At 72.0% G+C, this 115343-nt stretch carries 86 protein-coding genes and 4 pseudogenes (1 of these 90 only partly in view); 31 read left to right on the top strand and 59 right to left on the bottom strand.

Translation table 11 applies throughout. From position 1 onward, the window contains the following. The 3 genes in view from ACZ60B_RS06460 to ACZ60B_RS06470 are tightly spaced (at most 2 nt apart) and all read right to left on the bottom strand, a layout consistent with a single transcriptional unit that may run on beyond the window. Positions 1-725: the 5' portion of a succinate dehydrogenase/fumarate reductase iron-sulfur subunit gene (locus ACZ60B_RS06460; protein ID WP_351610372.1), read on the bottom strand. The gene continues 25 nt to the left of window position 1, outside the view; 725 of the gene's 750 nt are visible here — the first part of the coding sequence; its start codon is at positions 723-725; its stop codon lies beyond the left edge, outside the window. Continuing rightward, on the bottom strand, positions 722-2668 hold the full coding sequence (locus ACZ60B_RS06465; RefSeq protein WP_469384712.1) for a fumarate reductase/succinate dehydrogenase flavoprotein subunit: 1947 nt from the start codon (positions 2666-2668) through the stop codon (positions 722-724). The genes ACZ60B_RS06460 and ACZ60B_RS06465 overlap by 4 nt, the downstream gene beginning before the upstream one ends. 2 nt (positions 2669-2670) lie before the next feature. Further along, positions 2671-3342 carry a succinate dehydrogenase gene (locus tag ACZ60B_RS06470; protein ID WP_469385061.1) on the bottom strand — a complete coding sequence of 224 codons (672 nt, stop codon included), beginning with the start codon at positions 3340-3342 and terminating at the stop codon, positions 2671-2673. A 131-nt stretch (positions 3343-3473) separates the two neighbouring features. Between ACZ60B_RS06470 and ACZ60B_RS06475 the strand changes: the two genes are divergently transcribed. After that, on the top strand, positions 3474-4358 hold the full coding sequence (locus ACZ60B_RS06475) for a LysR family transcriptional regulator (RefSeq protein WP_469384714.1): 885 nt from the start codon (positions 3474-3476) through the stop codon (positions 4356-4358). Positions 4359-4388: 30 nt separating this feature from the next. Here the strand turns inward: ACZ60B_RS06475 and ACZ60B_RS06480 are convergent, their stop codons facing one another. From ACZ60B_RS06480 to ACZ60B_RS06495, 4 genes are all read right to left on the bottom strand, one after another. After that, complete coding sequence (locus ACZ60B_RS06480) at positions 4389-4775, bottom strand: nuclear transport factor 2 family protein (protein ID WP_469384716.1); 387 nt, start codon at positions 4773-4775, stop codon at positions 4389-4391. A gap of 51 nt (positions 4776-4826) precedes the next feature. Continuing rightward, complete coding sequence (locus ACZ60B_RS06485; protein WP_469384718.1) at positions 4827-6962, bottom strand: putative bifunctional diguanylate cyclase/phosphodiesterase; 2136 nt, start codon at positions 6960-6962, stop codon at positions 4827-4829. Beyond that, complete coding sequence (locus tag ACZ60B_RS06490; RefSeq protein WP_469384719.1) at positions 6959-7771, bottom strand: SAM-dependent methyltransferase; 813 nt, start codon at positions 7769-7771, stop codon at positions 6959-6961. Before ACZ60B_RS06490 ends, ACZ60B_RS06485 begins: the two co-directional genes overlap by 4 nt. Before the next feature lie 349 nt (positions 7772-8120). Next, positions 8121-9053, bottom strand: a complete 933-nt coding sequence (locus ACZ60B_RS06495; RefSeq protein ID WP_469385062.1) for an SCO0930 family lipoprotein — start codon at positions 9051-9053, stop codon at positions 8121-8123. A gap of 494 nt (positions 9054-9547) precedes the next feature. Here ACZ60B_RS06495 and ACZ60B_RS06500 point away from each other — a divergent pair, with 494 nt between their 5' ends. The 4 genes from ACZ60B_RS06500 to ACZ60B_RS06515 all read left to right on the top strand — a co-directional run bounded on the left by ACZ60B_RS06500 (position 9548) and on the right by ACZ60B_RS06515 (position 11526). Next, a complete protein-coding gene (locus tag ACZ60B_RS06500; RefSeq protein WP_469384721.1) occupies positions 9548-9688 on the top strand; it encodes a hypothetical protein in 141 nt (46 codons plus the stop codon). Positions 9689-9824: 136 nt separating this feature from the next. After that, a complete protein-coding gene (locus tag ACZ60B_RS06505) occupies positions 9825-9953 on the top strand; it encodes a hypothetical protein (RefSeq protein WP_375976498.1) in 129 nt (42 codons plus the stop codon). Positions 9954-9970: 17 nt separating this feature from the next. Next, on the top strand, positions 9971-10735 hold the full coding sequence (locus tag ACZ60B_RS06510) for a bestrophin-like domain (protein WP_469384724.1): 765 nt from the start codon (positions 9971-9973) through the stop codon (positions 10733-10735). Between the two features lie 236 nt (positions 10736-10971). After that, complete coding sequence (locus ACZ60B_RS06515; RefSeq protein WP_469384725.1) at positions 10972-11526, top strand: hypothetical protein; 555 nt, start codon at positions 10972-10974, stop codon at positions 11524-11526. 17 nt (positions 11527-11543) lie between these two features. Here ACZ60B_RS06515 and ACZ60B_RS06520 read toward each other — a convergent pair whose 3' ends face one another. Beyond that, complete coding sequence (locus ACZ60B_RS06520; RefSeq protein ID WP_469385064.1) at positions 11544-12026, bottom strand: hypothetical protein; 483 nt, start codon at positions 12024-12026, stop codon at positions 11544-11546. Between the two features lie 871 nt (positions 12027-12897). Between ACZ60B_RS06520 and ACZ60B_RS06525 the strand changes: the two genes are divergently transcribed. Continuing rightward, positions 12898-13572: a class F sortase gene (locus ACZ60B_RS06525; RefSeq protein WP_469384727.1), complete on the top strand. Its 675-nt coding sequence runs from the start codon at positions 12898-12900 to the stop codon at positions 13570-13572. Between the two features lie 30 nt (positions 13573-13602). On the opposite strand, the gene ACZ60B_RS06530 is transcribed toward ACZ60B_RS06525, so the two are convergent. Continuing rightward, complete coding sequence (locus tag ACZ60B_RS06530; RefSeq protein WP_469384729.1) at positions 13603-14457, bottom strand: polysaccharide deacetylase family protein; 855 nt, start codon at positions 14455-14457, stop codon at positions 13603-13605. 90 nt (positions 14458-14547) lie between these two features. Continuing rightward, on the bottom strand, positions 14548-17826 hold the full coding sequence (lysX, locus tag ACZ60B_RS06535) for a bifunctional lysylphosphatidylglycerol synthetase/lysine--tRNA ligase LysX (protein WP_469384731.1): 3279 nt from the start codon (positions 17824-17826) through the stop codon (positions 14548-14550). A gap of 471 nt (positions 17827-18297) precedes the next feature. On the opposite strand from lysX, the gene ACZ60B_RS06540 reads away from it, so the two are divergent. Continuing rightward, positions 18298-18759 carry a universal stress protein gene (locus ACZ60B_RS06540; RefSeq protein ID WP_469384733.1) on the top strand — a complete coding sequence of 154 codons (462 nt, stop codon included), beginning with the start codon at positions 18298-18300 and terminating at the stop codon, positions 18757-18759. A gap of 161 nt (positions 18760-18920) precedes the next feature. Here ACZ60B_RS06540 and ACZ60B_RS06545 read toward each other — a convergent pair whose 3' ends face one another. After that, on the bottom strand, positions 18921-20093 hold the full coding sequence (locus ACZ60B_RS06545; protein WP_469384734.1) for a CapA family protein: 1173 nt from the start codon (positions 20091-20093) through the stop codon (positions 18921-18923). A 211-nt stretch (positions 20094-20304) separates the two neighbouring features. Between ACZ60B_RS06545 and ACZ60B_RS06550 the strand changes: the two genes are divergently transcribed. The 3 genes from ACZ60B_RS06550 (at position 20305) to ACZ60B_RS06560 (ending at position 22297) form a co-directional block, all read left to right on the top strand. Beyond that, positions 20305-20850 (top strand): sigma-70 family RNA polymerase sigma factor, encoded by a 546-nt coding sequence (locus ACZ60B_RS06550; RefSeq protein ID WP_469385066.1) that lies wholly within the window; start codon positions 20305-20307, stop codon positions 20848-20850. A gap of 136 nt (positions 20851-20986) precedes the next feature. Next, positions 20987-21502, top strand: coding sequence for a hypothetical protein (locus ACZ60B_RS06555; protein WP_469384736.1), 516 nt, complete (start codon positions 20987-20989; stop codon positions 21500-21502). A 141-nt stretch (positions 21503-21643) separates the two neighbouring features. Next, positions 21644-22297: a zf-HC2 domain-containing protein gene (locus ACZ60B_RS06560; protein WP_469384739.1), complete on the top strand. Its 654-nt coding sequence runs from the start codon at positions 21644-21646 to the stop codon at positions 22295-22297. Between the two features lie 140 nt (positions 22298-22437). On the opposite strand, the gene ACZ60B_RS06565 is transcribed toward ACZ60B_RS06560, so the two are convergent. Both ACZ60B_RS06565 and ACZ60B_RS06570 read right to left on the bottom strand, forming a co-directional pair. Next, positions 22438-24525 (bottom strand): SpoIIE family protein phosphatase, encoded by a 2088-nt coding sequence (locus ACZ60B_RS06565; RefSeq protein WP_469384740.1) that lies wholly within the window; start codon positions 24523-24525, stop codon positions 22438-22440. An 83-nt stretch (positions 24526-24608) separates the two neighbouring features. Continuing rightward, on the bottom strand, positions 24609-25082 hold the full coding sequence (locus ACZ60B_RS06570; RefSeq protein WP_469384742.1) for a hypothetical protein: 474 nt from the start codon (positions 25080-25082) through the stop codon (positions 24609-24611). 142 nt (positions 25083-25224) lie between these two features. Here ACZ60B_RS06570 and ACZ60B_RS06575 point away from each other — a divergent pair, with 142 nt between their 5' ends. Further along, a complete protein-coding gene (locus ACZ60B_RS06575; RefSeq protein ID WP_469384744.1) occupies positions 25225-26649 on the top strand; it encodes a lipase maturation factor family protein in 1425 nt (474 codons plus the stop codon). Positions 26650-26730: 81 nt separating this feature from the next. Here the strand turns inward: ACZ60B_RS06575 and ACZ60B_RS06580 are convergent, their stop codons facing one another. Genes ACZ60B_RS06580 through ACZ60B_RS06595 form a run of 4 tightly spaced genes read right to left on the bottom strand, consistent with a single transcriptional unit; the run spans position 26731 to position 30734 of the window. Beyond that, a complete protein-coding gene (locus ACZ60B_RS06580; RefSeq protein WP_469384745.1) occupies positions 26731-27597 on the bottom strand; it encodes an amidohydrolase family protein in 867 nt (288 codons plus the stop codon). Positions 27598-27631: 34 nt separating this feature from the next. Then, positions 27632-28618 (bottom strand): aldo/keto reductase, encoded by a 987-nt coding sequence (locus ACZ60B_RS06585; protein ID WP_469385068.1) that lies wholly within the window; start codon positions 28616-28618, stop codon positions 27632-27634. Between the two features lie 20 nt (positions 28619-28638). Further along, entirely contained in the window at positions 28639-29397 is a 759-nt protein-coding gene (locus tag ACZ60B_RS06590; protein WP_469384747.1) for an SDR family NAD(P)-dependent oxidoreductase, read from the bottom strand. Then, on the bottom strand, positions 29394-30734 hold the full coding sequence (locus ACZ60B_RS06595; RefSeq protein WP_469384749.1) for an enolase C-terminal domain-like protein: 1341 nt from the start codon (positions 30732-30734) through the stop codon (positions 29394-29396). The genes ACZ60B_RS06590 and ACZ60B_RS06595 overlap by 4 nt, the downstream gene beginning before the upstream one ends. A gap of 273 nt (positions 30735-31007) precedes the next feature. On the opposite strand from ACZ60B_RS06595, the gene ACZ60B_RS06600 reads away from it, so the two are divergent. Then, on the top strand, positions 31008-31748 hold the full coding sequence (locus ACZ60B_RS06600; protein ID WP_469384751.1) for a FadR/GntR family transcriptional regulator: 741 nt from the start codon (positions 31008-31010) through the stop codon (positions 31746-31748). A gap of 159 nt (positions 31749-31907) precedes the next feature. After that, on the top strand, positions 31908-33251 hold the full coding sequence (locus tag ACZ60B_RS06605) for an amidase (RefSeq protein ID WP_469384753.1): 1344 nt from the start codon (positions 31908-31910) through the stop codon (positions 33249-33251). A 90-nt stretch (positions 33252-33341) separates the two neighbouring features. Here ACZ60B_RS06605 and ACZ60B_RS06610 read toward each other — a convergent pair whose 3' ends face one another. Beyond that, on the bottom strand, positions 33342-33515 hold the full coding sequence (locus ACZ60B_RS06610; protein ID WP_450662976.1) for a hypothetical protein: 174 nt from the start codon (positions 33513-33515) through the stop codon (positions 33342-33344). A gap of 461 nt (positions 33516-33976) precedes the next feature. Between ACZ60B_RS06610 and ACZ60B_RS06615 the strand changes: the two genes are divergently transcribed. Together ACZ60B_RS06615 and ACZ60B_RS06620 are read left to right on the top strand one after the other, a co-directional pair. Next, positions 33977-34426: a hypothetical protein gene (locus ACZ60B_RS06615; protein WP_469384756.1), complete on the top strand. Its 450-nt coding sequence runs from the start codon at positions 33977-33979 to the stop codon at positions 34424-34426. 71 nt (positions 34427-34497) lie between these two features. Next, complete coding sequence (locus ACZ60B_RS06620) at positions 34498-35307, top strand: SDR family oxidoreductase (protein ID WP_469384758.1); 810 nt, start codon at positions 34498-34500, stop codon at positions 35305-35307. Here ACZ60B_RS06620 and ACZ60B_RS06625 read toward each other — a convergent pair. The 5 genes from ACZ60B_RS06625 to ACZ60B_RS06645 all read right to left on the bottom strand — a co-directional run bounded on the left by ACZ60B_RS06625 (position 35286) and on the right by ACZ60B_RS06645 (position 42083). Beyond that, on the bottom strand, positions 35286-36779 hold the full coding sequence (locus ACZ60B_RS06625; protein WP_450662973.1) for an SDR family NAD(P)-dependent oxidoreductase: 1494 nt from the start codon (positions 36777-36779) through the stop codon (positions 35286-35288). The genes ACZ60B_RS06620 and ACZ60B_RS06625 overlap by 22 nt on opposite strands. Before the next feature lie 104 nt (positions 36780-36883). Next, positions 36884-38224, bottom strand: a complete 1341-nt coding sequence (locus ACZ60B_RS06630) for a wax ester/triacylglycerol synthase family O-acyltransferase (protein WP_469384760.1) — start codon at positions 38222-38224, stop codon at positions 36884-36886. Between the two features lie 249 nt (positions 38225-38473). Then, positions 38474-39694: a glucose-1-phosphate adenylyltransferase gene (glgC, locus tag ACZ60B_RS06635; RefSeq protein ID WP_469384761.1), complete on the bottom strand. Its 1221-nt coding sequence runs from the start codon at positions 39692-39694 to the stop codon at positions 38474-38476. A 261-nt stretch (positions 39695-39955) separates the two neighbouring features. Continuing rightward, complete coding sequence (glgA, locus tag ACZ60B_RS06640) at positions 39956-41116, bottom strand: glycogen synthase (protein WP_469384763.1); 1161 nt, start codon at positions 41114-41116, stop codon at positions 39956-39958. Between the two features lie 40 nt (positions 41117-41156). Next, positions 41157-42083, bottom strand: a complete 927-nt coding sequence (locus ACZ60B_RS06645; RefSeq protein WP_469384765.1) for a (2Fe-2S)-binding protein — start codon at positions 42081-42083, stop codon at positions 41157-41159. Positions 42084-42292: 209 nt separating this feature from the next. On the opposite strand from ACZ60B_RS06645, the gene ACZ60B_RS06650 reads away from it, so the two are divergent. Beyond that, positions 42293-43606 (top strand): DMT family transporter, encoded by a 1314-nt coding sequence (locus ACZ60B_RS06650; protein ID WP_469384767.1) that lies wholly within the window; start codon positions 42293-42295, stop codon positions 43604-43606. A gap of 8 nt (positions 43607-43614) precedes the next feature. On the opposite strand, the gene ACZ60B_RS06655 is transcribed toward ACZ60B_RS06650, so the two are convergent. Then, positions 43615-44883 (bottom strand): transglycosylase family protein, encoded by a 1269-nt coding sequence (locus tag ACZ60B_RS06655; RefSeq protein ID WP_469384768.1) that lies wholly within the window; start codon positions 44881-44883, stop codon positions 43615-43617. Between the two features lie 299 nt (positions 44884-45182). Here ACZ60B_RS06655 and gndA point away from each other — a divergent pair, with 299 nt between their 5' ends. Then, positions 45183-46622, top strand: coding sequence for an NADP-dependent phosphogluconate dehydrogenase (gene gndA, locus ACZ60B_RS06660; protein WP_152893982.1), 1440 nt, complete (start codon positions 45183-45185; stop codon positions 46620-46622). 222 nt (positions 46623-46844) lie between these two features. On the opposite strand, the gene ACZ60B_RS06665 is transcribed toward gndA, so the two are convergent. The 5 genes and pseudogenes from ACZ60B_RS06665 to ACZ60B_RS06685 form a co-directional block, all read right to left on the bottom strand. Then, on the bottom strand, positions 46845-47495 hold the full coding sequence (locus ACZ60B_RS06665; protein ID WP_469384769.1) for a LysE family translocator: 651 nt from the start codon (positions 47493-47495) through the stop codon (positions 46845-46847). 540 nt (positions 47496-48035) lie between these two features. Beyond that, positions 48036-48674, bottom strand: a complete 639-nt coding sequence (locus ACZ60B_RS06670; protein ID WP_469384771.1) for an aspartate/glutamate racemase family protein — start codon at positions 48672-48674, stop codon at positions 48036-48038. 7 nt (positions 48675-48681) lie between these two features. Continuing rightward, on the bottom strand, positions 48682-49029 hold the full coding sequence (locus tag ACZ60B_RS06675) for a GNAT family N-acetyltransferase (protein WP_469384773.1): 348 nt from the start codon (positions 49027-49029) through the stop codon (positions 48682-48684). A gap of 45 nt (positions 49030-49074) precedes the next feature. Continuing rightward, a complete protein-coding gene (gene panD / locus ACZ60B_RS06680) occupies positions 49075-49494 on the bottom strand; it encodes an aspartate 1-decarboxylase (protein WP_469384775.1) in 420 nt (139 codons plus the stop codon). 606 nt (positions 49495-50100) lie between these two features. After that, positions 50101-51073: pseudogene (locus tag ACZ60B_RS06685) on the bottom strand (IS5 family transposase). Between the two features lie 553 nt (positions 51074-51626). On the opposite strand from ACZ60B_RS06685, the gene ACZ60B_RS06690 reads away from it, so the two are divergent. Together ACZ60B_RS06690 and ACZ60B_RS06695 are read left to right on the top strand one after the other, a co-directional pair. Continuing rightward, positions 51627-52670: a PP2C family protein-serine/threonine phosphatase gene (locus ACZ60B_RS06690; RefSeq protein ID WP_469384776.1), complete on the top strand. Its 1044-nt coding sequence runs from the start codon at positions 51627-51629 to the stop codon at positions 52668-52670. A 477-nt stretch (positions 52671-53147) separates the two neighbouring features. After that, entirely contained in the window at positions 53148-55883 is a 2736-nt protein-coding gene (locus tag ACZ60B_RS06695; protein WP_469384778.1) for a SpoIIE family protein phosphatase, read from the top strand. 738 nt (positions 55884-56621) lie between these two features. Here the strand turns inward: ACZ60B_RS06695 and ACZ60B_RS06700 are convergent. Continuing rightward, the gene (locus ACZ60B_RS06700; protein WP_469384779.1) at positions 56622-58280 is read right to left on the bottom strand and encodes a hypothetical protein; all 1659 of its coding nucleotides are present in this window, start codon (positions 58278-58280) and stop codon (positions 56622-56624) included. Between the two features lie 136 nt (positions 58281-58416). Further along, positions 58417-62421 carry a LamG-like jellyroll fold domain-containing protein gene (locus ACZ60B_RS06705; protein ID WP_469384781.1) on the bottom strand — a complete coding sequence of 1335 codons (4005 nt, stop codon included), beginning with the start codon at positions 62419-62421 and terminating at the stop codon, positions 58417-58419. A gap of 250 nt (positions 62422-62671) precedes the next feature. Here ACZ60B_RS06705 and ACZ60B_RS06710 point away from each other — a divergent pair, with 250 nt between their 5' ends. Together ACZ60B_RS06710 and ACZ60B_RS06715 are read left to right on the top strand one after the other, a co-directional pair. Continuing rightward, positions 62672-70942, top strand: a complete 8271-nt coding sequence (locus ACZ60B_RS06710; RefSeq protein WP_469384782.1) for a ricin-type beta-trefoil lectin domain protein — start codon at positions 62672-62674, stop codon at positions 70940-70942. Positions 70943-71006: 64 nt separating this feature from the next. Next, entirely contained in the window at positions 71007-71519 is a 513-nt protein-coding gene (locus tag ACZ60B_RS06715; RefSeq protein WP_469384784.1) for a hypothetical protein, read from the top strand. A gap of 134 nt (positions 71520-71653) precedes the next feature. Here ACZ60B_RS06715 and ACZ60B_RS06720 read toward each other — a convergent pair whose 3' ends face one another. The 9 genes from ACZ60B_RS06720 to ACZ60B_RS06760 form a co-directional block, all read right to left on the bottom strand. Continuing rightward, complete coding sequence (locus ACZ60B_RS06720; RefSeq protein ID WP_469384785.1) at positions 71654-71989, bottom strand: hypothetical protein; 336 nt, start codon at positions 71987-71989, stop codon at positions 71654-71656. Continuing rightward, complete coding sequence (locus ACZ60B_RS06725; RefSeq protein ID WP_469384788.1) at positions 71974-72570, bottom strand: FAD/NAD(P)-binding protein; 597 nt, start codon at positions 72568-72570, stop codon at positions 71974-71976. Before ACZ60B_RS06725 ends, ACZ60B_RS06720 begins: the two co-directional genes overlap by 16 nt. 442 nt (positions 72571-73012) lie before the next feature. After that, positions 73013-74233, bottom strand: coding sequence for a Holliday junction branch migration DNA helicase RuvB (gene ruvB, locus ACZ60B_RS06730; RefSeq protein WP_469384790.1), 1221 nt, complete (start codon positions 74231-74233; stop codon positions 73013-73015). Positions 74234-74277: 44 nt separating this feature from the next. After that, on the bottom strand, positions 74278-75447 hold the full coding sequence (recA, locus tag ACZ60B_RS06735; protein ID WP_469384792.1) for a recombinase RecA: 1170 nt from the start codon (positions 75445-75447) through the stop codon (positions 74278-74280). A gap of 61 nt (positions 75448-75508) precedes the next feature. Next, entirely contained in the window at positions 75509-76012 is a 504-nt protein-coding gene (locus tag ACZ60B_RS06740; RefSeq protein WP_469384794.1) for a single-stranded DNA-binding protein, read from the bottom strand. A 211-nt stretch (positions 76013-76223) separates the two neighbouring features. Beyond that, positions 76224-77006, bottom strand: a complete 783-nt coding sequence (locus ACZ60B_RS06745) for a zinc finger domain-containing protein (RefSeq protein ID WP_469384796.1) — start codon at positions 77004-77006, stop codon at positions 76224-76226. Further along, on the bottom strand, positions 77003-77518 hold the full coding sequence (locus ACZ60B_RS06750; RefSeq protein ID WP_469384798.1) for a hypothetical protein: 516 nt from the start codon (positions 77516-77518) through the stop codon (positions 77003-77005). The genes ACZ60B_RS06745 and ACZ60B_RS06750 overlap by 4 nt, the downstream gene beginning before the upstream one ends. Next, on the bottom strand, positions 77515-78471 hold the full coding sequence (locus ACZ60B_RS06755; RefSeq protein WP_469384800.1) for an ATP-binding protein: 957 nt from the start codon (positions 78469-78471) through the stop codon (positions 77515-77517). The genes ACZ60B_RS06750 and ACZ60B_RS06755 overlap by 4 nt, the downstream gene beginning before the upstream one ends. A gap of 259 nt (positions 78472-78730) precedes the next feature. Then, positions 78731-79648: a RecB family exonuclease gene (locus ACZ60B_RS06760; RefSeq protein WP_469384803.1), complete on the bottom strand. Its 918-nt coding sequence runs from the start codon at positions 79646-79648 to the stop codon at positions 78731-78733. Between the two features lie 835 nt (positions 79649-80483). Here ACZ60B_RS06760 and katG point away from each other — a divergent pair. The 4 genes from katG (at position 80484) to ACZ60B_RS06780 (ending at position 85692) form a co-directional block, all read left to right on the top strand. Continuing rightward, a complete protein-coding gene (gene katG, locus ACZ60B_RS06765; protein WP_469384805.1) occupies positions 80484-82676 on the top strand; it encodes a catalase/peroxidase HPI in 2193 nt (730 codons plus the stop codon). A 209-nt stretch (positions 82677-82885) separates the two neighbouring features. Beyond that, positions 82886-83095 (top strand): ferredoxin, encoded by a 210-nt coding sequence (locus ACZ60B_RS06770; RefSeq protein ID WP_359069246.1) that lies wholly within the window; start codon positions 82886-82888, stop codon positions 83093-83095. After that, positions 83085-84452 (top strand): NAD(P)/FAD-dependent oxidoreductase, encoded by a 1368-nt coding sequence (locus tag ACZ60B_RS06775; RefSeq protein WP_469384807.1) that lies wholly within the window; start codon positions 83085-83087, stop codon positions 84450-84452. Before ACZ60B_RS06770 ends, ACZ60B_RS06775 begins: the two co-directional genes overlap by 11 nt. A gap of 34 nt (positions 84453-84486) precedes the next feature. Beyond that, the gene (locus ACZ60B_RS06780; protein ID WP_469384809.1) at positions 84487-85692 is read left to right on the top strand and encodes a cytochrome P450; all 1206 of its coding nucleotides are present in this window, start codon (positions 84487-84489) and stop codon (positions 85690-85692) included. A gap of 171 nt (positions 85693-85863) precedes the next feature. Here the strand turns inward: ACZ60B_RS06780 and ACZ60B_RS06785 are convergent, their stop codons facing one another. Together ACZ60B_RS06785 and ACZ60B_RS06790 are read right to left on the bottom strand one after the other, a co-directional pair. After that, positions 85864-87447 (bottom strand): MFS transporter, encoded by a 1584-nt coding sequence (locus ACZ60B_RS06785; RefSeq protein WP_469384812.1) that lies wholly within the window; start codon positions 87445-87447, stop codon positions 85864-85866. Positions 87448-87459: 12 nt separating this feature from the next. Beyond that, positions 87460-88158, bottom strand: coding sequence for an SDR family oxidoreductase (locus ACZ60B_RS06790; RefSeq protein ID WP_469384814.1), 699 nt, complete (start codon positions 88156-88158; stop codon positions 87460-87462). A gap of 108 nt (positions 88159-88266) precedes the next feature. Here ACZ60B_RS06790 and ACZ60B_RS06795 point away from each other — a divergent pair, with 108 nt between their 5' ends. Further along, positions 88267-88758 carry a winged helix-turn-helix transcriptional regulator gene (locus ACZ60B_RS06795; protein WP_469384816.1) on the top strand — a complete coding sequence of 164 codons (492 nt, stop codon included), beginning with the start codon at positions 88267-88269 and terminating at the stop codon, positions 88756-88758. 153 nt (positions 88759-88911) lie between these two features. On the opposite strand, the pseudogene ACZ60B_RS06800 reads toward ACZ60B_RS06795, so the two are convergent. Then, positions 88912-89196, bottom strand: a pseudogene (locus tag ACZ60B_RS06800) (DEAD/DEAH box helicase); the annotation flags it as partial. 138 nt (positions 89197-89334) lie between these two features. On the opposite strand from ACZ60B_RS06800, the pseudogene ACZ60B_RS06805 reads away from it, so the two are divergent. Continuing rightward, a pseudogene (locus ACZ60B_RS06805) lies at positions 89335-89629 on the top strand (hypothetical protein). Positions 89630-89973: 344 nt separating this feature from the next. Here ACZ60B_RS06805 and ACZ60B_RS06810 read toward each other — a convergent pair. The 3 genes and pseudogenes from ACZ60B_RS06810 to ACZ60B_RS06820 all read right to left on the bottom strand — a co-directional run. After that, complete coding sequence (locus tag ACZ60B_RS06810) at positions 89974-90849, bottom strand: hypothetical protein (protein ID WP_469384818.1); 876 nt, start codon at positions 90847-90849, stop codon at positions 89974-89976. A 305-nt stretch (positions 90850-91154) separates the two neighbouring features. Beyond that, positions 91155-91358, bottom strand: coding sequence for a DUF397 domain-containing protein (locus ACZ60B_RS06815; protein WP_469384820.1), 204 nt, complete (start codon positions 91356-91358; stop codon positions 91155-91157). After that, positions 91355-91921: pseudogene (locus ACZ60B_RS06820) on the bottom strand (DUF5753 domain-containing protein); the annotation flags it as partial. The gene ACZ60B_RS06815 and the pseudogene ACZ60B_RS06820, both read right to left, overlap by 4 nt. 26 nt (positions 91922-91947) lie before the next feature. Here ACZ60B_RS06820 and ACZ60B_RS06825 point away from each other — a divergent pair. Further along, the gene (locus ACZ60B_RS06825; RefSeq protein ID WP_469384822.1) at positions 91948-92403 is read left to right on the top strand and encodes an ATP-binding protein; all 456 of its coding nucleotides are present in this window, start codon (positions 91948-91950) and stop codon (positions 92401-92403) included. 89 nt (positions 92404-92492) lie between these two features. Here the strand turns inward: ACZ60B_RS06825 and ACZ60B_RS06830 are convergent, their stop codons facing one another. The 10 genes from ACZ60B_RS06830 to ACZ60B_RS06875 form a co-directional block, all read right to left on the bottom strand. Then, complete coding sequence (locus ACZ60B_RS06830; protein WP_469384824.1) at positions 92493-94379, bottom strand: DNA/RNA helicase domain-containing protein; 1887 nt, start codon at positions 94377-94379, stop codon at positions 92493-92495. Positions 94380-94648: 269 nt separating this feature from the next. Next, on the bottom strand, positions 94649-95623 hold the full coding sequence (locus ACZ60B_RS06835; protein WP_469384826.1) for an antibiotic biosynthesis monooxygenase: 975 nt from the start codon (positions 95621-95623) through the stop codon (positions 94649-94651). A gap of 6 nt (positions 95624-95629) precedes the next feature. Continuing rightward, positions 95630-98347: a molybdopterin-dependent oxidoreductase gene (locus ACZ60B_RS06840; RefSeq protein ID WP_469384828.1), complete on the bottom strand. Its 2718-nt coding sequence runs from the start codon at positions 98345-98347 to the stop codon at positions 95630-95632. After that, a complete protein-coding gene (locus ACZ60B_RS06845; protein ID WP_469384830.1) occupies positions 98344-99171 on the bottom strand; it encodes an FAD binding domain-containing protein in 828 nt (275 codons plus the stop codon). The genes ACZ60B_RS06840 and ACZ60B_RS06845 overlap by 4 nt, the downstream gene beginning before the upstream one ends. 300 nt (positions 99172-99471) lie before the next feature. After that, complete coding sequence (locus ACZ60B_RS06850) at positions 99472-100164, bottom strand: HhH-GDP family DNA glycosylase (RefSeq protein WP_469384832.1); 693 nt, start codon at positions 100162-100164, stop codon at positions 99472-99474. Between the two features lie 354 nt (positions 100165-100518). After that, positions 100519-102945 (bottom strand): PP2C family protein-serine/threonine phosphatase, encoded by a 2427-nt coding sequence (locus tag ACZ60B_RS06855; protein ID WP_469384834.1) that lies wholly within the window; start codon positions 102943-102945, stop codon positions 100519-100521. A gap of 163 nt (positions 102946-103108) precedes the next feature. Further along, positions 103109-103846, bottom strand: a complete 738-nt coding sequence (locus tag ACZ60B_RS06860; RefSeq protein WP_469384836.1) for a GAF domain-containing protein — start codon at positions 103844-103846, stop codon at positions 103109-103111. Positions 103847-103885: 39 nt separating this feature from the next. Beyond that, positions 103886-104650 (bottom strand): GAF and ANTAR domain-containing protein, encoded by a 765-nt coding sequence (locus tag ACZ60B_RS06865; RefSeq protein WP_469384837.1) that lies wholly within the window; start codon positions 104648-104650, stop codon positions 103886-103888. A 136-nt stretch (positions 104651-104786) separates the two neighbouring features. Beyond that, positions 104787-105350 carry a hemerythrin domain-containing protein gene (locus tag ACZ60B_RS06870; protein WP_469384839.1) on the bottom strand — a complete coding sequence of 188 codons (564 nt, stop codon included), beginning with the start codon at positions 105348-105350 and terminating at the stop codon, positions 104787-104789. Positions 105351-105516: 166 nt separating this feature from the next. Then, positions 105517-107562 carry an ABC transporter ATP-binding protein gene (locus tag ACZ60B_RS06875; RefSeq protein ID WP_469385073.1) on the bottom strand — a complete coding sequence of 682 codons (2046 nt, stop codon included), beginning with the start codon at positions 107560-107562 and terminating at the stop codon, positions 105517-105519. A gap of 171 nt (positions 107563-107733) precedes the next feature. Here ACZ60B_RS06875 and ACZ60B_RS06880 point away from each other — a divergent pair, with 171 nt between their 5' ends. Both ACZ60B_RS06880 and ACZ60B_RS06885 read left to right on the top strand, forming a co-directional pair. Further along, a complete protein-coding gene (locus tag ACZ60B_RS06880; RefSeq protein ID WP_469384841.1) occupies positions 107734-108666 on the top strand; it encodes a lysylphosphatidylglycerol synthase transmembrane domain-containing protein in 933 nt (310 codons plus the stop codon). Positions 108667-108870: 204 nt separating this feature from the next. Then, complete coding sequence (locus tag ACZ60B_RS06885; protein ID WP_469384842.1) at positions 108871-109635, top strand: crotonase/enoyl-CoA hydratase family protein; 765 nt, start codon at positions 108871-108873, stop codon at positions 109633-109635. Positions 109636-109684: 49 nt separating this feature from the next. Here ACZ60B_RS06885 and ACZ60B_RS06890 read toward each other — a convergent pair whose 3' ends face one another. The 3 genes from ACZ60B_RS06890 to ACZ60B_RS06900 all read right to left on the bottom strand — a co-directional run bounded on the left by ACZ60B_RS06890 (position 109685) and on the right by ACZ60B_RS06900 (position 114014). Further along, positions 109685-110953, bottom strand: coding sequence for an NAD(P)/FAD-dependent oxidoreductase (locus ACZ60B_RS06890; protein ID WP_469384844.1), 1269 nt, complete (start codon positions 110951-110953; stop codon positions 109685-109687). 72 nt (positions 110954-111025) lie between these two features. After that, complete coding sequence (locus tag ACZ60B_RS06895; protein WP_469384845.1) at positions 111026-112429, bottom strand: FAD-dependent oxidoreductase; 1404 nt, start codon at positions 112427-112429, stop codon at positions 111026-111028. A gap of 145 nt (positions 112430-112574) precedes the next feature. Continuing rightward, positions 112575-114014, bottom strand: a complete 1440-nt coding sequence (locus tag ACZ60B_RS06900; protein ID WP_469384846.1) for an FGGY family carbohydrate kinase — start codon at positions 114012-114014, stop codon at positions 112575-112577. 301 nt (positions 114015-114315) lie between these two features. On the opposite strand from ACZ60B_RS06900, the gene ACZ60B_RS06905 reads away from it, so the two are divergent. After that, positions 114316-115299 carry a hypothetical protein gene (locus ACZ60B_RS06905; protein WP_469384847.1) on the top strand — a complete coding sequence of 328 codons (984 nt, stop codon included), beginning with the start codon at positions 114316-114318 and terminating at the stop codon, positions 115297-115299. The last annotated feature ends 44 nt before the right edge of the window (positions 115300-115343 follow it).

Raw genomic sequence — 115343 nt, forward strand, 5'->3', positions numbered from 1 at the left:
GCCCGCAGCCACTCCCGGTTCATGCCGGTGATGGACATCAGCGGGATGCCCTTGGGGCAGGCGGTGGCGCACTCCCCGGTGAGGGTGCAGCCGCCGAAGCCCTCGGCGTCCATCTGCGCGACCATGTCCAGGACGCGGGTCTCCCGTTCGGGCGCGCCCTGCGGCAGGACGTTGAGGTGGTTGACCTTGGCCGAGGTGAACAGCATGGCCGCGCCGTTGGGGCACGCGGCCACGCACGCGCCGCAGCCGATGCACTCGGCGTGCTCGAAGGCGAGGTCGGCGTCCGGCTTCGGCACGGGGGTGGCGTGGGCCTCGGGCGCGGCGCCGGTCGGTGCGGTGATGTAGCCGCCGGCCTGGATGATCCGGTCGAAGGCCGAGCGGTCCACGACCAGGTCCTTGACGACCGGGAAGGCCGAGGCCCGCCAGGGCTCGACGTCGATGGTGTCGCCGTCCCGGAAGGACCGCATGTGCAGCTGGCAGGTGGTGGTGCGCTCGGGTCCGTGCGCGTCGCCGTTGATCACCAGGCTGCACGCGCCGCAGATGCCCTCGCGGCAGTCGTGGTCGAAGGCGACGGGGTCCTCGCCCTTGAGGATGAGTTCCTCGTTGAGGGTGTCGAGCATCTCCAGGAAGGACATGTCGGAGGAGATCCCGTCCACTTCGTAGGTGGACATGGCGCCTTCGGCGTCGGCGTTGCGCTGTCGCCAGACGCGCAGGGTGAGCTTCATGCGTAGCTCCGCTGGGTGGGGTGGACGTACTCGAAGACCAGGTCTTCCTTGTGCAGGGTCGGGGGCTCGCCGGTCGCGGTGAACTCCCAGGCGGCCGCGTAGCCGAACTCCTCGTCCCTGCGGGCCGCTTCGCCGTCGGAGGTCTGGGACTCCTCGCGGAAGTGGCCGCCGCAGGACTCGGCGCGGTGCAGGGCGTCGAGGCACATGAGTTCGGCGAGTTCCAGGTAGTCGACGACCCGGTTGGCCTTCTCCAGGGACTGGTTGAACTCCTCGCCGGTGCCGGGGACCTTGATGCGCCGCCAGAACTCCTCGCGGATCTGCGGGATGCGCTCCAGGGCCTTGCGCAGACCGGTGTCCGTACGGGCCATGCCGCAGAACTCCCACATCAGTTCGCCGAGTTCGCGGTGGAAGGAGTCCGGGGTGCGGTCGCCGTCGACGGACAGGAGCAGGTTCAGCCGGTCCTCGGTCTCCGCCAGCACCTCCTGGACGACGGGGTGTTCCGCGGTCACCGTCTCCTGGTGCGGGGCGCGGGCCAGGTAGTCGTTGATGGTGGACGGCAGGACGAAGTAGCCGTCCGCCAGTCCCTGCATCAGCGCGGAGGCGCCGAGGCGGTTGGCGCCGTGGTCGGAGAAGTTGGCCTCGCCGATCGCGAACAGGCCGGGGACGGTGGTCTGGAGGTCGTAGTCGACCCACAGGCCGCCCATCGTGTAGTGCACGGCGGGGTAGATCCGCATGGGCACGGTGTACGGGTCCTCGGCGGTGATCCGGGCGTACATGTCGAAGAGGTTGCCGTACTTCTCCTCGACCTTCGCCCGGCCCATCCGCTCGATGGCGTCGGCGAAGTCGAGGTAGACGCCCTGGCCGCCGGGGCCCACGCCCCGGCCCTCGTCGCAGACGTTCTTGGCGGCGCGGGAGGCGATGTCGCGCGGGACCAGGTTGCCGAAGGAGGGGTAGATGCGCTCCAGGTAGTAGTCGCGCTCGTCCTCGGGGATGCGGTTCGGCGGCCGGTCGTCGCCCTTGGCCTTCGGCACCCAGATGCGGCCGTCGTTGCGCAGCGACTCGCTCATCAGGGTCAGCTTGGACTGGTGGTCGCCGGTGCGCGGGATGCAGGTGGGGTGGATCTGGGTGAAGCAGGGGTTGGCGAACAGGGCGCCGCGCCGGTGCGCCCGCCAGACGGCGGTGGCGTTGGAGTTCATGGCGTTGGTCGACAGGTAGAAGACGTTGCCGTAGCCGCCGCTGGCGAGTACGACGGCGTCGGCGAAGTACGTGTCGATCCTGCCGGTGACGAGGTCCCGGGCCACGATCCCGCGCGCCCGTCCGTCGACGACGACCAGGTCGAGCATCTCGGTGCGCGGGTGCATCTCCACGTTCCCGGCCGCGATCTGCCGGGACAGCGCCTGGTAGGCGCCGAGCAGGAGTTGCTGGCCCGTCTGGCCGCGGGCGTAGAAGGTACGGGAGACCTGGACGCCGCCGAAGGAGCGGGTGTCGAGCAGGCCGCCGTACTCGCGGGCGAAGGGCACGCCCTGGGCCACGCACTGGTCGATGATCTCGACGGAGATCTGGGCGAGGCGGTGGACGTTGGACTCGCGGGCCCGGAAGTCGCCGCCCTTGACGGTGTCGTAGAACAGCCGGTGGACGGAGTCGCCGTCGTTGCGGTAGTTTTTCGCGGCGTTGATGCCGCCCTGCGCGGCGATGGAGTGGGCCCGGCGCGGGGAGTCCTGGTAGCAGAACTGGACGACGTGGTAGCCCTGTTCGGCGAGGGTGGCGCCGGCGGAGCCGCCCGCGAGTCCGGTGCCGACGACGATGACCGTGTGCTTGCGGCGGTTGGCCGGGTTGACCAGCTTGGCCTCGAAGCGGCGCTTGTCCCAGCGTTCGGCGACGGGCCCCGCGGGGGCCTTGGTGTCGGCGACGGGTTCGCCGGTGGTGTAGTCGGTGTAGGTCATGGTCAGCTCACCACTCCGGTCATGACGCCCACGGGCACGGCGACGAAGCCGGCCGTGAGCAGCAGTGCGAGGACGTTCGCGACGGTCTTGAGGGCGCGGTCGCGGGTGCGGCTGCCGGCGCCGAGGGTCTGGGCGGCGCTCCAGAAGCCGTGCCGGACGTGCAGGCCGAGCGCGAGCATCGCGACGATGTAGACGACGTCGCCGTACCAGGTGGAGAAGGTGTCGACGACGTTCTGGTAGGGGTGGCCCTCCTGGAAACCGCCGGGGTGCACGGTGCCGGTGGTCAGGTCGAGGATGTGCCACACGATGAACAGGCCGAGGATGACGCCGCCCCAGCGCATGGTGCGCGTCGCGTAGCTCGCCCGGGGCTTCTTGTGCACGTACTTGCCGGGGCGCGCCCTGATGTCGCGGCGGCTGAGCTGGTAGGCGGAGGTGGCGTGGGCGACCACCGCGAGGACCAGCACGACCCGGACGAGCCAGAGGGTCCACTCGTAGTGCATGAAGGGCTCGCCGACGGTGCGCAGCCAGTGGGCGTAGTGGTTGAACTCGCCTGCCCCGAAGAAGATCTTCAGGTTGCCGATCACATGGGCGACCAGGTACAGCAGCATGATCAGGCCGCTGACGGCCATCACTGCCTTCTTACCGATGGAGGAGTCCCACACGGTGCGTGCCAGTGACGCCCGTCGGTCCGTCCGCGTTGCCAGAGCCATGGGTCCTGACGTTAGGGCCGAAGGTCCCGATCGGTCCAAGACATGGTCCACCTCGAATCCATAGCGTGTGACTATCGATGGGTTATCGTGGAGGTATGCAGTTCCAGCAGCTTCAGTACTTCGTGGCGGTCGCCGAGACCCGGCACTTCACCCGGGCCGCGGAATCCGTCCATGTGGCGCAGCCGTCGCTGTCGCAGCAGATCAAGGCGCTGGAGCGGGAGCTGGGGGCGGATCTGTTCCTGCGCGCCCGGGGCAACATCACGCTCACCGACGCGGGCGAGGCGCTGCTGCCGCTGGCCCGGCGCATCCTGGCCGACGCGGACACCGCGCGGCACGAGGTGCTGGAGCTGTTGCAGCTGCGCAGCGGCCGGGTGCGGCTGGGCGCGACCCCGAGCCTGTGCACCGGTCTGCTGCCGGACGTGCTGCGCGCCTTCCACGACCGCTATCCCGGCGTCCACCTGATCATCGAGGAGAGCGGCTCGCACGACCTAGTGCGGGAGCTGGCCCGCGGCGCCCTGGACCTGGCGCTGGTCGTGCTGCCGCTGCCGACCCCGTCGCCCGCGCTGACCACGGTGGAGCTGCTGCGCGAGGACCTGGTGGTGGTGTCGTCGCCGGAGGCGGACCCGCCCGGCGGCGGGCGGCAGACGGTGCGCGTGGCCGATCTGGAGGGCGAGCGGCTGGTGATGTTCCGGCACGGCTACGACCTCAGGGAGCTGACCGTGGCCGCGTGCCGCGTCGAGGGGTTCGAGCCGGACTTCGCGGTGGAGGGCGGCGAGATGGACGCGGTGCTGGGCTTCGTACGGGCCGGGCTGGGCGTCGCCGTCGTACCGCGCATGGTGGCCGCTCGCGCCGGGCACGGGCTGCGGGTGACCCCGCTGGCCCAGCCGGGCCTGCAGCGCACGATCGCCCTGGCCCACCGCAGCGACGTGGCTCCGCCGCGGGCGGCCCGCGAGCTCCAGCGGATGCTGCTGGAGCGGTGATCGGGAGCGCGTCCTGGCCGGGAGCGCGTCCTAGTCGATCTCCGGCGGCACCGGGGTGCCCTGGTGGTAGTACATGCGCCAGCCCGTCTCCGCGTCGCGCCTGCGCCACAGGGAGGCGCGCCGGGCCCGTACCCCGTCGAACTCGGTCTCGAAGGTGAGGTGCACCAGGCCGGGCGCCAGGACCACTCCGGTGAACCCCGACGCCCGGTAGCGCGGACCGCCGGCCGAGCTGCCCGGCTTGTCGGGCAGCCCGGCCACCGTCTCCTCGTACGTGTAGCGCCGCCCGGAGGCGCCGACCTCGACGAACTCCGGGTCGAGCAGCCGGACGGCCTCGGCACGGGAGGAGCGGACGGCCGGGTCCAGCAGGCGCAGTTCGCCCGCGATCGCCTCGTTCACAGCGTCTGAGTCATCGATCACGCGCCGATGCTCACACGTGGACCCGGTGCCCGCGCAACCGGATTACGGCGCTCACCCCGTCGCGTCCACCAGCGCCAGCTCGTGCAGCCGCTCCGGCGGGCCGGGGCGGGCGTAGTACCAGCCCTGGGCCGTGTCGCAGCCCAGGATCCGCAACTGCTCGGCCTGGGCGCCGGTTTCGACGCCCTCCACGGTCACCGCGAGGTCCAGGCTGTGGGCGAGCGAGACGATCCCCTCGACGATCTTCAGATCGACGGGGTCGGCGGGGAACTGCTGCATGCTCTGGGTGAAGGAGCGGTCCAGCTTGAGGATGCTCACCGGCAGCCGTCGCAGGTTGGCGAGGTTGGAGTAGCCGGTGCCGAAGTCGTCCAGCGCGATGTCGACGCCCATCTCGGCCAGTCGGCGCAGCGGTTTGAGCAGGTCGTCGTCCGCGCCGATCAGCGCCGACTCGGTCACCTCCAGGCAGAGCGCCTCGGGGGCGACACCGGTGCGCTCCAGGATCTCGACGGTGTCCTGCACCAGGCCGGGGTGGGTGAGCTGGCAGGGCGAGAGGTTGACGTTGATGCGCAACGGGCCGCTGTCGGCGTGGCGTTCGTGCCACCGGCCGGCCTGCCGGACCGACTGCTCCAGCACCCAGCGGCCCAACGGGACGATCAGGCCGGTGTGTTCGGCGAGCGGGATGAACCGGTCGGGGCCGAGCACGCCGTGCTGCGGATGCAGCCAGCGCACCAGCGCCTCGGCGCCGTGCACGCTGCCGTCCCCGAGGTGGACCAGCGGCTGGTACTCGATGAAGAACTCGCCCCGCTCCAGGGCGGCCGGCAGTGCCGTGGTGAGCCCGTGCCGGGTGATGGCGCGGGCGTCGGCCTCCGGGTCGGCGAGCTCGAAGCGGTTGCCGCCCGCGGACTTGGCCCGGTACATCGTGATGTCGGCGCTGCGCAGCACCTCCGCCGCGCTGCGCTCCTGGGCCGCGCCCTCGACCACGCCGATGCTGCCGCGCACGGTCAGCTCCCGGCCGTCGACGCTGATCGGGGCGACCAGGGCGTTCATGATGCGGGCGGCGAGCTCGTCGACCTCCCGCTGGGTGTCGGGCCCGGTGGTCAGCGCCACGAACTCGTCGCCGCCCAGCCGCGCGACCATCTCGCCGGGCGCGGTCGCGCAGGACTGGAGGCGGTCGGCGACCTCGACGAGCAGCCGGTCGCCGGCCGCGTGGCCGAGGCTGTCGTTGATGGTCTTGAAGCCGTCGAGGTCGAGGTAGCACAGGCCGAAGCGCTGTCCCGGACCGGCGCCGAGCACCTTCTCCAGGCGCTCGAAGAACAGGGTGCGGTTGGGCAGCCCGGTGAGCGCGTCGTGCGTGGCCTCGTAACGCAGCCGGAGGTTGAGCAGGCGGCGCTCGGTGGTGTCCTCCATCAGCGCCAGCTGGTACTGCGGTGCGCCGTCGGCGTCGCGCAGCAGGGAGACCGTGAGGTTGGTCCACAGCACCGTCCCGTCGGGGCGGTAGTAGGCCTTCTCCACGTGGTAGTGCTCGCGGTCGCCGCGCACCAGTTCCTCGTACAGCCGCCAGACCTGGGGCGCGTCCTCGGCGTGCGTCCAGTCCCGGACGTTGCGGCCGCGCAGCGTCTGCTCGGAGCCGCCGAACATGCGCAGCATCGCCCCGTTGACCTCCAGGACGTTGCCGTCCAGGTCGGCGATGCTGATGCCTATGGCCGCGCCTTCGAACACGGCCCGGAAGCGCGCCTCGCTCGCGTGCAGCGCCTGGGCGACCACGCCCTGCGCCTGGAGCGCGGCCCGGGCGATCGCCTCCTGTTCGGCGAGCGTGCGGTCGCGCAGCGCCTGCGCGTACCCGGCGGCCATGGCGTGCTGGAGCCGGGAGGAACGGGTGCGCAGGTCCTCCCGGGAGCCGTCGCCGCCGCAGTAGAGCACGAGGTAGGCGTCGACGCAGTCCAGCGCGCGGCTGAGCGCGTCGGGGTCCGTGCAGTGCGCCGCGACGAGGGCGGCGCCGACCGCCTTGCCCTCGGCGGCGTCGAAGGTGCGGGCCCACAGCGCGTGGCTCAGCCGCCTGGCCAGCGGCAGCAGCAGTTCCTCGAACTCCGGCCGGGTCAGGGACGTCGAGGTCACCGGGTACACCGCCCGGCTCCAGATCGTGGCGAACCGCCGCAGTCTGTCCTCCGGGCCGTCCGGTTCCGCGGTCACGCCGTACGCCCCACGCCCGCGAAACCGGAGAAGGCGTAGGGGTCGTCGTCCTCCGGCGCCGTTTCCGGACGCCACCGCGGCATCGGCACCAGTCCCGGTTCCACCATGTCGTACCCTTCGAAGAACCGCTCGATCTCGTTCCGCGAGCGCATGACCAGCGGGTTGCGAATGTCCTTGTACACGTCCACCGCGCCCTCGGCCCGCTCCGGCGGCAGCGGGATTCCCTCGTACGAGGCATGCGTGAGGATCAGCAGGCTGCCGGGCGCGAGGGCCTCGCGCAGCTCCGCCACCGCACCGTACGGGTCGTCCGTGTCTTCCACGAAGTGCAGTATGGCAACGAGAAGCAGCGCCACTGGACGATTCAGGTCGATCAGCTGCCGGACCCGAGGACTCGACAGGATCTCCTGGGGCTTGCGCAGGTCGGCGGCGACCACGTCCGCGTCGTCGTTGCCCGCGAGCACCGCCTCGCTGTGCGCGACGGCCACCGGGTCGTGGTCCACGTACATCACACGCGCGCCGGGGTCCGCGGCCTGCGCCACCTCGTGGACGTTGCCGTGGGTGGGGATGCCGGAGCCGATGTCGAGGAACTGGGTGACGCCCTCGGCGACCGCGAAGCGCACCGCGCGGCGCATGAACGCCCGGTTCGCCTGCATGATCCTGGGCAGTCCCGGCATGAACTCCATGGCCCTGCGGGCCGCTTCCCGGTCGACCTCGAAGTTGTGCGAACCGCCCAGGTAGTAGTCGTAGATGCGCGAAACGCTCGGCACCGAGATGTCGATGCTCCGTGGGGCCCAAGCGGGACGCTCCATCCAACCCTCCAAGGCGTGGACGATCCGGTGTTCGAGCTGAGGCTACTGATCGCCCGCCAAAGGAGCGAGCGGAAACGGAAATTGACCGTCCGTTCCCGGTCACTGCCTGCGGCACGTGCCGGAGGGAGGTCCGGCCCGCGCCGCACGAAAGGTGCCCGAGACACTGCCGAAGAACTCGGGCAGTTCCGAAGGTTCCTGAGAATCATGAAGGTTGATCAACCGTCAGGGAAACTCGGCGTTAAGCACATCCACCGCGCACGACGATCCGCCCCCTCCGTGCGGCCGGAGGGGGCGGATCTGGGTCGCGCGCGTCGTCGGGCAGCAGCGATCAGCCCTGGGGAGGTGATCCCTACTGCTTCGGCGCGCCGACCGGCTTTCCGTCGGGAGCCACCGCGTACCACGTACCGCCGACGCCCTGACCGTTGATGTCCCCGGCCGCCTTGTCACCGGAGAAGGTGTAGATCGGCCAGCAGTTGACCGTCTGCTGCTTGACCCCGTCGGACCGGGTGAAGCTCATCAGGCCCTTCTTCACGACACCCTTGGTGTCGTTCGCGGAGACGGGCGCGACCGCCGGCCACTTCTCCAGGCAGGCCCCGGTGCAGTTCGACACCGGCTTCGGCCACGCCTCGTCCTTCATGAAGCGGTAGACCGTCATGCCGTTCTTGTCGACGACGATGTCACCCAGGGTGGGGTCCTTGCGGACCGACAGCCCGGCCAGGCTGGCCGACTTCGCCTTCTTGCCGTCGGGGGCCAGCGCGAACCACTTGTTGCCCACGCCCTGACCGGCGGTGTCCCCGGCCTTGGTGTCCTTGGCGTAGCGGTACGCGGGCCAGCCGTTGACGGTGAGCTGCTTCGTGCCGTCGGTGCGGGTGACCTCGCCGAGCAGCGCCTTGTCGATGCCCTCGCCGGCCGTGGCGTCGTCCGCCGGGACGGGCGGCCAGGTGGTGGCGCAGTCGCCGTCGCAGTTCGACTTGGGCGGCTCGGCGGTGTCCTGGTCGAAGCGGTACAGGGTCAGACCGGTGCTGTCGGTGAGCACCTTGCCGAGCTGCGCGTTGTCGGACACGGTGAGCTCGCCGGCGGTGGCGGTCTGCGCCGCCGGGTCGTTGTTGGAGGTGTCCGCGCCGAGACCGGCGCCCGCGCTGCCGTAGCTTCCCGCCGCGGCCGTGGCCCCGACGTTCTGGCTGGCGGCCGGCGTGCCGTTTTCCTGGCCGCACGCCGTCGTCAGCGCCAGCACGGACACAGCGCTCGCCACGAGAGAGGCGCTCCGCCAGGAGGTCTTCATCGTCAACTCCCCGATCATCCACATTGGGTGCCGCGACTCCCTGTGAGCCGCCGCACGACACTGGGTACGCACGGGCACGGGGGTTGTGTTCAGCCAGAGCGCGAAATTCTTTCCGGAGCCTGTGTCCCGCCCCGCCCACCTCGTACGCGCGTACGTCCCGACCGCCCCGCCCCGGCGGGCCGCTCAAACCGCCGTACGGCACCTGTCCCTCCTTCGGGGCAATCCTCGACCGGTCCCGCGTGTGCGTCCCCGGCAGAGCGAATGATCTCCGTCGTGCAAGGACCCGAACCGACCCGATCCACCTTCGTCACAAGGGTGTTGGCCGTTGTCACGCTGGTCTGGACGCTGGTGGGCGCGCCGGTCGGCACCGCGGTGGCCGACGCCTGTGCGTGGGCCTCGACCGGCCCGGACGGCATGGCCGCGGTGGCGGTCGCGGGAGGTGGCACCCACGCGGCGGCGGTCGCGGGAGGCGGCGCCTGGCCCACTCCCCCGTCGTGCCCGGTGCCGTCGCCGACGCCACCCCCGCCACCTCCACCCCCGCCACCCCCGCCGCCCCCTCCACCACCTCCGCCGCCGCCACCACCACCGAAGCCCACGCCCGTCCCGACCCCGGCGCCACCGAAGCCCCGCCCTGAACCACCGCCCCCTCCGCCACCGGCACCGCCCGCGCCCCGGCCGCGGCCCGTCCCGCCGCCACCACCACCGGCCCCCGCCCCGGCGAGGACCCCCGAGCCGCCGCCGAAGCCCACCCCGCGTCCCTCCGTGACGCCCGTGAGCTATCCGCGCCACCACTCCGCCCCGCCGCCGCGGCCCGCCCGCGACACCACGCCGCCCGTCGTCTACGTCCTGCTCATCACCGTGCCCGCGCTCGTCGCCGTCGCCGCGCTGCGCCCCCGCTGATCCTCTGGAGGCACCTCTTGCCGGAATGGCTTGTTCTCACGCTCGCGATGGCGGCCGCCTGTGCCGTGGTGGTCGTGATCACCCTGGTACGGGCCCGCAGAGCCCCCGAGGACGAGGACCCCGACGAGACACCGGACGTCATCGAGTACATGACGATGTGGATCGGCGTGGTCTACGCGATCGTCCTGGGCCTGGCCATCGCCGGTGTCTGGGAGGCGCGCAGCGTCGCCCAGGACCATGTGCAGGCGGAGGCCCAGGCGCTGCACGAGATCTCGGAGCGGGTCCGGGCATATCCCCCCGATGTACGGGACCGGATCCGGGCGGACGTCAACACCTATGTCGGACACGTCGTGACGACCGAGTGGAAGGCGATGGCCGAACACGGGGACGTCACGGACCGGGGTACCGAACTGCTGGGACGCGTCCGCGCCGACGTCACGGACTACCAGCCGAAGAACGACTTCGAGGCCCAGTCCTACCAGCCCCTGCTCGACCAGGTCGCCGCGGCGGACCAGGCCCGCAACGCCCGCGCCGACTCCACCGGGTCCACCATGCCGGGCGTCGTGTGGTTCGGGCTGCTCATCGGGGCCGTCATCACCATCGGCATGGTCTTCGCGCTCCAGATCCGGCGTACCGCGCGGGAACTCGCCCTGGCCGGGATGTTCTCGGCGCTCATCGCCTTCCTGCTCTTCCTGATCTGGGACTTCGACTCGCCCTACAGTCGCGGCGTCGCCGCGACCGCGGAGCCGTTCCTGCACCTGTTCCCGCACACGGGCGGCTGACGGGCCGTACCGGGGAGGAAGGGGACGCCCGCGGCCTGCCGCGGGCGTCCCACGGACACCGGCGCACGTCCCGGTCGCGGGCGGAGATCCGCCCACTCGGTCCACACGGTTAACCCGTTCGCACTACTGCGATCGCGGGGGCATCCGTCCGTTCCTAGCGTTTCGGTCATCGAGGTGCATTTTCGGCTCAGGCGGAACAGGTCCGCGGCTGCTCCTCGGAGACCGGAGGATCCACCATGCGCGCGATACGCGTCGCTTCGGCCGCCCTGCTGGGCGTCACCGCCGCACTGGCCCTCTCCGCGCCGGCCGTCGTCGCGAGCGACGGCGACAGCGGCCACGGCGTCACGCCGTTCGGTTTCAGCGTGCTGCCCCGGAGCATCGCGCCGGGCGGACAGCTCACCCTCCAGATCGACCGCGACGGGAGCGCCTGCCGGGGTACCGCCACGGTCGCCTCGGGGGCCTTCGACACGGTACGGATCCCCGCCGGGCGTCCGTCGGCCGTGACGACGGTCGACCGGGCCGCGCGGGCCGGGGCCGTGCACCGGGTGACGTTCACCTGCGACGGGGTGAGTGGGTCCACGGACCTGACCATCGCCGCGGGCGGGCCGGACGACACCGGCCTCACGCCCGTACCCGTGCAGCAGGTGCCGCGGGCCGTCCAGGCGGGCGAGGGCGGCAGTGTCGCCGGCTTCGACCTGAAGGAGATCGCTCTGGGCGCCGCGCTCATCGCGGGCTCCATCGGCACGGCGTACCACCTCGGGCGCCGCCGCGAGAGCGAGGACGGCGACTGACGGTGGGAGGCCGCCGGTCAGACGCGCTTCTCGGCGCGGCGCCGCATCCAGAACACCGCACCGCCGAGGCCGGCCGCGCCCACGAGCCCGCCGCCGATGGCCATGTCGGTCGGGGTCGCGCCGATCGAGATGCTGCCGCCGACACCGCCGCGGACACCGCCGATCACGGTGAAGGCCGCCGGGCGGGTCAGGGTCCGGCCGTTGCAGTCGACCGTGATGTCGTACCGGCCGGGCCGGACGTTGTTGTCGATGGTCGCGACGCCCCTGGCGGTGTCGTTGGTGCCGTTGAGCGGTCGCAGCGGGCTGTTGCGGAAGGCGCGCGAGGCCATGACACCGCCGTTGCGGCAGCCGTCCACGGTGACGGTGAGCCGGCCGCCGACGGGGACCACGCCGGGCTGGGCGATGATGTTCCGCGGCCCGAAGCCGTTGTTGTTGCCGAAACCGACGTTGTTGCCGACGCCGTTGGGGCCCCAGTTGTTGAGGCCCCCGTTGTTCCCCAGGCCGTTGTCCGGGCCGAAGGCGTTGTCGGGACCGCGGCCGTTGTTGCCGAGAACACCGTCGTTTCGACCCGGACCGAAGTCGTTTCGACCCGGACCGAAGTTGTTGTTCCCGAAACCGTTGTTGGGGCCGAAACCGTTGTTGGGGCCGAAGGCGTTGTTCGGGCCGAAGACATTGTTCGGCCCGAAGACGTTGTTGGGCCCGAAGACGTTGTTCCGGCCGAAGCCGTTGTTGTTCCCGAAACCGTTGTTGGGGCCGAAGACGTTGTTGGGGCCGAAGACGTTGTTGGGGCCGAAGCCGTTGTTGGGGCCGAAGCCGTTGCCCCGCCCCGGGCCGAAGTTGTTGTTGGGGAAACCGCCGCCCCAGTTGTTGCCCGGTCCGATGCCGCCGATGCCCGGTCCGATGCCGCTGACCCCACCCACGCCGTTCGGGGGGATCCCGCCGCTCCCGTTGCCCATCCCGTCCGCGAAGGCCGCGGGGACTGCGAAGCCGAGGACGGCGACCGCAGTGGCCACGGCCGCCAGGGCACGTGAGTTTCGCATGAAAACCTCCGCGGACGGCGCCCCGGGACCCGTCCCCGGTCGATCGGCGAGAAAGCGCCTCCTGGTACGACCCTCGGACGCACCGCACGCGGCCGCATTTCGGGAATGGTCCGTCCCGGTGAGGCGACACGCCGACGGAAAACCTCACAATCTGATGTTGCCGCAGGTCATTGACCGTCAGAAATTTCCCGTACGGCGCCGACCCGGATGGCGCACCCCGGACCCGGCGCCACCCGTTCGCGCGTGACTCGTCGCCGCTTTCGCATCCGGGACTTAGCGTTTACGCAGGCGCGAACGACACGGCGACGGCCGGGTCGAGAGGGGATGGCGAATGTCTGCGTACGAGCTGTCCGAAGTGGCGGAAGAGGAGGAGCGGCCCAGGAAGCGCGCGCCGTGGGGTGTGATGGCGCTGGTGCTGCTGACCGGGCTCGCGCTGATCCGCAACGGGTCGGGCGAGTTCGACGTCGGACCTCCGCAGCCCGCAGCCGCGGCGGGCACGAACAGCAGCGGTGTCGCCCGGGGCGCGTTCGGCCTGGCCCCGGACCCCCTGCCGTACTCGGTGCCCGACCGGGTCAGGATCCCCGCGATCCAGGTGAACGCGCCCGTCACCTCGGTGGGCCTGGACACGGACGGCTGGATCGACGCGCCGACGCCGGACAACCCGAATCTGGCCGGCTGGTTCACCGGCGCCGTCTCGCCCGGCGAGAAGGGGACCGCGGTGATCGTCGGCCATGTCGACAACCAGCAGGGTCCCGCCGTGTTCTACGGGCTCGGGGCGCTGAAGAAGGGGAACCGCGTCGAGGTGGGGCGCCGGGACGGGAGGACGGCGGTCTTCGAGATCTACGGCATCGAGGTGTTCGAGAAGAGCAACTTCCCCAGCGACCGCGTCTACGGCTCCAAGGGCACCCCCGAGCTGCGGGTCATCACCTGCGGCGGTGGCTTCACCCAGCAGAACGGCTACGACGGGAACGTCGTCGTCTTCGCCCGCCTGGCCGAGGTCCGCTGAGCGCTCCCCGGTCGGGCGGGCGATCGCCGCTCACGCGTACTGCCGGCGCGGGACCGTGATGTGGTAGCCCGAGTCCAGCAGTCGCGGCAGATAGTCGCGCAGCGCCTGGACGGTGTGCGAGCGGTCTCCCCCGGCGTCGTGCGAGAGGACCACCACGCCGGGCGCGGCACCGCCCTCCACCCGGTCGACGATGGCGCGGGTGCCGGGGACGGGATCGGTCCAGTCGCGGGAGTCGACCGTCCAGGCCAGCGGGTCCATGCCGAGTTCGGCGCCGAGCTGGAAGGCGGCCCGGTTCCAGGCGCCGTAGGGGGCGCGGAACCACAGGGGGCGCTCGCCGTAGGCGTCCTCGATGACATCGCAGGTGCGCTCCATCTCGGTGCGGATCCGGGAGCGGGTGAGCCGGGTCAGCAGGGGATGGGTCCAGGTGTGGTTGCCGACGACGTGCCCCTCGTCGGCCATCCGGGCGAGGAGGCCCTTGTTGGCGACGGCCATCTCCCCGCAGACGAAGAACATGGCGCGTACGTCGTACCGGCGCAGGGTGCTCAGGATGCCGGGCGTGTAGCGGGGGTCGGGTCCGTCGTCGAAGGTCAGCACCATGGTGCGGCCGCGTCCGGACACACTCAGCAGGGGTTCGTGGCGCACGAGGGTCCGGCGGGGCGCCGCGCGCGGGACGCCGTAGCCGGTCAGGGGTTCGAGGCGGTAGGCGGAGGGCTTCGACGCCAGTCGGCGGGCCGGGGCGCCCGCGGCTCCGGCCACGGGTCCGGCCGGCTCCTCGACCGTGTCCGGCGCGAGCAGACCGGCCGCTCCGGCCACTCCGACCGCGCCCAGGGCGACGGCACCGGCGAGCAACGCGCGGCGCCGCGTGATGATCTGATCCTCTTTCATGATTTATCAGTCGCACGGGTGGCACCCGGTGCGGCACGAGGACACCTCAGCGGCGGCAGGAATGCACCCGTACGGTCGAGCGGGCCGGGTTCAGCGGCGGCGCACCAGGGGGAACGGCAGTGTCTCCCGGATGGTCAGGCCGGTGAGGAACATGACCACCCGGTCGACGCCGATGCCGAGTCCGCCGGTCGGCGGCATCGCGTACTCCAGGGCGTCGAGGAAGTCCTCGTCCAGTTCCATCGCCTCGAGGTCTCCCCCGGCGGCGCGCAGCGACTGCTCGGTGAGACGACGGCGCTGCTCCACGGGGTCGGTCAGTTCGGAGTAGGCGGTGCCGAGTTCGGTGCCGAAGGCGACGAGGTCCCAGCGTTCGGCGAGGCGCGGGTCGGTGCGGTGCTGCCGGGTCAGCGGGGAGACGTCGGTCGGGAAGTCCTTGTAGAAGGTGGGCAGTCGGGTCCTCTCCTCGACCAGCCGTTCGTACATCTCCAGGACGATGTCGCCGGGGCCGTCGTCGGCGGTGTACGGGACGCCGGCGCGGTCGCACAGCCGGCGCAGTCGGGGCGGTTCCGTGCCGGCGTCGACCTCCTCGCCCAGCGCCTCGGAGATCGCGGCGTGCACGGTCCTGACCGGCCACGGTCCGGAGATGTCGTACTCCGTGCCGTCCTTGTGGGCGACGGGCCGGCCGAAGGTGGCGGTGGCGGCGCCCTGGATCAGTTCGCGGGTGAGGTCGAGCATCACGTCGTAGTCGGCGAAGGCCTGGTAGGCCTCCAGCATGGTGAACTCGGGGTTGTGCTTGTGGGAGACGCCCTCGTTGCGGAAGGTGCGGCCCAGCTCGAAGACCTTCTCCAGGCCGCCGACGCACAGCCGCTTCAGGTACAGCTCGGGGGCGATGCGCAGATACAGATCGAGGTCGTAGGCGTTGATGTGGGTGGTGAACGGGCGGGCGTTGGCGCCGCCGTGGACCTGCTGGAGCATCGGGGTCTCGACCTCCAGGTAGCCGCGGTCCAGCAGGCCCTGGCGCAGCGCCTGCACGGCGGTGGAGCGGGCCCGCACGACGTCGCGGGCGGCGGGGCTGGTCACGAGGTCGAGGTAGCGCATCCGGACCTTGGCCTCGGGGTCGGCGAGGCCGTGGCGCTTGTCCGGCAGCGGGCGCAGGCACTTGCCGGTGAGCTGCCAGGAGGTGACGAAGACGGTCGGCTCGCCGCTGTCGCTGCGGCCCGCGCGGCCGGTGACGGTGATGTGGTCGCCGATGTCGGTGTCGGCGGTGAACCGGTCGAGGGCGGGACCGGACTCCGCGCGGGTGAACGCCACCTGACGGTCCGCCGACCAGTCCCGCAGCACGGCGAAGACGATGCCGCCGAAGTCCCGCACCAGCATGACCCGGCCCGCGACGGTGACCGGTCCGTCCGGGGGCAGGGCGGCGAGGGTGTGGGTGCGCGGCGGGACGCCGACCGGGTAGGGGTCGGTACCGACGGCACGCAGCCGGTCCAGCTTCTGGTGCCGGACGCGAACCTGCTCGGGCAGGCCCGCGTCCGGGCCGGCCGGCCCGGCCTCGTCCCCTCCGTCGAGACCGAGCGCCGACAGCGACGGCAGCCCGTACGTGGTGGCGGGCCGCCGCGCGCCTTTCGGGTGCCCCTTTCCCCAGAGTTTGCGCAGCGAGGGTACGGAGACGAAGCCCTCGGCGATGCCGGAGGCGAGGCCGATCCGGGCCAGGGAGGCGGCGTCCCCGTAGCAGAGGAAGCGCGGGTACCACTCGGGGCGGTACTTGGCGTTGGAGCGGTAGAGGGCCTCCAGCTGCCACCAGCGGGAGAAGAACAGCAGCAGCCCGCGCCACGCGCGCAGCACCGGTCCCGCGCCGATGCGGGCGCCCTCCTCGAAGGCGGAGCGGAACACCGCGAAGTTGAGGGAGATCCGGCGCACGCCCAGCTTGGGGGCGGCGGCGCACAGTTCGGCGACCATGAACTCCATCACGCCGTTGGGGGCGGTGCGGTCACGGCGCATCAGGTCCAGGGAGATGCCGTCGTCGCCCCAGGGCACGAAGGACAGCAGGGCGAGCAGCCGCCCGTCCCCGCCGATCGCCTCCACCAGGAGGCAGTCGCCGTCGGCGGGGTCGCCGAGGCGGTCCAGGGCCATCGAGAAGCCGCGTTCGGTCTCGGTGTCGCGCCAGGTGTCGGCCTTGTCGACGACCTCCTCCATCTCCGCCTCGCCGAGGGTGGCGTGACGGCGGACCCGGCAGGTGGCGCCGGTGCGCCGCACCCGGTGGGCGGCCTGCCGGGTGACCCGCATCTCGCGGCCGTCGAGGTCGAAGGAGGCGGGGTGCACGATCGCCTCGTCGCCCAGTTGGAGGGCGCCCAGACCGGCGCGCGCGTAGGCCTTGGCGCCGTCCTCGGAGGCGCCCATCACGGCGGGGGCCCAGCCGTGGCGGCGGGCGACGTCGAGCCAGACGGCGATGGCGTGCGGCCAGGCCTCGCGGTCGCCCACGGGGTCGCCGCTGGCCAGGCAGACACCGGCCTCGACGCGGTAGGTGACCGCGGCCTTGCCGCTGGGCGAGAAGACGACGGCCTTGTCGCGGCGGGTGGCGAAGTAGCCGAGCGAGTCGTGGGCGCCGTAGCGGCGCAGCAGGGCGCGGATGCGCGGCTCCTCGTCGTCGTGCAGGGCGGCTTCCAGGCGCTGGGAGCGGAACAGGGTCGCGGCGGCGTTCAGCAGGGCGAGGGCGCCGAACAGGCCGAGCAGGAACGACACGACGTGGGGCGGCCGGCCGGCGAAGGAGCGGGCCGAGACCAGGCCGCCGAGGACGCGGGTGGCGGACCAGGCCAGGTGCTGGCCCTCGGGCAGGGTGCCGGGGAAGAGGGACACCAGGCCCCAGCCGGCCAGGATCGCCACGGCGAGCCCGGCGACCAGCACGGCGAGCGCGCGCCGTACGGCGCCGCGGCGGGAGGCGGCGTAGAACTCCCCGCGGGCGGGGATGAGGAGGATCAGCGCCAGGCCGCACACGACGAGGGACGGCAGGGACGCGGCGTAGAGGCCGACGGCCACGCCCAAGGCGTCGGTCAGGACCAGCAGGCCCAGGTAGACCACGACCAGCCACCAGGCGATCCGTTTGCGGGCGCCGGTGGCGGCGGCCAGCAGGAACAGGAAGACGGCGTAGGCGAGGTTGGCGCTGACGGGGACGGTCAGCAGGTCGAGGAACTCTTCGACCGGGTGCAGCAGCACGCGCAGCGGCGGAATCAGGGCGAGCAGGGCGCAGAACAGGCCCAGGACGCCGAAGAAGGTCGCGAAGGCCTCGGGCACCCTGCCGAGGAAGCCGCCGACGGGCGGCCGTATCGGGCCCGGGGCGTCCTCGGCCGGGGCGGCCTCCACGGGGGCACTCATGTACCGACTGTAGGAACAGCCCGCCCGCTCCGCCCGTCGAGAGCCCGGTCCACCAGACACCGGGAGCCTCCCGGGAGGGCCCCGGACCACCTGCCGGGAGGGCCCCGGCACGCCTGCCGGAGGGGCCCCGGCTCTCCCACCGGGAGGCCCGCGGACCGCTCCGCCAGGAGGCCTACGGCTCGCTTGTCAGGAGCACCCCGGCCCGCCCGCCGCAAGGCCCAGGGCCGTCCTGCCGGGTAAGCAGCGGGCCGCCTGCGGGAGGCGCGGGGCGGTCTTGCCGGTCGTACTCGCGTCCGGCCGCCGGGACGGCCGGCGAACCGCCTGCCGGGAGGCCCTGCGGCCCGCTCGGGCGAGTACGGAGCGCCTGCCGGGAGGGTCTGCGGACGGTCTCCGGTGGGTGTGGGCGCCGGGTGCCGGTCCGGGTTCGGACCGGTCGGGGGTCGGAGCGGGTGCCTCCGATAGCCTCGAGACGTGATGGAACAGCACTCTTCCCGGTTCGAGCGGGGCACCGACGGGCCCAAGGTCATCGTCGTCGGGGTGGACGGCTCCGAATCCTCGCTCCGCGCCGCGGCCTACGCGGGCGGTCTGGCCAGGCGCCAGCACGCCCTGCTCGCGGTGGTGTACGTGCAGCCGGTGATGGCGGCGGGCGCGGCCATGGGAGTCCCGGTGACGGAGACGACCGACGAGATCGCCGAGGACCTGGTCGGACAGATCCGGGAGGCCGCCGAGCGGGTCAAGGGGATATTCGACGTGCGCTGGGAGTTCCACACGTTCCGCGGCGACCCCTACGGCGGCCTGGTCAAGGCGGCCGACGACCTCAAGGCGGACGCCGTGGTGGTGGGCGCCTCGGAGCAGGCCGGCCACCGGATCGTCGGCTCCGTGGCGGTACGGCTGGTGAAGGCGGGGCGCTGGCCGGTGACGGTGGTGCCGTGACCGGTCCGGTGCCGGTGGTGCCGTAGCCGCTCCGGTGACGCCGGTGCCGTAGCCGGTCCGGCAGGGACTCGGCTCGGACCGGGGTTCCGGGCCCGGCGCCCGACCGGACGTGAGCCGGACCCCGCATGGCCGGACCCGGCGTGAGCCCGGTCGCCCGCCGCTCACTCCCCCATGGTCAGGCCGTCCTTCGCCGCACCCCGGCTGAGGACCACCTCCCGGATGCGGTCGCGCATGCCCTCGACGTCGGCCCCCTGGGCGAGCGCCTGGTTGAGGTCCACCACGCGCCCGGCGTCGAGGTCGAACATCTGCGGGACGAACTCGGCCCTGCTCACCTCCCAGCGCCCACCGGGCCGGGACGGCGGGCTGAAGGTGAAGCGGCCGATCGTGGACTGGTTGCCGCGCGGGTCCCGGACGCCCTGGCGGTCGCGCGCCTCACCGGCGACCTGGTCGCCGGTCCCGTACACCACCCAGGTGCCGTTGACCTTCTCGTACGCCTGCGGGACATGGGCGTGGGTGCCGACGATCAGGTCGATGTCGGGGCGCCCGCCGGTGCGCGCGGCGGTGAGGCGCCGCGCGAGGCTCCGCTGCCGGTCGTCCGGCGCGTCCTGCCACTCGGTGCCCCAGTCCAGGGAGACGACGACCACGTCGGCGCCCGCCTTCCGGGCGGTCCGGGCGTCGGCGAGGACGCGGTTCTCGTCGACCGGGTTGACGGCCCACGACTGCCCGTCGGGCAGCGGGCGCCCGCCGGTGCCGGACGTGTAGGCGAGGTGGGCGACCGCCGCGGGTCCCGCGCGCAGCATCGTGACGGTACGCGCCTCGGCCTCGGTGCGGGCCGTTCCGGCGTGGGCCATGCCCACCGCGTCGAGCGCGGCGAGGGTGCGCTGGATCCCGGGCGCGCCGTCGTCGAGGCTGTGGTCGGACGCGGTGGCGCAGCCGTCGTAGCCGGCGGCGGCGAGTGCCAGGGAGATCTCGGGCGGGGACACGAGGGGGGTGGGACTGCCGGGGTCGTCGGCGGCGCCGTACACCGTCCCCAGGTGACACAGCGCCAGATCGGCCCGGGAGACGGCGGATTCGGCACCGGCGAGCATCGGCCGGAAGTCGTAGCCCGTGCCGCCCGCGTCGAAGCGCGCCCGCTCGATGATCGAGCCGTTCGGGATCAGGTCCCCGGAGGCGACCAGGGTGAAGCCGCGGGCCGCGGCCGCGGACGGGCCCGGCAGGGCGGGCCCGCCGAACCGGTCCGGTCGGTCGGCCTCCTGCCGGTGGGCCTGGCAGGCGGCGGCCGCGGTGAGAATGGCCGTCAGGGCCAGGGCCACCTGCCGTCTGCGTGCGATCATCACTCACCCCATTGCGATCGTATTTACCCATAAATAGGTACGGGATTGGCAGTCGTCGCAAACAGCCCCGGCACCCCCATCAACCCATTGGATGCGCACGACTGGGACAGACGGACCGTTCGTCGAACCGTTCGCCGACGCGATCGACCGTCCGCCGCAGATCCGTGCGCGCGCCCTGTCCCCACGCCGCGCCCTGCGCTCCCATACGGCCATGACGGCCGGAACCATCCTCATGAAGTCGACGACCGCCGAACACGAGCTCGTCGCGCTCCAGCGCGAGCACGGACGGCCGCTCTTCGCCCTGCTGCTGAGGCTCTGCGACGGCGACCGACAGCGCGCCGAGGACCTCGTCCAGGAGACGCTGGTACGCGCCTGGCAGCACCCCGAGGCGCTGCGCGCGGACGACTTCACCTCCGTACGGCCGTGGCTGCTGACCGTGGGGCGACGTCTGGCGATCGACGCGCGGCGGGCCAGGCAGGCCCGTCCGGCCGAGGTCGGGGACGCCGTGCTGGAGCACGCGCCGGTGTGCGCCGACCACGCCGAGCGGTCCGCCGCCATGCTCGATGTGCGCGAGGCTGTGAAGACACTCACTCCGGAGCACCGCGAAGTCCTGGTGCTGGTGTATTTCCTCGGGGCCAGTGTGGCGGAGGCCGCCCAGGCCCTCGGCATCCCGCCGGGTACGGTGAAGTCCCGGGCATACTACGCGCTGCGCGCCCTGCGCCGGGTTCTTCCGGGATACGCGGCCGACCTGCGCTGAAACCAGTGGGAAAGTCAAACCTCCGTAAAGCGCCTTGCTGTGGGACCCGGTTGAGTAATCCGCTGTCCTCATCCGTGTTCCGGACCGGGGGCCCGGGTTCGGGCAACGCGCACGCAACGGAGGAAGGCAGGAAGGGATGCTGCACAGAGGTGAGCAGGAGACGGACGGCACCGACGGCGGTGAACTGACCGTCCCCATGGCCTGGTTGTATGCCGAGTACATCGCCGACGAACTGCTGCGGACCGGCGATCTGATGCCGCCGACGTCCTTCGAGTTCCGCGCCGGGCGGGACGCCCTGGCCCTCACGATCTTCCTGTCCGACACGGACGGCGAGCTCTCCGGCATCCGGGTCATCACCCAACTGGAGACCTGGCTCTCGCTGACGGCGTACGACCAGCCGTGGCAGGAGTGGGTGCACGAGCGGATGACCCAACTCACCGCCGACGCGGCCGAGTCGGCGGGACCGGCGGCGGACCTGGAGCTGGCGGCGACGGCCTGGCGCTGGCTCCGGGAGACCGAGCTGCTCGCACCCGATCTGAACGCCGTACCGGGCGGAGGTTCGCAGGTCGGCGAGGACGACGGACCGAAGGTGTGGACGCCCGCGTGGCAGCTCGGACTGCCCCTCGGACACCTCGCGATCCATCTTTTCTAGAATCCGACCAATCCGTGGAACCGACGGCTACGAACTCGTTGGTTACGATTCGGTGCGGGCCTTGAGTGATTCGGCAGCCTGGTGCGTACCGGTGGGAGCAAGCAGTAACCCCACCGACACCCAAAGGCACAAGGATTCCGCATGAGGTCCCTGGAAAGGCATCGAGACGTCGGCGCGTACGCGCTCGGCCTCCTGGACGAGGTGGAGGCCTTCCGCTTCGAGGACCACCTCATGGAGTGCCCTCAGTGCGCCGCGCAGGTCACCGAATTCGGCCCCACGGCACGGCAGTTGCTGCTGTACCGGAAGGCGACGCCGCGCTCCGTGCACCCGATGGCCGGTCCCGGCCCCCAACTGCTGGACAGGCTCCTGGGCGAGGTCGCCTCCCGGCACCGGGCCCAGCGCCGCCGGCTGCTGTTCGCCCTGGCCGCCTCCGTGGTGGTCGCGCTGGCGGGAGGCGTGCTCTCGACCACGCTGGGCGGCGGCAACGAAACGGCACGGGTCACGGCGACCGACGAACGGTCGGGCGTCTGGGCCCAGCTCACGACCCAGGACGAGGCGTACGGCAGCGAGGTCGAACTCCAGGTCAAGGACGGGGCGGGCCCGCGCTCCTGCCGCCTGGTCGCGGTCGCCGGCGACGGCTCGGAGCAGACCCTGGCGAGCTGGATGGTCCCGACCCACGACGCCCGCCCCCTCACCATGCACGGCGGCTCGACGCTCCACTCCGACCAGATCGTCCAGTACGAGGTCCGCACGGCCGACGGCGAGCACCTGGTGACCCTGCCCGCACCGAACTGAGACCCGGTCCGGAAGGGGACGCTTCACGGAGTCGCCGCCTCGGGGAGTTCCGGCCTACGTCCAGAGTGCCGGCAGGGGGCGCGCCCTGGCCGGACGCCGACGGACCCCGGCCGAAGCGGGCCGGGCGCCGGCCGACGTGGTCAGGGCCGCTCGGGCATCACGAACTCGCACCACACGCACTTCCCGCCGCCCCGTGCCTCCACGCCCCACATGTCGGTGAGCCGGTCCACCAGCAGCAGACCCCGGCCCGCGACCCCGGCCTCCCCGACCTCACGACGGCGCGGCAGGGCGCTTGAGGAGTCCTCGACCTCGACCCGCAGCCGGCGACCCGCGCCGACGAGGACCCGCAGGGTGAGGATCGCGGCGCCCTCGGTGTGCATGAGCGCGTTGGTGATCAGTTCATCGGCCACCAGTTCGACCTCGTCGGTGCGGTCGCGCGCGCCCCAGGAGCGGACCGCGGTCCGCAGCATGTGGCGGGCGTGGATGAGCGCCTGCGGATCGCCGGGGGCCACGTGCTGGCGGATGCGGCCGCCGGACTGCCGGCTGTCCGGGCGGCGGCGGTGCAGCAGGAGCAGCGCCACGTCGTCGTCGCCGCCGCGTTCGTCGGCCACCTCGATCAGCCGGCCGGCCAGCTCGCGGACGCCGTCGGGGCCCTCGGCGACGAGCGCGGTGAGCGTCTTCATCCCGTCGTCGAGGTCGGCACCGGGCTGTTCGACCAGGCCGTCGGTGCACAGCAGCAGGGTGTGGCCGGGATCGAGCTCGATGGTGCCGACCGGGTAGGCGAGGCTGCCGAACTCCGCGGACAGGCCCAGCGGCAGCCCGCCCGGGACGGCGACCCGGCGGCAGGTCCCGTCGGGCGCCCGCAGCAGCGGGTCGAGGTGGCCGGCCCGGACCACCTGGACCACGCCGGTGGACAGGTCGGCCTCCGCGTACAGGCAGGTGGCGAAGCGCTCGGTGTCCAGTTCGCGCAGGAAGAGGGAGGCGCGGGCCATCACGGTGGCCGGCGGGTGCCCCTCGGCGGCGTAGGCGCGCAGCACGATGCGCAGCTGGCCCATGACCGCGGCAGCGTGCGTGTCGTGGCCCTGGACGTCGCCGATGACGGCGCCGACCCGCCCGCCCGGCAACGGGATCAGGTCGTACCAGTCGCCGCCGATGTCCCGGCCGTGGGCCCCGCCGACGCTGGCCGCCCGGTAGCGGACCGCCACGTCGGCGCCGGGCACGCTGGGGATGGTGCGCGGCAGCATGGCCTGTTGCAGGCCCTGGGCGATGTCCTTCTCCTGCTCGTAGAACATGGCCCGCTGCAGGCTCTGGGCGATGCTGCTGCCGAGGGCGACGAGGATGTTGCGTTCCTCGGGGGTGAAGCCGCGGCGGTCGCCGTAGAGCAGGCCCATGGCGCCGATCGGGCGGGCCTGCACGATGAGCGGCAGATAGGCGGCGGAGGTGATGTCCAGGTCGGCGAGGCCGGGCCAGAGGACCGGGTATCCGGCGGCGAACTCCTCCGGCGACTCGATGAACCGGGGGCTGAGGGTGCGTACGACCTCGCTCATCGGGTACGGGTCGTCGATGCGGGTGACCAGGGTGCCGGGCACGAAGCTGCCCTCGGGCCCCTCGGCGACCAGCCGGATGCGGCCCGCCTCGACGAGCCCCATGACCAGGCTGGTCGCCCCGAGGTGGGTGAGACCGTGGGTGTCCTTGAGCACGTCGATGACGTCGCGGACGGTACGGGCGTGGGCGAGGGCGGCCGTGGTGAGCTGTACGACGTTGGTCTGCTCCCGGCGGGCGTCGTCCAGGTCGGCCGCGTCCTGACGTTCGGCGAGGTCGCCGAGTTCCTGGGTGGCGTCGCGGACGATGCCCACGATCCGGCGCGGGCGGCCCGTCTCGTCGCGTCTGATGTAGCCCTGGGTGTGGGTCCAGCGCAGGGTTCCGTCGCGGCAGCGGAGCCGGAAGTAGGCGCCGTAGTTCTCGCTGCCGTCCTTGATCGCCTGGGTGACCAGGGTGTCCAGCCGCAGGCCCTCGGTCTGGGGGACCCGCACGGAAAGGGTCTCCGGGTGTCCGTCGTATTCGTCGGGGCGCACGTCGAAGATGTCGTGGGCGAGGGCGTCCATGTGGAGCAGGCCCGTGTCCAGGTCCCAGTCGAAGCTGCCCATGCGGTTGAGCGCCAGAATGGGATCCGGGTGGGCGGGCCAGTCGTCCGGGAGTGACACGGCGCTCGCTCCCCGATCAGCCATGGGCCCACTTTGCCAGTATTCGTCTGATTCTTCGACCGGTGCGCACGGTCCGTCGCCCCCGGTGCGCACGGCCCGGCACCGGATCAGTGGGCGAAGAGATCGGTGGGGCTGTCGAAGATGCTTCCGGCGGCGCCGTCCGCGAGGTCGCCCGCCGCACCGCCCACGAGGCCGGAGTCGTCCGCGCCGGCCGTGCCGGTCAGGCCGTCCGTGCCGACCACACCGTCCGTGCCATCGGTACCGTCCGTACCGACCGGGGCGCCGGAGTCGTCACCGGTGTCCGGGTCGTCGGGGATGAGGCCGCCGCCGTCGGGCAGGTCCGGTATCTCCGGCACGCGCGCGGGGCCCACCTCGTCCGAGAGCGAGTCCGGGGCGCTCGTCGCGGCGGCGATGCCGGACTCGCCCGGCAGGGCGGCGTGGCGCGGGTCCACGTCGGTGCGCGGCCGGGGCGACCCCGTGGTCCGCCCCGGCCGCTCGGGCGCCCCTTTGCCGCAGCCGGCCACCAGGAGCGCCGTCGAGAGCGCGCAGACCAGGACGAAGGTTCTGATGATTGTCCGCACCGCGCACTCCTGGATCATTTTGAATGATTCACATCATTTCGGGTGATTCAGGACTATTGTTTGCGTCATTCACTTGGGTTACGCAACCGGAGGCATCGGACACGGAGCGTGAGGGCGGCAGAATGGAGGAGAGGGAGCGGCCGTGAACTGGTTCAGCGCAACCGAGTACGGGCTGACCCGGCTGGTCTTCCAGCGGGGACTGGCCGCCGTGTACCTCGTGGCGTTCCTGGCGGCGGCCCGCCAGTTCAGGCCGCTGATGGGCGAGCGCGGGATGCTGCCGGTGCCCCGCTTCGTCGCCCGGATGCCGTTCCGGCTGGCGCCCAGCGTGTTCCATCTGCACTACTCCGACCGCTTCTTCGCGGGCTGGGCCTGGGCGGGCTGCGCGGTCTCGGCGGCCCTGCTCGCGGGCGTGGACTCCCTGCTGCCCCTGTGGGGCGGGATGCTGCTGTGGCTGCTGCCCTGGGCGCTGTACCTGTCGATCGTGAACGTGGGCCAGACCTGGTACTCGTTCGGCTGGGAGTCCCTGCTGCTGGAGGTGGGCTTCCTGGCCGTCTTCCTGGGCAACGACAAGGTGGCCCCGCCGGTGGTGGTGCTGTTCCTGCTGCGCTGGATCCTGTTCCGGGTGGAGTTCGGGGCGGGTCTGATCAAGATGCGCGGCGACGCGTGCTGGCGGAAGCTGACCTGTCTCTACCACCACCACGAGACCCAGCCCATGCCGGGACCGCTGAGCTGGTTCTTCCATCGTCTGCCCAAGCCGCTGCACCGGGCGGAGGTGGCGGCCAACCACGTCACCCAGCTGATCGTCCCCTTCCTGCTGTTCACCCCGCAGCCCGTCGCCGGAGCCGCCGCGGCCCTGATGATCGTCACCCAGCTGTGGCTGGTGCTGTCGGGCAACTTCGCCTGGCTGAACTGGATCACCATCGTGCTGGCCGTGCCCGCGCTGCGGCTGCCCGGATCCCCGCCGCAGCCGTCCGCGGCACCGCTCTGGTACGAGGTGGTGGTCCTCGCCGTCGCCGCGCTGCTGCTGTTCCTCAGCCACCACCCGGTGGTGAACATGATCTCCCGGCGGCAGGTCATGAACCGGTCCTTCGACCCGCTGCACCTGGTGAACACCTACGGCGCGTTCGGCAGCGTCAGCCGGGTCCGCTACGAGGTGGTGGTCGAGGGCACGCGCGACGCCGCGCCGCACGAGGACGCGGACTGGCGGGAGTACGAGTTCCGGGGCAAGCCGGGCGACCCACGGCACTGGCCGCGCCAGTTCGCTCCGTACCATCTGCGGCTGGACTGGCTGATGTGGTTCGCCGCGCTGTCGCCCGGCTACGCCGGGACGTGGTTCGGCGCGCTGGTGGAGCGGCTCCTGGAGAACGACCGCGACACGCTGAAGCTGCTCAGGCGCTCCCCGTTCCCGGCGGACGAGCCGCCGCACTTCGTCCGCGCCCGCCTCTTCCGCTACCGCTACACCACCTGGCGCGAACTGCGGGAGACCGGGGCGTGCTGGGAGCGGGTGTACGTACGGGAGTACCTGCCGCCGACCCGGCTCGCGGGAGTGGCCCAGCGGTCGTCCTGAGCGCCGCCTCCACCTGCCGACGCCGTCGGGAGGGTGCCCAGCGGCGTCGGCAAGGTGCCCGGCGGTGTCGGCCGGTGGCGCTCAGGGCGCGGGCGTCCCGGGCGCCGGTCCGAGACCGTAGACCGCGGTGGCGGTGCCCTCGAAGAGCAGCGCGCGCTCGGCCCGGCCGAGCCCCGCGGTCAGCCGTCGCGCGGTCGCGTGCACCTCGGCGTAGGTCGCGGCCAGCGTGCACACCGGCCAGTCCGAGCCGAACATCAGCCGGTGCGGGCCGAAGGCGTCCAGCACGGTGTCCGCCCAGGGGCGCAGATCGGCCGTCCGCCAGGTCTCCCGGCCGGCCTCCGCGACCAGGCCCGACAGCTTGCAGACCGTGTTGGGGCGGGCGGCGAGGGCGCGCACGGCGCTCGCCCACGGCTCCCGCCCGCCCGAGGCGACGGGCGGCTTGCCCAGATGGTCGAGGACGAAGGTGAGCCCCTCGTGGTCGGCGGCGGCCGCCGCGCAGGCGGGGAGCTGGTGCGGCAGCACCACGAGGTCGTGGACCAGTCCCGCCGCCGCCACGGCGGCCAGGCCACGGCGTACGTCCGCACGCAGCAGCCACCGTGGGTCCGGCTCCCCCTGGACCTGGTGGCGGATGCCCTTGAGGCGGTCGCCGCCCGGGAGTTCGCGCAGCCGGGCGAGTTCGTCGGCGACGTCCGGGCGGGTGAGGTCGGTCCAGCCGACCACCCCGGCGATCAGCTCGTGCCCGGCGGCCAGCGCCAGCAGTTCCGGGGTCTCCTCGGCCACGGTGACCGTCTGGACGAGGACCGTGCGGTCGACCCCGGCCGCGCGGGCCTCGGGTTCGAGGTCGCCGATCGTGAAGTTCCGGCGCAGCGGCCCGAGTCCGGGGGCGTGCAGCCAGTCCTGGTCCCGGACGGACAGGTCCCAGACGTGGTGGTGGGCGTCGACGGTCACGACGGCTCCCGGACTCCGGTGCGCGGGGCGCGCTTCATGTCGGCTCCTCCCCCGGGACGGGCGCCTCGGCGGGCAGCAGGCCGGTGTCCCGCAGTTCCCGCCAGAAGGAGGCGGGCACCGGCGTCGCGAACCGGGTCGCGCAGTCGTCGACTTCGGCCGCCGAGCGGGCGCCGACGAGGACGCTCACGACCGCCGGGTGCGCGGCGCAGAAGGCGAGCGCGGCGGCCCGCAGGGTGGTTCCGTGCCGGTCCGCGACGGACTTGAGTCGGCCGGCGCGGGCCAGCAACTCGTCCGGGGCGACCGCGTAGTTGTAGGTCGCGCCCGGTCTCGGGTCGGCCAGCAGGCCGGAGTTGAAGGCGCCGCCGACGACGACGGAGGTGCCGCGGGCGAGGGCGGCGGGCAGCAGGCCGGTGAGCGCGCTCTGGTCGAGCAGGGTGTAGCGGCCCGCGCACAGCACCACGTCGACGTCGGTCTCCCGGACGAAGCGGGTGAGCATCTCCGCCTGGTTCATGCCCGCGCCGATCGCGCCGACCACGCCCTGCGCGCGCAGCTCAGCCAGCGCCGGGTAGCCCTCGCGGAAGGCCTGTTCGGCGTGGTCGTCGGGATCGTGGAGGTAGACGACGTCCACCCGGTCGAGGCCGAGCCGGTCCAGACCGGCGTCCAGGGCGCGCCGTACGCCGTCCGCGCTGAAGTCCCACACGCGGCGGTGGGTCGCGGGCACGGCGAACCCGGCCGCGAGGTCGTCGCCCGTGCCGTCCGACGGCTCCAGGCGGCGGCCCACCTTGGTGGAGACGGTGTACTCCGACCGCGGACGGCCGCGCAGGGCGGCGCCGAGGCGGCGCTCGGACAGGCCGAGGCCGTAGTGCGGTGCGGTGTCGAAGGAGCGGATGCCGTGCCGCCAGGCGGCGGTGACGGCGGCGTGCGCCTGCTCCTCGCCGACCTCGGTGAACAGGTTGCCGATCCCGGCGCCGCCGAAGGCCAGGGCGGTGACCTCGACGCCGCTGCGGCCGAGGGTGCGCACCGCCGCGGCGCGGGGCGTGCTCATCGTTGTGCCGCGGGGCGCGGGCGCAGGCCCTGCATCCCGCCGTCGACCGCGAGCGCGGTGCCGGTGGTGGCGCCGGACAGCGGGCTCGCCAGATAGGCGATGGCGCCCGCGACCTCGGCCGCGGTGACCAGCCGGCCGCTGGGCTGGCGGGCCTCCAGCGCGGCCCGTTCGGCGGCCGGGTCGTCGGCGGCGTCCAGCAGCCGCCCGATCCAGGGGGTGTCGGCCGTACCGGGGTTGACGCAGTTGACGCGGATGCCCTCGTGGAGGTGGTCGGCGGCCATGGCGAGGGTGAGGGCGAGCACGGCGCCCTTCGTCGCGCCGTACAGCGCCCGCCGCGGCAGACCGGCGGTGGCCGCGATCGAGCAGGTCTGCACGACGGCCGCGTGGGCCGACTCGCGCAGGTACGGCAGCGCGGCGCGGGCGGTGCGGACCATCCCGAGGACGTTGACGTCCAGCACGCGGTGCCACTCGGCGTCGTCGTTGTCCTCGACGGTGCCCTGCGCGCCGATGCCCGCGTTGTTCACCAGGACGTCGAGTCCGCCGAGGTCGGCGACGGCGGCGGCCACCGCCTGCCGTACGGAGGCGTCGTCGCCGACGTCGGCGCGGTGGGCGAGCAGGGGCTCGGTCACGGCCGAGGGGTCCAGGTCGAGGACGGCGACCCGGGCGCCCCGGGCGGCGAGCAGTTCCGCGGTGGCCCGGCCGATGCCGGAGGCGCCGCCGGTCACCAGCGCCTTGAGGCCGTCGAAGTCGCTCATGCGGCCTGCCCCTCGCGCGATGCGAGGTCGGCGGCCCAGAAGGTGCCGCCGGGGTAGGTGTACCGCTCGATCGAGTCGGGCCGCAGGGCGGCCGAGAAGCCCGGCGCGGCGGGTGCCGTGTAGTGGCCCTCGCGGACGACCACCGGGGCGACGAAGTGCTCGTGCAGATGGTCGACGTACTCGATGACCCGGTCGTCGGTGGTGCCGGAGAGCGCGACGTAGTCGAACATCGACAGGTGCTGGACGAGTTCGCACAGCCCGACCCCGCCGGCGTGCGGACACACCGGCACCCCGGACTTGGCCGCGAGCAGCAGCACGGCGAGGTTCTCGTTGACACCGCCGACCCGGGCCGCGTCGAGCTGCACGATGTCGACGGCGCCGGCCTGGAGGAGCTGTTTGAAGACGATCCTGTTCTGGACGTGCTCGCCGGTGGCCACCTTCACCGGGGCGACGGCCCGGCGGATCGCCGCGTGGCCGAGGATGTCGTCGGGGCTGGTGGGCTCCTCGATCCAGTAGGGGTTGAACTCGGCCAGCGCCCTGGTCCAGGCGATCGCCTCGTCGACGTCCCAGCGCTGGTTGGCGTCGATCGCCATCCTGATGCCGGGGCCCACCGCCGCGCGGGCGACCCGGCAGCGGCGTACGTCGTCCGCCAGGTCCGCGCCGACCTTCAGCTTGATCTGCCGGAACCCGTCGGCGACGGCCCGCGCGGCGAGCCGGGCGAGCTTGTCGTCGTCGTGGCCGAGCCAGCCCGGTGAGGTGGTGTAGGCGGGGAAGCCGTGCTCCAGCAGGCGGGCCCGGCGCCCGTCCGCGCCCCGCCTGCCCCGGCGCAGCAGGTCCAGGGCCTCCGCGGGGGTCAGCGCGTCCGAGAGGTAGCGGAAGTCGACCTGGTCCACGAGCCAGGCCGGGTCCGCGTCGGCGAGGAGCCGCCACAGCGGCTTGCCCGCGCGCTTGGCGGCGAGGTCCCACGCGGCGTTGACGACGGCCCCGATCGCCATGTGCATCACGCCCTTCTCGGGCCCGAGCCAGCGCAGTTGGCTGTCGCCGGTCAGGTCGCGGCCGAGGCTGCCGGGGTCGGCGCACAGCTCGGCGACGTCCCGTCCGACCACATGGCCGCGCAGCGCCTCGATCGCGGCGACCTGCACCTCGTTGCCCCGCCCGATGGTGAAGGCGAAGCCGTGTCCCTCGTCCCCGTCGGCCGCGTCGGTGCGCAGGACGACGTACGCCGCCGAGTAGTCGGGGTCCGGGTTCATCGCGTCGGAGCCGTCGAGCTCGCGCGAGGTGGGGAAGCGGATGTCGTAGGTGTCGACCGCGACGACACGGGCGCGGGACGGGGACACGGGAGACGACGATGACGGCGGGGACGACGATGACGGCGGGGGCACCGGGGACGACGCAGAGGGCACGACGGGCCTTTCGGTCGACTGCGGGACGGGGAACTCGGGGGACGCGGTTCGGCTCCTGGCGGTGTTGCGGTCGAGCGGCTGCCCGCATAATTATCGGACCACTTCGGGAAAACGGCCCCCTTCGGGGGCGGATGTCCCCGATTTCGAGCCCCAGTGGTCGGACCACCTGCGTGGTCGGATCGCGGCGCGTACGACGGGAGGAGCGGCGTGGACGAGACCGGGGCGCGGACCGGCGGGCGGGAGGCGGGAGGCGGGGCCGACCGGTCCCGGGGCACGGTGACCCAGCGCGCCATCGAGCGGATCAAGGCGATGATCGGCCAGGGCCTGCTGGAGCCGGGCCAGCGGCTGCCGACGGAACGCGACCTCGCCGCCGAGCTGGGCATCTCGCGCAGCTCGATGCGGGAGGCGATCCGCGCGCTCACGGTCATGGGCGTGCTGGAGGCCCGGCACGGCTCCGGTATCTACGTCACCCGGCTGGAGGCCGGCGACCTGCTGGAGACCTTCGGTGTCGTCGCCGGTCTGTCCCGCGGTCCGCGGCTGCTGGAGCTGCTGGAGGTGCGCCGGGTGCTGGAGTCCACGGCGGCCGCGCTGGCCGCCGCGCGGATCACCCCGGACCGGCTCGCCGAGGTCGAGCGGCATCTGACCGCCATGAACGCCACGGACGACCCGGAGGAGATCCTCGCCCACGACCTGGCCTTCCACCGCGAGATCGCGGCGGCCGCGGGCAACGACACCATGGCCGCGATCCTGGAGGGCCTGTCCTCGCGCACGTTCCGGGCCCGGGTCCGGCGCGGCTGTCAGGAGGAGGGGGCCTTCGCGCGCACCCGCCGTGAACACGCGGCGATCCACCGCGCGCTGGCCGCCCGGGACCCCGACGCGGCCCGCGCGGCGGCGGCCGCGCACGTGGGTGAGGTCGAGGAGTGGCTGCGCGGACAGGTCGAGAGCTGAGCCCCGGGCGGGAACTCGATCACCACCTCTCGACGCGGGGCCTGCGCAGGTGCATTGTTCTCCCAGAGTTCTCCCTCGGCACTGGAAGTTCGCCCTCGGAACTCCCGCTCAGCACCGCCAGTACTCGCAAGTAGCACCACTCCGCACCAAGGAGCGCCCGTGACCAGCTGGGTCGGCCGGACCGCCGCAGAGATCGCCGCCGCCGTACGCGAGAAGCGGGCCGTGCCCCGCGAGGTAGTGGCCGAGCATCTCGCCCGGATCGAGCGCCTCGACGCCGGCGTCGGCGCCTTCCGCACCGTACGGGCCGAGGCGGCGCTGGCCGAGGCCGACGAGGTGGCCGGCCGGGCCGATCTGGCCGAACTGCCGCTCGCGGGCGTGCCGGTGGCCGTCAAGGACAACCTCGCGGTGCGCGGCGAGTCCACCCGGATCGGCTCGGCCGCCACCCCGGACACGCCCGCCGCCGAGGACCATGTCACCGTGGCCCGGCTGCGGGCGGCGGGCGCGGTGGTCGTGGGGCTGACGAACGTGCCGGAACTGTGCATCTTCGGTACCACGGAGGGCGTCCACGGCACGGCCCGCAATCCGTGGGACCCCTCGCGCACGGCGGGCGGTTCGTCGGGCGGCAGCGCGGCCGCGGTCGCCGCCGGGATGGTACCGATCGCCCTCGGCAACGACGGCATGGGCTCCTTGCGGATCCCGGCGGCCAACTGCGGCCTGGTCACCATCAAACCGGGCCACGGGGTCGTGCCCGCGGGGATCGGCGACGGCGACTGGTTCGGCATGTCCGAGAACGGTCCGCTGGCCACCACGGTCGAGGACGCACGGCTGATGTTCTCGGTGCTGGCGGACACGGAGCTCACGCGCGGGGAGGAGCCCGGCAGGCGCCGGATCGCCGTGTCGGTGCGCAGCCCGCTGGCCGGGGTCACGATCAGCGCGCCGTACACGACCGCCGTGCGGGAGGCCGCCCGGCTGCTGGCCGGCGCGGGTCACGAGGTACGCCGGGCCGAGCCGCCCTACCCGCTCTCGCTCGGTGTCACCTCGCTCGCGCACTGGACGGCGGGCTCGGCGGTCGACGCCCGGGGGCTGGACCGGCGGCTGCTGGCCCGGCGCACCCGGGTGCACGCCACGGTCGGGCAGCGGTTCCTGGACGGGGTGCGCACCGGTGAGGGCCGCGAGCGGCTGCGGCGGCGGCTGGAGCCGTTCTTCGCCGAGCACGACATACTGCTGACCCCGGCGCTCGCCCGGCGCTCGCCGAGGTCGGCGCCCTGGCACGAGCGCGGCTGGGTGCGCAATGTGCTGGTCAACACGAACTACTCGCCGCTGACCCCGCCGTGGAACCTGACCGGCTGGCCGGCGATGGCGGTACCGCTCGGCACGCTGCCCTCGGGCGCCCCCACCGCCGTACAACTGGTGGGGCCACCCGGTTCGGAGGGGCGACTGCTGCGCCTGGCGGAACAGTTGGAGGAGCTGCGGCCCTGGCGGCGGACGGCGCCGCTGGACTAGAAGGAGTCTCCCCGCTTGGCTGATCCGCATGGGCGTGAGTCGGACACGCCCATGCGTGCGGCGATCGCGACGGTCCTGCCCCGGGAGGGATCAGTCCACGCTGGGCAGGATGTGGGGCTCGGCGAGGTCGTCCTCGTAGCCCGCCAGGCGGATCGGGGCGGACCGGGCCCACACGTCGAGGCTGCCGATCTCCCCCGGCCGGCGGCCCCTGCGCTCCGTGCGTTCCTTGGGGCGCTCCTCGCGATTCGTCTTCTCTGGTGTCACCGCGCACTCCTTATGTGTCGGTCACCCTCGGGACGTACCGACCGGTTCTCCGGCCTTCTGTCGACGCCCGCTCGGGTCATTTCCGGAAGCGGTTCGGACGCGGTGGCGCCGGCTGACTCGCAGTGAGAGCAGGCCGCTGTGGACCGGCTTGTCCCATGACGGACTTCGGGTGTGGGTTGGACCCCTTACTGCTGTCCGTCGGCTACAGATTAACCAAATGAGCGGGGCAGTGCTCAGTGGGTGGTTAAAACTTGGGGTAACTCTGGCAAGTCACCCTCGCGCATCACCCTTTGATTTAAACCTATTTGTCGGCTTCCGCGCCTTTCAGTTATCACTCGTTCGGCCTACTGCGGGGAAAGTGACGTCGAGGGGCCGGGCAGTTCAAGTGCCGTTGGCCCAGTGGCAAGCAGGCCATGATCTGCTGATGTACCGCAACGGCTGTCTCGCGGGAGGACCGACGCATGGAGCTGCACAGCGTCGAGGAGCTGATGGACCTGCTGTACGCCTGCCGGGGCGTCCGCGACACCCGGGAGCCCGCCCGGACCCCGGTCGACCTGCACGAGCACGCGCTGCGGACGGCGGCCCTGCTGCGCCGAAGCCGCCCCGCCGACAAGGAACTCCAGGTGACCGGCCTGGTGCACCCCATCGGGCAGCTGCTGCGGCCCGGCGATCCGGCCGGTCAGGCCGCCCACGCCGCCGACGCGGTGCGACTGCTGCTGGGCCAGCGGGTGTCCCGGCTGATACGCCGGCACCCCTGGCTCAGCGGCTCCGCCGAGGACGATCTGGCGAGCCTGCGCCAGGCGGCCGAGGAGGGCCGCGGCGCCGGGTTCGACGCCGGGGTCCTGGAGGACTGGCGGACCGTGCTGGAACTGGTGGCCGAGCGGCACTCGACCCTGCGGGCGGTGGACTGAGGACCGACCGGCCGGAGCCGACTCCGCTCCCCGCCCTGGTAACTGACGGACCGTCATGAGACGGTACGCGGATGACGTCGTCCTCCGGACTGGCGGGCCGCACCGCCGTCGTCACCGGGGCCACCCGAGGGATCGGGCGCGCGATCGCCCGGGAGCTCGCCGCCGCCGGGGCGCGGGTGTGCGTCACCGGGCGGGACGCCGACGCGGTGCGGCGGACCGCCGCGGAGCTGGGCGGCATCGGGCTCGCGGGCAGCGTGGCCGACCCCGGGCATCCGCGTGAGCTGACCGAGCTGGTGCTGCGCGAGTACGGGCGCATCGACGTCGTGGTCAACAACGCGGCGACGAACCAGCCGTACGGGCCGCTGATGGCCGTCGACCCGGAGGCCTGGCGCGCGGCGTTCGCCGTCAACGTCGAGGCGCCGCTCCGGCTGGTGCAGTGCGCCTGGCACGCGTGGCTGCGGGAGCACGGGGGCGCGGTGGTCAACATCTGCACCGAGGGCGCGGAGCACGTCGGCCCGCACGTCGGCGCCTACGGGACCAGCAAGGCGGCCCTGCTGCACCTCACCCGGCAGCTCGCGGGCGAGCTGGCGCCGGGGGTGCGGGTCAACTCCGTCTCCCCCGGCCTCGTCCGCACCGACCTGGCGCGGTTCGTGTGGGAGCCGGGCGAGGCGGAGGTGGCCGCGGGGCTGCCGGCGGGCCGGATCGGGGAGCCCGAGGACGTCGCGCGGGCGGTGGCCTGGCTGGTGTCCGACGCGGCGGCCTGGATCACCGGGGCCGACCTGCTGGTGGACGGCGGCACCCGGGTGCGGGCCGCGTACTCCTCAGCGGGGTACGCGGTCCACGACCGGCTGCGCGGGGCTCACCACTTGCCCGGCGCGTAGTCCTTCATGAAGACGCCGTACAGGTCCTCGCCCGCCTCGCCGCGCACGATCGGGTCGTAGACGCGGGCCGCGCCGTCGACCAGGTCGAGGGGGGCGTGGAAGCCCTCGTCGGCCAGCCGCAGCTTGTCGTAGTGCGGGCGCTCGTCGGTGATCCAGCCGGTGTCGACCGAGGTCATCAGGATGCCGTCGGTGTCGAACATCTCCTGGGCGCTGGTCCGCGTCACCATGTTCATGGCGGCCTTGGCGGCGTTGGTGTTCGGGTGGCCCGCGCCCTTGTAGCCGCGGCCGAACACCCCTTCCATCGCGGAGACGTTGACCACGTACGCGCGCTTCGCGGACGCCCTGCGCGCGGCCTCGGCCATCTGCGGCCGCAACTTGCTGATCAGGATGAACGGCGCCGTGTAGTTGCAGAGCTGGGTCTCCAGCAGCTCCACGGGCGAGATCTGCTCGATGGTCTGCACCCAGGTGTTGGTGTCGACCACGTCGGGGACCAGACCGCCGGCGTCGATGGCCGTGCCCTCGCGGTGGCGGACCACGCTGGCGTTGCCGGCGACCAGGGCGAGATCGGCCACCTTCTGCGCGTCCAGACCGCTGACCCCGACCGGCAGCGCGGTCAGTCCGTCGACGGCGCCGGAGTTGAAGGCGCCGATGATCTGGCGGGCGGGCAGCTCACCGGCCGGCAGCGGGGCGCTCTCGCCCTCGACGAGCGCGGCGTACGCGGACGGCAGCCGCCGTACGGTCTGGGTGGCGTTGTTGATCAGGATGTCGAGCGGGCCCTGCGCGGCGATCCGGTCGGCGAGCTCCACGGCCTGGGCCGGGTCGCGCAGGTCGATGCCGACGACCTCCAGGCGGTGGATCCAGTCCGCCGAGTCGTCCATGGCCTTGAACCGGCGGACGGCGTCGTTCGGGAAGCGCGTGGTGATGGTGGTGTGGGCACCGTCACGCAGCAGCCGCAGCGCGATGTACATGCCGATCTTGGCGCGGCCGCCGGTGAGCAGCGCGCGCTTGCCGGTGAGGTCGGTGCGGGCGTCGCGGCGGGCACGGTTCTCGGCGGCGCACGCCGGGCAGAGCTGGTGGTAGAAGTAGTCGACCTCGACGTAGCGGGACTTGCAGGTGTAGCAGGAGCGCGGGCGCTGGAGTATCCCCGCGATCTGCCCCTCCTCGGTCACCGACGACGGCAGGATGCCCTCGGTCTCGTCGTCGATGCGCTGGGCGGAGCCGGTCGCGGTGGCCTCGGTGACCGCCCGGTCGTGCGCGGTCTTGGCGGCCCGGCGCTCCTGGCGGCGGCGCTGCTTGACCGTGCGGTAGATGGCCGCGGTGGCCCGGCGCACGGTGATCGCGTCGGGGTGGTCGACGTCCAGTTCGTCGAGTTCCTCGAGCACGCCGAGGCAGACGGCCAGTCGCTCCGGGTCGATACCGGGCCCGTACACCACGTCGTCCGTGGTCGTCGTGCCGTGCTCTGTCACCGTCATCGCGCTGCCGTTCCCTGGGGTCCCGTCGCGGCGCTCCGACCGCGCTCGCTTTCGAACGGGGAATTCTACGGAGCGCCCGACCCCGGGACAAAACCGCTCACCGGTCAAGGGCCGCAGGCCGTGATGAGCGTCTCCACCTCCTCCGCCAGGGCGCGTGCGAAGCGGTCCAGGTCCGGTACGGCCTCGGCGTCGGCGACGAGTCCGTAGTGGACCCGGCCGCGATAGGTCGAGACGGCGACCGCCAGGGACTGGCCGCGGGCGAGCGGGGCCAGCGGGTAGACCTCGGTGACCGGGTTGCCGCCGAGCTTCAGGCCGAGGCTGGGCAGCGGCACGCTGGTGACCAGGATGTCGAACCAGAGCCGGGCCGCCTGGCTCACCAGCGGTCCGCCGAGCCGGTGGCCGAGCGCGGGCACGTGGTCGGCGAGCAGGGCGACCGCGCCCGCGCCGCGGTGCGGGCCCGCGTCCTTGTTGCGGTCCATCTGCGCGCGGACCGCGCCGAGCCGGCCGAGCGGGTCCGGATCGTCGACGGGAAGCCGTATCAAATAGCCCGAGAGCCGGTTGCCCTGCGGGTGCGCGGTGCGCGGGCGGCGCCGGGAGACGGGGATGAGCGCTCGGGGCGCGACACCGGCGCTGCCGTCGCCGCGTTCGTCGAGCCAGCGGCGCAGCGCCCCGGCGACGACCGCGATCAGTACGTCGTTGACGGTGCCGCCCACCGTCTTGCGCACCCGGTGCACGTCGTCGAGGTCGATCACCACTCCGGCGATCCGCCGGGTGCCGGTGGGTTCGGCGGTCAGCGCGGGAACGGTTCGCCCGCCGAGGGTGGACACGGCGACGGAGGCGCCGATGTCCAGGGCCCGGCCCGCGTCGGACAGCGCGTCCCGCAGCAGTCCCGGCAGCCTGCGCACGTCGGGCAGCAGGCCGCGCGCGGGTGGCTGCGCCGGGCGCGGACGGGGCGCGGGCAGGTCGAGGGGGTCGAGCACCGCGGCGGCGAGCGTCAGCGCGCGCAGGCCGTCGGCGAGGGCGTGGTGGAACTTGAAGAGCACGGCGAAGCAGTCGCCGTCCGCGCCCGGCAGCACATGCGCCTCCCAGGGCGGGCGGCCGCGCTCCAGCGGACGCTCCATCAGCCGGCCCGCCTCCGCGTGGAAATCGGCCGTCGGGGCGTGCAGCAGGACATGGTGGACGGGGTCGAACTCCGGGTCGGCCTCCCGGGCCGCACCGCCGAAGGCCAGCGGCCTGCGCAGGTCGAGCGGCTGCCACACGTCCCGGATCCGCATCCGCAGCCCCGGCACGACGGCCGCGCGGGCGGCGAGCAGATCGGCCGCGTGCGCGCCCGCGGTGGGCGAGCGGGCCGAGAAGACACCGAGCGCGCCGAGGTGCATCGGATGCTCGGCGGACTCGATGTTCCAGAACGCCAGGTCGAGAGGGGCGAGCAGGTCGGAAGTCAATGGCTTGCCTCGCGTGGACGAGGGGATGGTTGAGCAAGCAGTCAAGCGCCATGGGCGATTACGGTCAAGCGCGATCAGGCTACGCTCAGTAAACAGCGGATTAAGTCCCGGTCACGGCACCCCATCAATCCCGCTGGTCACAGGCGTTCCGGGGTGTCGCCGGAGGCGACCCGAACGGGCAGGACTTCGGCGATCGACACCGTGTTTGATTTTCCGGAGGGGGTGGGGCGGGGCGTGACACGGCAGGGCCTAGGGAACCCGCTGCCCCTTGCCCAGCGCGATCACTCCGTTCTTCGAGACCGTGTACAGCTCCGCGTCCCGCTCCGGGTTCACGCCGATCGTCGCGCCCGGCGGGACCTCGACGTTCTTGTCCAGGACGGCCCCGCGCACCACCGCGCCCCGGCCGATGTGGACGTTGTCGTGCAGGACCGAGCCCTGGACGACCGCGCCCGGGTCGACCACCACGCCCGGCGACAGCACGGACCGCGTCACCTGCCCGCGGATCAGACAGCCGGCGCTGATGATCGACTCGCCCGCGATGCCCCCGGCGTTGAAACGGGCCGGGGACAACTGGTTGGAGTGGGTGTAGATCGGCCAGCTCCGGTTGTAGAGGTTGAAGGCAGGGCGCTCGGCGATCAGGTCCATGTGGGCGTCGTAGTACGCGTCGAGGGTGCCCACGTCCCGCCAGTAACCCTGGTCTCGGCTGGTCTCGCCGGGCACGTGGTTGGCGCTGAAGTCGTACAGCTGCGCCTCGCCCCGGCTGGTGAGCTGGGGCAGGATCGAGCCGCCCATGTCGTGCGGCGAGCTGTCGTCCTCGGCGTCCCGCTGGAGCGCCTCGATCAGCGTCTTGGTGGTGAAGAGGTAGTTGCCCATCGAGGCGAACACGCTCTCCGGGTCGCCGGGCAGGCCCGGCGGGTCGGTGGGCTTCTCCAGGAAGCGCTGGACGCTCTGGCCGTCCGAGCCGGGGGTGATCACGCCGAACGCCGCGGACTCCGCGCGCGGTACGCGGATGCCCGCCACCGTCACCCCGGCCCCGCTGTCGATGTGCTGGGCGAGCATCTGCCGCGGGTCCATGCGGTAGACGTGGTCGGCGCCGAACACCGCGACGTACTCCGGCTGTTCGTCGTAGACCAGGTTCAGCGACTGCAGGATCGCGTCGGCGCTGCCCAGGTACCAGCGCGGGCCGAGCCGCTGCTGCGCCGGGACGGGCGTGACGTAGTTGCCCAGCAGGCTGGACATCCGCCAGGTCGTGGTGATGTGCCGGTCCAGCGAGTGCGACTTGTACTGCGTCAGGACGCAGATGCGCAGGATGTCGGCGTTGACGAGGTTGGACAGGACGAAGTCGACGAGGCGGTAGGTGCCGCCGAAGGTGACCGCGGGTTTCGCCCGGTCCGCGGTCAGCGGCATCAGGCGTTTGCCCTCACCGCCCGCCAGCACGATCCCGAGCACCGAAGGTCCTCCACGACGCATGGCCGCTCCCCTCACCCTGGTTGACACAGATCTGCCCCGCAACGCCCGCGCTAAGCCTGGCCGGGGATGTCCGCATCGTCCCCGCGCCTGCGCCGTCGATGAAGTCCGATGAAGTCCGATGAAGTCGATGAAGTCCGGTGGAGTTCGAAGAAGTCCGGTCGGAGTCGGTCGAATTCGGTCGGGGCCGAACGGGTCCGATGGGGTCCGGACGGGTGCGGCGGAGTCCGACGCGGGCCGTCGCCGTGTTCTCCGGCGGTGTGCTCAGGCCTCCTTGAGGATCTCCTCGTACAGCCGGACCGTGCGCCGGGCCACCGCGTCCCAGCCGAACTCGCCCACCGCGCGCTCCCGTCCGGCCTCGCCCATCCGCCGGGCCGTCGCCGGGTCGCCGAGGACGGAGTCCAGCGCCCGGGCCAGGCCCGCCTCGAAGACCTCGTCGGCGGGGTCCACGGGCACGAGTACGCCCGTCGTCCCGTCCGCCACCACCTCCGGGATGCCGCCGACCCGCGAGGCCACCACGGGCGTACCGCAGGCCATCGCCTCCAGATTGACGATGCCGAGCGGCTCGTACACCGACGGGCAGACGAACACGGAGGCGTGGGTGAGGAGTTGGATGACCTCGGGACGCGGCAGCATCCGCGGGATCCAGTGCACGCCGTCGCGGGCCCGGCCCAGCTCCTCGAAGAGGTCGCGGAACTCCCGGTCGATCTCCGGGGTGTCGGGCGCGCCCGCGCACAGCACCACCTGCGCCGCCGGGTCGATGTCCCGCACCGCGCGCAGCAGATGGGGCACGCCCTTCTGGCGGGTGATCCGGCCGACGAACAGCACGTACGGACGGCTCGGGTCGATCCCGGCGCGGACCAGCGCGTCGGTTCCGTGATCGGGCCGGTAGAGGGCGGTGTCGATGCCGTTGTGCACCACGTGCACCCGCTTCGGGTCCAGCGCCGGATAGCAGGCGAGGACGTCCTCGCGCATGGCGCCGGACACCGCGACCACCGCGTCGGCCCCCTCCACGGCGGTGCGTTCGGCCCAGCTCGACAACTCGTACCCGCCGCCGAGCTGTTCGGCCTTCCAGGGGCGCAGCGGCTCCAGCGAGTGGGCCGTCAGCACGTGCGGGATGCCGTACAGCAGTTTGGCGAAGTGGCCGGCGAGATTGGCGTACCAGGTGTGCGAGTGGACGAGTTCGCGCCCCTCGACGGCCGCGGCGATCGACAGGTCCGTGGAGAAGGCGCGCAGGGCGTCGTTGGCGCCGTCGAGCGCGGACCAGGAGCGGTGCCGGGTGACGCCGTCCGTGCGGCCCTCGCCCCAGCAGTGGACGTCGAGGTCCACGAGGGGGCGCAACTCCCTGGCGAGAAACTCGACATGGACGCCCGCGCCGCCGTACACGTCCGGGGGGTACTCCCGGGTCAGCAATCCCACTCGCACCCGGATCCCCCTGTCTCAGTGGCTGGTTCTTCTCTCATGGTCACCCAGATGCGTCCCGCGCGGAAGACCGCGGGGGCCGTGCGAAGCAGCAGTCGCCGCAGACGCCTCCGCCCGGCACCCGGTAGTACAGGCAGCAGCTACGGCGCCGGAAGGCGGTGCCGGTGAGGGTGCCGGTATCCCTGAGCAGGGGGTGGCGCAGGAGTGCGGCGGTCAGGGAGCGCGCGGTCGCCGCGACGTCCGTACGGCCGTTCGCCCGCGCCCAGCGGTCCAGCTCCCGGGCCGCCCCGACGAGCGCGGAACCGGCGTTGCCCCGGAGCAGCCCCTCGGCGACCCGGTAGCGGGCGCGCACGAGCGCCGTCAGCGGCCGGAGGTGGCCCTCCAGCACGGCGTCGGCGACGGTCACCGGGTCCGCCGGCAGCGGGCGCACCTCGGACAGCCACAGGTCGTCGGGGGCGCCGGCATCGGCGTCCCAGCGCAGCAGGCGCGGGTCGAGGTCGGGGATCCGCCCGTACAGCGCGGCGCACCCGAGCGCCGCGGACCACAGCCGGGCCGCGAGCGCCTGGTGCGCCACGGACGCCCCGACGCGCGCCTCGGCGGTCCGCAGACTGCGGGTGACCTTCCGGACGCGGAAGGCCAGCGGGTCGCGGTGTCCGTCCGGTGCCGGGCTGTCGTAGAGGTCGCGCAGGGCGGGCGGCGGCTCGGCGGAGCTTCCGGCGGACGTTCCGGTGGGCGCTCCGGCGGACGTTCCGGTGGTCGCTCCGGCGGACGTTCCGGTGGTCGCTCCGGCGGACGTTCCGGTGGTCGCTCCGGCGGACGTTCCGGTGGTCGCTCCGGACGGGGACGGGAGGGTGCGCAGGACGAAGAAGCCGCCGAGCGGGCGGAGCGCGGCGAGCTCGGGGTCGAGCTCGGGGTCGAGGTCGGGGTCGAGGTCGGGGTCGAAGTGGTCCACGATCAGCAGTAGTACCAAGTCCGGTAGGAGCCGTGATCAGCCGGTTCCCCTCCGTGTCACCCATCCTGGGGAGGAGCGTCCTCCTTCCGTACTCCATCGGCAGTAGGACCCATTGCCTGCTCAGGGACGACGACGGGAAGGGATCGACCGGGCAGGGTGTTGGTTATGGACGCAGACCGTTCGCCGCGCCGCGCACCGCGCGCCCGCCTCACGCAGAGGAGCCCCTCATGAGTGCCCTCGCGTTGTCCGTGCTGCTGTCGCTGGTCTCCGCGGTGGCGTACGCGGGCGGTGCGATCGTGCAGGAGCAGGTCGCGGTCTCCTCCCCCGACGAGCAGTTCGCGCCGCTGCGCCGGGCGAGCTGGTGGGCGGCCGTGGCGCTGAACGGCCTCGGCGGTGTCCTGCACGTGGTGGCGCTCGCCTGCGGCCCGCTGAGCCTGGTGCAGCCGCTGGGCGCGCTGACGATCGTGTTCGCGCTGCCGATGGCGGCCCTGTTCGTCGGCCGCCGGGCCGGTGCCACGGCCTGGCGCGGCGCGATCATGGCGACGGTGGGACTGGCCGGCCTGCTCGCACTGGTCGGCGCGGCCGACGCGCAGTCGCTCGGCACGGCCCAGCGGATCGGCGCCGCCGTGGTCACCGGCGGCGCGGTGGTGGCGCTGATGACGGCCGCGCGGGCGGCGCACCGGCACCCGGCGGTACGCAGCGTGCTGCTCGCCACCGCGTCCGGCATCGCGTTCGGCATGTCCTCGGTGTTCACCAAGACGGTGGCGGTCGACTGGTCGGGGGGCGTGGTGACGGGTGACCTGCCGTCGCTGGCCGTCATCGCGGTCCTGGCGACGGCCGGCATGATGCTGTCGCAGGCCTCCTACCGGGGCGCGGGACTCGCGGCCCCGCTGGCGACGCTGACGGTCGTCAACCCGGTGGTCGCGGCCGCGGTGGGCATCACGATGTTCGGCGAAACCTTCCGTCATGGCACCACCGGCACCGTGCTCGCGCTGAGCTGCGCCGTGGTGGCGGCGGGCGGCCTGATCCTGCTGACCACCGAGCGTCTCGCACACGCGCCGGAGACGTCAGAGACGTCAGCACCGGCGGAACTCCGCGAGACCCCGCGGCTCCCGATCCCCGGACAGGCGGTCCACGGACAGGGAGTCCACGGACAGGCAGCCGCCGGACAGACGGTCGCCGGGCAGGAAGTCCCCGGGCAAGCGGTCGCCGGACCGGCCTTCGCCGCCGTGCCGGAGGACGCCGCCCCGGTGCTCTCCCGGACGCCCGGCCCCGTCCCGCCCCGGGACGAACCGTCCGGCGCACCGATCGGTGCCTCGGACCTCGCCCAGGACATCACCGCGGGCCTCACCGGGGAACTCGCCCCGGCCCGGGACACCGGCAGCGGGGACCCGAACGACGACGAGCCGCGCGGCCTTCCGCGCCCCGGTTCCTGGACCGAGCCGCAGGACGAGGAGCCGCGCTACTACAGCTCCTTCTACGGCGGCCCGTTCGTGGTGATGCCGGTGGTGGACCGGCATCACACCCGCGTCAGATCCTGACTCCGCGGTCAGATCCTGACGCCGCCGGCCCGCAGATACGCCAGCGGGTCGACGTCCGTACCGAACCCGGGCCCCGTCCGCACCTCGAAGTGCAGATGCGGGCCCGTGGTGTTCCCCGTGGCGCCCGACCGTCCGATGCGCTGACCGCCGCCCACCGACTGCCCGGCCTTCACCGAGATCGCCGACAGGTGCGCGTACTGGGTGTAGCGGCCGTCGGCGTGCCGGATCACCACCTGGTAGCCGAAGGAGCCGCCCCACCCGGCGTCGACCACCCGCCCCGGCGCGACCGCCTTGACCGCCGTGCCGGTGGGCACGGGGAAGTCCACTCCGGTGTGGTAGCCCTTCGACCAGTGCGAGCCCTCGGCGTGGTACGCCGTGCCCAGTGCCGCGTGGACCGGGGCGACCAGGCCGTGGGCGCCGGACGTGGTCGCCTTGGCGCCGTCCGACGCGGACTTGTGCGGGGCCTTGCGCGCGGGGGCGTGCGCCGGGGCGGCCGACTTGCCGACGGCCTTGGTTCTCGCCTTGGCGTCGGCGCCGGCGTCGGCCTTGGCGCCGGTGCGCAGGCTCAGTCGCTGGCCCGGCAGGATCAGGTCGGGGTCCGCGCCGACGGTGGCGCGGTTGGCGCCGTACAGCCGCTGCCAGCCACCCCTCACCTGCTGTTCCTCGGCGATCCCGGAGAGCGTGTCCCCGCGCACCACCGTGTACATCTCGGCCGTACCGGCCCGTGACTGGGGCGTGGTCTGCGGCTGCACATCCGGTGCGGAGGCACGCGCGGAGGTGTGCGCGGAATCCGGGGCGGCGGCCGACGCGGAGCCCGCGGAGCTCTTGGCGCCCTGCGCGGAGCGGGCGGCGGTCCGGCCGGAGGTGGTGCCGGCCGGGTGGACGTCGGGCGTGTCCCCGCCCCGGGCCAGCCCCGCCCGGACGGAGCACACCGGCCAGGCACCGGGGCCCTGCCCCTTCAGCACCCGCTCCGCGACCGCGATCTGCTGGTCCCGGGTGGCCAGATCGGCTCGTCGCGCGTACGCCGTACCGCCGTACGCCTCCCAGGTGGACCGGGTGAACTGGAGTCCGCCGTAGTAGCCGTTGCCGGTGTTGATGCCCCAGTTGCCGCTGGACTCGCAGGCGGCGACCTTGCTCCAGGTGTCCACGTCGGCGGCCTGGGCGCCGCCCGCGCCGATGAGCGGGATCGCGATACCGGCGCCGCCCGCCGTGACCGTGAGCGAGGCGCGGTTGATCCTGTTCGGCTGGTACCGGCGGTGCCGGCCGCGTACGGCCATGGAGAGCCCCCTCGACGCGCGTCAGGAGGGGCAAAAGTAAGCGCCCCGAACAGGTCATGACAAGGCGGCAATCAGCCGCCCTGGCGCACAAGTGGCGAGGAATCCGACCGACTTCCCGAACGGCTGAGGCAGGAGGGGGTTCCGGCGCGTATCTGCGTACGCGACATGGAACAGCCCGGACGTGCGGTCGGCGAACCGTAACGTCAGGATGGTCGATGCGGCGATACTGAGCGCAACAGCGGCAATACTGACGGACACGACCGGCACGACCGATATCAGGATGCTTAGGAGCCAACCGTATGAGCACTACAGCCCAGATCGGCGTCACGGGTCTCGCGGTCATGGGCCGCAACCTCGCCCGCAACTTCGCACGCAACGGGTACGCGGTCGCGGTCCACAACCGGACCTCGGCACGCACCCACGCGCTGGTCGAGGAGTTCGGGCACGAGGGTGAGTTCGTCGCGGCCGAGACCGCGAAGGACTTCGTGGCGGCGCTGGAGCGGCCGCGTCGGCTGGTCATCATGGTGAAGGCCGGTGAGCCGACGGACGCGGTGATCGAGGAGTTCGCCCCGCTGCTGGAGCCCGGCGACATGATCATCGACGGCGGCAACGCGCACTTCGCGGACACCCGGCGCCGCGAGCGCGCCCTGCGCGAACAGGGCATCCACTTCGTCGGCACGGGCGTCTCCGGCGGCGAGGAGGGCGCGCTGAACGGCCCGAGCATCATGCCGGGCGGCTCGAAGGAGTCGTACGAATCCCTCGGCCCCATGCTGGAGAAGATCTCCGCGAAGGCGGCCGACGGCGCCCCCTGTGTGACGCACGTGGGTCCCGACGGCGCCGGGCACTTCGTGAAGATGGTCCACAACGGCATCGAGTACGCCGACATGCAGCTGATCGGCGAGGCGTACCAGCTGCTGCGCGACGTCGCCGGGTACTCCCCCGCGCAGATCGCGGAGATCTTCCGCACCTGGAACACGGGCCGGCTCGACTCGTACCTGATCGAGATCACCGCCGAGGTCCTGTCGCACGTGGACGCGGCGACGGGCAAGCCGTTCGTGGACGTCGTCCAGGACCAGGCGGAGCAGAAGGGCACCGGCCGCTGGACCGTCCAGATCGCCCTGGACCTGGGTGTTCCGGTGTCCGGTATCGCGGAGGCCGTCTTCGCGCGCTCCCTGTCCGGGCACAGCGCGCTGCGCGAGGCCTCGCGGGGTCTGGCCGGGCCGAAGGCCTCGGCGCTGTCGGAGTCCGAGGCGGCGGCCTTCGCGGACCGGGTGGAGCAGGCGCTGTACGCGTCGAAGATCGTGTCGTACACGCAGGGCTTCCACGAGATCGCGGCGGGCAGCGAGGAGTACGACTGGGACATCGACCTCGGCGCGGTCTCCTCGATCTGGCGCGGCGGCTGCATCATCCGCGCGGCCTTCCTGGACCGCATCCGGGCCGCCTACGACGCCCGGCCCGACCTGCCGAGCCTGCTGTCCGACGAGACGTTCGCGCAGGAGATCGCGGCCGCGCAGGACGACTGGCGCGAGGTGCTGATCGCCGCGACCCGCGAGGGCGTCCCCACCCCCGGCTTCGCCGCGGCGCTCGCCTACTACGACGCCCTGCGCGCCGAACGGCTGCCGGCCGCCCTCACCCAGGGGCAGCGCGACTTCTTCGGTGCGCACACCTACCGGCGGGTGGACCGGGAGGGCTCGTTCCACACGATGTGGGGCGGCGACCGGTCCGAGGTCGAGGCGTAACCACGTAACGGCGTAACGGCACACGCGGCGGACCGTACGGCCGCCGCCCGCCGCACCGGCGGGCAGCACGGCGGGCGACCACGCAGGTCGCCCGCCGTCGGCGTGTCCGGCGTCGGCGTGTCCGGCGTCGGCGTGTCCGGCGTCGGCGTGTCCGGCGTCGGCGCGCACATCAGGCATAAGCGACCTCGGCACATGCGGCCTCGGACGCACCCGGGGCCGGGGTCAGTCGCCGAACGCGAGCCGGATGCCGAACGCGCCGACGACCGTGCCGGTCACCCGGTCGAGCAGGCGCCGGGTGGAGTGGCGGCGCAGCCGGTCGCGCAGCAGGTGGGCGCAGCCGACGAGGACGGTCGACCAGAGCGTTCCCAGCAGGACATGGGTTCCGGTGAGCAGGACGCCCATCGCGAGGTGCGAGCTGCCCGCCGGAACGAACTGCGGGAGCACGGCCACGTAGAACGCGCCGACCTTGGGGTTGAGCAGATTGGTCAGCGCGCCCTGCCGCCAGCCGCCGGCCGGCGTGTCCGGGGTCCCGTCGGCCTCCTGCGGCTCTCCGGTCGGTTCCCCGGCCGGTTCGCCCGCCCGGCGCCGGGTGGCCCAGACCATGCGTGCGCCCATCCAGACGAGGTAGGCGGCGCCAGCCCAGCGGACGATCGTGTAGGCGAGCTGGGAGGCGGTCAGCAGGGCGGTGACGCCCAGCGAGGTGAGGATCCCCCAGGCCAGCACCCCGGACTGGATCCCGAGGACCACGCCCCAGGCGCGGCGCCGGTGGCCCAGCGCGGCGGTCCGCAGCACGAGCGCGGTGTCCAGGCCAGGCGTGAGGGTGAGCAGGCCGACGATCACGGCGAAGCCCCAGAGGGCGGAGAAGTCGATCACGCGACGACCCTAGGGCCCCGGGGCACACGAAAGCCATGATCCTGCCCGATATCGGGCAGTCGCGGACGCCTTGGACGTCTCCAGGTGTCCGTCAGGTGAGCGGGGGTCCCGGTTCGGGGTTGGGAACCGGCTCAGGGCCCGGCGGGACCGGTGAGGGCGAGGGCTCCGGAGGGCCCGGCGCCGGCGGTGTCGGCTCGGGGGCCGGTGGCCCCGGCGGAGTCGGGGCCGGGGGCGGAGCGGGGACCGGGGACGGAGGCCGCAGGGGGTCCGGGAACGGCTCGGGCGGCTGCGCGGGGTCCGGGAACGTCGGCTCCGGCGTGGGTCCGGGCTCCGGAGACGGATCCGGACGCTGCGGGTCCGGGCCCGGCGTCGGCCCGGGCGGGACCGGATCGGGGTACGGTGCTGGCTGCTGCATGGCGTCCTCCGGCGAGTCGGTGAACCTCGGCTCTGGACCACTCCCCGCGTACCCGGTGGCCGCGCCGCCACTCACCCGAGGACGTCGGGGCCCGGCCGGCCTCCCGTGAACGAGACGCCCCGGGGTCACCCGGCCCGCGCGGCCTGGGCCGCGGCCGTCAGGCCCGGCCGCGGGCTGGCGAGCACCGGGACCGACGTGGCGGCGAGTTCCCGGGCCGGGGCCATGGACGCCTGGGCCAGGACGATCGCGTCGGCGTCGGTGACGGCGTCGGCCGCCCTCGCCACCAGCCGGACGTACCCCTCGCCGTCGCCCGCCTCGAAACACGCCCAGGCGCCGTCGACCAGCACGGTGCGGACCGTGACGGGCCGGGCGGCGCCGCGGGCCTCCTCCTCGATCAGGGCCGCCGTCGGGCCCAGGGTGCTCTCCAGGGCCGCGAGGACGACGACCCGCGACCCGGCCGCCACCGCGGCCGCCGCCATCGGACGGTCGATCCGCAGGACCGGGACGCCGGCCTCGGCGCCGTACGCCTCCGCGACGGCGCCGATGGTCGAGCAGGTGCACAGCACCGCCCGCGCGCCACCGGACACGGCACGGTCGACGACGGCGCGCACCTCCGCCACGACGGCTTCGGGGCCCCTGTCGCGAGCCCGCGCCAGCAGCCCCTCGTCCACGAAGTGCCGTAGTTCCAGGCCCGGATCCGCCTCGTCACGCAGGGCGTCGAAGACCGGGACATGGACGGGCGAGGTGTGCAGGAGCGCGAGCACGGGCGGTTCAGAACCTTCCGGGGTGCGCGATCAGCCAGTCCTTCGCCGCGCGCAGCAGCGCCGGGTCGGCCGCCGGGGCCTCGTCGGGGTGGCGTTCGGCCCACTTGACGACGTACGGGCACAGCGGGGCCACCGGGACGCCCTCGCGGGCGGCGACGGCGTACAGCTCGCGCGCCAGCGAGCCCGCGATGCCCTTGCCCTCGTGGGCCGGTTCGACGATCGTGTGCACGGGCACCAGGGCCCGCGCGGGGGCCTCCAGCACGAAGTACTCGATACGGCCGGCCACCTCGCCGTCGGCAGTCAGCGCCTCCAGGCGTCCGCCCGTCCGGTCGTCACGGATCTCGATCTCACTCATGGGCTCCCCCTCGAAGTACGGTCGGATTCTCCGGCGTCGCCACGGTCAGGCGCCGACGGCCTGCGGGCTGCGCTCCTGGTCCGAGCCCGGCACCGGCTGCGACGGGTCGGCGCCCAGCGCCACGATCCGGTTGTCCGCGTCCACGTGCACGACCCGCGGGCGCAGGGTACGGGCCTCGGCGTCGGTGACCTGAGCGTAACTGATGACGATCACCAGGTCACCGGGGTGCACCAGATGGGCCGCGGCCCCGTTGATCCCGATCACCCCGGACCCACGCTCCCCCTCGATGACGTACGTCTCCAGGCGGGCGCCGTTGGTGATGTCGACGATGTGGACCAGCTCGCCGGGCAGCAGATCGGCCGCGTCCAGGAGATCGGCGTCGATGGTCACGGATCCCACGTAGTGCAGGTCGGCCTGGGTGACGGTGGCACGGTGGATCTTGGACTTGAACATGGTACGAAGCACGGAAAATCTCCCGGTCTGTCTGCTCCCTGCCTGCTTTTGCAGGTCAAGGGCGTTGTTCGGAGGCTACATCGTTTCGCATGTACGGTCAGCCGTCGCCGGGTGTTCGAGGACTCACATTGACCTGTTGCTGACCTTTCTGACGTCGCGCCAGTCGCACGAGCTCGCGTGTCAGGAACCTGCTGCGCGCTTTCCGGGCCGGTCCATGCGAAGCAGATCCGACCGGGCACGGAGGTGGACGTCGTCCGCCACGCCGTTGTTGACATCCCCCGCCCGGCCTCACCCTTGCGGCGCGGGAGGCGATGGCCACCTTCTCGCGGCCGCATTCCGGCCTCCTGGACGCCACTGCAAGGATTGCCCGCCGGCACTCCTCCGCCCCTGTTCAGATCCCGGGTCCCGGCTATCTGCATGGCGAACGCCCACAGCGCCGAACACGCCTACCTGCACGACGTCACCATGAGGGACCGACCGCTCACCGCGGGACAGACCACGCTCAGCGACGACATGAAGAGCCGCCGGCGTTCGCCCGCACCGGAGTCCCGGACGTCCCAGTCACCGTCCTGCACGCGCGACGCCCCGTACCCCCCTAGGGCCTGTGTGATGTTGTGATCAGCTGGTGGCCTTGAGGAGGTCGTTGATCCAGACCATCGCGGCGCGGAGGTGGAGGCCGGCGAGGCAGCTCTCGGGCGACTTGTCGTATCGGGTAGCGATGCCTCGCCAGGCCTTCAGTTTGCCGATCAGGCGCTCGACGGCGTTGCGTTCCTTGTAGAGATCGGCGTCGCGGCTGACGGGCCGGCCGCCTCCGGCGCCCTTCTTCTTCCGGTTGGCGGCCTGGTCCCTCTTCTCAAAAATGACCGCTTCGACGTTGCGTCTGCGCAGGTAGGCGCGGTTTCCGCGGGACGAATAGGCCTTGTCCCCAGCGACCGCACCGGGCCTGGTGAGGGGACGGCCGACAGGCAGCCGGACCCGCACCCTTTGCAGGACGGGGACGAACTGCGGACTGCCGGCCGCCTGCCCCGCGGTCAGGACGAGCACGAGCGGACGGCATCTGCGGTCCGAGGCGAGATGGATTTTGCTGGTCAGGCTGCCCCTGGACCTGCCGGGCAAAGCCTGCTTCAGGCGGAGCCGGCGCCGGACGCGCCGCCGTTCGCCCTGTCCGTTCTGCTCCTGCGCACCGCCCCCTTTTGCCGGGCCCGCTCCTGCTCCCGCACGGCCTCCTCCAGCACCCTCATGAGGTCATCGCTCACCCGCGTCCCCGCAGCGTCGTGGTGGGCCCGCACGGTCGTGGAATCCACGCTGACCAGCGACAGATCCGTCCGGTCCACGCGGGCTGCCGCAGCGATCAGACCTTCCGGCAGGGCGGAGAAGACACCGGCGTTGCGCCAGACCCGAAAACGCCCGTAGACGGTGGCCCAGGGCCCGAACTCGGCCGGCATCTCGCGCCACTGCCCACTGGACCGGAACCGCCAGATCACTCCCTCGAACTGCTCTCGCAGCCGCTCGGGACAGGGCCGTACTCACCGATCGGCAGGTACGGCTCGATGAACTCCCACTGATCGTCGATGAGTTGCCTGCGAGACACAGCCAATGTCCTACCGGGTCCCACCACCCGAAGAGGGAAGAACCCACCAACTGATCACAACATCACACAGACCCTAGGCCGACAGGCCGCCGGCGGCCACGACGAACCGCCCCGTCGGGATGGTTCTCGACGGGGCTCCGCCGCAGCACTCGCTATCACGCCGCTGTCGCCAACTGTGCGGCCCCTCCCGGACGTGAAGGCCATGAACTGCGGTTCGTGCCCAAGACGGCCGTGGTCCCAGACCACGTGCGCCCTCGAAAAAAGTGAGGCTCGGCCCGGGGAGGCGCGAGCTCCACCTTGTCGGTCCTCGACGACGGGTTCCGATCCCTGGGCTGCCCACCGCAAAAGGCGGGAGGGCCGCTCACAGCCGGGGGCGTTCCGAGGGGGCTGCACGGCGCGGTCCAGCGGCCGATCGGCGCGCATGGGCGCCGATGCTCTCACGGAACGAAGCCCGTTATGCCCCGTTAAGATGATTTTTGTGATCAGGACGCGACGACCCCGGCACCACCGCCCGTCATCCGATGCCCCACGCGAGATCGTCCTGCTGTCCCCCGTGATTCTCACCGTCCTCATCACTGGCTTGGCCTTCGCCACTCCCAGGGAGATCGCCTTCAGCCGTCTCCTGCCTGCCGCACCCGCCCTGGCTGCTGCGATGTGGCCCGTGCTCCCGACGATCGCGCTGGGGGCGTTCTGCCTGCTGGCCATGATCGGGCTCAGCTTCGTGTACTCCGATCTCGGAACGCCCTACACGGCGGCTGCGATCGTCGCGGTCACTTTGACGGCCGCATATACGAGTCATCTTCGACTCCAGCGAGAGGAAGCGCTCTTCCAGGTCCGGCTCGTCGCCGACGCAGCGCAGCAGGTGTTGCTGCGCCCACTGCCGCACCGTGTCCAAGGCCTCGATGTCGAGTCGCTGTATCTGGCGGCTCAGGAGCAGGCCCGGATCGGAGGCGACTTCTACGAGGTGGCCGACACGCCGTACGGGGTTCGGCTGCTCATCGGTGACGTGCGCGGCAAAGGGCTGCCGGCCGTGGGAGCTGCCTCGGCGGTGATCAACTGCTTCAGGGAGAACGCGTACGACCAGCCCGACCTGAGGGGCGTCATCCATCGGCTGGAGACGAGCATGGGGCGCCACAGCGTCGCGGTCCTCGACCCGGATCAGCCTGAGCACTTCGCCACTGCTCTGATCGCCGAGATCCCCAGCGGCGGCGGACATGTCAAAATCCTCAATTGTGGACATCCTCCGCCACTGGTGATGCACAACGGCGAGATCCGCGTCCTCGAGCCCACCGCCCCCTCACCGCCCCTCAACCTCGCGACGCTCCTCGGGGACGACTACAACGTCGACACCGTCGCCTTCGCCTCCGGCGACCAGATGCTGCTCTACACCGACGGCGTGACGGAGACCCGGGACCGGGCCGGCACGTTCTTCCCGCTACCGGAGTGGATGCGGCAGCTCGGCCCGGCGACGCCCCGTGAGCTGCTGTACCGGCTTCACCGAGACCTACTCCATTACAGCGGCGGAAGGCTCGATGACGACATCGCGGCCGTCGTCGTCCGCTGTAGGCGCCCCGGGACTCCAGAGCGCTCCGCATAGGTGGCTGGAACCGTGTCACGGCTGCGTCTGCTCCCGGTGAGGAGGCGACCGCGCCAGCGATGCGGCGCGCCCTGCGCGGCGACAGGCTCCTGGCCCCTGCCGAGTCGCGCATACGATGCCGCCGACCGCGAGCCGGCCCGCGCCTTCAAGGACGCGATCACCACGGGGTCGGCCGGGGACGAGGGCGCACGGCTCGCCGCGCAGCACATCACCGCCGCAACCCGGGCGGTCAGCAGCACACCCACGCCTGCCGCGCCGACGGGCATCTGCTCTCGACGCCCTGCTCCCGCTCGGCTCGTTCCTTCCTGCACCGACGCCCTCTGCTGCTGCGACGCGGCAGCCGCGCAACGGATTCGATCGGCGTCGGCTTGCCCACAGCGGTGTTATCAAGGGTGTATGGAGGCATTCTCCGAACGCCCTCTGAGCCCGGAACATCATCCGCCCGTCGGACGCTCGCGCAAAGGTCGCGCTTCCCGGATGGACCTGCGCAGTGCGGCCGGTCAGGTGTTCCTCCTCCAGGTCGTCATCGTGGTCCTGCTGGTGGTGGCCGCGGTGGTGGGCATGGTGCTCCAGGCGGCGAGTGACGCTCTGCAGCAGGGGCGACGGGAGTCGGTCATCGCGGCCCAGTCGTTCGCGAGTGCCCCTGACGTGGCCGCGGCACTGCAGAGCCGGGACCCCTCAGCGGTGCTCCAGCCGCGGGCCGAGGCGGCGCGCAAGCGCACAGGCATGGATTTCGTCGTCGTCATGAGCACGAAGGGGATTCGTTACACGTACCCCTATCCGCGGGAGATCGGGAAGAAGTTCGTCGGCGCCATCGCACCGGCGCTGAAGGGCCGTACCGTCGTCGAGCAGGCCGGTGGGCCGCCTCTGCCCGCGGGCCGGGGGACGGACGTGCAGGCGGTGGTCCCGGTGACCGACTCGCGCGGCAAGGTGGTCGGCCTGGTCTCCGCCGGAATCACGGTCAAGAACGTGGCGGGGCTGTGGCTGCCGCAGCTGCCGATCATCTTGGCCGGCGGCGCGGTCGCGCTGGCGCTGGCCATGACGGGAACGACGCTGGTGTCCCGGCGGCTGCGGCGGCAGACCTTCGGCCTGGCTCCGGTGGAGCTGGCGCAGTTGTACGAGCACCACGACGCGGTCCTGCACGCGGTGCGGGAAGGGGTGCTGATCACCGGCGCCGACGGACGGCTGCTGCTGGCGAACGACGAGGCGACGCGGCTTCTCGGACTGCCGGCTGACGTGCGGGGGCGCTCGGTGCGGGAGCTGGGACTGCCGGAGCCGGTCATGAGCCTGCTGTCGTCGCGGGAGGAGGTCACCGACGAGGTGCTTCGCGCGGGGGACCGACTGCTGGCGGTGAACAAACGGCCGACGTACCCGCAGGGCGACCGGGGAGGCAGCGTGGTGACCCTCCGGGACACCACGGAGCTGGCGGAGATCTCGGGTCGGGCCGAGGTCGCGCGGGAGCGGCTGAAGCTGCTGTACGAGGCCGGGGTGAGGATCGGGACGACGCTGGATGTAAGGCATACGGCCCAGGAGCTGGCCGACGTGGCGGCGCCGCAGTTCGCCGACCTCGTGACGGTGGATCTGCTCGACGCGGTGCTGCGGGGGTGGGAGCCGACGGCGGGGGGCTGGCGGCATCTGCGCCGGGCGGCGATCGGCGGCGAACAGCGGATGATGCCGGTGTATCCGCTGGACGAAGTGATCGTGTTCTCGCCCCGCACCCCGCAGATGCGGACGCTGCAGGAGGGGCGGGGGATGCTGGAGACGGACCTGCGCCGGGCACACGGCTGGCGGGAACAGGACCCGGAGCGCGCCCGGAAGGCCCTGGAGAGCGGGCTGCGGTCGCTGGTGGCCGTGCCGCTGCGGGCGCGGAACGTACCGCTGGGCGTGGCGAACTTCTACCGGACGGCGGATTCCCTTGCGTTCGAGCCGGAGGATCTCACCTTCGCGGAGGAACTGGCCGTACGGGCGGCGGTAGCCATCGACAACGCCCGGAGGTTCACCCGGGAGCACGCGATGGCGGTGGCGCTGCAGCGCAGTCTGCTGCCGCGTGGACAGCCGGAGCAGGACGCGCTGGAGGTGGCCTGGCGGTATCTGCCCTCGGAGGCGGGGGTGGGCGGGGACTGGTTCGACGTCATCCCGCTTCCGGGCGCGCGCGTGGCCCTGGTGATGGGTGACGTCGTCGGTCACGGGCTGCACGCGGCGGCGACGATGGGTCGGCTGCGCACCGCCGTGCACAACTTCTCCACCCTGGACCTGCCCGTGGACGAGGTGCTCGGGAACCTGGACGACCTGGTCGTGCGCATGGACAACGAGAAGAACAGGGGTGATGCCGTGGATGACGACGAAGGGGAGGCGGTGACCGGAGCGACCTGTCTGTACGCGGTTTACGACCCGGTGGCGGGGACCTGCACGATGGCCCGTGCGGGACACCCGGAACCGGTGGTGGTGCGCCCGGACGGAACGGTCACCTGCCTCGGTGTGCCGGTCTCGGCGCCCCTCGGTCTGGGCGGCTACCCCTTCGAGAGCGCCGAGGTGTCCCTGCCGGAGGGTTCACAACTGGTGCTGTACACCGACGGCCTGGTGGAGAACCGCGCCCACGACTTCGACGTCGGGTTGGAGAGGCTGCGCCGGGCTTTGGGCGGGTCCGGGAAACGCACTCCGGAGGAGGTGTGTCAGGCGGTGATCGACGCGCTGAAGCCGTCACGCCCCTCCGACGACATCGCGCTGCTGACGGCACGTACCCGGATGTTCCCGCCCTCGCGCGTGGCCGAGTGGGACGTGCCGCCCGATCCGGCGTTGGTTCCCTCGGTGCGGGCGCGCTGCAGGGAGACGTTGCTGGAGTGGGGGCTGGAGGAGACCGGATTCGCCACGGAGCTGATCGTCAGCGAGCTGGTCACGAACGCGATCCGGTACGGCTCGCCGCCGGTCGGCGTGCGGCTGTTGCACGGACGCTGTCTGATCTGCGAGGTCTCGGACGGCAGCGGTACCTCGCCGCGCCTGCGGCGGGCGGCGACCACGGACGAGGGCGGGCGGGGGCTCTTTCTGGTGGCGCAGTTCGCGCAGCGATGGGGAACGCGGTACACGACCCGCGGCAAGGTCATCTGGACGGAGCAGCTTCTTCACGACGGCGAATCCGCCGCCTCGGGCACCGCACCGGTCGACTTCCTTCTCGACCAGTTCGACCTCGACCAGTTCGATGATCCCGGTTTGTGAGCCGACGTCGACCCCGAGCGCCATGGACAGCGGCATGTCCGGCGTAACGAACCCTGTGGCCCGTTCGACGGGGCTTGCCTCCGGGGACCGGCGTCGCCCCGCTCGCTTGGCGGCTGACGGGACTCGAACGTCGCCGGGCCGCGAGGAGATCGGACTCGGCCTGGTGGTCGTACGCCTGTAGGCGCGCTGATTGCGTGCGTCCCCCCGGGGCCCCGTCGCCGGTCACGCCGTGAGGGCGCAGTGGGTCGGGGCATGCACCTCGGTGACGACGAAGCCACCGCAAGGACTGGTGCATGCTGACCCATCTGACGCCGCATCAGCCGAAGCACGGATCAGCGATCTTCGGACCGTCCGGAGGCGATTTCGGCCTCGGCCTGCCACTCGAGAGCTCTGGCCGTTCGCCGGCGGTCACCGGAAGACTGCGCGCTGCCTCGGTACGGCAATCCGGAGTCCCGGCAGTGGGAGACCGGCCCCGCGCCATGTGCTGCAGCCGGCGGGAGTCGACCTCGCGGCCATCCGGCAGGGTGTAACGCGAAGGGCCTTCGGCCGGGACGAAGCCGGTGCCGGACAACGCTCGAGCGGACGCGATGTCCGCCGATTCGTGCCGGCACGCACGGCCTGGAGGCTGGTGCGGGTATGCCTGAGCAGTGCCGCCGCCTCGAACAGCTCGACTGGACCAGTTGACGTACGACGACAAGCCGCGCGGACCGACCAGGCAGGCGGCGGTTGTGACGCGGATCAGCGGACGTCGACGTAGTCGGTGACCCTGGTGCTGGTGAGGTAGTGGTTTCCGGTCTGGCGGCTGAGGGCGACGGCCCAGGTGCCGTCCTGTTTGGCGGTCACCCTGCCCTCGAGGTGGCCGTTGTGGTCGCTGGCCAGTTCGCAGACGTAGTGGTAGGTGGAGGAGCCGCGGGGCTTGAAGTAGAGGGTGGGGGCGCCCCCGTAGAGCGGCTTCCAGGTGGTGCCCTTCTTGTACTGGAGGGTGCCCGCGAAGCTGATCGACCGGCCCTTGCGGACCGGGTCGGGGGAGGCGCGGAAGCCGGTGATGCGGGTGGCGTAACGGTAGAGGTGCACGGGCTTAGTAGTGCTGGTGCCCAGGTCGGGATTGCCGTTGAAGCGGGCCCGCCAGTAGGCGTCGGTGTCCGGCTTGGTGAGGGTGCGGGCGAACGTCTCCGCAACCAGGGGCTTGTTGTGGCGGATCGGGACCGGAACGGTGGCCGCGTCCTTCCAGCCGCTCTTCCCGTCCTTGGAGTACTGCAGGGTGACGGTGGGCTTTGCGGGCCAGTGGGCGCGTGTGTCCTCGTAGTAGAGGTAGCCGTCGGCCGTCAGGGTCCCGTCGTCGTGGAGGAACGCGGTCACGGCGGTGTGGGTGGTGAAGGCGACGTGCAGGCTGAAGGGTTCGGTGGCGGTCTGCTGGAAGGGCATGCCGCCGCTGCCCGCGACGAGTTCGGCGCTCGGGGCGGCGTTGTCCGAGGAGACGTGCAGGGTGTAGTCGCCGTGGCTGTCGGTGGTCGTCCGCCCGGCCGCGTACGCGCTGTCCAGGAGGGTGATCGCGGTGTGCGGCAGCGGCTGCCAGCCCGACGCGGTCTGGATCTCCGCGTGGCCGGTGACGGTCCCCGTCGCACCCTGCTCCAGGTTCAGGGTGTGCGTGCTTGCCGAAAGGCGGACCGGTGCCTGCGCGGTGTGCAGGTTCTGCGGGGACACCGGCGGGTGGATCGCGCCCGGGTAGCGGCTGGAGGACCCGGGCACGGTGTACAGCCGGAAGGACGGCTCGGTGGGGACGAAGGCGGCGGTGAAGCGGCCGTCGGCGGCGGTGGTCGCGCTCGTGTGGACGTGCCCGGCGTCGACGTCGACGGTGACGCCGTCGGTGGGAGCCGGGGCGTCGGGGTCGCGGGGGTCGCGGGCGACCACGGTGCCGCTGACGGAGACGTCCTGGTGGAGGTAGTCCGGCACGTCCGGGGTGGTGGTGAGGCCGGTGACGGTGATGACGGTCCGGTAGTGCAGGGTGTGCGGCGAGAGGGCCCCGGTGACGGTGGCGCCGGAGGCGTCCTGCAGATCCACGGTCACCCGGTAGTCGCCGAGTTCGGCGAGGTGCACCGGCGCCCGCCAGACGCCGGAGCGGGCGTCCTGCCCCGCGTACTGGGTGAAGTCCTCGGTCGATCCGGCCTCCGGGACGCCGTCCGGTGCGTCCAGCGGGTAGAAGTGGGCCGTGACCCGGGTGAGCGGGCTGTCGGAGTGCGCCGTGACGAAGAGCAGGCCCGGCTCGTACCAGCCGTCGGCGTCGGACAGGACGGGACCGCCGGCGGTGCCGTCCGCGTGGGCCGGGGAGGTCCCCGTGAACAGGGAGGCGGACAGGGCGGTCGCCGTGGCCGCGGCCAGGAAGGTGCTGCGTCTCATGAGGGTTCCCAGGGCAGAGGTGGGTGTGTGGGCGGAGCGGGATTCCGCAACCGGAGCCGGATTGCGGATCCGTGTAGGCGCCGCCCGCACCCGGAAACGTCCGGGTGCGGGCGGCGCTACGGGTGACCGTCAGGTGTCAGTCGAGCTGGGCGACCTTGGGCAGGTCACCGGCGGACGCGGCGTCGGCCGGGGGAAGGGCGTAGGGATAGATGCGTACGTCGCTGATCGCGCCGTTGGTGTATTCGCCGTAGGTCCCCGAGGAGAGCTTCCGGCCCAGCTGCAACGGGCCGGTGGCGTTCCACGGAGAGTAGGTCCAGTCGTTGGTGGCGGCGAGTTTGCCGTCGACGTAGAGACGGATCTCCTTGGCGGTGGCGTCGTACATGCCGACGAGATGGGTCCACCGGCCCGCGACCGGCTTGCCGCCGTAGGTCGCGCGCCACACGGCGCCACTCCCGTCGGTGCTGTGCCGGCCGAAGGCCCAGGACTTGGCGCCGGAGGAGTAGTACAGCTGGAATCCGTTGTTGGTGGTGCCGTTCTGGGACAGGAAGGTGCTGTTGGCGGTGCCCAGTGAGGTGAGCTTGACCCACGCGGAGACGGTGAAGCTCTTGGAGGTGTCCACGGCCGGACCGGTCGTACTGGCGTAGCCGGTGGTGCCGTTGAGGGTCACGGCGTTGCCGCGGGTGGTGTCGTTGGTCCAGGAGTAGCCGCCGGACAGGCCGGCGGTGAGGGTTCCATTGCTGTCCGCGGTCGTGACGCCGCTGCCTTCGGCCAGCTTCCACCAGTGGGTGGCGGTGTCGGTGACCGATCCCAGTGAGACGGCCGGGGCGAAGTCATAGGTCGGCGGGGAGGTGAGGACCAGGCTCTGGCGGTAGTTGTACTCGAGGAGCTGGCCGTAGGCGTCGACGGCGTACAGGTCCGGCATGCCGTCCGGGGCGCCGGGGTTGGTGGAGGTGCTGCGGACCGGGCTGTTGACGTCGCCGGGTGAGGCGACGACCGGGTAGGCGGTCGGCGACAGGGTGAGCCCGAGGCTGGTGTGCGTGCCCGGGTGGAGCAGGTCGGGGACCAGTGTGGCCGGGTCGACGGTGATCGGGTAGCTGTACAGCTGGCCGGTCGTGTTGTCGCGGGACCACAGGACGGGCTTGCCCTTGAAGGTGCCCGCGGCGATCAGGCTCTGGCCGGTCCAGTCGCCGTCACCGAGCAGGAGCGGGTTCTTGAGGTGGTAGCCGCCGTCGGACTGGTAGATCCACAGTTCCTTGTTCTCGACGGTGATGACGGCGGGGTGGTCGTCGGTGTTGCCGAAGACGTTGCCCGGGGCGATGAGCTGGCTGACGTTCCAGCTCGTGCTGTTGTAGTCGGTGGTGCGGCAGCGGGTGTCGTCGGCGACGACGTCGGAGGCCGCGCAGGCGTCCTTGACGACGCGGTCGAAGCGCTTGTCGACGAAGCCGCCGAGGGTGGACCAGGGGGTGCGGGGGACGGAGGCGTCGTCGACCGGGTCCAGGTCGTTCTTGACGATGTAGAGGTTGTGGCCGGTCTTGTTGTACGCCCACAGGTCGTCGCCGCTCGCGCCGTGCAGGTTGCCGCGGTGGGCGATGAGGTAGTTGTTCCAGCCGGTGCCGTCGGGGGAGTCCTCCTTGGTGGAGACCGTGACGGGGCCGGTGACGGCGGGCGGGGTGCCGGTGACCGGGTCGCTGTGGACGGGGGCGGTGTTCTGGCCCGGGTCCTGGTTGCCGGGGATCAGGTCGAGGTCGCCGGTCTTGGTGGTGGCCAGCAGGTCGGGCACGCCGTCGCCGGAGATGTCGCCCGGCTTGACGGGGGTGGCGGGGTTCCAGGGGACCGTGAAGGTGTAACCGGCGGGGCTGGTCGAGATGTTGCCCGCCTTGTCGACCGCGGCGACGTACAGGGTGTGCACTCCCCAGTCCTGGATCGGGACGGGGACGGTGGCGGTGGAGCGGCCCTCGCTGTCGGTGCCGGAGACCGCGGCGGCGGTGCCGTCGGCCTCGGTGGGCGGGCTGTCGAGCTGCCAGAGGAAGGACTTCATGCCGCTGGACTTGCAGGGGCCGGGGACGCAGGTGTCGTCGCCGGCGGCGGCGTCGGTGCCGGCCACGGTGAAGTCGGTGGTCTTGCCGGGGCCCGCGTAGACCGGGTCGCCCTCGCGCGCCGTTCCGACGGGCGGGAAGGCGGCGTTGCCGGAGATGTCCGGGGTGGGCGGTGCCGTGAAGTCGGTGGTGAACCAGCAGTGGTCGGACCTGGCCGACGTCAGGGCCTGCGCCGAGTCGTCCTCGGCGTAGACGTCCCAGCCGTACTGGTGGCCGTCCTTCAAGGTGGCGCCGATCTTCATCGGCGCGTCCGAACCGGACGCCAGCCAGCCGCTGTCGGGACTGGAGACGGAGGCCCCGCTGCCGTCGCCGTCCGGGTCGACGGTGCGGTCCCAGACGTAGTAGTGCGCCCTGACGTTCTCGCCCGACATCTGGCTGGTGACGGTGGAGTGCAGGGTGACGTTGCTGCCGGCGTCCGAGTAGGTGGTGGCGCCGATCCAGCCGGCTCCGCTGGTGGTGCAGGGGGCGGAGGCGTCGGCGGCGGCAGGGGTGAAGTGCAGGTCGGTCGGGATGCCCGGCGGGATGTCGAACTTGGTGGTGAGGGTCAGCGTGGTCGACAGGCGCAGGTAGTCGTCGTTGCCGGACGACTCCGACTCGTTGCCGTACAGGCCGATGGTCCAGGTGTTGGCGCCGTCGCCGAAGGTGCCGTCGGCGTCGTATCCGTTGCCGTCCTCGTCGGCGATCTTCTGCGCCTGGGCCTTCACGTGGAAGGTGGCGGTGCTGTTGCTGCAGGAGCTGCCGGAGTTGGCGCCGCTGGGCACGGTGTCGGTCACCGGCGGGAATGCGGTGTCGTGGACGCCGGGGCGCGACAGCCAGTCGGTGCTCGCGCTGATGGCGTTGGTGGTGTGCAGCGTGAGGGGCTGGTTCTGGCTGCAGTCGTAGCTCGCCGCGAAGGTGGTGGAGATCTTCACGTAGGCGTCGTCCACGACGAACGAGGAGTGCAGTCCGCTGGTGTTGATCGCCCAGTACGAGCGCTCGACGCCGACTCCGCAGGCGCCGCCCCAGCGTTGGTAGCCCGCGCCCTGGCCGTTGGTCTGCGCTTTGTCGTACTGCGGGGAGTTGTCGCAGGTGGAGCTGGAGTAGATCTCGGTGTAGTGGCTCGCGGTGGAGGTGACCGGGTTGGTGTAGGGGTCGATGTACACCGGGTAGGCGGTGTCCGGGTCGCTGAGCATGCCCGCGTCGGGGGTCAGCGTCACGGCCTTGCTCGTGGCGGTCATGGCTACCGGCTCGGTGGTGGCCTCCGGGCCGGGGCCGTCCACCGAGGACGTCACGTCTGCGGCCGGTCCGCCGAGCTCGGCGGAGGTGGTGGCGGAGTCCCACATCAGCGGCTGCGGGCTGGTGTAGGCCAGGTCGCCGTCGGCGGCGGTCGCCTGCATGGTGTCGGCGTCGGTGGTGGCCAGTGTGAGGTCGTGGACGTCGACCGCGGGCTGGAGCTTGCGAAGCTGCGGGTCGGCGGCCGCAGCCGCGTCGTGGACGACCAGGACGTCGCTGAAGCCGCCCTGGTCGGTGACGGACACCGACAGGTCGACGCCGGGCAGCACCGAGGGGTACACCGCGGTGTCGCCGCTGACGGTCGGTGCGGGCAGCGTGAACGGCAGGGTCAGGGCCATGCCGGGCCCGTCGGCGTGGGTGAGTTCGACCAGCGGGCCGTCGCCGCCGCCCGAGAGCGTCACGGCGTTCGGTGTGGCCTCGGGTGCGAAACCGCCGTGGCCGTCGGACGTCAGGGTGGAGTCGACCGGGGTCCACTTGCCGTCCTTGTAGACCCGGGTGGGCAGTGCGCTGGTCGTGTTGGTGAAGGTGCCGTCGGGCAGTGCCTCGGTGGTGGACACCTCCGTGGTCAGCGCGTCCACCGGGACCGTCTTCCCGGTGGAGACGGCCTCGGTCCGGGCCGCGAGCAGCGGGTCGGCGGGGGCGGGCGAGGAGTCGTCGGCGGCCGCCGGGAGCGCCGGAACGGCCGCCACCAGGCTCAACACGGCGGCGAACAGGGCCAGTCGGCCGGCCGCGGCCGTGCGTCTGCGGCCGGTGCGGATCGGTGGTCTCAACACCTGGTGGGCTTCCTTCGGTTCGCGGGCAGCGGGTGGGGGAAAGCCCGGGTGCCACAGAGAGCAGGAAAGTGATCAACTGCGGCATAGAAAACTACACAGACATTGTCATGCGCATGCATGGTTTCTTCATGGAAACGGCAAAGGGTCTTGAGTCGCGATCATGACCATACCTAGCCTCCGGTCGATCACTGACCAGTGATCGGACTGTGTGACAGCCCCTCAAAAGGGCTGTGTTGTGGGGGGATTACGCGTGAGTGGCAGACGGCGCTGGTTCGCGGGCACGTGGCACCGGAGATTCTTCGGCGGACCGGGGCTGTGGACGGTTCCGCTCGCGCTGTTCGCACTGCTGTTGCCGGTGGCGATCGCCGGCGGGTTCGGCATGCCGGGCTTCCTGGCCGGCCATGACGGCGGCGACGGCTTCGGCCGCCACGGCGGCTTCTCGTTCGACGGCAAGGTGTGGCGGCCCAAGAAGCTGCCCGTCACCAAGGCCGTAGGAGCGCATCTCCTCCAGCCGAAGGTGAACAAGCACCCCAAGGGCTACAAGGCACTGGGCACTTACCGGTCCCAGGCGGCCCACTGGCCCACGGCCGGCACCGCCGTCGTCGACCTGGGCTCACAGGGGAAGCCGGTCAAGGCGGGGTCGCTGCCCGTGTGGGTGGCACCCGCCGATGCCGGGCACGGCGTCGACTCCGTACGCGTGCAGTCCGCCTCCCGCGCCCAGACGCTGCGCACCGGCGCCAACGGCATGCTCCTCGGCATCACCCCCTCCGGCGCCACGTCCGCGAAGGGCCGGGTGAAGGTCGTCATCGACTACTCGGCCATCGCCCGTGCGTACGGCGGTGGTTACGGCTCCCGGCTGCGGCTGGTGCAGCTGCCGGGCTGCGCCCTCACCACTCCGCAGAAGCCGGAGTGCCAGAAGGCCACGCCGCTGAAGTTCACCAACCGGGCGTCCGCGGAGCAGCTGACGGCGACCGTCGCGATGAACTCCGCATCCGGTGCGGGCGAGGGGACGGACTCCAACCCGGCTGAGGGCGGGGCCGGTTCCGAGCCCTCCGCAAGTGCCAGCCCCTCGCCGTCCTCGGACGGCGCGGGCACGGGCACCGGTGACGCCACCGCGACTCCGAGCGCGAGTGCAAGTGCAAGTGCGCAGACTTCGCAGCCCTCACCGTCCGGCCAGGGCATCGCCACCCCGAAGCCGTCCGAAGGGGCGAACGGCCCGGCGGCGATGTCGGCCCGCACCGCACCCCTGACCGCGGCCGCTGCCGCCGGTACCACGGCGCTCGCGGTGACCTCCGGCACCTCCGGGTCGCAAGGCGACTACGGGGCCACGGAGTTGTCCGCGGCGGGAACCTGGCAGGCTTCGGCGACGGGCTCGTTCACGTATTCGTACCCGATCTCCGTACCGTCCGCCGTCGGCAGCAACGCGCCGACCGTCGGGCTCGGTTACGACTCCCAGTCCGTCGACGGCGAGACGACAGCCCGCAACTCCCAGTCGTCCTGGGTCGGCGACGGCTGGAGCTATCAGGTCGGTTCGGTCGAGCGGGCGTACCGCAAGTGCGACTCCTTTCTCGACTCCAATGGCGACAAAATCCTCAAGGGCTCGGGAGACGAGTGCTGGGACGGCGACAACGCCATGCTGTCCTTCGGCTCGCACTCCGGCGTACTCGTGCCCGACGGGGTGGACTCCACCGTGCCCGGGGAGATCAAGCAGTGGCGGCTGCAGGGTGACGACGGCACCCTCGTGCAGGAGTTGTCCGGCGCGGACAACGGCCTGCACGACGGCGTCTACTACCGGGTCCTGACCACGGACGGCACCGCGGCCTACTTCGGCGCCGACCACGCCCCGGACGGTCCCGGCAGCGCCGCCATGCCCGCGAACCCCGATGACGCCTCCACACACTCCGCCTGGGGCGTCCCGGTCCTCCACCCGCGATCGAGCGACCCCTGCCACGACGACGCCAAGGGCAAGGCGTCCCGGTGCGACAAGCCCGAGGGCTGGCGCTGGAACCTCGACTTCGTGGTCACCCCGTCCGGATTCGTGCAGCGCTACGACTACACGACCGAATCGAACTACTACGACCTGGGCGGCGGCCAGGCGGCCGAGTCCACCGACCAGGACGACACCGGCACGCTGACCTCGTACACCCGCGGCGGCGCCCTGACGCTCATCTCCTACGGCTACACGCTGGCCGACGAGCGGGCCGGGCGCACCCCCGCCGCGGAGGTGGACTTCGGCCTGGCCCAGCGCTGCCAGACCACCAGCACGTTCACCGACTGTTCGGCCGACAACCTCAAGGACGGCACCAGCACCCACTGGCCGGACGTGCCGTGGGACCTGCACTGCGACTCCACCGACAAGACCAAACTTCCCGACGGCGCCACCAGCGTCCCCGACGACGTGTGCGTCACGTCGGGACCCACGTTCTGGACCACCACCCGGCTCGCCTCCATCACCACCAAGGTCCACGTGAAGGCGACCGACCAGCTCACCGCGGTCGACTCCTACAAGCTGGGCCAGGTCTACTCGGACGCGGGCGGCACCGTCGACCCGGTCACCGGCACCACGGTGGACCCGAAGGACGCCGGGATGCTGCAGGCCGTGATGTGGCTGCAGTCCGTCCAGCACACCGGCAAGGACACCTACGACAACGGCAACAGCGACATCACGCTGAACCAGGTGTCGTTCACCGGCACCGAGATCGACAACCGGGTCGACGACGACTCCCCGTCGGCCCCGCCGCTGTACCGGCCGCGCATCTCGAGCGTGCAGACGGAGACCGGCGAGTCGATCGCGGTCGAGTACAACTCGGCACCGTGCGCGGGCAAGACGCTCTCGATCTCCCACGCGGACAGCAACACCGAGTCCTGCTACCCCGTCTACTGGACCGTGCCCGGCGCCTCCAAGCCGATCGCGGACTGGTTCAACAAGGTCACCGTCAACAGCGTGGCCGTGTCCGACCTGACCATCGCGGGCCAGTACGAGCCGGACGCCCAGAACAACCCGGCGGGCTCCGAGACCCAGATCTCCCGCTACAGCTACACCGGGCCGGCCTGGCACCGCGACGACTCCGCCACCACGGACGACCAGTACCGCACCTGGGACCAGTTCCGCGGCTTCCACACCGTCACCGTGCAGACCGGCCAGGCCCCCGAACCGGTCACCCAGCAGACCACCACCTATCTGCAGGGCATGGACGGCGACTACAAGGCCGACGGCACCCGCCGCTCCGTCAGCGTCGACGCCAAGGTCGGCGGCAGCGCGGTGCTGAGCGTGACCGACTCCGACCTGCTGTCCGGCACCGCGCTCCAGAACGACACCTACACCCAGGCCGGCGGCACCGTCGACGCCGTCAGCATCGACGGTCCGTTCTCCTTCACCACCACGGCCTCCGCGAATCAGACGCCGTGGACGGACTGGACCCAGGAGGACAACCCCGGCGACACGAAACCGGCCCTGTCCACCCTGCCCGACCTCACCGCACACCGGCTCAAGTCGAGCAGCACGCTGAAGTACGAACTCCTCGCCGACGGGACCTGGCGGCACACCAAGTCCGACACCACGTACGACAGCCGGGGCCGCCTGTCGACCGTCGACGACCACGGTGACGGCGCCGACCCCGCACAGGAGAAGTGCGCCACCACCACCTACGCGACGCCGCCGGCCGACAACCCGATGGCCCTGTCCTACCCGGACCAGGCCACCACGGTCAGCGGCCCGTGCGGCACCGCGCCGAGCGCCGGCACCCTCATCGCGGACCGCAAGCTCTACTACGACGGCGACGGCAGCCTCACCGACCTGGGAACGTTCGGGCAGCTCGAGCAGTCCGGCAGCACGGCCGTCGGCCGGGTCACCGCCGTGCGCACGGCCACCGGTTACACCGGCACCACGGAGAACTGGCAGACCAACTCGGCGATGAAGTACGACGGCGCCGGCCGGATCACCGACACCGTCGACGTCACCGGGCAGAACACCCACACGGACTTCACCCCGCCCTGGACATCGGCCGGCGGCAACACCGACCCCACCGCCATCACCACCACCAACTCCCAGAATTGGAAGGTCACTTCCTCCCTCGACCCGCTGCGGGGCCTCGCCACCGAGAACGTCGACGCCAACGACCGCAAGACCGACATGACGTACGACGCGCTCGGCCGCCGCACCGCGGTGTGGCTCCCCGGCCGGGACAAGGCCGCCGGTCGGAGCGCCGACCGCACCTTCGCCTACTCGATCGACCCCGGCGCCGTCCCCGCACCGGGCGGCACCATCACCCAGCCGGGCGCGCCGACCTCGGTCACCTCCAAGACCCTGCGCGACGACGGCACCTACGCCACCTCCGTCACGATCTACGACGGCATGCTCCAGCCCCGCCAGACCCAGGACACCGCCATGGGTGACTCCAACTCGGGCCGGGTCATCTCCGACACGTTCTACGACTCCCACGGCTGGCAGGTGGCGTCGTACGCGCCGTACTCGGAGCCGAACAACTTCCCCTCGACCACGCTGTACGCCGCGAACGAGAACCAGATCCCCTCGGAGACCACCACCACCTACGACGGTGAGGGCCGGCCCCTGAAGGAGACCCTCTGGCACCAGGCCGCCGAGCAGTGGCACTCTTCCACCGGCTACCCCGGTGCCGACGAGGTCGACACCACGGCGCCCGCCGGAGGCCGTTCCACCGCCACGTTCACCAATGCCATCGGCCAGACCACCAGCACGGTGGTGAAGAACACCGGCTCCACCGTCACCCTGACCGGCGGCTCGGTGATCCCCTCGGGGACGTCGCTCACCTCCGACAGCGTGCGCCTGACCATGCAGTCGGACGGCAACCTCGTGCTGTCCGCCCTGGCGACCGGCGCGACGATCTGGTCCTCCGGCACATCCGGCCACGCCGGTGCCTGGGCCAAGTTCGGCACCGACGGCAACCTCGTCGTCTACAGCACGGCCGTCGCCCAGCTGTGGACCACCGGCCTGGCGGCCACCACCGGCGCCACCTTCCAGGTCCGCAACGACTCCACCGCGGCTGTCGTCGCCTCCAACGGCACCACCACGCTGTGGAAGCAGGGCACCGCAGGTGCCGTGGCGGCTGCGGATGCCACCACCAAGTACACCTACTTCCCCGCGGGCCAGATCGAGTCGGTCAAGGACAACGCGGGCAACACCTGGTCGTACACCTACAACCTGCTCGGCCAGAAGCTGACCCAGACCGACCCCAACACCGGTAAAACCACGTTCGACAAGTACGACGTCGCCGGCAACCTCCTGCAGACCACAGACGCCCGTGGCCAGGCGACGTCCTTCACCTACGACTGGGACAACCGCCCCACCGCCGAGTACGCCGCGCCCTGGTCCGCCACGCCGGACCAGTCCAAGCTGCTGGTCTCGCACCTGTACGACACGCTGGCCAAGGGGTACCAGACCTCTGCCACTCGCTACGTCGGCGGCGCCAACGGATCGGCGTACACGCAGGCCGTCACCGACTACAACACGGCCTACCAGCCGCTGGGCACCACGCTGACCATCCCGTCCTCCGACGGCTTCGCCGCGGCCGGACAGTCCAGCGCGCCCACCTCGGGCAGCGTCACCTACACCACCACCAGCCGCTACACGGACACCGTCGGCCTGCTGTCCACCACGCACTTCCAGGCGGACGGCAACCTGCCGGCCGAGGACATCGACTACGGCTACACCCAGCAGGGCAACCTCGACGGCATCGGCGGCTTCATCAACTCCGCCAACACCCCCGCCTACCTCGACACCGCCGTCCACGACGCCTTCGGACGCGTCCTCCAGGCCGACTACGGCCACACCGGCAAGGAACTGGCGACCTTCGCCCAGTACGACGCCACCACCGGACGCGTCACCCAGAGCAGCAGCATGCTGCAGACCTCCACGACCGCCCTGGACGTCACCAACCTGCGCTACAACCAGGCCGGCGAACTCACCGCCGTCGACGACCTGCAGGACAACACCAAGCACGACACCCAGTGCTTCACCTACGACTCCTTCCAGCGGCTGACCGCCGCCTGGACGGACACCGCCGGCATCACCGACCCGGGTGCGGCGACTCCCGGCGCGGTCGGCGGCTGCACCACGACGCGCGTGCAGACCGGCACCACGTCCCCGATCACCGCCACCACCGTCGGAGGGCCGGCGCCGTACTGGCAGACCTACACCTACGACCAGCTCGGCGACCGCACCGGCACGGTCAACCACGACACCACCGGCAACGCGCTCAACGACGCCACGCAGAGCATCAGTTACCCCGGCGCGAACGGCACGTCGCCCGCGCCCCTGCCCGACCAGGCGGGTACGGCCACCCTCACGAACCCGTCCGGAACGGCGACCGTCGCCTCCACCTACGCCGACCCCGCCTACGCCAACGCGAACGCCGGCGACACCATCACCCGCAAGGTGACCACCACTGGCCCGCTGACCAGCTCGTTCACCATCACGGGCGGGGTCAAGCGGTGCGTCGACGACGCGGGCGGCGCCACCACCGCGGGCACCAAGGTGCAGATCAACACCTGCAACGGCGCCACCAGCGAGAAGTGGACCGTCGGCACCGACGGCACGATCAAGGTGCTGGGCATGTGCCTGGACACCACCGGCAACGCCACCACCAGCGGCACCCTCGTGGTGATCGACACCTGCAAGACCGACGCCACCCAGAAGTGGAAGGTCACCACCACCGGCACCCTGGTCAGCAGCGCCAACACCGCGATGTGCCTGACCGACCCGGCCTCCTCCGCCACCACCGGCACCCAGCTGACCCTCGCCACCTGCGGCGGCAGCGGCCAGACCTGGACCAACGCCGCGACCGGCGCCATCCCGGCCGGCCAGAACCAGACCTTCACCTACGACGCCGAAGGCCGCACCGCCACCGTCGCCACGACCTCCGGCACCCACACCAACACCAGCAAGTACCTCTACGACGCCCAGGGCGGCCTGCTCGAACAGACCGCCGCGGTCGACGGCGTCGACAGGACCCGCGTCCTCTACCTCTTCGGCGGCGCCGAGCAGATCACCCTCAACGTCTCCGCCAAGTCCTGGACCGGCCTGCGCAACATCACCGGACCCGACGGCACCACCGTCACCCGCTCCAGCACCGGAAGCGTCACCTACCAGGTCGCCAACGGCCAGGGCACCGCGCTGACCGCCGTCGACGCGTCCACCCTCGCCGTCACCCGCCGCTCGTACGACCCGTACGGCAACCCCCGCGGCACCAAGCCGAGTTCGTGGGTCGCCGCGGACGAGAACAAGGGCTTCCTCGGACAGCCCGCCGACCCGGTCACCGGCCTCGATCTGCTGGGGGCCCGTAACTACGACCCCGTCACAGGCCGCTTCCTCAGCCCCGACCCGGTCTTCCAGGCGGGTGACCCCAACCAGATGGGCGGCTACACCTACGCCGCCGACAACCCCGCCAGCAGCAGCGACCCCACGGGCTTCGACGACTGGTACAACGACCCGTCGATGAACAAGTGCGCCGTCGACTGCGGCGGTGGGAAGAAGCACCACAGCGGCGGGGGCACCAAGAGTTCCAGCGGCTCACCCGCTCCGTCGACCACCCCAGCGCCTTCCATGGGGCCGACCCCGACCTCCACGCAGACCCCGACGCCCACGCTCGGTGAAACCCCCTGCCAGCCCGAGGACTTCGGCACCGACCGGTGCGAAAGCTATGACGGCGGACAGCTGATCTACACGGCCGTCGGCGTAGCGGTGCTGCCGGTTGCCTTGTGGTGCATCGGCTCAGGTGTCCTGGACTGTGTCGCGGGAGCCATTACCGGCGCCGCCGATGCGGAGGCAGGCGGCAGCATGCTTCTCGGTGTCCGCGTGGTGGGCCTCGGCGTGGGCGCTGCACGAGCCATGGAGCAGGGGGCGACGGATGCCGCCGCGGCGGGTGCTGAAGCAAGTGCTTCAAGCGAGGCCGCCGACGACGCAGCCGACCTCGTCGCCGCGAAGCGGGCCAACGCGCAGGAGCGGGCTCGCGCGACGGATGCCGAGGCGGCCGAGCCGAGTTCTCCCGACGCCGGAGCGTCAGGGACCGAGCCGTCGGCGCGTGACTCCCGTGCGCCCGTCCAGAAAACGGCTCCCGGCCGCAAGGCTTCCTCGGCGGCGACCGTCACCAAGTCCAGTCTGCCCAGGGGCACACGGATCGAGGACGGCCTCGCCGGGGCGCGCAATCTTCGCAACCGGATGGCACAACGCACCCTGTTCCCCAACGGTGACGGCATCCCGGTCAGCAGCGGCATGATGAAGAAGGCATGGACGGCCGGCTACAACGCCGAGACGCACGAGATAGCTGTCGCCTCCTCCGGCTGCGGGTACTGCGCGGAAGGCAACGTGATCAACGCCTTGGGCGGAGACGCAAACCGTGTCGTGCTGACCCGTGCCCTGATCTGGGACCCCGAGTTGGGAGCCTGGGACGAGATGCCCATCTGCGACAAGTGCCAGGGGTTCCTCTTTCCCGAGGACGTCGAGCCCGGAGCCCTGTTCATGGACGGCCCGTGGAACAAGAAGTGATCCACACGACTCCTATACTCCACGCCATGAACGACACCTCTGAGACCGCACCTGGAGGACAGGCATGACCACAAGGCCCTCGCTGATTCAGGCCGAGCGGGTCGACTGGGCTTCACTGCGGTGCGGTTGCGGTGAAACAGGCGCCCACGTCCCGGAGACGTTCGCCCGTCTGGTGGAGGCCGGCAGCCCCGCCGAGATCGCGGAGGCGACGCTCGAGGGGCACATCAACATCCAGTCGCTGCTGTTCGAGGTGGCGGTTCCGGTGACGTCGCTGATCGCCGCCGCCTTGCAGGAGGATCTTGCCGAGCCTGTGCGGCTAAGGCTGCTGAATGACCTTCTGACCTGCGTGGCGGGGGAATCCCACTGGACGGAGGTCGAGGCGGGCGCTCCCGAGATCGAAGTGGACTGCCAGATCGCGGCGCGGGAGGCCATCTGGACGCTCTACCAGGAGTACGCCACGGGCCACGCGATGCTCGCCCGGTACATCCTGGAGGAGGTGGACCCGGACGAGGAGAGGTTCTCCCACTTCGACGCCAAGCTGATCAGCCGCGTCCAGAAGGCGGCCAAGCGCCACTGAGCCCGCCCAACCCCGCACGGTGCGCGGCGCGGTGAGTGACCTCGGACGGGTCCGCCCCCCGGCCGGCGGGCGGACCCGGGCCGGCCGTGCTCCTCGCCTCCACGACCGGACGAGGATCACTCTGCTCATCCTGTTCAGCACAACGGGCGCCGTGCGGACCCGCCACTCAAGTGAGCGTCGCCCTCACGGGTGGTGCCGTGCTTGCCCTCGTACCGTTCGATCGCCTCCCGGACCGAGCGGGGCAGCGGGACCTCGCGGAACTCCCCCGCCTTGCGGTGCTTGAGCTTCACCGGCCGGCGGGTGTCGGAGTGGATCTGCTCGTGCACCCGGCAGACGCCGGCGGCCACGAGGTTGTTGATGTCCACGGCCCGGGCCTCGCCGTTGCGCAGCCCGCACCCCGCCATCATCACGATCTCCAGCGCCAGGTCCTCCCCCGCGACGGCCAGGGCCTGCTTCAGGTCCCGGACCATCCTCTCTGCCCATCCCGTCCCGCCAGGCGCCCCGGACGGGCAGAAGCCCCGACCTGTCCGACGACGAACCCAGCCCGGTCCCGGGCGTGCACGACCTCCTTGCCGAGCACCTCGGCGGCGGCGAGGGCGACGGCGCTGCGCAGAGCCGTGGATGCGGTCGAGTCACTCCCGGCCGGTGCGGTGCGCACCGGCCGGGAGTGGACATGGTCGAGATCCGCGACGCCGGAGAAGGCGAGGGTGGGGACGGCGATGCCAAGCATGTCGGCGAGATACGAGCCGTAGCGGTACCGGGAGGCGAAGTCCGCCGCGGTGACAGTGGATTCGCCGTGCCGACAGAGCCGATGCCGGAAGTGACCCGGGTCGTCCGGGCAGCAGCTCATGCCACCGACGGGCACGTCGAGCCGGTGCTCGGGAACCTCGGTGGCGTACACGGTGCCCCGGCCCGCCTCTGGAGCGGGGTCGACGAGGATCGGATCGAGCGGGGCACGGCGTCGGGCCGCCCCTTCGCACGGCTGGACGGAGATCACCCTCGCCGACGTCGTCCGCGCGATGGACGGACCACTCGTCAGCGTGCGGGACATGAAGCCGACGGGGCGACATCGTCCAGCGACAGCCGGCTCCTGCCCCGGCGTCCGGTCGCCCCTCACCTCAAGGCCCGCCCCCGGGCGTGCGTCCTGGCGTCGCCCGGGGGCGGCACCGGCCGGCAGTGGCAGCGCGTCGGCCAGTAGGCACTTCCGCTTGTCGCGGGGCCCGGCCCGGCCCCACGCACCAACGCTGCTCGACCCCGCCTGCATCGTCACCGGCCGTCACCGGGATCCGGACCATACGCGGCCCGGCGCCCTGCAATCGACGTACTGGACCACCGGTCCTGCCGGCCGGAAGGCTGCCTCGCTCGTACCGCCGGCAGACCGAGGACCTGCCGGTGTCGTACTCCCCCGAAGAAGCTCGGCCTCTGCCAGAAGTACTCGGTGCGGCGGTGGGACGGCCGGTCCTTGGCGGTTCGCGTACGGGCGGCCATGGGTCTCACCGTCGCGGGGGCCGGTGCCGGGGGGCGGCCGGGGATGTGATCCGTCCGGTGCGGCCTCCGGGCGGGTCGTCCTGTCCGGAATTGCCGTTCTGGTGTCCCGGGGGCGCGGTCCGGGACGGCCCGGGCGGCGGTACGAGCCCGAAGTGGGCCCAGGCGGCGGGCATCGCGACCCGCCCCCGGGGCGTCCGGGCCAGCAGCCCCTCCCGGACCAGGAACGGCTCGGCGACCTCCTCCACCGTCTCCCGCTCCTCCCCCACGGCGACCGCGAGGGTGGACAGACCGACCGGTCCGCCACCGAACAGCTTCAGCAGGGCGTGCAGCACGGCCCGGTCCAAGCGGTCCAGGCCACGACCGTCGACCTCGTAGACCCCCAGGGCCGCGGACGCGATCTGGCGGGTGACCGCTCCGTCCGCGGTGACCTCGGCGTAGTCCCGCGCCCGGCGCAGCAGCCGGTTGGCGATGCGGGGCGTGCCGCGGGAGCGGCCGGCGATCTCGGCGGCGCCCGCGGGCTCGACCTCCACCTCCAGCAGCCGGGCGGAGCGGTGGATGACGCGCTCCAGTTCGGCCGGGTCGTAGAACTCCATGTGGGCGGTGAAGCCGAAGCGGTCGCGCAGCGGCGGGAGCAGCAGGCCGGCCCGGACGGTGGCGCCGACGAGGGTGAACGGCGGCAGCTCGAGGGACATGGCGGTCGCGTCGAGGCCGGTGCCGACGACGATGTCGACACGGAAGTCCTCCATCGCCAGGTAGAGCATCTCCTCGGCGGGCCGGGACATCCGGTGGATCTCGTCGAGGAAGAGGACCTCGCCCCCGGTGAGCGAGGCCAGGACCGCCGCCAGATCCCCGGGGCGCTGGATGGCGGGGCCGGAGGTGATGCGCAGCGGGGCTCCCATCTCCGCGGCGATGATCATCGCCAGGGTGGTCTTGCCGAGCCCCGGGGCACCGGAGAGCAGCACGTGGTCGGCGGTGACGCTCCGCTGCCGCGCGGCCCTGAGGACGAGGTCGAGCTGCTCGCGGACCCGTACTTGGCCGATGAACCCGGCCAGGTCCTTGGGGCGCAACGCCGCCTCGGTCACCCGGTCCTCGCCGTCGGCGGCGGCCGCGACCGGCCGGTGGACCGGCTCCGCCGCAGGGGGCCGGCCGACGGCGGTCCTGCCCGGGGTCGGCGTCTCGTCCCGAGGCGTGGCGGCGCCGGGGACCACGGTGCCGCCCCGGTTCACCGGCGTTCGGCTCGCGCCGGAGTGAGGGAGCGGCCGGCTGGTCTTCACGGCCCGGCCGGGGTGCCGTCGAGGAGGACGCGGGGGGCCGGACCGCTCGGGGCCGACGCGGCCGGCCCGGTGGAGCGCCGGCCGGCCGCGGCCGAGCCGAACGGCACGGTGCCGGGTGCGGCCGCTCGGTTCGCCCTGTCCGCCCAGGGCTCCGCCGCCGAGGCCTCCGGCTTCGCCTCGATGCCCAGTTTCTCCCTGATCTTCTTCTCGATCTCGTCGGTGAGGTCGGGGTGGTCCCTGAGGAAGGCGCGGGCGTTCTCCTTGCCCTGGCCGAGCCGGTCGCCCTCGTACGTGTACCAGGTGCCGGACTTGCGGACGAGGCCTTGCTGGACGCCCAGGTCGATCAGCTCGCCCTCGCGGCTGATGCCCCGGCCGTAGAGGATGTCGAACTCGGCCTGCCTGAACGGCGGGGCGACCTTGTTCTTGGTCACCTTGACGCGGGTGCGGTTGCCCACCGGCTCGGCGCCCTCCTTGAGGGTCTCGATCCGGCGGATGTCCAGGCGGACCGAGGCGTAGAACTTCAGGGCGCGGCCACCGGTCGTGGTCTCCGGCGAGCCGAAGACCACGCCGATCTTCTCGCGCAGCTGGTTGATGAAGATCATCGTGGTTCCGGAGTGGCTCAGCGCACCGGAGATCTTCCGAAGCGCCTGGCTCATCAGCCGGGCCTGCAGGCCGACGTGCGGGTCACCCATCTCGCCCTCGATCTCCGCGCGCGGCACCAGCGCGGCGACGGAGTCGATGACGATGAGGCCCAGGGCGCCGGAGTGGATGAGGGTGTCGGCGATCTGCAGGGCCTGTTCGCCGTTGTCCGGCTGGCAGACCAGCAGGGTGTCGGTATCGACGCCGAGCCGCTTGGCGTACTCGAGGTCGAGGCCGTACTCGGCGTCGATGAACGCCGCGGTCCTGCCTGCCTTCTGCGCGTTGGCCATGGCGTGCAGGGCCAGGGTCGTCTTGCCGGAGGACTCCGGGCCGTAGATCTCCACCACGCGGCCGCGCGGCAGGCCGCCGACACCGAGGGCGAGATCCAGGGCGATCGAGCCGGTGGGGATGACCTCGACGGGGACCACCGGCTCATCGCCCAGGCACATCACCGAGCCCGCGCCGAACCGTTTTTCGATCTGGGCGAGGGCGAGTTCGAGCGCTTCCTCGCGGTCCTGTTCCTTCATGGGGTCCGCCTTGGGTGGGTGCGGTGTGTGGTCGCGGCCGGCGCACGGGTGCGCCGACCCGTCAGAAGGGCTCCTTCTCCTCGCGGAGGGCATGCCGTCCGCCCTCGGCGAGGACCGGCCGCTCGCCGCCGCCGGGCCGGGTGAACGGGTCCTCGGCGGGAGGACGGGGGCCGCCGCGGGAACCGGCGGGGACGGCGGTGTACGGGGGTTTGGTGATCGTCACGGCGGCGAACCGCAGCGACGCGCCGATCTCGTCGGCCTCCAGCTCGATGACGGTCCGCTTCTCGCCCTCCCGGGTCTCGTACGTCCGCTGGCGCAGCCGCCCCTGGACGATGACGCGGGCGCCGCGGGTCAGGGACTCGGCGGCGTGCTCCGCCTCCTGCCGCCAGACCGAGCAGCGCAGGAACAGCGTCTCGGCGTCCCGCCATTCGTTGCTCCGCCGGTCGAAGGTGCGGGGCGTGGACGCGACGGTGAAGTGCGCGACCGTGTCGCCGGACGGGGTGAGGCGCAGCTCGGGGTCGTCGGTCAGGTTGCCGACGACGGTGATGACGGTTTCACCGACCATGGCGGTTTCCTCTCGTGCGACGGGTGGTTCCTCACCCATGCCGGTTCGAGTTCGACGGGCAGCCTCGTACCGGTGGTGATGGTGCCCGGAGGGGAGGCTGCGCCGCTCCGGGCAGGTGTGAGGGGTGAGCCGGGCGGCGCGGGTCTCCAGGGGAGTCGCGTGGCAGGGCTCCGGTACGCGGCTTTCCCCCGAGTCGGGGCGATCACCGGGTTCACCTCGTCCCCCCCTCCTGCCTCGGCCCGGGTTCGGCGAGGCCGGCTGCGAGGAGCCGTGCCTGGTGGGCAGGGGCCCTCCTCAGTGGGATTCCGAGCCGGGGGACGGTGCAGGGACGGCCTGCGGCGGCCCCGCACCAGGGACAGGGCACGCGGAGGGACCGGACACGCGAGTCGCGCTTCGAGCCGGTGAGGTGGGAGGGCGGAGTGCCCGGGGCGGCGGGTGTGCGCCGAACTCGCTGTCCTGAGGCGATCGCGGTCACCAGCGCGAGGAGTTCCGCACGATAACGGCACGGATCGTCAGGGTCGCTGTCCGGAAGTGGCAGTGGGTTGCGGGCGAGCCGCTCCTCCCGGATCGCGCGCACCTCGGCGCGGATGTCGGCGGCGGCGATATCGGACCGCTGCCTGCCCAGCCGGATCACAGCCGCCCGTACATCGGCGACGTCCAGGTCGGCGAGCAGCAGGTGCCAGGCGTCCGTCGTGGTGTCTTCCAGGTGCATCGACGGGCACATCGCCGCGACCAGGGCGACGAGCTGGGCCGTCTCGGCTGGCAGCATGCGCTCTTCCCTTCCGCGGGGGAACGTCCCGGCTGACGCCGGTGCGCCGCTTCCCGCCGCATCCGCCGGCTGCCGGTACACGTACAGGACGGCCCCGCAGGCGCACCGCAGCCGCTTGTCGTCCTCAAACGTCCAGCGGCCACAATCGAGGTGACCGGTTTGGGAGACCAGGAACCACACCGTGTCGAGCGTGTCCCGGTCGGGGTGGGCGACGACAGCGGTCATGGGTCCTCGCCACCCTCGAGTGGGAGCAGACGGCGCAGGTCGAGCGTGCCGATGTGCAGGGCGCGGGCGATCCGTTCCCGCCCGCCGGGCAGGGGACGCAGGCTGAACGACCGCGGTTCGGAGACCGACAGCACACCCAGCCCCGGGATCGCCTCGCCGGTGTACGGGTCGGCGACCGGCTCGAGGCAGGTCAGCCGGGCGAGAAATTGCCGCTGCCAGCCGGGGCGCACCCGGACCAGCGTCTCCACCTCGCCGGGGTGGTTCTCGGCCACCCAGGCGGTGAAGGTCTCTTCGTCGGCGACCACGACCGTCGGTTCGGGGTCGACGAGGGTGAGGGTGGCGACCGGTGTGTCGTCCGGCAGGGCCACCCGGACCGACTTCAGGTTCAGCTCGGCACGGGCCGCGCGCAGCCCCTCGAGGACCTCGTGGCGCTCGGTCTGGTACTCGGCGTCGACGGCGTCGCGCAGCACCCGGAGCACGGCGACCCGGGTGGCGTGCTCCTTGAGGCTCATGCGGACTTGACCTTCCGCTCGGTCCCGTTCTCCCGCCTGGCCCCGGCCCCGGACTCGACGTCCTCGGCGACCCTGTTCCTCGCCGCCGCGGTGCCGTGGCGCACTATCAGCTGGCCGAGCGTGAGGGTCTCCCCGGTGTCGTCCAGGACGGCGGCGCCGAGCAGGTTGTGCCGACGGGCCTCCTCGTACAGGGTGCGCAGTTCCTCGTGGCCGGCGCCCGGCGCGGTGGCCTCCGTGACGTAGTCGGAAACGGAGGGGACGGGCTTGCCGGCCTCCAGCCAGTCGAGGACGGCCTCGGCGAACTCCGGGCCCGGCCTGTGGAGCACCGTCCCGGACAGCGGCTTCGCCCGGGACTTGGAGATCACCAGGGTGTTCTCGTGGTCGAGATCGCCGACGATGTCGAATTCGTACTCGATGCCCTCCCGCTGCTCGGGCTTGAGCCCGATCTTGCGCGGCACCTTGCGACCGCGCTCGTCGGCCTCCACGACGTACTCGGTCTTGGTGCGCATGGTGACGATGAGGTGACCGGGGTAGGCGAGCAGGGCGTCGATCATCGCCCGCTCCTGGGGGCGGGCCTCCTTCCAGCCGGCGAAGCTGCCGCCCGCCCCGAGGCGCTTGGCCGCGTTGTCGACCTGCTCCAGCATCCCGCCGGTGCCGGACCAGAAGTGACTCAGGGAATCGACGATCATGACGTCGTAGCCCTCGTGGGCGGCCACCGCGAGCGCGTCGACGAGGGTGGTGGGCTGGAACGTCGTGAGCGGGAGGGTGTCGAAGGCGAACTCGTCGGCGTACTTGGCGGCACTGCCGTGCTCGGTGTCGATCAGGGCGACCCGCTCGCCGAGCCCGGCGGCGGTGACCAGGGCGGTGTAGGTCTTGCCCGACCCGGTGGGACCGGCGAGCGCGATGCGGGCCTTGGCCTGTTCCTTGGTGGCGGTGGTGAAGGTGAGGTTCACGCCGTTCTCCTGGCATCTGCGACGGCGGTTCCGGGTGGGCCTGGCCGACAGGGGACGCGGTCCCCGTCCGGCAGGACGTGCCCCCGCGTGGCCGTCGCTCGGATCGAATATGTATTCGAATTACTGCCTGCATTCACACTAGACGCCCCGGAAGTAACAATCCACCCTTTTTCGCAAGAAAAAAACAGGAAAGGGTGGAATGTCAGCAACAAGGCGTATAATGCCCCCGCACGCATGCGGGTATCGGACGCCTCCGGTCTCAGCCGGCGTCGGCGGCCGGGCGTTCGCCCTCCCCCGCGGCCGGGTCCGTGGTGACGGCCAGGGGATAAGGCGGCGGGGTGCCGCCCCAGGCCGGGCACAGCGCCCGATGGGGGCACCAGTCGCACAGCCGGCTCGGGCTCGGGAGCCAGTCGCCCGTCCGCGTCGCCCGCCCGATCGCGTCCCAGAGCGCCGACACCTCGCGCTCCACGGCCCGCAGATCAGCCTCCGCCGGGTCGTAGGTGAGCACGTCCCCGCTGCCCAGGTAGACCAGCCGCAGGCTGCGCGGCACGGTGCCACGCAGCCGCCACAGCACCAGGGCGTAGAACTTCAGCTGGAACAACGCGTCCGCCGCGTACTCGGGCGGGGGCGCCCGGCCGGTCTTGTAGTCGACGATCCGTACCTCGCCGGTCGGCGCCACGTCCACCCGGTCGATGATCCCGCGCAGCCTCAGCCCGGAGTCCAGCGTCGTCTTGACGAACAGCTCCCGCTCCGCGGGCTCCAGCCGGGCCGGATCCTCCAGGGTGAACCACCGCTCGACCAGCTGCTCCGCCGTGGCCAGCCACTCCGCGACCCGTTCCGGGGCGGGCGCCCCGCCGTCCCGCGCGAACAACTCCGCGAGCTCCGGCCGCGCCGCCAGCAGCCGCTCCCACTCGCCCGCCACCATGGCCCGGGCCCGGACGGCCGTGCGCTCCGCCGCCGGGACGTCGAAGAGCCGCTCCAGCACCGCGTGCACCAGGACGCCCCGAGCCGCCGCCGCGTTCGGCTTCTCCGGCAGCCGGTCGATCACCCGGAACCGGTAGAGCAGCGGGCACTGCATGAAGTCGCCCGCCCGCGACGGCGACAGCGACGACGGCGGCGCGGCGGGCCGGGGTGCTGCGGGCGGGGCCGGTGCGCCGGAGGTGTCGATCGGCTGCACACCCCTGACCTTATGCCGGAGGCCGGCGTACCGCCCCGGCACCGCCCCGCCCGCGGAGGCGGTGGCCACGTGACCGCCCCCTCGGGGCCGCCGGGCCGCCGACGCCTTCGAGATCGGTCGCCCCGTCCTCGAGCAGACCCTCTCCACCGGCACCCCCGCCGGCTGCCGAACAAGGATCACCCCGCGGGTCACCCGTGGCCGGCGGCCCGCCTCATCACCCACGCAAGCCGCGAGTCGTGGCGGTGGTCACCCGCGGTCTCATCGACAGCCGGGCAGGCCCAGAGGTGCTCGGCGCGGGAGCCGACGACGCGCACGCTGCGGCGAGTCGCCATCGAGGACGCCTGCGCCCGAACTCCACCCGGCCGGCCGAATCCGCCCGCACCGCCCCTCCAGCCGGCGGCCGTCGGTTCGGCCGCGGTGGTGGCAGAGGCGACGGTGTTCCACGCCGAATCACCCAGGCCGGTGCTCGGGCCCGGCGGCGTCGTGGCCCGGTGCCGTGGCAGCGAGGCGGGTTCGGAGGGGCCGGCGCCGGCAGATCAAGTCGCGGCTCCGGCGATTCCGGAGGGCCGCGCACCGGATTCGGCTCGCGTCGGAAGGCGGTACGGGAGCAGGAAAGGCCGTCCCTCCTCCGACTTCTGTCGTGCGGGGTGCTCTGCGTGTTCCATAACAGTGTGGTCTTCGGTGGGCGACCATACGGACGCGGCACAGCGCATTTCCTGTCGGTGGGCGTCGTGGCGCGATGAGGGTGGGGGTCGACGTTCTCGACACCAGCAAAGCCAACGACGTCAAGAGAAGCAGCCGACAGAGGAAAACCGAGACAGGAAGAAGGACGAGCATGTCCAGCAGCGAAAGCGAGAACCCCGCAATCCCCTCACCGACGCCCCCGTCGGCTCGGCGGCCCAGGACGAACCTGGACTGGTGGCCGAACCAGCTGGACCTTCAGGTCCTCCACCAGCATTCGCCCCAATCCAATCCGATGGACGAGGACTTCGACTACGCGAAAGAATTCGCGACACTCGACGTCGACGCGCTGAAGCGTGACGTCTTCGAGGTGATGACGACGTCTCAGGACTGGTGGCCCGCCGACTACGGTCACTACGGGCCGCTCTTCATCCGGATGAGCTGGCACGCCGCGGGAACGTACCGCATCGCCGACGGCCGCGGCGGCGGAGGCAGCGGCGCACAGCGCTTCGCGCCCCTCAACAGCTGGCCGGACAACGCGAGCCTGGACAAGGCACGCCGTCTGCTCTGGCCGATCAAACAGAAGTACGGTCGGAAGATCTCCTGGGCCGATCTTCTCGTCTTCGCCGGAAACTGCGCCATGGAATCCATGGGGTTCAAGACCTTCGGATTCGGATTCGGGCGAGAGGACATCTGGGAACCCGAGGAGATCTTCTGGGGACCCGAGGACACATGGCTCGGAGATGAGCGCTACAGCGGCGACAGGGAACTCACCGGTCCTTTCGCAGCCGTGCAGATGGGACTGATCTACGTCAATCCTGAGGGGCCCAATGGCAACCCGGATCCGGTGGCTGCCGGCCGGGACATCCGGGAGACGTTCGGGCGCATGGCGATGAACGACGAGGAGACGGCCGCACTCATCGTCGGCGGCCACACCTTCGGCAAGTGCCATGGCGCGGTCGACGCCAGCTACATCGGCCCGGAACCCGAGGCCGCTCCCATCGAGCGGCAGGGCCTCGGCTGGCGGAACACATACGGCAGCGGCGCGGGCCCCGATGCGCTCACCAGTGGTCTGGAGGGCGCGTGGACCCCCGAGCCGACCAAGTGGGACAACGGGTACCTGGACACTCTGTACGGGTACGACTGGGAGCTGACGAGCAGCCCCGCCGGTGCCCAGCAGTGGACTCCCAGTGACCCCGCGGCCAGAGACACCGTGCCCGACGCCCATGATCCGTCGAAGCGGCACGCCCCCATGATGCTGACGACAGACCTCGCGCTGAAGGTGGACCCGGTCTACGGGCCGATCACGAAGAGGTTCCACGAGAACCCGGACGAGCTCGCGGCGGCGTTCGGCAAGGCGTGGTACAAACTGCTGCACCGCGACATGGGACCCCTCTCGCGTTACCTCGGCCCGTGGATTCCCGAGCCACAGCTGTGGCAGGACCCCGTCCCCGACGTCGATCACGAACTGGTCGGGGACGAGGACATCGCTGCCCTCGCGGACAGGATCCTCGCCTCGGGCCTCCCCCTCTCCCAGCTGGTCACCACCGCCTGGGCCTCGGCGGCGAGCTTCCGCGGCACCGACAAGCGCGGCGGGGCGAACGGAGCGCGAATCCGGCTCGCGCCGCAGAAGGACTGGGAGCTCAACGACCTGCCCGAGGTGACCGAGGTACTGCGCACGCTCGAGCGGATCCAGCAGGACTTCAATCTCTCCCGTACCGACGGCACGCGGGTCTCCCTCGCCGACCTGATCGTCCTCGGTGGGTGCGCGGCCGTCGAGCGGGCCGCGAGGAACGCCGGGTACGACGTCTCGGTTCCCTTCACGCAAGGGCGTACGGACGCCTCGCAGGAGCAGACCGACGTGGAGGCGTTCGCCGTTCTGGAACCCAAGGCGGATGCGTTCCGCAACTACCTTCCGGCGGGCGAGAAGCTGTCCCCGGAGACCCTCATGCTGGACCGCGCCAACCTGCTGACGCTGACCGCTCCCGAGATGACGGTGCTGATCGGCGGCATGCGGGCCCTGAACACGAATTTCGGAGGAACCCCCCACGGCGTTCTCACCGGCCGACCGGGAGTCTTGACCAACGATTTCTTCGTCAACCTGCTCGACATGGGCACGGAGTGGAAGGCGTCGGCCACGGACGAGAACGTGTTCGAGGGGCAGGATCGCGCCACGGGCGAGGTCAAGTGGACCGCCACCGCCGTCGACCTCGTCTTCGGTGCGCACTCCCAGCTCCGAGCTCTCTCGGAGGTCTACGCGTCCAAGGACGCGGGCGAGAAATTCGTACGCGACTTCGTGGCCGCATGGAACAAGGTGATGAACCTCGACCGGTTCGACCTCGCCTGACCCCGGGGCCCCGGTCGGCCCTCATGGGCCGACCGGGCCGCGAGAACAGCGTCCGCAACGGCCCCAGGGCCCCGTGACGATCACCACGGCGATGCTTCCACCCTCGTCCTCGGGTCGACCAGCCGCGCGGCCACGGCCCAGCGCGCGCCCGGGCCTCTCCTGGACTAGAAAGGGAGGAGAAGCCGGTGTGCCGGAGGGAGTGACCGGTGATGCAGATCCTGGTGGACCTCGCCCGTTGCCAGGGCTACGCGCAGTGCGTGTTCCATGCGCCGGAGATGTTTGAGCTGCACGGCGAGGAGGCACTGCTGTACCACCCGGCTGTTCCCGACGAACAGCGCGAACGCGTGCTCCAGGCCGCGGCGGCATGTCCGGTCCAGGCCATCCTGCTGGGTGAGGGGGTGAGCCCCGGTGCCCGGTGACCTCCAGGAGGGCCGGATCGTCATCGTCGGCGCCTCGCTGGCCGGGTTGCGGGCTGCCGAGAAGCTGCGCGAGGAGGGCTTCACCGGTTCCCTGACCGTCGTCGGGGACGAGCCCCACCCTCCGTACGACCGGCCGCCACTGTCCAAGCAGGTGCTGTTCGGCAAGGTCCCGGCGGACGCGACCGTCCTGCCGATGCGCCGGGACCCGGAGGCCGAGTGGCGACTGGGCGTGCGCGCCACCGGGCTCGACCTGTCCGGGAAGCGGGTGTTGCTGGCCGACGGGGAGCCGGTGCCGTACGACCGCGTGCTGATCACCACCGGGACACGGGCGCGGCCCTGGCCGAACGCACAGGAGGCGGCCCTGGACGGGGTGTTCACCCTGCGCACGAGCGACGACGCAGGGCTCCTGGCCGAGCGGCTGGCCGCCGGACCGCGCCGCGTGCTGGTGATCGGCGCGGGCTTCACCGGCTCGGAGATCGCCTCGGCCTGCCGGGAGCGCGGCCTGGAGGTCACGGTCACCGAACTCGGTTCCGCGCCGCTGGTGGGCGCGCTCGGCGGAACGCTGGGGAAACTCGCCGCCGCCATGCAGCGCAACCACGGTGTGGACCTGCGGTGCGGGGTGAAGGTCACCGCGCTGCGCGGCAACGGGCACTTCACCGGAGTGGACCTCTCCGACGGCAGCCGGATCGACGCGGACGTGTGCATCGTCGCCATGGGCGCGGTCCGCAACGTCGAATGGCTGGCGGAGTCCGGGCTGGCGGCCGGACCTCGCGGGGTCGCCTGCGACGCCGGATGCCGGGCCTTCACCATGTACGGGCTCGTCACCGACGACGTCTTCGTGGCCGGTGACGTCTCGCGTTTCCCGCACCCGCTGTTCGACTACCAGATGCTGTCGCTCGAACACTGGCGCAACGCGGTGGAGCAGGCCGAGGTGGCCGCCCACAACATGGTCGCTCCGGAACCGCTGCGGCGCCCGCACCTGGCCGTCCCGACGTTCTGGTCGAGCCAGTTCGGCCTCAACATCAAGTCCGTGGGCGTCCCCACCTTCTCCGATCAGCTGGTCATCGCCCAGGGTTCGCTGGAGGCCCGCCGCCTTGCGGTGGTCTACGGCTATCGCGGCCGCGTGACCGCCGCGGTCACCGTCGACATGGCCAAGTCGCTGGAGTACTACCAGGATCTGATCGCGACCGCCGCGCCGTTCCCGCCCGTGGCCGGTGCCTCCGATCGTCCGCCGGCGGCCGAGGTGCCGATCCCTTCCGACGTGCCGGACCCGAGCGTGCTCTCGCACGGCCCCACCGTCGCGCTCACCGGTCACCTGCCGGACCGCCGGCTGGTCATGACGCGGCCCGCCGGGTGACCCATCGCCCCGCCCGTCCACGAGGAGCCCCGCCATGACCGCCGACACCCTGCTGGAGCGGATCACCGACTACGCCAACCGTCCCGACCCCTGGCCGCTGTACGCGGAGCTCCGGGAGGCCGGTCCCGTGGTGCCGCAGCACGACGGCAGCTACCTGGTCGGCACCTACCACGAGATCGTCGCCCTGCTGCACAACCCACGGATCAGTGTGGACCCGCGCAACCTCGACACGGCCTCGTCCGAGCCGTCGCAGCAGGCACGCAGACTGCCGTTCCTGCGGCTCGACGACCCTGAGCACCACCGGCTGCGCACGCTCGCCATGCGGCCGTTCGGACCGCCGCACAGCCCCGGCCGGATCGACGCTATGCGCGGCGAGATCGCCCGGATCACCGAGGAGCTGAGCGAGTCGATCCGGGACCGCGAGCAGGTCGACATCGTCGACGACTTCGCCTACCCCCTGCCCGTCAGCGTCATCTGCCGGCTGCTCGGCGTCCCGCGCGAGGACGAGCCGATGTTCCGGGAATGGACGGACGTCCTCGTCGCGGCCGCCGACATCGGGTCCGGCGACGACACCGCGCAGCGGCAGGAGGCGGCCGTACGAGCCCAGCAGGAGATGGGCGGGTACCTGCTGGGCCTCGCCCAGCAGCGTCAGGGCCGTCCGACCGACGATCTGCTCTCCGCCTTCATCAACGAACCCGACCCCGCCCAGCGGTTGACCCCCGACGAACTCGCGGAGACGGCCATACTCCTGCTCATCGCCGGACACGAGACCACCGTCAACCTGATCACCAACGGCGTCCTCACTCTGCTGCGCCGGCCCGACCAGTTGGAGAGGCTGCGCAACGATCCCGGCCTGCTGCCGCGCGCGGTCGAGGAACTCCTGCGCTACGAGCCCCCCGTCCACATGCGGGAGCGCATCCCTCTCGCCGACGTGGACTTCGCGGGCACCACCCTGCCCAAGGGCGCGTCCGTGATCGTTGCGCTCGCGTCGGGCAGCCGTGACCCCAAGCGGTTCCACGAACCGGACCGGTTCGACCCCACCCGCCCGGACAACGAGCATCTCGGCTTCTGCAGCGGTGTCCACATCTGCTTCGGGGCACCGCTCGCCCGCATCGAGGCCCAGACCGCACTCGGCGCGCTGATCCCCCGCCTCGGCGCCGCGTCCCTGGTGCAGGACCCTCCGCCCTACCGGTCCAACGCCATGCTCCGCGGTCCCCGACACCTCCCCGTCGCGTTCTGACCCGAGATCTGCGCGCCAGGCGCTCGTTGGCCGCGCCCGCATCGCAGCGGCGGTCCCGGGCGGGGAGGTGATTCCGGTGCTGCCGTGCAGCAGCCGCCGGGCCTGTCGGTGATTTCAGGGTGCGGGGATCTACCGGCAGCCGTGCTCGCCGCGACGGCGGGGAGCCGCGCGTCAGTTCGGCGTGGCGGTGGTGTGGTGCGGTCGGTTGTGCACCAGCAGGGCCGAGGCGAGGGCCGCGCACAGGAATACGGCGGCGATGACGATCAGGCCGGCGTGGACGCCGGAGGTGAAGGCGTCGCCGACCGCGGCGGTCACGCCCGGCGGGGCGGCTCGGTGGCCGCCGCTGCCGGTGGAGACGGCGTGCTCGACGGCGGGCCAGGCCGCTCGGGGAACGTGGTGGGCGTCGAGCCGGGACGGCAGCCGGGACTGGAGCCGGCCGGCGAGGAGTGCGCCGAGGAGGGAGGTGCCGGTGACGGATCCGATCTGCCGGAAGGCGTTGACGGCTCCGGAGGCCATGCCGGCGTGTTCATGGGAGACGCTGACCAGGGCGGCGGCGGTGCTCGGCGCGGCGACCATCCCGCTCGCGGCCCCGAAGAGCGCGAACAGCCACCACACCCGGGCGTAGGGGGTGGCCGGATCCAGCGTGGTGAGTCCGGCCGTGGCGGCGGCTCCGAGGAGGAAGCCGAGGGTCAGGGGGAGCTTGAAGCCGGTGCGGCGGATGACGCGTCCGGTCGCGTAGCTGACGACGACGTAGAAGCCGAAGAAGGGCAGCAGTCGCCATCCCACGTCCAGGGCGGACAGGTGCTGGACGCGCTCGTAGAAGAGCACCGACAGGATGGCCAGTCCGGTGAAGCCGAACAGGGAGACGGCCGCGACGAACATGACGGCGCTGAAGGACGCCGACCGGAACAGGGAGATGTCCAGCATGGGTGTGCGGGCGGCACGCTCGACGAGGACGAAGCCGGTCAGGGCCGCGGCCGCGACGACCCAGGCGATGAGGATGCGGGGGCTGGTGTAGCCGTCGTGTCCGCCTTCGATGAGGGCGTAGACGAGGGCGGCGATCCCCAGGACGGCCAGGACCTGTCCGGGGACGTCGAGCTTGCCCTCGGGGCCACGTGACTCCGCGACGAGGACGGCGGCGGCCATGGTGACCACGGCGAGGACGGCGGTCGACAGGAAGACCGTGTTCCAGTGGAAGTGGTCCAGCAGGGTGCCCGCGATCAGAGGGCCGACGGCGAGCCCGATGCCGGACGAGGCCACCCAGACGGTGATGGCTTCGGTGCGCCGGTGGGGGTCGGGGAAGGCCGCCCCCAGGATGGCCAGGCTGTTGGGCAGGATGAGGGCACCGCCGACGCCGGAGACGAGTTGGCCGGCGATGACACCTCCCACCGAGTCCGCCGTGTAGACGACGAGCGAACCGATGATCAGGACCGCGGCACCGGTGACGAAGGCGCGCTTGCGGCCGTAGAGGTTGCCGATGGTGCCCGCGGACAGCACCAGACTGGCCACGAGCAGGGTGTACGCGGAGGGGATCCAGACGAGGCCGGTCGGAGAGACGTGCAGGTCGTCCTGGATGGCCGACAGCGCCGAGACCGAAGCGGTGATCAGCAGGAAGGTCGTCATCGCGCCCAGGCACATCGCGACGAGCGTGACGACGGCGGCGGGCCGGGAGGACTGGTCCGGGGCGGGCCGGACACCGGCCTGCGGGTCGGCCGGCCTGAGCCGGCCCGGCGCGGGGGAAGGCGTGGTGGTCACGTTTTCCTCGTCTCAGCCGAGCTGCGGGTACAGGGCGGCGACGCCACCGGAGAGGCCTGCCTGTACCTGGCGGCTGCGGTCGTCGACGACGATCTCGGCGGCCCCGGAGGCGATGCCGTCGACGGCCGCGCGGGCGACGTCCGCCGGGTCGGTCTTGGGTCCGTCGACATGGCGGGCCATGTCGGTGTCCATGTAGCCGACGTGGAGTCCGGAGACGCTGATGCCGCGGGGCGCGAGCTGCTGGCGGACCGCGTTGGTCAGGCTCCACTCCGCGGACTTGGCGGCGGCGTAGGCGCCGACGGCGGGAAAACTGATCCACGACAGCGCGGACAGGACGTTGAGGACGGCGCCTCCACCCTGGGACTCGATCACGGGGGCGAAAGCCCGGATCGCGCCGAGGGTGCCCAGGTAGTGGGTCTCCATCTCCAGGCGGACGGCGTCCCAGTCGCCGGTCAGCAGATCCGCGCCCGTGGAACTGCCCGCGTTGTTGATGAGCACCGTGATGTCACCGGCCTCCTCGACGGCCGCGGCGAGGGACGCGGGGTCGGTGATGTCGAGGCGTATCGCCTTCACGCCGGGCAGATCGATCAGGTCCGGCCGGCGGGCCGCCGCGTACACCGTGGCGCCGCGGTCGAGGAGTTCCTGGGCCAGTGCCCGGCCGAGTCCGCGATTGGCCCCGGTGACCAGGACGGTTGCGGTGCTGATGTCCATGATTCCTCCCATGGGATGCGCTCACCCCAGCTGACTTACGACTAAAGAAGTCAGCTCCGACGGTATAGGCTGACTTTGCATGAGGCAAGTCAGGCGGAAGGCGGAGAGATGAAGGACCTGCTGGAGGAACGGGACGCCTGGTCCATGGACAACTGCTCCATCGCCAGGACCCTGGAGATCGTCGGCAACAGGACGTCGCTGCTGATCATGCGCGAGGCGTTCTTCGGCACGCGCCGGTTCGACGACTTCGCCAAGCGCGTGGGCATCGGCGAACCCGCCGCCGCGACGCGCCTGAAGGAACTGACCGCCGCCGGCCTCCTGGAGCGCGTCCCGTACCAGGAACCCGGGCAGCGGACCCGGTACGCCTATCAACTGACCGAGAAGGGACGGGACTTCCGCGCCGTCATCGTGGCGCTGCGGCAATGGGGCGACGCCTGGGCCGCGGACGAACAAGGACCCCCCGTGGTCGTACGCCACGAGAACTGCGGCGCCGAGGTGCGCGCGGTGCTCCGCTGCGACGACGGCCACGACGTGCCGACCGGCGACTCCTTCATCGACGCCGGCCCGGGCCTCATCCGCGTCGGCTCGGACGGCCCCTGAATGACCCGGGGAGGCGCAGGGACACACCCTGGCGGGTCGGCGCCGACGGCCGGCTCATGGCGGGTGCCGGGCCATGTCCGCGACGAGTTCACCCGGCTCGTCGACAACGAGGCGTTACCGACAACCCCCGGTCAAGCCTCAACCGGAACAGCTTCAGCCGACAAGACGTGCAGGCTCCGACAACACCGCGCGAGCGCCGTCGAAGTCGGCCAGGCGGGCCGCGACGGTAGCGACGGCGAGGCGTTCCGGGAGAGCGGCGGAGAACTTGAGTCCCCGTACGGCCCGATGGTCCACGTCGGGCAGGACGAGACTCTCGCCGACACTTTCACGGGCCGTGCGCCAGTCGGCCGGGGTGAGGTCCTCGCGCAGGCGCAGCCAGCTGTCGGCGGGCCGTTGCAGGGGGTCGGTGACCGACCGGGAGGCAGCCGCCGAGGACGCGCCTGAGCGGTCCCGGGAGACGACGTGACGGGCGAGGTGGTCTACCTGCTCGACAGCGAGGGCCTCTCCCGGATGGTGCGAGGGGAGCCCGACATGAAGAGGCGCCTCAAGGTGGCCAAAGCGTCCGGAACCTGGGTCATGACCACGTCGATAACGGTCATCGAGGCGTACGACCCGACGCGCTACCTCCCGGCATGACACTGGGCGCTCTCCTTGATCCGCGTCGAGCCGGTGACCGAGAAGATCGCCAAGGAGGCGACCGGCCTCCTGAAGGAGACGGGCCTGCACGGCCACAAGCACGTCATCGACCGCCATCGACGCGGCCCTCGCCGCCGTCGCCCTACGGCAGCCCGGTCCGGTCACCGTGTTCACATCGGACGAGGACAACATGCGCAAGCTGTGCGCCGACCACGTGCTGGTCGTGAAGCTCTGAGCCGGGCCCGGCCCGCCCTCCTTCGCAGCTCGCTTCCTTCGGTGTGCCCGCGCTCCCCTGACGCTCGGACGTGCCGCACCGGCTCGGCCCACGTGGCGCGGTCCGCCGCCCCGACCCGGAGCCGACCACCGGTCCAGACCGCAGGGAAGACTCCCGAAGTACAGGTAGGCGGCGATACCCGCGACGCGCCGATCCTACGAACGTCAGCACGCTGCCCATCGCCGGGGAGACCGTGCGACCGGGAACGCACCCCGTCGCCGCATCCCGCTGTCATCCGTCAGGCGGCCACGGCGGGCGCCATCGACCTCCGCCGCGCTTCGGCGGTCAGGAGGGCACTCGCAGCGTCAACCCTGAGGTTCCTCCAGCTTGACGGCAGTGGTGTCCGCGCCGTGCTGTTCCCCGTGTGCTGTGGCGAAAGGCTCGTGGTCTTCCATAACCTCGCCGTCCACGACGTCCCCGTCCATCACTCGGTGCGACGGTTCCGCCAATGGCAGGCTGGAGAGGTGCCGCTTGAGCCTCTTGGCCATCGGAAGGTAGGTCGCAAAGGTGAGCCCGCCAGAGACAGCAGCCCCTACAAGGGGGATAGCCTTCGAGACGGTCTTCGCGAACGACTGCTTCGTCATCTGGACGCCGAGGTATGCCGCGACCTTTTTCACTATCGGGTAGACGACACCCTGGGTAAGCGCCTTCTGGGGCAGCTTCTTGGCAACCTGCTTCGACATCATCCCGGCCACCTTCCCCACGGCCGCGTTCGCCGACTGGGTACCGAACATCACGCCGAAGAACAGCGTGAGCACCCCCATGGTCGCGTCGTCGACGTCGTCGCCCTCGCCGGAGAACAGATCGGGCCAGCTGTAGAGGTATGCGAGTTTCTGCGCGATGCGCAGCATATGACCGAAGTACTGGGCCACGTCGGCGGGCACGGTGGCGGGAAGGGCAAGGACACCGGGTATCCCGGCAGCGGCGGAGAGAGCACTGACCTTGGCGGTTTCATAGCGGATGGAGTCGGTGGCCACTTTGTCGAGAACCTCGACAGGTATGCCTGCCGCAGCGGGGGTCTCTTCTATCGCTTTTCGGATCTCCTCCTCGGAACAGCGACGAGCCAGCGCACTTCGGAGGTACGCCTCCCTGCTGATACGCACACCCGGAAGCTTGGCTGCGCTCACCAACACCGCAGAAAAGCGCGACTCGGGGTTCTCGATCCCTTTACCCTGTTTCATGGCAGAAACTTACAGTAGCTTCGCGCTCCAAGAGCCTGACCAGATCGACTCCGTTGAAACCTCGTTATATGAGTGACGGTGGGGTGCATGCCAGGTCCATCACGGTGTCGATCGTCCTCCGGAAAGGCAGCCTCCGCTGAAACCTGCGCCCTCTGGCCGGACGTTGACCGTCATGACAGCCGACGCCGACGTGGCACCCGGCGAGCAAGACACCGAGGCCGCTGAAGATGTTGCGGAGGCGGGATGCACAGGGCCCTCGACAAGCACACGCTTGCTGGAAGGCCTTGCCATCGGTGCCGCCTCTGTCAGAGCGCCGCGAACTCGACGAACGCGGTCCACGCCGTGGGTTCCACGGTCAGTGCGGCTCGAGTTGTGTCCTTTGAGTCGCGGACGTGGACGGCGTCTACCCCAGCCGCGACCTCGACGCACTGGCCACCGTCACCAGCGCTGTAACTGCTCTTGAACCACGCCAGGCCAGAGGTGTCCGGCCTGCCCTTTTCTCCGCTCATCTCTCTCCCAACAACTTCTCGATCAACGCCAGCGATTCTGTCGGAGTGTGGGCCTGCGCACGAAGGATCCCGTACGTACGCTCAAGTTCGCGCACCTTCCGGCGCTCCGCGTGAACGCGGCTGTCGCCCCGCACTTCTGTGTACGCGATCCTGCGCCCATCCCTTGCCTCCATCAAGGTGAACGGGCCAGCCAGTCCCGCATGTTCCTTGCGGGACAACGGCATCACCTGGATCACCACGTTGCGCTTCTCCCCGATCAGCATGAAGTGCTCCAGCTGGCCTCGCCAGACAGCCTCGCCACCGAGCGGCCGGAGCAGAACAACTTCCTCCATCACAAAGCTCAGGTGTGGCGCCGGGCGTCGGACGAAAATCTCCTGCCTCGCCGGTCGTGCGGCTACCCGCTGCTCCATGAGCGCTTCGTCCAACAGCGGCTGCCACATGGCGAACACCGCTCGCCCGTACTCCTCTGTCTGCAACAAGCCGTTGACCAGCTGAGTGTCATACACATGCAGCTCGACCGCCTCGGCCTCCAACTTGGCCGCGTCCCGGAAGAATGCCGGGTGATGCAGCAACTCCCCCGAACGGGCATATGCCACAACACCTCGCACCCGAACGTGAGTTCACCATTTGCTTCACCTCAACGCCACGCGGTGCCCGCCTCGCCCGCCGACTCGTTTCGCACCGCCTGAACGACTGGGGCCACCCATACGCGGCCCCGGTCAACGAGACGCTCACCCTCATCACGGCGGAACTCACCACCAACGCGGTACGCCACGGCCACGTCCCCGGCCGGGACTTCCGCGTCCAACTCACCCTGGCCGATGACATGTTCCGCATCGAGGTGGCCGACACCCGGGACGAGAAACAGCCCCCGTCGACTCCCCCGGCCCCCGACTCCGGCCGCAGCCTGCTTCTCGTCGCCGCCCTCGCGGACGGCTGGGGCGTCACCCCTCGTCCGGCTGCCCCCGGCAAGACGGTCTGGGCAGAACTGCGCGTACTGACCGGAGGCCGCCTGCGCACGCCGCGACCGGTTCAGGGATCTTAGACGGATACCGGCTCACCCAGGAAACGACGAACGCCTTTCGACCCGTTCAGCGGCACGGCTCGGTCGTCGTCCAGCCACACGTTTCGCTGTCACGTCGCAGCCAGTTCCCGTGCCGCCCTTCCCCCGAGTTCCCGCAGCTTCTCCCGTGTCTCCGAGTCCGTCGAGTACACGATCGTCCCGACCATGCCCCGGGTCAGCAGCACCTTGTAGGTGTTGCGGATCAGGCGGTCCACGTCGGCGTCCGGGGTGGCCTTCTTGAACACCGGGTCCTTGGACGCCGTGCGGTCCGTAATCCAGCGGTCGCCGCGCCACACCAGGTCCGGGCCGATGATGACACCGGACCAGTCGTACTCGAAGCCTTGGGCGGTGTACACGCAGCCGACCTGACCGAAGCCGGCCGGGTCGGTGGCCCATAGGGCGGCCGGGGGCGCGCCGGACACGGCGCGTTCGCCGCGCAGGTTCCAGGGGCGGATCCAGTCGCCGATGACGACGTCGGGCGGCAGCGGGTCGCCGGGCTTGGGTTCCCGGGACCAACGCCAGCAGTAACCGGCGGACATACGGGCGCCGTAACCTCGGGTGCGACGTGCCTCGAGAAACTCTTCCATCTCCTGGGGGCTGTCGGCGACCAGCAACCGCATGCGGTCGTCGGGTTCCCAGACGACCGGTCCGCCGGGCTCGAGGCCGAGGAGCCTGACGACCCACCGCAGGTAAGCGTCGCTGCCGCCACAGCGGAATTGGCTGTCCAGTGGTACGACGTGGCAGGGGATGTCCCGCTTCGCCGCTGCCGCCTCGATCTCGGCCACGGTTCCCATCTCTCCCGGGCGCACGACCTGGTGCTCGTCGAGGAAGAAGACGGGAACGTGGGCGACATCGATGAGCTCGTCGATCTGAGCTCTGCCGGTCCGGTGCTCGGCACGGGTGTAGCGGTTGGCGGAGGTCTCCCGGATGCGGTGGGCCTCGTCGCAGATCAGGGCTTGCAGGCTGTTCTTCTCGACGGACATGAAGCTGTTGAAGTACTTGAACAGCTCCTGGACCTCCCGCTTGCGGAATCCCGCGACCTTCCTCATCGTCGTGGTGAACGACTGCGAGCCCGTGGCGTGCAGCGCCGTAATCCCACGCCGGTACAGCTCACCGAGCAGTTGGAGAGCGATCACGCTCTTGCCGGTACCGGGACCGCCGGTGACGATGACAATCTCCTTGCGGTCGGCGCGTTTCGCCTTCTCCACCGCGTTGAGCACCATGCGGTACGCGACCTGCTGCTCGTCGAGGAGAACGAACTGCTGCCGGTCGCGGACCTCCTCGGCGGCCACGGACATCAACTGCTTCGACGGCGCCGTGGCAGCTGCGAGCAGTTCGTCCGCTGCCGGGGCACCAGGGTGCTCACCGCTCAGCCTCGAGCGGAGATGATCGAGGAAGGCTCCACGCTGTTGGCCAGTGAAGAGTAGTCCGTGACCGCCACCCTCGATCTCCCGCAGGCCGGTCACGCCGAACTCCGTGGCGTTGTGCAGGAAGGCCACTCCGTCGACCCGGTGTCCGTGCTCTGCCACCGCCCCGTTGAAGTCGACCATGTAGTCGCAGTAGCGGCGGACCTGTTCGATGGGGTTGAGGACCGGGTGTGCGTAGGGGTCCACGTGACACAGCGTGGGGTCGTCCTCGTGGGGCAGTGCCTCGCTCCACTGCTTCAGTTCCACCACGACGTACGACGGTTCTCCCGTGGCCGGATGCACACCGGCGAGGACGGCGTCGGCACGCTTGCTGTTCAACGGGAGCGCGTATTCCAGCATGACCTCCACATCGCCCAGACCCGCGTCGTTCAGCGCCGCGGCCAGGACTGGGATGCTGCGCTCCCACGAGAGCGCTTCCGAGGTGCCGGGCCGGTAGCCGTGCATGTGGACGAACTGGTCGGTGAGGTGCAGGTACAGCGAACGGTCGAGCGCCATGGCGGCGACGGTTCTCGCGGACGCACGGAACAGCAAGGATTCCCCAGGGCAGCACGAAGTGACTCGTGCGGGTGGGGGCATGTCCTTCGAGACTCCACCGCGGTGGAGCGGAAGCCCGTCGGGCCGCGTTGACTATGGGGTCGAGGGTACCCGTCGGCGGAAGATCCAGTTCTGTCCTTGGGTGCTGTCCGATCAGCAAGTCAGGACAACTACTCGCCCGATGCTGACTGATCACCGGCCCATGCCACCCCCCATGCCTCTGAGTTGTACAAATGCCCAGATGCTAGATCTTGGACCCTCGCTCGTCATGGCAGCGTCCACCACCTGACCGTGACCAAGTAGAAGACAAGGGCCCACACGGCCATCACCACGGCGACCGTGCACAGGCCCCGCACGTTGGTTCTCCTCGGGGGTTCGTCCGGGGGTGGGCGGAGCCAGCGGCCGAGGAGGGGGTTCACGTAGTAGGGCATGGTCAGGAAGCTCATGATGAAGCTCGAGAGGAGGTTGCCTACGAGGAGGTTGATCCAGAGGGGCAGGTGCGCCGGGGACAGGGCCAGGGAGAGCAGGACCACGGTCGGGTAGAGGCCCACCCAGATGGCCAGGGACGTCTTGGTCTCGGAGGGGGGCGGGGGCGCCTCCTTGCCGTTGCCCTCGAAGGCGAACCAGCTGCCGAAGGAGTTGTCGATCGTGTGCAGCTTGTAGTCGCTGAACTTCTCGCCCTCGGCCAGGATCCGTTGTCGCTGGGGCGAGGTCAGCCAGGCGTCGAGGTGCTCGGCGTTGTCGTAGCGGTACAGGGTGGTCCATTCCTCCTGGAGTCCCTCGATGGGGCGGAAGAGCTCGGTCCCGCGGAATCCGTCGAACCTGCTCTCCTCCTCGACCATGCGGCGCTGCCAGTCGAGGAAGCTGTCGACCTGGTTCGGCGGGACGCGGTGGGTGACCACCACGGTGACCAGCGGATCCAGTGACTGGGAGCCGCTGCTGACCACCTGCTGGGTGGCCGGGCCGTCGAAGTACCTGGCGCCGGCGTCGAGATACGTCTGTCTGGTCCCGCTGTTGATCCACGCCTGAAGATGCGCCACCGAGTCGAACCGGTACACGACGACCCAGTCGGGTTGCAGCTGGGTCGGCGCGGAGATCTCGGCGCCGAGGAAGCCGGGGTAGTAGGCGGCCGCGGCGTTGAGGTCCTCCTGCCACGACCGGAACGGCCCGTCCATCCCGGGCAGGACCTTCTGTCCGATGATCGCCGTGGCCGCGGCGGCCACGTTCTTCTCGGTGTCCATGGTGGCTCAGCCCGCCGACACCGACTGTTCCGCGGGGAGTCGGCCGTAGATGCGTTCCGGGGTCAGGGGCAGCTCACGGTAGCGGACGCCCGTGGCGTCGTGCACCGCGTTGGCGAGCGCGGGGGCGACCGGGTTGATGCAGCACTCGGCCATCCCCTTCGCCCGCATCGGCCCCACCGAGTCCGCCGAGCCCACCAGGAGGACCTCGGTACGGGGGATGTCCGCGTAGGTGGGGATGCGGTAGTTGCGGAGGCTGGCGTTGATCATGACGCCGTTGGCGTCCACGTGGTGGTTCTCGGTCAGCGCGAAGCCGATGCCCTGGGCGACACCGCCCTCGATCTGTCCCCGCACCTGCACCGGGTTGATGATCACCCCGGCGTCGGCCGCCTGAACGCTGTGCAGGATCCGGATCTCACCCGTCACGCGGTGCACGGCGACCCGGAACCCGTGCGTGTTGGAGGTGACGCTGCGGGGCGAGCCGTAGGCCTTGCGTGCGGCCCGGAAGCGGATGCCTCGCCCGCGGGCCAGCGCGACGAGTTCGGCCAGCGACACCCGCCGGTCCCCGCAGGTGACACCGTCGTCGTCCATCGAGCACAGCACGACATGGACGCCCGTGTGGGCCGCGGCGAACTCCAGGATGCGGTCGCGCACGGCGTTCGCCGCCCGCAGGACCGCGTTGCCCGCCACGAAGAGGCCGGCGCTCGCGAAGGCGCCGGTGTCGAATCCCGTGCGGTCGGTGTCGGACTGCACCAGACGGATCCGGGACGGTGTCGTGCCCAGCTGGTTGGCCGCGATCTGGACATGCGCCGTGGAGGTGCCCTCCCCGAACTCGACGGTCCCGACGGCGAGTTCGTAGATCAGGTCATCGCCGAGCGTGACCCAGGCCTCGGAGAGGTGGTCCGTCGGGGGCGCGGTCTCGTGCAGGGAACTCGCCACGCCCGTGCCGACGAGCCACTCAGGGCCGGGTGGCGGCCGGTCGGCCGTGCGGGCCAGGGCGTCGTCCACCAGGTCGATGCACCTGGCGAGTCCGTCCTCGGTGAAGGTCACGTCGTCGGGGCCGTCGTGCAGGGCGATCATGGAATCACCCGGCCGCACGATGTTGCGCCGCCGCAGTTCGAGCGGGTCCATGTGCAGGGCTCGGGCCAGTTCGTCCATCGCCGACTCCACGGCGAAGGCCGGCTGCGTCATCCCGTAACCGCGCAGCGCCCCGCTCGGCACGGTGTTCGTGTAGACGGAGTACGCGTCGTACTTCTTGTTGGGGCAGCGGTAGATCATGACCGCGGCGCCGCCCGCGAACAGCGTCTCGCCGCCGTGGTTGCCGTAGGCGCCGGTGTTGGAGACGTTGCGGACCTGGAAGGCGGTGAGCGTACCGTCGGACCTGGCGCCGAGCCTGACCGTCAGGGTCATCGGATGCCGCGGGGAGGCGGTGGTGAACTCCTCCTCCCGGGTGAGCTCCAGGCTGACGGGCCGTCCGGTGTCCAGGGCGGCGAGCGCGACCAGGTCCTCCGTGATCACCTCCTGCTTGCCGCCGAATCCGCCGCCGACCCGCTTGCAGAACACCCTCACCTGGTCCGGGCGCAGCGCGAACAGGTACTCCAGCTTGACCTTCGCGATCGACGGCGACTGCGAACTGGTACGGACGTTCAGCCGGCCGTCCTCCATCCAGGCGATCGAGCCGTGGGTCTCCAGATGCGCGTGCTGCACCCGCGGTGAGAAGTAGGCGCCTTCGTGGATCACGTCGGCCGCGGCGAACCCCGCGTCGACGTCGCCGATGTGCGAGTGGAGCTCGATCAGGACGTTGTGGACGGGGTCGCGTACGAACGGGTCGTGGGAGCCGTGCAGTTGGGGGGCGCCGTCGGCCATCGCCGCCTCCGGGTCGAAGACCGCGGGCAGCACCTCGTACTCGACGTCGAGACGCCGGCAGCCCTCCTCGGCCGCTCCGACCGTGTCGGCCAGGACAGCGGCGACGCGCTGACCGACGAAGCGGACCGTGTCGTCGAGGACGTAGGTGTCGTCCGGGTCGACCAGGTGGTCGGTGTGGATCGCCGTGGTGAAGCGTCTGCGGGGCACGTCCTGCCAGGTGTAGACCCGGTGCACGCCGGGCACCGCGAGGGCGGCGCGCTTGTCGATGGAGCGGATCCGGGCGTGCGCGTGGGGTGAGTGCAGCACCTTCAGGTGCAGCAGGCCGTCGATGCGGGTGTCCATGGTGAACTCGGCGTGGCCCGTCACCACGTCGTGGCCCGCGGGTGCGCCGACGCTCGTCCCGACGGCCTTGCCCGGTGCCGCCGTCTCCACGGCGGCGACGCCCTTCACGGCGTCCTCGATCGCCCGGTAGCCGGTGCAGCGGCAGAGGTTGCCCTTCAACGCCCTCGGCAGGTCGGCCTTCTGCTCCTCGGTGAAGGTCGCCGAGGTCATGATCATCCCCGCGGTGCAGAAACCGCACTGGAACCCCGGGGCGTCCTCGAACTGCCGCTGCATGGGGTGCGGGGCGCCGGGCCGTCCGAGGCCCTCGATCGTGGTCACCGCGCGTCCGTCCGCGCGGAACGCGGGGGTGATGCAGCTGTGCACCGGGGTGCCGTCCAGCCACACCGTGCAGGCACCGCAGTCGCCCGCGTCGCACCCCTTCTTGACGCCGAAGTGGCCCAGTTCGCGCAGGAAGGTGCGCAGGCACTGGCCGGGAGCCGGCTCCCGGTCGAATTCCCTGCCGTTCACGAGGTAGTTCATGCCAGGTCACCGGCCGGGAGTTCGCGGCGGATCTCCTCGGCGAAGTGCCGTGTCAGATGCCGACGGTGGTCGGGGGTTCCGTTGGGATCGTCGAACCAGACGTCGGCGGGCACGGCGTCGATGCTCTGTCGCAGGGTCCGGGCGTCGGGCGGGGAGTCGAAGGCGATGCGGACCGGCCGGGTCGTGCCGGCGGTGATGGTGAGCAACAGATCGCTGCCGCCCGGCCGTCGGGTGCCGACGAGGAACACGGTCGAGCGGCCGAGCCGGGTCAGCGTGAAGCGGCGGTGCGCGACGCGTCCGCGCAGCGCGTACTCCGGTACGGTGACGCGCCGCAGGATCTCCCCGGGCGCGAGGATGTTGCGGTGGTCGCCCGTGACGAAGTCGAGGGCGTCGACGAAGCGCACCGAGCCGTCGGCCGCCCACAGTTCGTACCGCGCCTCCAGCGCGACCGTCAGCGTGATCATCGGGCCCGCGGGCAGGGACATGCAGATGTTGCCGCCGACGGTCGCCGCGTTCCAGACCTTGAACGAGGACAGGAACGCCTCGCAGCTCCTGCGGAAGAGCACTCCGGCGGTCCAGCGCACCGGCCACGGGAAGGCGTACAGATCGCGAACGGTGCAGGTGGCGCTGATCTCCAGGCCCCGGTCCGTCGGGACGAGGGGCTCCCAGCCCAGCGCCGTCAGGTCGATCAGCCGTCGCAGGTCCGGTTGCTCCACGGAGTAGAGCCACGTCCCGCCGGCGAGCCAGGCGTCGCCCTCGTGCCAGTCCGTGCCCGGCCGCTCGGACGGTCGGCGGACTACTTCGGTGATGGTGTTGAGGTCCATGAGCACCGACCTACGGGACAGCGGACACGCGGGAAGTCAGCGGTCCCCGGAGGATGTTGGAGTGGATTTCCCGCCGATGGGGCAGGTGTCGGCCGCCGTCCCGCACCGTTCGGGGCGGCTGCGCCGCGAAGGACCGGCGGACCCGGACACTCTTGTCCCAGTTTATCGCAGTATGTGGACGTCAGCCCGGCAGAGGGCGGCCGTCGATCCGCCGTGACGACACCGGGTGCCTCGCCCCGGGGCGGCGATGAACTGGTTCGCGGCGCTCGGCCGTTCGCGGCTCACGCGGGCTTTCGCGGCTCACGCGGACTGCCGGGCCTCCGCGGCCGCGGCGAGCACCTCGCCGGCCAGCGGCTTGTCGAGCGCCGCGTGGACCAGGCCGTCGGCCAGCCGGGTGAGGTCGCGGTCGGGGGCGAGGCCGCCGAGTCTCTCGGGCGAGGCCGGCAGTCCGAGCCGCCGGGCCCCGTCCAGGGCCTTGCGGTCGATGTACGGGGCGAACTCCGGCCACACCCCCTGTACGTCGCGCAGGAAGATGTCGGCACCGGCGGGCCCGATCCCGGGCAGGTCGAGCAGGGCCTGCTTCGGATCGGGTTCCTCGCGCAGCCGGCGCAGGTCACCGTGCCAGCGGTCGAGCACCAGCGCGGCACCGTTGCCGAGCAGGGTGGCGGTGCGCTCGTCGTAGCGTCGGTAGCCTCCCCGGCCGAGCGCGTCCACACGGTCCTGCCAGGTGGCCTCCAGCATCGCCCTCGGCGTACGCAGCCCCGCCTCGAACAGCGCTCGGGCGGCGGCGACGGCGGTGTCGGCCCGGATGGGGGCGCTGAGCAGCGTCGCCAGCACCAGCGTCTGATAGAGGGGGGCCGGTGTGTTGCGCAGCCGGATGCCCGCCTGCTCCGCGTAGGTGCGCTCCTGACGGTCGAGCAGTGCGTGTACCACCGCCTCGTCGGTGGTACGCGGGGTCCCTCCGCCGGACTTCCGGTCGTTCTCGATGGTCATCGCCCTGTCACCCGCCGTGATCGGCTGTCACCGGGTCGGTGGGGGCTCCAGGGCCTGTCCGACCGTTCCCGCCTGCCGCGCGGCGCCATGCAGGCCCCGGAACCGTCCACCGTCCCCGTACAGGGCCCGCGAGTACCCGTGGGGGTGCGCTTCATGCGGCTCCCGGCGGGAGCGACGCCGCCGTACGGGTGCTGCTGCTGTGGGGCCGTCGTCCCGCCGATCCCTCCCGTCGGCACAGCTCCGCCGGCCCCGAGACCCTGCGCGGGGTACGGACGCTGCTGGGCGGCTACTGAGTCGGTCCGGGCCCGCACCGGCAGCCGTGCGGCCGGGGCGTCCGCCCGCGGGACGCGCCGCTCACCCGGCCCCGGCCCGGTGAGGTACGTGGATGTCGAGGACGCAGATGTCGTCGCGGTGATGCGGCCGCAGTCCGGCCAGGGCGGCCGCGAGCGGTGCGCCGGGGTCGGCCCGCAGCAGGCCGAGCGCGGTCTCGGCGAGCCGTTCCATGCCCTTGTCGATGTCCTCGCCCGGATCCTCCACCAGACCGTCCGTGTAGAACAGCAGCCGGTCGCCGGGCAGCAGGTCGACGGCGGCCTGGTCGTAGTGGAAGTCGCGGGCGGCGCCGAGCAGCAGCCCCACCGGCTGGGGCAGGAAGACGGCCTCGCCGTCGCGGATCAGCAGCGGCGGCAGGTGTCCGGCACTCGCCCAGGTCAGTCGGTGCCGCTGGGGGTGGTAGCGGGCGATGACCATCGTGGCGCTCGTCGCGTACGAGCCGTCCGCGGTGCGCAGCAGCAGCGTGTTGAGACGCTTGAGGACCTCCGGCAGGGCCGATCCCGTGATGGCCATGCCCTTTCCGGTGAACCTGAGCTGGGCCATCGCGCCGACCGCGGCGAGTCCGTGACCGGCGACGTCGCCGACGACGAACAGGGCCCCTCCGTCGGCGAGTTCGAGGGCGCTGTACCAGTCTCCCCCGACGTTCACGCCCGTGTCGGCGGGGACGTAGGAGACATGGACGCTCAGCCCCGCCAGTTCCATCCGCTGTTCGGGGATCGGCAGCAGGGCCTCCCTGAGGCGGGCGGCCAGTACCCGCTCGGCCTGGAGCACACCGCGCTGTACCAGCAGCGCGCGTTCGCTCTTCACCAGCGCGTTCTCGGCGTCACGCAGCGCGGTGAGGTCCTGGACGAAGCCGTGCACCTCGACGGGGACGCCGTCGGCGTCGGTCCGGGTCTCCGCGACGATCCGTATGTGCCGTACGCCGTACGCTCCGGCGATCCGGCACGGCAGGTCGATGGCGGCTCCCCCGTCGAGCAGCCGCCGGACCGCGGTGCCCAGAGTCGGCACGTCGCCCGGCGCGACGTGCTCGGGAAGCTCCTCCAGGGACATGGGGCCCAGGTCCGGATCGCGGCCGAAGATGATGTAGACCTGCTCCGACCAGACGACGGTGTTCGTGGTCAGGTCCCACTTCACCCAGCCGAGGTTGCCCAGCCGTTGCAGATCGGCCAGGCGGCGGGTCTCCTCCAGGCTGCTGTCGTGGCGGATCCAGGACACGGCCAGCCGGCTGCCGAGCCGGGACGCCCGCACCGAGTAGGTGGAACGGCGCGGTACTCCGGAGGCCACCTCCTCGTAGTCGAAGGGTCCGCTCTCGTAGACCGTGCCGGTGGTGAGGGCGGCGAGGTATCCGTCCCACAGCGCGGTGCCCGCCACCGTGGGATACATCTCCAGGATGCTGTGCCCGACCAGTTCCCTGCCGCGGCGGCCGGCGATGTCCACGGACTCCGGTGCGGCCGCCTCGATCCGGTAGTCCTCCACCGCCCCCGTCTCCGCGTGTACGGGCTGGAGCAGCACCGCGGGCCCCGGCAGGATGTCGAAGACCCGCTGGACGGTGTCCGCGCTCCCCCGGTCCAGGGCCGGCCGGTCCCGGTGGGATCCGCCGTCCAGGGCTCCGGCGCACAGCCGTACGGCCTTGAGCAGCAGGGACCGCGTCGCGGTGTCGAACGGGGCGGCGAGCGTGCGGAAGACGCCGACGACGGTCGTCGGCGACCGTTCGCCGGGCAGCGGGATCCACGCACGGGAGGGCCACCGCCGGGACGGATCCTCGATGAGCCGGTAGCGGGCCGCGTCCTGCTCGGGCTCCTCCAGCCACAGGGGCTTGCCCTCGGCGACGGCGTCCACCGGGGCCACACCCGGCAGGGGCGGGATGCCGCTCCACTGCTCGGCCAGGGCGTCGTCGATGCCCGCGTGCCCGATCAGCTCCAGGTTCCCGGCGCTCGACCGGACGTAGATCATGACGGCGTCGACGCTCTCGGAGGCGTGCAGCGTCGTCCACAGCAGTCCGGCCACCTCGTGGGGTGTGCGGGCACCGGTCAGGCTCTCGGCCAGGTCGGCCAGGAACGTGGGCCGGTCCGATCCGACCCGTGAGGTGGTCAGGTACTGCTCCACACCGAACGGGGAGACGTCCGCCGCCCGGGCCGCGTCGCCCCCGGCGCGGACCTCTCGGCGCGGTTCGGCGGCGAAGTCCCGGCTGCTCTGTCCCAGGATGGTCCAGCACTCCTCCACGAGGGTGCGACGACGGTGTCCGGCCCTGGCGAGCAGCAGTTCGTACGCCGCGTCCGCCGTCAGGTGCGCCTGCTGCATGACGATGCCCTTGGCCCGTTCGACGACCGCGGTCGTCGAGACCAGGTCTTCCAGATCCGCGATCTCGGCACGGAGCCTGGCCACCGTCTTCGCCAGCGGCAGCAGGTCGGGAGCCGTACCGTCGTCGGCAGCCGCGAAGTCGCTCTCCACGTCCCCGAGCATGCCACGCCCGGTCGGCGTTGTTCCGCCGCTCACGGAATTCGACGACCGCGGCGGTTCCCGTGCGCCCGCCGGTACGGCGTTCACCCCGGACCCCGGCACCCTGGTGAGCCGCCCGGACGGTCCGGAGCACCGCCCGGCCGCCGGTCCGGGCTCAGATACGAGGCCGCGCGTCGACGACCGCGGCGGGTTCCACGGCGCGGGTGACCAGTGCGTAGGCGGTCTCGGTGAGGCGGAGGTGCCGTTCGCGCACATAGCCGTCGAGCAGCCGGGCGGCCTCGGGGACGGTGGTGCCCGCGTACTGGGCGATCATGCCTTTGGCGATCTCCAGGGTGGCCTTGGCGGCGATGACGCTCTGCACGCGGGTGATGACGTCGTCGATCCGGGTCGGTTCCATCGACCAGTGCATCAGGCCGAGGGCGGCGGAGTCCGCGAGGGACTGGGCGAGGTGGACGTCGTCCGCCGCCAGGTCGCCCACGCTCCGGCGCAGCAGGGTCAGTCCGCCCAGGGAGCGCTCGTGCAGTCGTACCGGAACCGCCTGGAGCGATTCGTACCCCGCGTCGGTCATGGCGGTGACCAGTCCGGGCCAGCGCTCGGACTCGGCCGCGATGTCGGGCACGCTCACCGGCTCGCCGGTCCGGTAGGAGTCCATGCAGGGGCCCCGGCCGCTCTGCACCTGGAGCAGCTCGGCGAAGGCGGCGTCCTCGTCGGTGGTCGCCATCGTCCTCAGACGGCCCCGGCCGTCGGCCATCATCACGGCCGCCGCGTCCACGTCCAGCAGGTCCCGGCAGGCGTGCACCAGACGGTGGAAGAGCTGCAACGGGTCGAACTCGGCCGCGAAGGTGTCCGTCAGGGCGACGAAGGCCTCCGCGAGCTGCCGCTCGCGGTTCATGCTCGCCTCCCCGGGCTGTGGTTCACGTGTACCGGCCGTTCATTCATCGCGGAGGTCCATGGTGTGGTTGATGATCGCCACGGCCACCTCGGTCGAGGTGCGGCCCTGGGTGAAGGCCCGCGCGCGCAGGCGCAGCAGCGCCTCCTCGGCGGTCACACCGAGCTGGACCATGATCATGCCGGTGGCCTGGTGCACCTCCTCCCGGTCCGCTTCCGCTCCTGCCAGCCACGTTACGACTCCTTCGGGCGCCGGGAAAGCGTGGTCGAGGGCGATCAACGTCAGGGTGACCGCGTCGGCCACCAGCAGCGCGGTCCTGACGTGGTCGACGCTCAGCGGACCCGGCGTCCGCCGGTAGAGGTCCAGCGTGCCCAGGGCGCTCCCGGCCCCTCCCAGCGGCAGCGAGAAGACCGCCTCGGCCCCGGCCCGGGCCGCCTGCACGGAGAAGAGCGGCCAGCGTCGGCTGTCCGGCGCGCGCCTGAGGTCGGTCGCGAACACCGGCGCGCGGAGCCGGACCGCCTCCATGCACGGGCCTTCGCCCAGGGTGTACTGGATCTCCGCCAGCCGGGCGGCGACGCCGTCGCTGGCGCACAGCATCACGCTCAGGTCGGAGCCGTCGCCCCGTACCGACACGGACAGCCCGGTGACCATCGGCAGGAGCGTCCCGCAGGCGCGGCCCAGGACCTCGGGCACGTCGGCGGGCGGAAGGCCGCGTACCGCGTCGACGAGTTCACGGGCGATGAGGGCACGCCGGGTCTCGGTCTCCTGCTCGGCGTCCTCGCCGCCCGGCAGGCCGTCGTCGGTCATGAACCTCACCTCCCCGCGACCACTCCCCGCAACGGATCCACCCGATCTTGGCACAGCGCCCTGTCCCCGTCGGCCCGGCACGGAAGGTGCGCCGGGCGTCGCCGCGCGGGAAGGACTTCCGCAACCCGTCCCGGGCTCAGCCGGCCTTGCCACGTCCCGTCAGGGCGTCGCGCAGCCGGTCGATCATGCCCACGCCCGGCGCGAGCATCTTGTTGGCGGGCGGCCGGTCCGGCGCGGCGGGGTGCGGCCGGGTCGGCGCCGTCTTCTTCGCCCGGCGGACCTTGTCGCCCAGGTCGTCGAGGGCGGCGGGCGGGCACGCGGCGCGCAGCCGGGGGAAGAGGTTGTTCTCCTCGTCGCCGATGTGCGCGCGTACCTCCGTCATGAGGGAGCCGATCAGCGCGTCGAACCGGGGGTCGTCCGCGGCGCAGCCCTCCAGGTCCTTCATCAGCTGCTCGGCACCGGCGTGTTCCTCGAGTTCGCGGTCGGCCAGGGCGTCGCCGCCCTCGACGTGCTCGCGCACGGCCGGGTAGAGATGGGCCTCCTCGGCCACCGAGTGCCGCACCAGCTCCATCGTGACCTGGTCGGCGTACAGCTTGCGGTCACGGTCACCGGGCGGCAGCGCGTCGATCTTGCCGAAGAGCTCCTCCACCTCCCGGTGATCGGTCATCAGCTCGTCAATGACGTTTCCACCGTGTCCCATGCCTTCGTCCTCCGCTCGTGGCAGGCGGTCCGTCCGATGCGGATGCGCCGCGGTCCGAGTCCCCGGTCCCGGGCGCGCCACACAAGTCGGGTGGCCGCGGACGACCTCGGCACCACCGCATGAGGCGGGCCGGCCCCGCCTGACGTGGCGGGGCCGGCCCGGCCGCTCAGCCCACCGGCGCGGCGGGGAGCTCCTCGTGGTCCCCGGCTGTCGTCGCGGCGGTCTCGCCGTCCCCGGGCGTCGTCGCGGCGGTCTCGTGGTCCCCGGGCGTCGTCGCGGCGGTCCCGTGGTCCCCGGGCGTCGTCGCGGCGGTCTCGTGGTCCCCGGGCGTCGTCGCGGCGGCCGTGGGAGCGGTCGTCCCCGGGGCGAACTGGGTGCGGTAGAGCTGCGCGTAACGGCCCTCGGCCGCCAGGAGTTCTCCGTGGGTGCCGCGCTCGACGACCCGGCCCGCCTCGATCACCAGGATCTGGTCCGCGGCGCGCACGGTGGACAGCCGGTGGGCGATCACGATCGCGGTGCGGTCGGCCAGGGCCTCGGTGAGCGCCTCCTGGACCGCCGCCTCCGAGGTGTTGTCGAGATGGGCGGTGGCCTCGTCGAGGATGACGACGCGCTGGCGGGCCAGGAGCAGCCGGGCGATGGTCATGCGCTGGCGTTCACCGCCGGAGAGCCGGTAGCCGCGTTCCCCCACGACCGTGTCGAGGCCGTCGGGCAGGGAGCGCACGAGGTCGTCGAGGCGGGCCCGGCGCAGCGCGTCCCACAGTTCGTCCTCGCCGGCGCCGGGGCGGGCCAGCAGCAGGTTGGCCCGGACCGAGTCGTGGAACAGGTGGCCGTCCTGGGTGACCATGCCCAGGGTCTCGCGCAGGGAGGCGGCGGTGAGGTCGCGCACGTCGACGCCGCCGACGCGTACGGCGCCCTCGTCGACGTCGTAGAGGCGCGGCAGGAGTTGGGCGACGGTGGACTTGCCGGCGCCGGAGGAGCCGACCAGGGCGACCGTCTGGCCGGGCTCGGCGCGGAAGGAGATGCCCCGCAGCACCTCGGCGCCGCCGCGGGTGTCGAGGGAGGCGACCTCCTCCAGGGAGGCGAGGGAGACCTTGTCGGCGGACGGGTAGCCGAAGCGGACGTCGTCGAACTCGACGGCGACCGGCCCGTCGGGGACCCGGCGGGCGTCCGCCTTCTCCTCGATGAGCGGCTTCAGGTCCAGCACCTCGAAGACCCGCTCGAAGCTGACGAGCGCGCTCATCACCTCGACCCGGGCTCCGGCCAACGCGGTGAGCGGGGCGTAGAGGCGGGTCAGCAGCAGGGCGAGGGAGACGACCGCGCCGGGCTCCAGGGTGCCGCGCAGGGCGAACCAGCCGCCGAGGCCGTAGACCAGGGCCAGGGCCAGGGCGGAGACCAGGGTCAGGGCCGTCATGAACACCGACTGGGCCGTGGCCGTGCGCACCCCGATGTCCCGCACGAGACCGGCGCGGGCGGTGAACTCCAGCGACTCCTCCTCGGGCCGGCCGAAGAGCTTGACCAGGGTGGCGCCCGGGGCGGAGAAGCGTTCCGTCATCCGGGTGCCCATCGCCGCGTTCAGGGTGGCCGCCTCCCGCTGCATCCGGGCCATCCGGCTGCCCATGCGTCTGGCCGGCACCACGAACACCGGGAGCAGCACCAGGGCGAGCAGGGTGATCTGCCAGGACAGGGTGAGCATCACGGCGAGCGTGAGCAGCAGCGTGACCAGGTTGCTGACGACTCCGGAGAGCGTGTTGCTGAACGCGCGCTGGGCGCCGATCACGTCGTTGTTGAGACGGGAGACCAGCGCTCCCGTACGAGTGCGTGTGAAGAACGCGACCGGCATCCGCTGCACATGATCGAACACCGCCGTCCGGAGATCGAGGATGAGCCCCTCGCCGAGCATGGCCGACAGCCGCCTGCCGAAGATGCCGAGCGCCGCCTCCAGCACCGCGATCAGCGCGATGAGCAGGGCGAGCCGGACGACCGTGCCCTCGTCCCCGTGCGACACGATGGCGTCCACCACGCGTCCGGCCAGGACCGGGGTCGCCACGGCGAACAACGCGGTCACCACCCCGAGGACGACGAACAGCGCGATACGGCGCCGGTGCGGGCGGGCGAAGGCGCCGATGCGGCGCAGGGTCGCGCGGTCGTAGGGGCGGCGTTCCTGCCGGGCGTTCATGACGCTGTACAGCTGCGTCCAGGCGGTGGTTTCCATGCTCATGAGAGAGAACCTAGGACCTCAAGCTTCGTTGAGGTCAATGTCCGTCCGGAATTCCCGCAGACGAAGGAACCGATGACCCTTTCCCCCCAGCCGCTGCCCGTCCGTAAGCCCCCGTCCCCGCAGCCGCAACCCGTCGTTGACGTGGTGCGGAAAACCTCTCGCAATGTGACCCGCGTCCCCGTCCGCCAGATCCTCTGCCTGCTTCCGCTGCTGCTGCTCGGCGTGGTCGCGGTGCAGCACCGCTCCGTGCTGGCCGAGGGGATCGGCCAGCTGCGCGGCGCCGAGTGGCCCTGGCTGCTGGCCGCGGCCGGGGCGACCTGTCTGACCTGGGTGGCCGCGGCCTTCACCCGCCAGGGCGCGCTGGTCGAGCGGCTGCCCAGGCGGCGCCTGCTCGTCACCCAGTTCGCGGCGGGCGCGGCCAACCATCTGCTGCCCACCGGGCTGGGCGCGAGCGCCGTGAACCTGCGCTTCATGACGGTCTGCGGGGTGCCGCTGGCCCGGTCCTCGGCCGCCCTCGCGCTGTATCTGCTCGCCGAGAGCGTGGGGCGGCTGGGTCTGCTGGCCGCGCTGCTGCTCGCCTTCCCGCACGCGCTGCGGCTCGGCACGCTGCTGCCGCACGGGGCGCTCGGGCCGCTGCTGGGGGCCGCCGGTGCCGTCGTCGCCGTGGCCGCGGTCGCGCTCGCGGCGGTACGCCGGCTGCGGGACGCCGTGCTCTCCTTCCTGCGCACCGCGCTCGGCGAGGCGCGCTCGGTGCACACCCGTCCGGCGCGGGCGTTCGCCCTGTGGGGCGGTTCGCTGGCGTTCCCGGCACTCCAGGCCACCGGTCTGGCGGCGGTCGGGCAGGCACTGGGGCTGCCGGTGCCGCCCGCGCACATCGCGGTGGCCTATCTCGCGGCGACCGTCGCCGTGGCCCTGGTGCCCACCCCGGGCGGCCTCGGCTCGGTCGACGCGGCCCTGATCGTGGCGCTGGTGGCGGCGGGCGGCCCGGTGGCGGTGACCACGGCGGTGGTCCTCGCGTACCGGATCATCACCGTGTGGGTGCCGCTGCTGCCGGGGGCGCTGACGCTGGGCGCGCTGGTGCGGCTGAAGGTGATCTGACCCGGAAGGCCACCGGCCCCAGGGCGGGCGCGGGCCCCAGGACGGGCACGGGCCCCAGGACGAGCACGGGCACTCCTGGCCCATGCACTCCTGGCCCATGCACTCCTGGCCCATGCACTCCTGCGAGACTCGCTCCAGCGAACTCGACGGACACGACGGACACGACGGACACGACGAGACGGTCGTGCGGAAGGGGATCCCACCATGCCGGTCCGGACGGAACACCGGGGACACGTCACGACTGTCGTGCTCTCCCGCCCCGAGGCACGCAACGCGGTGGACGGCCCGACGGCAGTCGAACTGGCCGCCGCCTTCCGCGAGTTCGAGGCGGATGACGAGGCGCGGGTGGCGGTGCTCTGGGGCGAGGGCGGTACGTTCTGCGCGGGCGCCGACCTCAAGGCGGCGGGCGGCGAGCACGGCAACCGGGTCGCCGAGGACGGCGACGGACCGATGGGGCCGACCCGGATGCGGCTGTCCAAGCCGGTGATCGCCGCCGTCGCCGGGCACGCCGTGGCCGGCGGGCTGGAACTGGCGCTCTGGTGCGATCTGCGGGTCGCCGAGGAGGACGCCGTCTTCGGGGTGTTCTGCCGCCGCTGGGGCGTGCCCCTCATCGACGGCGGCACGGTACGTCTGCCCCGGCTGATCGGTACGAGCCGCGCCCTGGACATGATCCTGACCGGCCGCCCGGTCCCGGCCCGGGAGGCCTACGGGATGGGCCTCGCGAACCGGGTGGTCGCCACCGGCACCGCCCGCGCCGAGGCCGAGGAACTGGCCGCGACGATCGCGCTCTTCCCGCAGGCGTGCGTGCGGTCCGACCGGGCCTCGGTCCTGGAGCAGGAGGGCCTGGACGAGGCGGCGGCGATCCGGGGCGAGCTGCGCCACGGCATGGGCGTGCTGGCGGAGGGACTGGAGGGCGCGGCCCGCTTCGCCGGAGGCGCCGGACGGCACGGGGCGTTCGGGGACCTCTGAGGGGTCCCGCCGGCCGCCGGACCCGCCACGTGAGCGCTGTCGGGCCCGGTCAGGCGAGTGCCACCCGCACCGGGCCGCCCTTCGGGTCGACCCGGCCGGTCCAGTGGGCGGTCAGGGTCAGGGTGCGGTGGGGCACGGCGGTGCGGGTGCGCGGGCGCTCGGTGTGCAGGAGGCGGTCGTCCTGGCTGACGTGCAGCACCGGGCGGGCGACCACGACCGAGGTGCGCAGCACGTACGGGCCGCGCTCGCCCCGGGTGCCGACGGCCGGGGTGCCGACGGCCGGGGTGCCGACGGCCGGGACGACACGGTTCGGGGCGATCCAGCGCAGCGGCGGGTCCACCAGCAGGGGGACGCCCTCGGGCCAGCCGCCCGTGGCGAGCCAGCCCTGGACCGTGCTCCCCGCGTACGCGCCCTCGCGGGCGGCCGTCGCCGCGCTCTCCACCGCGTGCAGCACGCTGCCGGCGGCGAAGACGCCGGGCCGCGAGGTGCGCAGACCGCCGTCGACGGCGGGTCCGCGGGTGCCGGGGTCCAGCGACAGCCCGCCGCGCCGGGCCAGTTCGTGGTCGGGGACGAAGTCGCCGGTGAAGACCACGGTGTCGCAGGCGAGCGTGGCCGTGCGGCCGTCGCGGTGGCGGACCCGGACGCCGGACAGCCGCCCGCGGCCGACGAGTTCGGTCACCGAGGTGCCGGTGAGCAGCGGTACGCGGTGCCGCAGCCGGGCGTCCGCGGCCCGCGCGGGCGCCGTCTGGGCGAGGGGCAGTTCGGTCACCATGGCCACCACGTCGACTCCCGCGGCCCGCAGGGTGGCGGCCGCCGCGTACGAGACGTCCTCGGCGCCGACGACCACCGCGCGGGTGCCGATGCGCTGCCGGTACAGGTGCACCGACTGCTGGAGTTCGCCGGTGGTGTACACGCCGGCCGGGCGGGTGCCGGGCACCAGCCGCGCGGCGCGCGGCCGTTCGCGGGCCCCGGTGGCCAGGACGACCGCGCGGGCGTCGATCGTCTCCGGCCCGTGCGGGCCGACGGTGTGCAGGGACAGCGGTCCGGCCCAGTCGAGGGCGGTCACGCCGGTACGGACGATCGCTCCGGCCCGGTCCGCCGCGTCGAGCAGCAGCCGGGCGTACCCGGGGCCGGTCAGCGGACGCAGCCAGGTGCCGTAGCCGCCGTGGGCGCAGTGCCGGGGCGCTCCCCCGGCCTGTCGCTCCCGGTCCAGCACCTCGACCCGGCCCGCGCCCGCCGCGGCCAGCCGGGCGGCCGTCGCGAGTCCGGCCGGGCCGGCCCCCACGACGAGGACGTCGACCTGGCGTCCGGCCGTCACGTCCGGACCCCCTCGGACAACATGCGTCCGGCCGTCATCCCCCGGCCTCCTCGAACAGCGCCTGTACGACCGTCACTTCCACGCCTCCTCGAACAACTCGCGTACCGCCGCCCCGCAGTAGAAGCCCTGGCAGCGGCCGGCCCTGGCCCGGGTCCTGCGGCGCAGCCCCTCCAGGGTGCGCGGGGGCACGGTGGCGGCGAGGGCGTCGCGGATCTCGCCGCGGGAGACGCGTTCGCAGTGGCAGACGAGGCGGCCGTACTCCGGGTCGGCGGCGATGAGTTCGGGCCGCTGGTAGGGGCGGGGGAACGCCTCGCCGAGGTTGGGCATGCGGACCGGTTCCAGGTCCCGTGCCGGGGGCGTGTCGAGTCCGTCGGCGGTGAGCAGGCCGACCACGTGCTCGGCGATGGCGAGGGACGCGGTCAGCCCGGTGGAGCGGATGCCGCCGACGGTGACGTACGCCTGTCCGGGGTGGGAGCGGATGCGGTAGTCCTCGTGCTCGGTGGCGGCGCGCAGGCCCGCGTAGACGGCGGTGACCTCCTCTTCGAGCAGTTCGGGCAGGACGCGGCGGCCGTTCTCGCGCAGTCGGGCGAGGCCCTCGGCGGTGGATTCGGTGGCCCGTCGGTCGTGCAGGTCCTCCGCGGTGGGGCCGAGCAGGACGTTGCCGTAGACGGTGGGGGCGACCAGGACGCCCTTGCCGAGCGCCGTGGGGACGGGCAGCAGGATGTGCCGGACCAGGTCCCGGGCGGGCTTGTCGAAGACGAGGAGCTGACCCCGGCGCGGGGTGACGGTGAAGTCGTGGTGGCCGAGCCGTCGGTCGAGGGTGTCGGCGTGCAGGCCGGCGGCGTTGACCAGCCGGTGGGCGCGCAGTTCGCCCCTGGCCGTGCCGAGGACATGCGTGCCGTCCTGTCGACTCGCCTGCTCCACCGGCGAGTCGAGATGCAGGTCGACTCCGTTGCGGACCGCCTGGGTGGCGTACGCGAGGGTCGTCGTCCAGGGGCAGATGATGCTCTCGCCTGGTACGTGCAGGGCTCCCAGGGCACCGGGGCCCAGGCGCGGTTCGCGGGCGTACAGCGCGGCGGGATCCAGGTGCCGGGCGTCGTGGCAGCCGTTGCGCCCGGCCTTGTCCGCGAGGCGGGGCAGCGCGGCGAGCTGTTCCTCGTCCCAGGCGACGAGCAGCGCGCCGACGGGTTCGACGGGGATGCCGCACTCGGCGGCGTACGCGGCCAGCAGCCGGGCGCCCTCACGGACCAGGCGGGCCTCCAGGGAGCCGGGGAAGGCGTCGAAACCGGTGTGCAGGATCGCCGTGTTGGCCTTGGAGCTGCCCTGGCCGACGTCGTCCTGCGCCTCGACGAGCGCGACGCGCAGCCCGGGGCGGCGGGCGAGTTCCCGGGCGATCGCGCAGCCGACCACTCCGGCGCCGACGACCGCCACGTCGTACGTCGTCGCGGGCAGGGGCCCGTACGCGGTGACCGTCATCCGGGCGTCCGGCCCGGGGGCGTGTGGCGGTCCGCACGCCCCCGGCGGGCGGGCGACCGGGTCACGGGCGTACGGCGTACGGGCGTAGCGGCCGGGGTCCGTCCGCCGTGGGCCGTGGCCGGGCGGACCCCGGCCGCCCGGCGCGTCATGCGGGCGCCCCGTCGAGCAGTGCGGCCACGGCCGCGCGGAAGGTGGCGCGGCGTTCGGCGGCCTGGTCGGGCGAGATGCGCGGCTCGTAGACGGCCGCGGGCTTCCACTCCGGCAGGGCGTCGGCGACCGTCGTCCCCGGCACGGCCCCGAGCAGGGCCAGGGCGCCGGTGCCCAGGGCGGTCGCGTCGGGCAGCGCGGACACCTCGACGGGGCGTTGCAGCAGGTCGGCCTGGGTCTGCATGAGCAGCGCGGAGCGGGTCAGGCCGCCGTCGACACGGAGTTCGGAGAGGGGGACGCCCTGGTCGACCGCGGCGGCCTCGGCGAGTTCGGCCACCTGGGCGGCGAGTCCCTCGCACAGCGCGTGCACCACGTGCCCGGGGCCGGTGTCGAGGCCGAGCCCGGTGAGCGAGCCGCGGATGTCGCCGCGCCACCAGGGGGCGGCGAGGCCGGCCAGCGCCGGTACGAAGGTGACGCCGCCGCTGTCGAAGGCGGTGCCGCCGACCCGGTCGAGGTCGGTGGCGCCGGTGATGACGCCGAGGTCGGTGAGCCAGCGGACGGCGGAGGCGGCCGTGTAGACCTGGCCGTCGAGGCAGTAGGCGGTGCGTCCGCCGAGCCGCCAGGCGACGCAGCTGACCAGTCCCGAGGTGCCGCGCATCGGGGTCTCGCCGGTGTGGGCGAGCAGGAACGCGCCGGTGCCGTAGGTGCACTTGGCGCCGCCGGGCGCGGTGACGCGCTGGGCGAGCAGGGCGGCCTGCTGGTCGACGACGAGCCCGGTGAGCGGGATCTCGGGGCCGAAGGCGGTGGTGGTGCCGACGGGGGTTGCGTTGTCGACGACGTCGGGGAGCCGTTCGCCGGACAGTCCGTACAGCTCGAGGGCGCGGGGCGACCAGGCGGCCTGGTCGAGGTCGAGGAGCTGGGTGCGCCCGGCGGTCGCGGCGTCGGTGACGTAGCTGCCGGTGAGGCGGTGCACGAGCCACGCGTCGCTGGTGGTCACCACTCCCTCGCGGGTGAGGTGGCGTCGTATCCAGGCCATTTTCGGCGCGGCGAAGTAGGGGTCGAGCGGGAGGCCGGTGAGGTGGCGTAACTCGTCCGCGTGCTCGGCCAGTTCGGTGCACACGCTCTGGGCACGGCGGTCCTGCCAGACGAGCGCGTCGGTCAGCGGGCGGCCGTCGGCGGGGTCCCAGGCGAGCACCGTCTCGCCCTGGTTGGCGAGGCCCACCGCGATGACGGGTTCGCCGGCCTCGGCCAGGGCGCGGGTACCGGCCTCGACCACCGAGGCGTGGAGTTCGCCCGGGTCGACCTCGACCAGGCCACCGGGCAGATGGCGGGGACGCACGGCCGTGAACCCGGTGCCGATGACGCCACGTTCGGGACAGATCACCAGCGCCTTGGTGCCGGACGTGCCCTGGTCGACGGCGAGTACCGGACCTGTCATCTACACCTCTTCCGCAGGTGATCCGGAGGTGATCACAGCCCGACAGCCTGCCGTCGTCGCCGGTACCGCGTCAAGCACCGCCCACCTGGCGTCCCGCCTCGTCCTTCGTTGGCTGAGGGACAGTCAACTAACCGCATAGATAACGAAGTTCGAGACCAACCGGAATCCGGCGGTGATGCCTAACAAGCACCTCTATAGTGACCGCCGTCCCGGCGCGATCTCCTCGACTGCCGCCCAGAGGAGGGCTGTTGTTACTCCACCCTGCCGTCCTGCCCCGCCCTCGTCCCGGGGCGGTCGGCTGATGGCCAGAGAGGGAGCCCGACCCTCCTACGATCCCGCAGGCCACGATTCCGCGCTGCGTGCCGCCCTCCAGGAGCTGCGCGCCGGACGCTGGATGTCGATGCGCGGGCTGCTCGACGAGACCGGCCAGTGGTGGCAGTGGACGCAGCGCACCCAGGTGCTGGCGGCGGCCGCCGCCGGCAGCGACGTGGTGCGCGCGTGGCTCGTCGAGGAGCCGTCCAGCGTCCCGGCCACGGTGATGCACGCCCGGGTGGCCGTGGAGCGGGCCCTGCGGGCGCACCGCGAAGGCCACCGCCGCGCCCATGAACTGTGGATCGAGGCCTGGGACGCCGGCCGTACCGCCGCCGACCGCGCGCCCCGGGACCCGGTCCCCTGGGTGTGCCTGCTGTCGTTGGCCCAATTGGACCGGCAGCTGCTGTGGGACGAGCACCGGGTGGCGGCACCTGAGCCGACGCTGCCGCCGGGGCCGTGGGGCCTGCTGGCCGAGGCCGACCGGCGCGACCCGTACAACCGCGAGGCGCACCACCGCATGATGCAGTTCCTCTACACGCGTGCGGCCTCGGAGCGGCTGGCGGAGGCGACCGGCTACGCCCACCGGGTCGCCGGGGCGGCACCGCAGGGGTCCCCGCTGCATCTGCTGCCGCTGTACGTGCGGGCCGAGCGCTACCGGCGCGGCGGTGGCCGCGACGCCGCCCTCGACCTGCACTGGGTGGCGGAGGACGCCAGCCGCGAGGCGGGGCGGGCACTGGTGACCTGGTTCGAGTCGAGCGTCCCCGAGCAGCGTTCCCCGCTGGACCTCAACCATCTGGCGCACGCCCTGTGGGGCGCGCTCAGGTTCCCGGACGCGGCCCGGGTGTTCGACGCGCTCGGGCCGTACTACACGCCTGTGCCCTGGGCGTACCGCGCCCCGGACGGCGGCACGGCCATGGAGGTCTTCCTCCAGGCCCGCACGCGTTCCCGGGCGGCCTCGCACGACCCCGACTGACGCACTCCCGTGACGCAATCCCGTCGATTACCCGACTCCCTCCG

The sequence above is a fragment of the Streptomyces sp. NPDC104096 genome (assembly GCF_055584385.1).

Excerpts from the sequence above, each read along its gene's own strand:
- ACZ60B_RS06900 (WP_469384846.1), bottom strand. The coding sequence starts at position 114,014 with ATGACAGGTCCGGTACTCGCCGTCGACCAGGGCACGTCCGGCACCAAG.
- ACZ60B_RS06545 (WP_469384734.1), bottom strand. The coding sequence starts at position 20,093 with ATGATCGCACGCAGACGGCAGGTGGCCCTGGCCCTGACGGCCATTCTC.
- ACZ60B_RS06715 (WP_469384784.1), top strand. The coding sequence starts at position 71,007 with ATGACCACAAGGCCCTCGCTGATTCAGGCCGAGCGGGTCGACTGGGCT.
- ACZ60B_RS06550 (WP_469385066.1), top strand. The coding sequence starts at position 20,305 with ATGACGGCCGGAACCATCCTCATGAAGTCGACGACCGCCGAACACGAG.
- ACZ60B_RS06620 (WP_469384758.1), top strand. The coding sequence starts at position 34,498 with ATGACGTCGTCCTCCGGACTGGCGGGCCGCACCGCCGTCGTCACCGGG.
- ACZ60B_RS06865 (WP_469384837.1), bottom strand. The coding sequence starts at position 104,650 with ATGACCGACGACGGCCTGCCGGGCGGCGAGGACGCCGAGCAGGAGACC.
- ACZ60B_RS06810 (WP_469384818.1), bottom strand. The coding sequence starts at position 90,849 with ATGAAACAGGGTAAAGGGATCGAGAACCCCGAGTCGCGCTTTTCTGCG.
- ACZ60B_RS06490 (WP_469384719.1), bottom strand. The coding sequence starts at position 7,771 with ATGGAGCGTCCCGCTTGGGCCCCACGGAGCATCGACATCTCGGTGCCG.
- ACZ60B_RS06530 (WP_469384729.1), bottom strand. The coding sequence starts at position 14,457 with ATGAAAGAGGATCAGATCATCACGCGGCGCCGCGCGTTGCTCGCCGGT.
- ACZ60B_RS06590 (WP_469384747.1), bottom strand. The coding sequence starts at position 29,397 with ATGAGCGACTTCGACGGCCTCAAGGCGCTGGTGACCGGCGGCGCCTCC.
- ACZ60B_RS06475 (WP_469384714.1), top strand. The coding sequence starts at position 3,474 with ATGCAGTTCCAGCAGCTTCAGTACTTCGTGGCGGTCGCCGAGACCCGG.
- ACZ60B_RS06860 (WP_469384836.1), bottom strand. The coding sequence starts at position 103,846 with ATGAACCGCGAGCGGCAGCTCGCGGAGGCCTTCGTCGCCCTGACGGAC.
- ACZ60B_RS06655 (WP_469384768.1), bottom strand. The coding sequence starts at position 44,883 with ATGGCCGTACGCGGCCGGCACCGCCGGTACCAGCCGAACAGGATCAAC.
- ACZ60B_RS06825 (WP_469384822.1), top strand. The coding sequence starts at position 91,948 with ATGCCACAACACCTCGCACCCGAACGTGAGTTCACCATTTGCTTCACC.
- ACZ60B_RS06770 (WP_359069246.1), top strand. The coding sequence starts at position 82,886 with ATGCAGATCCTGGTGGACCTCGCCCGTTGCCAGGGCTACGCGCAGTGC.
- ACZ60B_RS06650 (WP_469384767.1), top strand. The coding sequence starts at position 42,293 with ATGAGTGCCCTCGCGTTGTCCGTGCTGCTGTCGCTGGTCTCCGCGGTG.
- ACZ60B_RS06720 (WP_469384785.1), bottom strand. The coding sequence starts at position 71,989 with ATGGTCCGGGACCTGAAGCAGGCCCTGGCCGTCGCGGGGGAGGACCTG.
- ACZ60B_RS06870 (WP_469384839.1), bottom strand. The coding sequence starts at position 105,350 with ATGGGACACGGTGGAAACGTCATTGACGAGCTGATGACCGATCACCGG.
- ACZ60B_RS06845 (WP_469384830.1), bottom strand. The coding sequence starts at position 99,171 with ATGGACCTCAACACCATCACCGAAGTAGTCCGCCGACCGTCCGAGCGG.
- ACZ60B_RS06795 (WP_469384816.1), top strand. The coding sequence starts at position 88,267 with ATGAAGGACCTGCTGGAGGAACGGGACGCCTGGTCCATGGACAACTGC.
- ACZ60B_RS06725 (WP_469384788.1), bottom strand. The coding sequence starts at position 72,570 with ATGTCCCGCACGCTGACGAGTGGTCCGTCCATCGCGCGGACGACGTCG.
- ACZ60B_RS06835 (WP_469384826.1), bottom strand. The coding sequence starts at position 95,623 with ATGGACACCGAGAAGAACGTGGCCGCCGCGGCCACGGCGATCATCGGA.
- ACZ60B_RS06905 (WP_469384847.1), top strand. The coding sequence starts at position 114,316 with ATGGCCAGAGAGGGAGCCCGACCCTCCTACGATCCCGCAGGCCACGAT.
- ACZ60B_RS06850 (WP_469384832.1), bottom strand. The coding sequence starts at position 100,164 with ATGACCATCGAGAACGACCGGAAGTCCGGCGGAGGGACCCCGCGTACC.
- glgC (WP_469384761.1), bottom strand. The coding sequence starts at position 39,694 with ATGCGTCGTGGAGGACCTTCGGTGCTCGGGATCGTGCTGGCGGGCGGT.
- ACZ60B_RS06840 (WP_469384828.1), bottom strand. The coding sequence starts at position 98,347 with ATGAACTACCTCGTGAACGGCAGGGAATTCGACCGGGAGCCGGCTCCC.
- gndA (WP_152893982.1), top strand. The coding sequence starts at position 45,183 with ATGAGCACTACAGCCCAGATCGGCGTCACGGGTCTCGCGGTCATGGGC.
- ACZ60B_RS06675 (WP_469384773.1), bottom strand. The coding sequence starts at position 49,029 with ATGAGTGAGATCGAGATCCGTGACGACCGGACGGGCGGACGCCTGGAG.
- ACZ60B_RS06895 (WP_469384845.1), bottom strand. The coding sequence starts at position 112,429 with ATGACGGTCACCGCGTACGGGCCCCTGCCCGCGACGACGTACGACGTG.
- ACZ60B_RS06625 (WP_450662973.1), bottom strand. The coding sequence starts at position 36,779 with ATGACGGTGACAGAGCACGGCACGACGACCACGGACGACGTGGTGTAC.
- ACZ60B_RS06560 (WP_469384739.1), top strand. The coding sequence starts at position 21,644 with ATGAGGTCCCTGGAAAGGCATCGAGACGTCGGCGCGTACGCGCTCGGC.
- ACZ60B_RS06875 (WP_469385073.1), bottom strand. The coding sequence starts at position 107,562 with ATGGAAACCACCGCCTGGACGCAGCTGTACAGCGTCATGAACGCCCGG.
- ACZ60B_RS06745 (WP_469384796.1), bottom strand. The coding sequence starts at position 77,006 with ATGACCGCTGTCGTCGCCCACCCCGACCGGGACACGCTCGACACGGTG.
- ACZ60B_RS06555 (WP_469384736.1), top strand. The coding sequence starts at position 20,987 with ATGCTGCACAGAGGTGAGCAGGAGACGGACGGCACCGACGGCGGTGAA.
- ACZ60B_RS06515 (WP_469384725.1), top strand. The coding sequence starts at position 10,972 with ATGCGCGCGATACGCGTCGCTTCGGCCGCCCTGCTGGGCGTCACCGCC.
- ACZ60B_RS06815 (WP_469384820.1), bottom strand. The coding sequence starts at position 91,358 with ATGAGCGGAGAAAAGGGCAGGCCGGACACCTCTGGCCTGGCGTGGTTC.
- ACZ60B_RS06780 (WP_469384809.1), top strand. The coding sequence starts at position 84,487 with ATGACCGCCGACACCCTGCTGGAGCGGATCACCGACTACGCCAACCGT.
- ACZ60B_RS06750 (WP_469384798.1), bottom strand. The coding sequence starts at position 77,518 with ATGAGCCTCAAGGAGCACGCCACCCGGGTCGCCGTGCTCCGGGTGCTG.
- ACZ60B_RS06700 (WP_469384779.1), bottom strand. The coding sequence starts at position 58,280 with ATGAGACGCAGCACCTTCCTGGCCGCGGCCACGGCGACCGCCCTGTCC.
- lysX (WP_469384731.1), bottom strand. The coding sequence starts at position 17,826 with ATGAGTGCCCCCGTGGAGGCCGCCCCGGCCGAGGACGCCCCGGGCCCG.
- ACZ60B_RS06695 (WP_469384778.1), top strand. The coding sequence starts at position 53,148 with ATGGACCTGCGCAGTGCGGCCGGTCAGGTGTTCCTCCTCCAGGTCGTC.
- recA (WP_469384792.1), bottom strand. The coding sequence starts at position 75,447 with ATGAAGGAACAGGACCGCGAGGAAGCGCTCGAACTCGCCCTCGCCCAG.
- ACZ60B_RS06465 (WP_469384712.1), bottom strand. The coding sequence starts at position 2,668 with ATGACCTACACCGACTACACCACCGGCGAACCCGTCGCCGACACCAAG.
- ACZ60B_RS06790 (WP_469384814.1), bottom strand. The coding sequence starts at position 88,158 with ATGGACATCAGCACCGCAACCGTCCTGGTCACCGGGGCCAATCGCGGA.
- ACZ60B_RS06885 (WP_469384842.1), top strand. The coding sequence starts at position 108,871 with ATGCCGGTCCGGACGGAACACCGGGGACACGTCACGACTGTCGTGCTC.
- ACZ60B_RS06615 (WP_469384756.1), top strand. The coding sequence starts at position 33,977 with ATGGAGCTGCACAGCGTCGAGGAGCTGATGGACCTGCTGTACGCCTGC.
- ACZ60B_RS06525 (WP_469384727.1), top strand. The coding sequence starts at position 12,898 with ATGTCTGCGTACGAGCTGTCCGAAGTGGCGGAAGAGGAGGAGCGGCCC.
- katG (WP_469384805.1), top strand. The coding sequence starts at position 80,484 with ATGTCCAGCAGCGAAAGCGAGAACCCCGCAATCCCCTCACCGACGCCC.
- ACZ60B_RS06565 (WP_469384740.1), bottom strand. The coding sequence starts at position 24,525 with ATGGCTGATCGGGGAGCGAGCGCCGTGTCACTCCCGGACGACTGGCCC.
- ACZ60B_RS06495 (WP_469385062.1), bottom strand. The coding sequence starts at position 9,053 with ATGAAGACCTCCTGGCGGAGCGCCTCTCTCGTGGCGAGCGCTGTGTCC.
- ACZ60B_RS06740 (WP_469384794.1), bottom strand. The coding sequence starts at position 76,012 with ATGGTCGGTGAAACCGTCATCACCGTCGTCGGCAACCTGACCGACGAC.